Annotated in this window: 96 protein-coding genes, 1 tRNA gene and 2 pseudogenes (2 of these 99 running past the window's edge); 50 read left to right on the forward strand and 49 right to left on the reverse strand. The window is 76.4% G+C overall.

Translation table 11 applies throughout. The features are described from left to right. Positions 1-154 carry the start of a hypothetical protein gene (locus tag AC2TDM_RS02830; protein ID WP_090033199.1) on the reverse strand. It extends 374 nt beyond the left edge of the window, so the window shows 154 of its 528 coding nt (coding positions 1-154); it begins with the start codon at positions 152-154; the stop codon falls past the left edge of the window. Between the two features lie 508 nt (positions 155-662). On the opposite strand from AC2TDM_RS02830, the gene AC2TDM_RS02835 reads away from it, so the two are divergent. Next, positions 663-2168, forward strand: coding sequence for an HNH endonuclease signature motif containing protein (locus tag AC2TDM_RS02835; protein ID WP_484635757.1), 1506 nt, complete (start codon positions 663-665; stop codon positions 2166-2168). A gap of 176 nt (positions 2169-2344) precedes the next feature. Here the strand turns inward: AC2TDM_RS02835 and galE are convergent, their stop codons facing one another. Further along, complete coding sequence (gene galE, locus AC2TDM_RS02840; RefSeq protein WP_484635758.1) at positions 2345-3304, reverse strand: UDP-glucose 4-epimerase GalE; 960 nt, start codon at positions 3302-3304, stop codon at positions 2345-2347. Positions 3305-3656: 352 nt separating this feature from the next. Here galE and AC2TDM_RS02845 point away from each other — a divergent pair, with 352 nt between their 5' ends. From AC2TDM_RS02845 to AC2TDM_RS02860, 4 genes are all read left to right on the forward strand, one after another. After that, positions 3657-4934, forward strand: coding sequence for a polyprenyl synthetase family protein (locus AC2TDM_RS02845; protein WP_484635759.1), 1278 nt, complete (start codon positions 3657-3659; stop codon positions 4932-4934). After that, positions 4921-6051, forward strand: a complete 1131-nt coding sequence (locus tag AC2TDM_RS02850; RefSeq protein WP_484635760.1) for a phytoene/squalene synthase family protein — start codon at positions 4921-4923, stop codon at positions 6049-6051. Before AC2TDM_RS02845 ends, AC2TDM_RS02850 begins: the two co-directional genes overlap by 14 nt. Further along, the gene (gene crtI, locus AC2TDM_RS02855; protein WP_484635761.1) at positions 6048-7715 is read left to right on the forward strand and encodes a phytoene desaturase family protein; all 1668 of its coding nucleotides are present in this window, start codon (positions 6048-6050) and stop codon (positions 7713-7715) included. Before AC2TDM_RS02850 ends, crtI begins: the two co-directional genes overlap by 4 nt. Positions 7716-8033: 318 nt before the next feature. After that, on the forward strand, positions 8034-8969 hold the full coding sequence (locus AC2TDM_RS02860; protein ID WP_090033416.1) for a prenyltransferase: 936 nt from the start codon (positions 8034-8036) through the stop codon (positions 8967-8969). Positions 8970-9092: 123 nt separating this feature from the next. On the opposite strand, the gene AC2TDM_RS02865 is transcribed toward AC2TDM_RS02860, so the two are convergent. The 4 genes from AC2TDM_RS02865 to galK form a co-directional block, all read right to left on the reverse strand. Beyond that, entirely contained in the window at positions 9093-9629 is a 537-nt protein-coding gene (locus AC2TDM_RS02865) for a methylated-DNA--[protein]-cysteine S-methyltransferase (protein WP_090033274.1), read from the reverse strand. Further along, positions 9626-11527, reverse strand: a complete 1902-nt coding sequence (locus AC2TDM_RS02870; protein WP_484635762.1) for an AlkA N-terminal domain-containing protein — start codon at positions 11525-11527, stop codon at positions 9626-9628. Before AC2TDM_RS02870 ends, AC2TDM_RS02865 begins: the two co-directional genes overlap by 4 nt. 74 nt (positions 11528-11601) lie before the next feature. Further along, a complete protein-coding gene (locus tag AC2TDM_RS02875; protein ID WP_484635763.1) occupies positions 11602-12984 on the reverse strand; it encodes a UTP--glucose-1-phosphate uridylyltransferase in 1383 nt (460 codons plus the stop codon). A gap of 40 nt (positions 12985-13024) precedes the next feature. Further along, positions 13025-14245, reverse strand: coding sequence for a galactokinase (gene galK / locus AC2TDM_RS02880; protein WP_484635764.1), 1221 nt, complete (start codon positions 14243-14245; stop codon positions 13025-13027). A 326-nt stretch (positions 14246-14571) separates the two neighbouring features. On the opposite strand from galK, the gene AC2TDM_RS02885 reads away from it, so the two are divergent. Next, positions 14572-14853 carry an adhesin gene (locus AC2TDM_RS02885; RefSeq protein ID WP_090033278.1) on the forward strand — a complete coding sequence of 94 codons (282 nt, stop codon included), beginning with the start codon at positions 14572-14574 and terminating at the stop codon, positions 14851-14853. Between the two features lie 386 nt (positions 14854-15239). Then, on the forward strand, positions 15240-16592 hold the full coding sequence (gene nhaA / locus AC2TDM_RS02890; protein ID WP_239078822.1) for a Na+/H+ antiporter NhaA: 1353 nt from the start codon (positions 15240-15242) through the stop codon (positions 16590-16592). A 33-nt stretch (positions 16593-16625) separates the two neighbouring features. Here nhaA and AC2TDM_RS02895 read toward each other — a convergent pair whose 3' ends face one another. Then, a complete protein-coding gene (locus tag AC2TDM_RS02895; RefSeq protein WP_090033281.1) occupies positions 16626-17156 on the reverse strand; it encodes a DsbA family protein in 531 nt (176 codons plus the stop codon). A gap of 233 nt (positions 17157-17389) precedes the next feature. After that, a complete protein-coding gene (locus tag AC2TDM_RS02900) occupies positions 17390-17530 on the reverse strand; it encodes a hypothetical protein (protein WP_175499517.1) in 141 nt (46 codons plus the stop codon). Positions 17531-17731: 201 nt separating this feature from the next. Between AC2TDM_RS02900 and AC2TDM_RS02905 the strand changes: the two genes are divergently transcribed. Both AC2TDM_RS02905 and AC2TDM_RS02910 read left to right on the forward strand, forming a co-directional pair. Then, complete coding sequence (locus tag AC2TDM_RS02905; protein WP_484635765.1) at positions 17732-18448, forward strand: DsbA family oxidoreductase; 717 nt, start codon at positions 17732-17734, stop codon at positions 18446-18448. A 283-nt stretch (positions 18449-18731) separates the two neighbouring features. Further along, positions 18732-19253 (forward strand): protein-tyrosine phosphatase family protein, encoded by a 522-nt coding sequence (locus tag AC2TDM_RS02910; RefSeq protein WP_484635766.1) that lies wholly within the window; start codon positions 18732-18734, stop codon positions 19251-19253. A gap of 82 nt (positions 19254-19335) precedes the next feature. On the opposite strand, the gene AC2TDM_RS02915 is transcribed toward AC2TDM_RS02910, so the two are convergent. The 3 genes from AC2TDM_RS02915 to AC2TDM_RS02925 all read right to left on the reverse strand — a co-directional run bounded on the left by AC2TDM_RS02915 (position 19336) and on the right by AC2TDM_RS02925 (position 24213). Next, the gene (locus AC2TDM_RS02915) at positions 19336-20343 is read right to left on the reverse strand and encodes a protein kinase family protein (RefSeq protein ID WP_484635767.1); all 1008 of its coding nucleotides are present in this window, start codon (positions 20341-20343) and stop codon (positions 19336-19338) included. A gap of 153 nt (positions 20344-20496) precedes the next feature. Then, positions 20497-22005, reverse strand: a complete 1509-nt coding sequence (locus AC2TDM_RS02920; protein WP_484635768.1) for an MFS transporter — start codon at positions 22003-22005, stop codon at positions 20497-20499. 57 nt (positions 22006-22062) lie between these two features. Then, entirely contained in the window at positions 22063-24213 is a 2151-nt protein-coding gene (locus AC2TDM_RS02925; RefSeq protein ID WP_484635769.1) for an MMPL family transporter, read from the reverse strand. Positions 24214-24253: 40 nt separating this feature from the next. On the opposite strand from AC2TDM_RS02925, the gene AC2TDM_RS02930 reads away from it, so the two are divergent. The 3 genes from AC2TDM_RS02930 to AC2TDM_RS02940 all read left to right on the forward strand — a co-directional run bounded on the left by AC2TDM_RS02930 (position 24254) and on the right by AC2TDM_RS02940 (position 28959). Then, positions 24254-24745, forward strand: a complete 492-nt coding sequence (locus AC2TDM_RS02930; protein ID WP_484635770.1) for a MarR family winged helix-turn-helix transcriptional regulator — start codon at positions 24254-24256, stop codon at positions 24743-24745. A 23-nt stretch (positions 24746-24768) separates the two neighbouring features. Next, positions 24769-25665 (forward strand): formate/nitrite transporter family protein, encoded by an 897-nt coding sequence (locus AC2TDM_RS02935; RefSeq protein WP_484635771.1) that lies wholly within the window; start codon positions 24769-24771, stop codon positions 25663-25665. Positions 25666-26124: 459 nt separating this feature from the next. Continuing rightward, positions 26125-28959 (forward strand): PA14 domain-containing protein, encoded by a 2835-nt coding sequence (locus AC2TDM_RS02940; RefSeq protein ID WP_484635772.1) that lies wholly within the window; start codon positions 26125-26127, stop codon positions 28957-28959. Between the two features lie 107 nt (positions 28960-29066). On the opposite strand, the gene AC2TDM_RS02945 is transcribed toward AC2TDM_RS02940, so the two are convergent. From AC2TDM_RS02945 to AC2TDM_RS02970, 6 genes and pseudogenes are all read right to left on the reverse strand, one after another. Then, the gene (locus AC2TDM_RS02945) at positions 29067-29633 is read right to left on the reverse strand and encodes an aromatic ring-opening dioxygenase LigA (protein WP_484635773.1); all 567 of its coding nucleotides are present in this window, start codon (positions 29631-29633) and stop codon (positions 29067-29069) included. A 10-nt stretch (positions 29634-29643) separates the two neighbouring features. Continuing rightward, a complete protein-coding gene (locus tag AC2TDM_RS02950) occupies positions 29644-29922 on the reverse strand; it encodes a diguanylate cyclase domain-containing protein (RefSeq protein ID WP_484636376.1) in 279 nt (92 codons plus the stop codon). A 31-nt stretch (positions 29923-29953) separates the two neighbouring features. Further along, positions 29954-30508 (reverse strand): annotated as a pseudogene (locus tag AC2TDM_RS02955) (GGDEF domain-containing protein); the annotation flags it as partial. A 544-nt stretch (positions 30509-31052) separates the two neighbouring features. Further along, positions 31053-32672 carry a sensor domain-containing phosphodiesterase gene (locus AC2TDM_RS02960; RefSeq protein WP_484635774.1) on the reverse strand — a complete coding sequence of 540 codons (1620 nt, stop codon included), beginning with the start codon at positions 32670-32672 and terminating at the stop codon, positions 31053-31055. A 280-nt stretch (positions 32673-32952) separates the two neighbouring features. Further along, the gene (locus tag AC2TDM_RS02965) at positions 32953-33915 is read right to left on the reverse strand and encodes an alpha/beta hydrolase (protein ID WP_484635775.1); all 963 of its coding nucleotides are present in this window, start codon (positions 33913-33915) and stop codon (positions 32953-32955) included. A 114-nt stretch (positions 33916-34029) separates the two neighbouring features. Continuing rightward, on the reverse strand, positions 34030-34743 hold the full coding sequence (locus AC2TDM_RS02970) for an alpha/beta fold hydrolase (RefSeq protein ID WP_484635776.1): 714 nt from the start codon (positions 34741-34743) through the stop codon (positions 34030-34032). Between the two features lie 173 nt (positions 34744-34916). Between AC2TDM_RS02970 and AC2TDM_RS02975 the strand changes: the two genes are divergently transcribed. Continuing rightward, entirely contained in the window at positions 34917-37244 is a 2328-nt protein-coding gene (locus AC2TDM_RS02975) for a helix-turn-helix domain-containing protein (RefSeq protein WP_484635777.1), read from the forward strand. Between the two features lie 43 nt (positions 37245-37287). On the opposite strand, the gene AC2TDM_RS02980 is transcribed toward AC2TDM_RS02975, so the two are convergent. Continuing rightward, positions 37288-37360 (reverse strand) — tRNA-Lys (locus tag AC2TDM_RS02980). Between the two features lie 212 nt (positions 37361-37572). On the opposite strand from AC2TDM_RS02980, the gene AC2TDM_RS02985 reads away from it, so the two are divergent. Next, on the forward strand, positions 37573-37905 hold the full coding sequence (locus tag AC2TDM_RS02985) for a nuclear transport factor 2 family protein (RefSeq protein ID WP_484635778.1): 333 nt from the start codon (positions 37573-37575) through the stop codon (positions 37903-37905). A 39-nt stretch (positions 37906-37944) separates the two neighbouring features. After that, positions 37945-38451 (forward strand): MarR family winged helix-turn-helix transcriptional regulator, encoded by a 507-nt coding sequence (locus AC2TDM_RS02990; protein ID WP_484635779.1) that lies wholly within the window; start codon positions 37945-37947, stop codon positions 38449-38451. Between the two features lie 37 nt (positions 38452-38488). On the opposite strand, the gene AC2TDM_RS02995 is transcribed toward AC2TDM_RS02990, so the two are convergent. Then, a complete protein-coding gene (locus AC2TDM_RS02995) occupies positions 38489-38905 on the reverse strand; it encodes a DUF3592 domain-containing protein (RefSeq protein WP_484635780.1) in 417 nt (138 codons plus the stop codon). A 143-nt stretch (positions 38906-39048) separates the two neighbouring features. Between AC2TDM_RS02995 and AC2TDM_RS03000 the strand changes: the two genes are divergently transcribed. Further along, positions 39049-41331, forward strand: coding sequence for a putative bifunctional diguanylate cyclase/phosphodiesterase (locus tag AC2TDM_RS03000; protein ID WP_484635781.1), 2283 nt, complete (start codon positions 39049-39051; stop codon positions 41329-41331). 36 nt (positions 41332-41367) lie between these two features. On the opposite strand, the gene AC2TDM_RS03005 is transcribed toward AC2TDM_RS03000, so the two are convergent. After that, the gene (locus tag AC2TDM_RS03005; protein WP_484635782.1) at positions 41368-42051 is read right to left on the reverse strand and encodes an alpha/beta fold hydrolase; all 684 of its coding nucleotides are present in this window, start codon (positions 42049-42051) and stop codon (positions 41368-41370) included. 197 nt (positions 42052-42248) lie between these two features. Here AC2TDM_RS03005 and AC2TDM_RS03010 point away from each other — a divergent pair, with 197 nt between their 5' ends. Then, positions 42249-44147 carry a S8 family serine peptidase gene (locus AC2TDM_RS03010; RefSeq protein WP_484635783.1) on the forward strand — a complete coding sequence of 633 codons (1899 nt, stop codon included), beginning with the start codon at positions 42249-42251 and terminating at the stop codon, positions 44145-44147. Positions 44148-44268: 121 nt separating this feature from the next. Here AC2TDM_RS03010 and AC2TDM_RS03015 read toward each other — a convergent pair whose 3' ends face one another. After that, positions 44269-44781 carry a hypothetical protein gene (locus AC2TDM_RS03015; RefSeq protein ID WP_484635784.1) on the reverse strand — a complete coding sequence of 171 codons (513 nt, stop codon included), beginning with the start codon at positions 44779-44781 and terminating at the stop codon, positions 44269-44271. Between the two features lie 67 nt (positions 44782-44848). Here AC2TDM_RS03015 and AC2TDM_RS03020 point away from each other — a divergent pair, with 67 nt between their 5' ends. Next, positions 44849-45367 carry an IPT/TIG domain-containing protein gene (locus AC2TDM_RS03020; protein WP_484635785.1) on the forward strand — a complete coding sequence of 173 codons (519 nt, stop codon included), beginning with the start codon at positions 44849-44851 and terminating at the stop codon, positions 45365-45367. A gap of 554 nt (positions 45368-45921) precedes the next feature. On the opposite strand, the gene AC2TDM_RS03025 is transcribed toward AC2TDM_RS03020, so the two are convergent. The 3 genes from AC2TDM_RS03025 to AC2TDM_RS03035 all read right to left on the reverse strand — a co-directional run bounded on the left by AC2TDM_RS03025 (position 45922) and on the right by AC2TDM_RS03035 (position 47626). Next, entirely contained in the window at positions 45922-46707 is a 786-nt protein-coding gene (locus AC2TDM_RS03025; protein WP_484635786.1) for a PKD domain-containing protein, read from the reverse strand. 28 nt (positions 46708-46735) lie between these two features. After that, positions 46736-47116, reverse strand: coding sequence for a hypothetical protein (locus tag AC2TDM_RS03030; protein WP_484635787.1), 381 nt, complete (start codon positions 47114-47116; stop codon positions 46736-46738). Between the two features lie 342 nt (positions 47117-47458). Then, positions 47459-47626: a hypothetical protein gene (locus AC2TDM_RS03035; protein ID WP_484635788.1), complete on the reverse strand. Its 168-nt coding sequence runs from the start codon at positions 47624-47626 to the stop codon at positions 47459-47461. 114 nt (positions 47627-47740) lie between these two features. Between AC2TDM_RS03035 and AC2TDM_RS03040 the strand changes: the two genes are divergently transcribed. Together AC2TDM_RS03040 and AC2TDM_RS03045 are read left to right on the forward strand one after the other, a co-directional pair. After that, entirely contained in the window at positions 47741-48538 is a 798-nt protein-coding gene (locus AC2TDM_RS03040; RefSeq protein WP_484635789.1) for a TIM-barrel domain-containing protein, read from the forward strand. Further along, positions 48535-50223 (forward strand): glycoside hydrolase family 43 protein, encoded by a 1689-nt coding sequence (locus tag AC2TDM_RS03045; protein ID WP_484635790.1) that lies wholly within the window; start codon positions 48535-48537, stop codon positions 50221-50223. The genes AC2TDM_RS03040 and AC2TDM_RS03045 overlap by 4 nt, the downstream gene beginning before the upstream one ends. Before the next feature lie 31 nt (positions 50224-50254). Here the strand turns inward: AC2TDM_RS03045 and AC2TDM_RS03050 are convergent, their stop codons facing one another. Beyond that, positions 50255-51277 (reverse strand): LLM class flavin-dependent oxidoreductase, encoded by a 1023-nt coding sequence (locus tag AC2TDM_RS03050; RefSeq protein WP_484635791.1) that lies wholly within the window; start codon positions 51275-51277, stop codon positions 50255-50257. A gap of 91 nt (positions 51278-51368) precedes the next feature. Here AC2TDM_RS03050 and AC2TDM_RS03055 point away from each other — a divergent pair, with 91 nt between their 5' ends. From AC2TDM_RS03055 to AC2TDM_RS03065, 3 genes are all read left to right on the forward strand, one after another. After that, positions 51369-51617, forward strand: coding sequence for a hypothetical protein (locus AC2TDM_RS03055; protein ID WP_484635792.1), 249 nt, complete (start codon positions 51369-51371; stop codon positions 51615-51617). Positions 51618-51767: 150 nt separating this feature from the next. Further along, a complete protein-coding gene (locus AC2TDM_RS03060) occupies positions 51768-53804 on the forward strand; it encodes a PhoX family protein (RefSeq protein ID WP_484635793.1) in 2037 nt (678 codons plus the stop codon). A 122-nt stretch (positions 53805-53926) separates the two neighbouring features. Further along, entirely contained in the window at positions 53927-54550 is a 624-nt protein-coding gene (locus AC2TDM_RS03065) for an aspartate/glutamate racemase family protein (RefSeq protein WP_484635794.1), read from the forward strand. 28 nt (positions 54551-54578) lie between these two features. Here the strand turns inward: AC2TDM_RS03065 and AC2TDM_RS03070 are convergent, their stop codons facing one another. Continuing rightward, a complete protein-coding gene (locus AC2TDM_RS03070) occupies positions 54579-55259 on the reverse strand; it encodes a class I SAM-dependent methyltransferase (RefSeq protein WP_484635795.1) in 681 nt (226 codons plus the stop codon). A 200-nt stretch (positions 55260-55459) separates the two neighbouring features. Here AC2TDM_RS03070 and AC2TDM_RS03075 point away from each other — a divergent pair, with 200 nt between their 5' ends. From AC2TDM_RS03075 to AC2TDM_RS03095, 5 genes and pseudogenes are all read left to right on the forward strand, one after another. Beyond that, the gene (locus tag AC2TDM_RS03075) at positions 55460-56611 is read left to right on the forward strand and encodes a zinc-dependent alcohol dehydrogenase (protein ID WP_484635796.1); all 1152 of its coding nucleotides are present in this window, start codon (positions 55460-55462) and stop codon (positions 56609-56611) included. 81 nt (positions 56612-56692) lie between these two features. Further along, positions 56693-57265, forward strand: coding sequence for a hypothetical protein (locus AC2TDM_RS03080; RefSeq protein WP_090033361.1), 573 nt, complete (start codon positions 56693-56695; stop codon positions 57263-57265). Then, positions 57262-57795, forward strand: a complete 534-nt coding sequence (locus AC2TDM_RS03085) for an NYN domain-containing protein (protein WP_239078815.1) — start codon at positions 57262-57264, stop codon at positions 57793-57795. Before AC2TDM_RS03080 ends, AC2TDM_RS03085 begins: the two co-directional genes overlap by 4 nt. 57 nt (positions 57796-57852) lie before the next feature. Further along, entirely contained in the window at positions 57853-57996 is a 144-nt protein-coding gene (locus AC2TDM_RS03090; RefSeq protein ID WP_175499527.1) for a hypothetical protein, read from the forward strand. Positions 57997-58100: 104 nt separating this feature from the next. Next, positions 58101-58463, forward strand: a pseudogene (locus AC2TDM_RS03095) (DedA family protein); the annotation flags it as partial. A gap of 171 nt (positions 58464-58634) precedes the next feature. Here AC2TDM_RS03095 and recD read toward each other — a convergent pair. From recD to AC2TDM_RS03115, 4 genes are all read right to left on the reverse strand, one after another. Continuing rightward, entirely contained in the window at positions 58635-60590 is a 1956-nt protein-coding gene (recD, locus tag AC2TDM_RS03100; RefSeq protein ID WP_239078814.1) for an exodeoxyribonuclease V subunit alpha, read from the reverse strand. Next, complete coding sequence (locus AC2TDM_RS03105) at positions 60587-64159, reverse strand: UvrD-helicase domain-containing protein (RefSeq protein ID WP_239078813.1); 3573 nt, start codon at positions 64157-64159, stop codon at positions 60587-60589. Before AC2TDM_RS03105 ends, recD begins: the two co-directional genes overlap by 4 nt. Further along, positions 64156-67737 (reverse strand): exodeoxyribonuclease V subunit gamma, encoded by a 3582-nt coding sequence (gene recC, locus AC2TDM_RS03110; RefSeq protein WP_090033364.1) that lies wholly within the window; start codon positions 67735-67737, stop codon positions 64156-64158. The genes AC2TDM_RS03105 and recC overlap by 4 nt, the downstream gene beginning before the upstream one ends. 96 nt (positions 67738-67833) lie before the next feature. Further along, positions 67834-68769, reverse strand: coding sequence for an aldo/keto reductase (locus tag AC2TDM_RS03115; protein WP_090033365.1), 936 nt, complete (start codon positions 68767-68769; stop codon positions 67834-67836). An 18-nt stretch (positions 68770-68787) separates the two neighbouring features. Here AC2TDM_RS03115 and AC2TDM_RS03120 point away from each other — a divergent pair, with 18 nt between their 5' ends. From AC2TDM_RS03120 to AC2TDM_RS03135, 4 genes are all read left to right on the forward strand, one after another. Further along, a complete protein-coding gene (locus AC2TDM_RS03120) occupies positions 68788-70434 on the forward strand; it encodes an ABC-F family ATP-binding cassette domain-containing protein (RefSeq protein WP_090033367.1) in 1647 nt (548 codons plus the stop codon). A 34-nt stretch (positions 70435-70468) separates the two neighbouring features. Further along, positions 70469-70903: a hypothetical protein gene (locus AC2TDM_RS03125; protein ID WP_139224437.1), complete on the forward strand. Its 435-nt coding sequence runs from the start codon at positions 70469-70471 to the stop codon at positions 70901-70903. Positions 70904-71062: 159 nt separating this feature from the next. After that, the gene (gene dinB, locus AC2TDM_RS03130; protein ID WP_090033441.1) at positions 71063-72364 is read left to right on the forward strand and encodes a DNA polymerase IV; all 1302 of its coding nucleotides are present in this window, start codon (positions 71063-71065) and stop codon (positions 72362-72364) included. A 61-nt stretch (positions 72365-72425) separates the two neighbouring features. After that, entirely contained in the window at positions 72426-73715 is a 1290-nt protein-coding gene (locus tag AC2TDM_RS03135; RefSeq protein WP_484635797.1) for an AI-2E family transporter, read from the forward strand. 2 nt (positions 73716-73717) lie between these two features. Here the strand turns inward: AC2TDM_RS03135 and AC2TDM_RS03140 are convergent, their stop codons facing one another. Further along, positions 73718-74326 (reverse strand): DUF998 domain-containing protein, encoded by a 609-nt coding sequence (locus AC2TDM_RS03140; RefSeq protein ID WP_484635798.1) that lies wholly within the window; start codon positions 74324-74326, stop codon positions 73718-73720. 285 nt (positions 74327-74611) lie between these two features. On the opposite strand from AC2TDM_RS03140, the gene AC2TDM_RS03145 reads away from it, so the two are divergent. Further along, on the forward strand, positions 74612-78556 hold the full coding sequence (locus AC2TDM_RS03145; protein WP_090033372.1) for a Pls/PosA family non-ribosomal peptide synthetase: 3945 nt from the start codon (positions 74612-74614) through the stop codon (positions 78554-78556). Beyond that, positions 78553-79926, forward strand: coding sequence for a M1 family metallopeptidase (locus tag AC2TDM_RS03150; protein WP_090033445.1), 1374 nt, complete (start codon positions 78553-78555; stop codon positions 79924-79926). Before AC2TDM_RS03145 ends, AC2TDM_RS03150 begins: the two co-directional genes overlap by 4 nt. A 103-nt stretch (positions 79927-80029) precedes the next feature. On the opposite strand, the gene AC2TDM_RS03155 is transcribed toward AC2TDM_RS03150, so the two are convergent. Together AC2TDM_RS03155 and AC2TDM_RS03160 are read right to left on the reverse strand one after the other, a co-directional pair. Further along, positions 80030-81460, reverse strand: a complete 1431-nt coding sequence (locus AC2TDM_RS03155; protein ID WP_484635799.1) for a ricin-type beta-trefoil lectin domain protein — start codon at positions 81458-81460, stop codon at positions 80030-80032. A gap of 138 nt (positions 81461-81598) precedes the next feature. Next, positions 81599-82510, reverse strand: a complete 912-nt coding sequence (locus AC2TDM_RS03160; RefSeq protein WP_484635800.1) for a 4'-phosphopantetheinyl transferase family protein — start codon at positions 82508-82510, stop codon at positions 81599-81601. Between the two features lie 139 nt (positions 82511-82649). Between AC2TDM_RS03160 and AC2TDM_RS03165 the strand changes: the two genes are divergently transcribed. Continuing rightward, a complete protein-coding gene (locus tag AC2TDM_RS03165) occupies positions 82650-83090 on the forward strand; it encodes a DoxX family protein (protein WP_090033375.1) in 441 nt (146 codons plus the stop codon). A gap of 7 nt (positions 83091-83097) precedes the next feature. Here AC2TDM_RS03165 and AC2TDM_RS03170 read toward each other — a convergent pair whose 3' ends face one another. Beyond that, complete coding sequence (locus tag AC2TDM_RS03170) at positions 83098-84363, reverse strand: EAL domain-containing protein (RefSeq protein ID WP_090033377.1); 1266 nt, start codon at positions 84361-84363, stop codon at positions 83098-83100. Positions 84364-84610: 247 nt separating this feature from the next. After that, positions 84611-85837, reverse strand: coding sequence for a saccharopine dehydrogenase family protein (locus AC2TDM_RS03175; RefSeq protein WP_090033378.1), 1227 nt, complete (start codon positions 85835-85837; stop codon positions 84611-84613). Positions 85838-85924: 87 nt separating this feature from the next. Between AC2TDM_RS03175 and AC2TDM_RS03180 the strand changes: the two genes are divergently transcribed. Both AC2TDM_RS03180 and AC2TDM_RS03185 read left to right on the forward strand, forming a co-directional pair. Continuing rightward, entirely contained in the window at positions 85925-87073 is a 1149-nt protein-coding gene (locus AC2TDM_RS03180; protein WP_090033380.1) for an NAD(P)/FAD-dependent oxidoreductase, read from the forward strand. Positions 87074-87237: 164 nt separating this feature from the next. After that, positions 87238-87441: a cold-shock protein gene (locus AC2TDM_RS03185; RefSeq protein WP_090033382.1), complete on the forward strand. Its 204-nt coding sequence runs from the start codon at positions 87238-87240 to the stop codon at positions 87439-87441. A 202-nt stretch (positions 87442-87643) separates the two neighbouring features. On the opposite strand, the gene AC2TDM_RS03190 is transcribed toward AC2TDM_RS03185, so the two are convergent. Further along, positions 87644-88747: a fatty acid desaturase family protein gene (locus AC2TDM_RS03190; protein ID WP_090033383.1), complete on the reverse strand. Its 1104-nt coding sequence runs from the start codon at positions 88745-88747 to the stop codon at positions 87644-87646. A gap of 164 nt (positions 88748-88911) precedes the next feature. Between AC2TDM_RS03190 and AC2TDM_RS03195 the strand changes: the two genes are divergently transcribed. Then, complete coding sequence (locus AC2TDM_RS03195) at positions 88912-90522, forward strand: NYN domain-containing protein (protein WP_484635801.1); 1611 nt, start codon at positions 88912-88914, stop codon at positions 90520-90522. Between the two features lie 12 nt (positions 90523-90534). Here the strand turns inward: AC2TDM_RS03195 and AC2TDM_RS03200 are convergent, their stop codons facing one another. The 5 genes from AC2TDM_RS03200 to AC2TDM_RS03220 all read right to left on the reverse strand — a co-directional run bounded on the left by AC2TDM_RS03200 (position 90535) and on the right by AC2TDM_RS03220 (position 95271). After that, positions 90535-91536 (reverse strand): LacI family DNA-binding transcriptional regulator, encoded by a 1002-nt coding sequence (locus AC2TDM_RS03200; protein ID WP_090033387.1) that lies wholly within the window; start codon positions 91534-91536, stop codon positions 90535-90537. A gap of 126 nt (positions 91537-91662) precedes the next feature. Next, positions 91663-91860, reverse strand: coding sequence for a hypothetical protein (locus AC2TDM_RS03205; protein ID WP_090033389.1), 198 nt, complete (start codon positions 91858-91860; stop codon positions 91663-91665). A gap of 190 nt (positions 91861-92050) precedes the next feature. Continuing rightward, positions 92051-92884: an ABC transporter permease gene (locus AC2TDM_RS03210; protein WP_090033391.1), complete on the reverse strand. Its 834-nt coding sequence runs from the start codon at positions 92882-92884 to the stop codon at positions 92051-92053. Continuing rightward, positions 92881-94071 (reverse strand): ATP-binding cassette domain-containing protein, encoded by a 1191-nt coding sequence (locus AC2TDM_RS03215; protein ID WP_090033392.1) that lies wholly within the window; start codon positions 94069-94071, stop codon positions 92881-92883. The genes AC2TDM_RS03210 and AC2TDM_RS03215 overlap by 4 nt, the downstream gene beginning before the upstream one ends. A gap of 141 nt (positions 94072-94212) precedes the next feature. Further along, on the reverse strand, positions 94213-95271 hold the full coding sequence (locus AC2TDM_RS03220; RefSeq protein WP_484635802.1) for an LLM class flavin-dependent oxidoreductase: 1059 nt from the start codon (positions 95269-95271) through the stop codon (positions 94213-94215). A 68-nt stretch (positions 95272-95339) separates the two neighbouring features. Here AC2TDM_RS03220 and AC2TDM_RS03225 point away from each other — a divergent pair, with 68 nt between their 5' ends. The 5 genes from AC2TDM_RS03225 to AC2TDM_RS03245 all read left to right on the forward strand — a co-directional run bounded on the left by AC2TDM_RS03225 (position 95340) and on the right by AC2TDM_RS03245 (position 102417). Continuing rightward, positions 95340-96518: an acyltransferase family protein gene (locus tag AC2TDM_RS03225; RefSeq protein WP_484635803.1), complete on the forward strand. Its 1179-nt coding sequence runs from the start codon at positions 95340-95342 to the stop codon at positions 96516-96518. A 120-nt stretch (positions 96519-96638) separates the two neighbouring features. Further along, complete coding sequence (locus tag AC2TDM_RS03230) at positions 96639-98300, forward strand: methyl-accepting chemotaxis protein (RefSeq protein ID WP_484635804.1); 1662 nt, start codon at positions 96639-96641, stop codon at positions 98298-98300. A gap of 240 nt (positions 98301-98540) precedes the next feature. Next, on the forward strand, positions 98541-100310 hold the full coding sequence (locus AC2TDM_RS03235; protein WP_484635805.1) for a methyl-accepting chemotaxis protein: 1770 nt from the start codon (positions 98541-98543) through the stop codon (positions 100308-100310). Continuing rightward, a complete protein-coding gene (locus AC2TDM_RS03240) occupies positions 100219-101448 on the forward strand; it encodes an MFS transporter (RefSeq protein ID WP_484635806.1) in 1230 nt (409 codons plus the stop codon). The genes AC2TDM_RS03235 and AC2TDM_RS03240 overlap by 92 nt, the downstream gene beginning before the upstream one ends. Before the next feature lie 87 nt (positions 101449-101535). Beyond that, positions 101536-102417: a phosphatase PAP2 family protein gene (locus AC2TDM_RS03245; RefSeq protein ID WP_484635807.1), complete on the forward strand. Its 882-nt coding sequence runs from the start codon at positions 101536-101538 to the stop codon at positions 102415-102417. 151 nt (positions 102418-102568) lie between these two features. Here AC2TDM_RS03245 and AC2TDM_RS03250 read toward each other — a convergent pair whose 3' ends face one another. Then, positions 102569-103477, reverse strand: a complete 909-nt coding sequence (locus AC2TDM_RS03250) for an SRPBCC family protein (protein WP_484635808.1) — start codon at positions 103475-103477, stop codon at positions 102569-102571. 214 nt (positions 103478-103691) lie between these two features. Here AC2TDM_RS03250 and AC2TDM_RS03255 point away from each other — a divergent pair, with 214 nt between their 5' ends. Together AC2TDM_RS03255 and AC2TDM_RS03260 are read left to right on the forward strand one after the other, a co-directional pair. Then, complete coding sequence (locus AC2TDM_RS03255; protein ID WP_090033403.1) at positions 103692-104051, forward strand: CBS domain-containing protein; 360 nt, start codon at positions 103692-103694, stop codon at positions 104049-104051. An 82-nt stretch (positions 104052-104133) separates the two neighbouring features. Further along, positions 104134-105663 (forward strand): amino acid permease, encoded by a 1530-nt coding sequence (locus AC2TDM_RS03260; protein WP_090033404.1) that lies wholly within the window; start codon positions 104134-104136, stop codon positions 105661-105663. Between the two features lie 56 nt (positions 105664-105719). On the opposite strand, the gene AC2TDM_RS03265 is transcribed toward AC2TDM_RS03260, so the two are convergent. The 3 genes from AC2TDM_RS03265 to AC2TDM_RS03275 form a co-directional block, all read right to left on the reverse strand. Beyond that, positions 105720-106232, reverse strand: a complete 513-nt coding sequence (locus AC2TDM_RS03265; protein WP_239079066.1) for a hypothetical protein — start codon at positions 106230-106232, stop codon at positions 105720-105722. Between the two features lie 76 nt (positions 106233-106308). After that, the gene (locus AC2TDM_RS03270) at positions 106309-106686 is read right to left on the reverse strand and encodes a fluoride efflux transporter FluC (RefSeq protein ID WP_308439558.1); all 378 of its coding nucleotides are present in this window, start codon (positions 106684-106686) and stop codon (positions 106309-106311) included. Then, positions 106683-107177 (reverse strand): fluoride efflux transporter FluC, encoded by a 495-nt coding sequence (locus AC2TDM_RS03275; protein WP_484635809.1) that lies wholly within the window; start codon positions 107175-107177, stop codon positions 106683-106685. The genes AC2TDM_RS03270 and AC2TDM_RS03275 overlap by 4 nt, the downstream gene beginning before the upstream one ends. 190 nt (positions 107178-107367) lie before the next feature. Between AC2TDM_RS03275 and AC2TDM_RS03280 the strand changes: the two genes are divergently transcribed. Both AC2TDM_RS03280 and hpxO read left to right on the forward strand, forming a co-directional pair. Then, on the forward strand, positions 107368-107820 hold the full coding sequence (locus tag AC2TDM_RS03280; protein WP_139224438.1) for a hypothetical protein: 453 nt from the start codon (positions 107368-107370) through the stop codon (positions 107818-107820). Positions 107821-107978: 158 nt separating this feature from the next. Continuing rightward, positions 107979-109142: an FAD-dependent urate hydroxylase HpxO gene (gene hpxO / locus AC2TDM_RS03285; RefSeq protein WP_239079064.1), complete on the forward strand. Its 1164-nt coding sequence runs from the start codon at positions 107979-107981 to the stop codon at positions 109140-109142. Between the two features lie 6 nt (positions 109143-109148). Here hpxO and AC2TDM_RS03290 read toward each other — a convergent pair whose 3' ends face one another. Then, complete coding sequence (locus tag AC2TDM_RS03290; RefSeq protein WP_484635810.1) at positions 109149-109796, reverse strand: nucleotidyltransferase family protein; 648 nt, start codon at positions 109794-109796, stop codon at positions 109149-109151. 56 nt (positions 109797-109852) lie between these two features. Between AC2TDM_RS03290 and AC2TDM_RS03295 the strand changes: the two genes are divergently transcribed. Beyond that, positions 109853-110653: an endonuclease/exonuclease/phosphatase family protein gene (locus AC2TDM_RS03295; protein WP_484635811.1), complete on the forward strand. Its 801-nt coding sequence runs from the start codon at positions 109853-109855 to the stop codon at positions 110651-110653. 34 nt (positions 110654-110687) lie between these two features. Here AC2TDM_RS03295 and AC2TDM_RS03300 read toward each other — a convergent pair whose 3' ends face one another. Further along, the gene (locus tag AC2TDM_RS03300; protein WP_090033411.1) at positions 110688-111173 is read right to left on the reverse strand and encodes a hypothetical protein; all 486 of its coding nucleotides are present in this window, start codon (positions 111171-111173) and stop codon (positions 110688-110690) included. Positions 111174-112231: 1058 nt separating this feature from the next. Here AC2TDM_RS03300 and AC2TDM_RS03305 point away from each other — a divergent pair. Then, positions 112232-112702, forward strand: coding sequence for a matrixin family metalloprotease (locus AC2TDM_RS03305; protein WP_484635812.1), 471 nt, complete (start codon positions 112232-112234; stop codon positions 112700-112702). A gap of 99 nt (positions 112703-112801) precedes the next feature. Next, positions 112802-114526, forward strand: coding sequence for an HNH endonuclease signature motif containing protein (locus AC2TDM_RS03310; protein WP_484635813.1), 1725 nt, complete (start codon positions 112802-112804; stop codon positions 114524-114526). A gap of 112 nt (positions 114527-114638) precedes the next feature. Here the strand turns inward: AC2TDM_RS03310 and AC2TDM_RS03315 are convergent, their stop codons facing one another. Both AC2TDM_RS03315 and AC2TDM_RS03320 read right to left on the reverse strand, forming a co-directional pair. Beyond that, positions 114639-115070, reverse strand: a complete 432-nt coding sequence (locus AC2TDM_RS03315; protein WP_090031703.1) for a TraR/DksA family transcriptional regulator — start codon at positions 115068-115070, stop codon at positions 114639-114641. Continuing rightward, positions 115057-115343, reverse strand: partial view of a DoxX family protein gene (locus tag AC2TDM_RS03320; protein ID WP_484635814.1) — the 3' portion only. 178 nt of this gene lie beyond the right edge of the window; only the last 287 of its 465 coding nucleotides appear in the window; the start codon falls outside the window, past its right edge — the gene reads right to left on this strand; it ends in the stop codon at positions 115057-115059. Before AC2TDM_RS03320 ends, AC2TDM_RS03315 begins: the two co-directional genes overlap by 14 nt.

Raw genomic sequence — 115343 nt, forward strand, 5'->3', positions numbered from 1 at the left:
CGAAGGCTCGGACGGACCGGGCCGTGTCGTATCCCCAGATGCCGGCGACGACCGCGACGAGCGCGGCCCCCGCCGCCATGCGCCACAGGCCTGCGGCGACGCGCTGCAGCGGCCGCCGGTGATGCGCCGCGAGCTGCCGACTGCCGAGAGCCACGCATCGATCATCGACGACCTCGACGACAGGCAGAGAGCGGCGGGCGGAGCAACCGCGCGGGCTCACCGGCGCGATCGTGGTGAGTGGCGAGGATGCAGGGAGCAGCTCCATCACGCGCCAATACCGCGCACGCGACCCGTTCATCCATCGCATCGCTGCCGTCCACGAAACTGCCAGAGAGCTGTGGATGGCACGACTCAAATGAGGGCTGTGGCCGGCTCGGCGCATTCTTCCCTCTTTCGGGCGAACTTTTCGACGCATGGCCGCGGGGGGTGAGCTACCGGATCCTGCGATGTGGTGCCCGAGCGGCATCTGCGCTGGTCAGCGGCTTGATGCGCGCGCCTTCCCTTGTTCGTCCCGGTCCTGAGCGTTGTTCCCGGCGCGGTGTCGTGTCGGTGGTGCCTGGCATTGTCGTCTTCGTCGTCGAGGGCGGTGGAAATTGTCGGGACGGGGGTGAGCGGGATTGAGCGGGGTGGTGGGGGTGGGGTCGGCGTTGGCGGCTGTGCAGGTGGCGGTCGATGCGGTGGCGGCGGTGTTGGCGGCGGCGGGGCCGGGGGGTCGGGCGGTGGAGGGGCAGGGCGCGGTGGAGGCGGTGGCTGCGGCGTTGCGGTTGGCGGGGCGGTTGGAGGCGGTGGCGGCGGCGTTGTTGCCGGTGGTGGAGGCTGACGGGTTGTGGGCGGTGGCCGGTGCCCGGTCGTTGGCGGGGTGGGTCGGTGAGGTGGGGCGGGTGCCGCATGCGCGGGCGGCGGCGTTGGTGCGTACCGGGCGGGTCTGGCAGGAGGTGGTGCCGGCCACGGGGCGTGCGGCCGTGGCCGGGGACATCGGCGTGGAGGCGGCGCGGGTGATCGCCTCGGCGGCCACGACACCGGCGCGGGTGGCCGCGTTGCAGGAGGCGGGGTCGGTGGCGGGGGAGGGGTTCTTGCTGGCGCAGGCGCGGGTGCAGCCGGTGGGGTCGTTCCGTCGGTTGGTCTCGCGGTGGTCGGCGGCGGCGGACCCGGAGGCCGATGAGCGGGGGTTCCGGGAGGCGCAGGAGCGTCAGTTCGTGGATCTGGCGGCTACGACGGGTGGGTATCACCTGTCGGGGTTCTTGACCGAGGAGTCGGGCGCGACGGTGCGTGCGGCGTTGGAGATGGTGATGGGCGTGCCGGTCGCGGGGGATCAGCGGACGACTTCGCAGCGGCGAGCGCAGGGGCTGGTGGACCTGGCGCGGTTGACGTTGGACCACGGGTTGGCCGGGTCGGTCGGTGAGCAGCGCCCGCACCTGTCGGTGGTCGTGGACTTCGACACCTTGCGCCGTGCCGTGGCCGGGACGGGCCTGCTGGACGAGCGCGGGTCGTTGGCAGCGGCCGGGCCAGTGTGCCGGGCGGGCAGCGATGGGCCGGGCGGAGGGACCGGAGCCAGATCGACCGACGCAGGAGTTGTCGCGCCGGACGGCGCAGCGGCTGTCAGACCGGGAGAGGGGCTGCCTGACGGGCCTGGCGGCGGGTTGGGTGGCGGTCCGCGTGACGGTGAGGACGACGGGCTACCGGACGTCGAGCGGTTCGGGGTGGCCGAGCTGGTCGGGGGTGGGGCCGTGCCGGCCTCGGTGCTGGCGCGCCTGGCGTGCGACAGCGTGGTCTCGCGCATCGTGTTCGGGCCGCGCTCGGAGGTCGTGGACGTGGGTCGCTCGCAGCGCACGTTCACCGGGCCGCGTCGCCGGGCGGTCGTGGCTCGTGACGGGCGGTGCCGGTTCCCGGGGTGCGACGCCCCACCCGCGCTGTGCGAGGTGCACCACGTGCGGCACTGGGCCCGCGACGGCGGCGACACCGACGCCGGCAAGGGGGTCCTGCTGTGCTGGCACCACCACGCCCGCGTGCACACCCTCGGGATCGAGATCACCCGCCGCGGCACCCGGTGGCACTTCACCGACCGACACGGCCGACCCCTGCCCGGCGCGGGCATCGCTGGCGTGCAGGACGTGGCGGACGACGACGGCGACGACCTCTGCCCGACCGGGACGGACGGCTCGCCATGAGGAGCACGCCGCCGACTCGGACGGCAACCGATGAGGCGCAGGCCGCCGACTCGGAGGGCTTTCGAGGAGTCGCAGGTTGCCGACCTGGGGGCTTCTCGAGCAGGCGCACTCCGCGGACTCCGTCGGCTCTCCCGGAGGCACGCGTCGCCGACTCGGACGGCTGGCCGTGCTCGTGCTCAGTGCGCCTGGCGCGCCTCCCAGGCGCTGCGGACCATGTCGTCGAGCGAGTGGCGCATCGTCCAGCCGAGGTCCCGGGCCGCGGCCTCCCCGGAGGCGACGATCCGGGCGGGGTCGCCCGGCCGTCGGGGAGCCTCGTCGGGCGTGAAGTCGATGCCGGTGACCCGGGCCATCGCGTCCATGATCTGCCGCACCGAGACACCGTCGCCGGAGCCGAGGTTGTAGACGCGCTGCAGGGTGCCGCCGTCGGCGAGGGTGCGGGCCGCGGCGACGTGGGCGTCGGCCAGGTCGGCGACGTGGATGTAGTCGCGCACGCATGTGCCGTCCGGCGTGGCGTAGTCCGTGCCGTTGATGCGCGGGGTGCGTCCCGCGGCCAGCGCCTCGAGCACCAGCGGGAAGAGGTTGTGGGGGCTCGTGTCGTACAGGTCGGTGGTCGCCGACCCCACGACGTTGAAGTAGCGCAGCGAGGTGTGGCGCAGACCGGCCGCGCGGCCCTGGTCGCGGAGCAGCCACTCCCCGATGAGCTTCGACTCGCCGTAGGGGGACTCCGGGACCGTCGGCGTCTCCTCCGTCACGAGGTCGACGTCCGGCGTCCCGTACGTCGCCGCCGAGGACGAGAACACGATGTTCTGCACCCCCTGCGCGGCCATGGCCTCGAGGAGGTGCGCCGTCCCGGTGACGTTCTGCTCGTAGGTGTGCAGCGGTCGGTCGACGGAGACGCCGGCGTACTTGAACCCCGCCAGGTGCACCACGCCGACCACGTCGTGCTCGGCCAGCGTCCGCGCGACGAGGTCGGTGTCGAGGATCGAGCCCTCCACGAGCGGCACCTCGTCGGGCACGAAGCCGCGGTGCCCGCTCGACAGGTCGTCGAGCACGACCGTCGGGAGGCCCACCAGCCCGAACGCCCGCACCACGTGCGACCCGATGTACCCCGCCCCGCCCGTCACCATCCACGTCACGGGCCGTGAGTCTAGGTGCGACGGGCCGCCCAGCGGGCGGCTTCGCGCGCGGAGGGGCGGACGTCGTCGCGCGGATACGGACGGCGCCCGAGCGGGTGGTCGCTGGGGATGCGTGCGCGGACGGGCGCCGGGGCAGGCGCGAGCGAGGCCGGTGGTGTCGAGGGCCGCGGTCGCGGTCGCGGTCGCGGAGAGCAGCACAGCGCTGAGAGCGCGCTGATGCCGTCGTCCACACCAGCAGGTCGGAATGCGCGCGCACGGACCTCGGGTACGCCAGGGTCGGGAGGGGCACCCGGTTCCGGCCAAGGGACGGGTCGCGCGATCAGTAGGGTGGTGGACCGACCCGGAGGTGGACATGGAGCCGCACCGCACCGACGAGGACGTCAGCGTGCGCTCCGAGGCGAGCCGTCCCGGGCGTGGGCGAGCGGGTGGACCTGCGCGTCACGACCTGCTCTTCCCCGACGAGGGAGCGGTCCGAGGGCCCGCGCACGCGCCCTCGCCGCAGGACCCGGACGTCGTGGCGCTCGCGCAGGACGTCGGTGCGGCGATGCGCGCGGTCGAGGAGGTGCTGCGGGACGTCACGCACCGCCGGACGACGGAGGCCGCAGGCACGGCCGCCGAGTACACCGCCCTGTGGCAGGACCTGAGCCGGCAGGTCGGCGGCAAGATGCTGCGCCCGCACCTGACGGTGGCGGCGTACCTCGGGCTCGGCGGCACGGACGTCGCCGCCGTCGCGCACGTGGCCGCGGCGCAGGAGGTCCTCCACACGGCGATGCTCGTGCACGACGACCTCCTCGACCACGACGAGGTCCGTCGCGGCGTGCCCAACGTCGCCGGGTCGGCCCGGGCGCGGCTCGTGGCCGATGGCGCCGCGGGGCGCCGCCTCGAGGACCAGGTGGTCGCCTCGGGGCTGCTGGGCGGGGACCTGGCCATCGCGCAGGCGTTCGCGCTCGTCGCGGCCGCGCCGGTCGACCCGGCCGTGCGGCTGGTGCTCGTGCAGCAGCTCGCGGACGGCATCGCCACGACCGTCGCCGGCGAGCTGCTCGACGTGCGCTCCGCGCTGCACGCGCCCGCCGACGTCGACACCCTCGCGGTCGCCCACCTGAAGACTGCCGTGTACACCTTCGGTGTCCCGCTCGGTGCCGGTGCGGTCCTGGCGGGTGCCGACGACGCCACCGTCGCGTCCCTGCGGCAGGTGGGCGAGGCGCTCGGGGTCGCCTTCCAGCTCGTGGACGACGACCTCGGCGTCTTCGCCGACCCCGCCACGACGGGCAAGTCGGTGCTGTCGGACCTCCGCGAGGGCAAGCGCACGCAGCTCCTCCGGGCGGCCTACGCGGCCGCGAGCCCCCAGCAGCGCGACGTGCTGGACGCGCTCGTCGGGCACGCCGACCTCGACGAGTCCGGGGCCGCCGCCGTGCGCGCCGTGCTCGAGCAGACGGGTGCCCGCGCCGCGACCCTCGACCTGGCGCGCACGCTTGCCACGCGGGCGCACGACCTGGCCGTCACCACCGTGCCGCCGCCCCTGGCCGGCTACCTCGTCGGGCTGGTGGAGGACCTCGTCGGGCGGGGGGCGGAGACGGACGGGCGCAGCGTCCCCGGACGGGCCGCGGAGGGGCGTGGTGCTGGTGCCTGACGGGCTCGCGCTCTACGACGCCACCGCCGCGCGCGCCAGCCGCGACGTGCTGGCGGCCTACTCGACGTCCTTCGGCCTCGGGACGCGGTTGCTGGGCGCCCGCGCCCGGCAGGACATCGAGGCGGTGTACGCCCTGGTCCGGCTCGCCGACGAGGTCGTCGACACGTACCGCGGTCCGGTGGCGGCGGCCGAGCTCGACGAGCTCGAGGAGCAGACGCGCCGCGCGCTGGGCACGGGCTTCTCGACGAACCTCGTCGTGCACGCGTTCGCCCGCACGGCCCGGCGCACCGGGATCGACCGGGGCGAGATCGACCCGTTCTTCGCGTCCATGCGGGCGGACCTCTCCGTGCACGAGCACGACCGGTCCAGCTACGAGCAGTACGTCTACGGCTCCGCCGAGGTCGTCGGTGTCATGTGCCTCAAGGTCTTCCTGGCCGCGGACCGTCCCGACGGGGCGGGCAGGCCGCCCGCGCCGGACGCGGCCACCGTCGACGGCGCCCGGGCGCTGGGTGCGGCGTTCCAGAAGATCAACTTCCTGCGCGACCTGGGTGCCGACTCGGGCGACCTCGGTCGTGCGTACTTCCCCGGCCTGGACCCCCGCGCGCTGACGCCTGCGCAGGTGCGCGACGTGCTGGCCGAGATCGGCGACGACGTGGCGCGGGCGCGCGCGGCGATGCCCCGCCTGCCCCTCCGGGCGCGCTGCGCGGTCGCGGCGACGCTGGCCCTGTACGACGGCCTGCTCGTCCGGCTCGCTCGCACCGACCCCGCGGAGCTGGCCCGGCGGCGGGTGCGCGTGCCCGACCCGCAGAAGCTGCTGCTCGTGGGGCGGGCGGTGGCCACGACCCTGGCGGAGGACCGCCGACGCGGTGGTCGCGGCCAGGCGGCGGGGGGATCGTCGCGGCGGCCGTCGTCGTCGCCGCCGTCCACGACGAGGGCGCGCAGCCCGCGCGGCGATGCCGCGGCCCCGACGCCCACCGCCGACATGACCAGCACGCGTGGCGCCGTGACGACCAGCGCGACCAGCACGAGCGGCACCGGCACCGCGACCAGCGCGAGCGGTACCGGCAGCACGACCAGCACGACCAGCACGAGCACGACGGAGGCGGGACGAGGGTGAGCGGCGCAGGACGGGTGGTCGTCGTCGGCGGGGGGATCGGCGGCCTGACGACCGCCGCGCTGCTCGCGCGCGGCGGGGCGCGGGTGACGCTCCTCGAGCGGTCGGCACGCGTGGGCGGACGCGCCGGCACGCTGGAGCAGGACGGGTTCCGGTTCGACACGGGCCCCTCCTGGTACCTCATGCCCGAGGCGTTCGATCACGCGTTCGCGCTGCTCGGGGAGCGCGTCGAGGACCACCTCGACCTCGTCGAGCTCGACCCGGCGTACCGCGTGTTCCCGGAGCCGGAGCTGCCGGGGGAGGTGTCGCAGCCGCTCGACGTCTCCGCCGAGCCGGAGAAGAACTGGGCGACCTTCGAGGCGCTGGAGCCGGGCGCGGGGGAGGCGGTCCGCCGCTACGTCGAGGGCTCCACGCTCGCGTACCGGACGGCCCTCGACCACTTCCTCTACACGACCTTCGAGCGTCCCGATCGCGCGCTCGGGCGGGACGTGCTGGCCCGCCTCGGGACGCTGGGCGGCCTGCTCACCGAGACGATGGCCGACCGCATCGCCGGGACCGTCCAGCACCCCGTGCTCCGGCAGGTGCTGGGCTACCACGGCGTCTTCCTCGGCTCGTCGCCGTACCGGCTGCCCGCGCTGTACTCGCTCATGAGCCACCTCGACCTGGCGGACAAGGTCCGCTACGCCCAGGGCGGCATGTACACGCTCATCGAGGCCCTCGAGCGGCTCGCCCGCCGGGAGGGCGTCGACATCCGCACGGGCGCTGAGGTGACGACGATCGAGGTCGACGACGCGCTGCCCTCGCTGCGCCGCCCCCGCCGGACGGGCCGGGTGCGGGGCGTACGCCTCGCCGACGGCTCCGTGCTGCCGGCCGACGTCGTCGTCTCCGCCGCCGACCGGCACCACACGGAGACCGAGCTCCTCGAGGAGCGCCACGCCGACCTGCCGCCCGCGGCCTGGGACCAGCATGGCCCCGGCATCTCCGCGCTGCTCGTCATGGTCGGCGTCCGTGGCGAGCTGCCGCAGCTGCCCCACCACTCCCTGTTCTTCACCGCCGACTGGCCCGCCAACTTCGCCGCGATCCTCGGTGACGACGCCGTCTCCGATCCGGCGACCCTGCACGTGCCCGAGACCGCCTCGCTCTACGTCTCCCGCACCACCGCCACCGACCCGTCCGCCGCTCCGCCCGGCCACGAGAACCTCTTCGTCCTCGTGCCGTTCCCGGCCGACCCGTCCCTGGGCGCCGATCCGGCGTCGCGGGAGCGGATGGAGGCGGCCGCGGACCGGGCGCTGGACCAGGTGGCGGCCTGGGCCGGGATCAGCGACCTGCGGCAGCGCGTGGTGACGCGGCGGGTCGTCACGCCCGCCGACTTCGCCCGCGACCTGCACGCGTGGCGCGGGACCGCCCTCGGCATGGAGCACACCCTGCGGCAGAGCGCGCTCTTCCGTCCCGGCAACGCCTCCCGGCACGTCGACGGCCTGCTGCACGTCGGTGGCGGGACCGTCCCGGGGGTCGGGCTGCCGATGTGCCTCATCAGCGCCGAGCTGGTCGTCAAGCGGCTGCTGGGCGAGACCTCGGCCGCGCCGCTGCCCGCGCCGCTGCGGCCGGGCTACCTCGCGGCCTCGCTGCCCCGGGGCCTGTGGCAGCGGCTGACGGTGGCGTCGTGAGGGCGGTGCGGTGCGTGGTGCCGGTCGTCCGCGTGCTGCGTGCGGGATGAGCGCCCGGTGACCGCGCGACGCGCTGCCATCAGTCCCGACGAGCCGGGTCGCCGCCGGAGGGTGTCCTCGTGGGGCCGCGGTGAGCTCAGCGACGGGGCAGCGGCGAGCGCCGGCGTGACGGCCCGCGCGACGGGGCAGCGGTGAGCGCCGGCGTGACGGCCCGGGCGACGGGGCAGCGGTGAGCGCCGGCGTGACGGCCCGGGCGACGGGGCAGCGGTGAGCGCCGGCGTGACGGCCCGGGCGACGAAGGACGGCACGAGGGCGCTCGTGCGGGAGGTGCTGGTCGCCTCGCGGCCGTTCTCGTGGGTGAACACGGCATACCCGTTCGCGGCCGGGTACCTGCTGGCGACCGACGGACGCGTCGACGCGACCTTCGTCGTCGGGACGCTGTTCTTCCTCGTGCCCTACAACCTGCTCATGTACGGCATCAACGACGTCTTCGACTACGCCAGCGACCTTGCGAACCCGCGCAAGGGCGGGATCGAGGGCGGCCTCGTCGACCCGGCACGCGCCGCAGCGGTGCACCGGCGGATCCTGTGGTCCTGCGCCGCCGCGGTGCTGCCCTTCGTCGCCTACCTGCTCGCCGTCGGATCGGCGGCCGCCGGTGCGACGCTCGCGCTTGTCCTCTTCCTCGTCGTCGCCTACTCGGCGCCGGTCCTCCGCTTCAAGGAGCGGCCGGTCCTGGACTCGCTGACGTCGGCGATGCACTTCGTCGGGCCGCTGCTGTACGCGCTGGTGCTGGTAGGGGCCGACCTGACGGCGCGCACGACCTGGCCCGCGCTCGTCGCCTTCGTCCTGTGGGGCATGGCGTCGCACGCCTTCGGGGCCGTGCAGGACGTCCGGGCCGACCGGGAGGGCGGGATCGCCTCGGTGGCGACCGTGCTGGGCGCGCACCCGACGGTCGTCGGAGCGACGCTCGCGTACGTCGCCTCGGCCGCCGTCCTGCTGGTGCTGCCCTGGCCGGGGGTCCTGGCCGCCGGGCTGCCGCTCCTCTACGCGGCCAGCACCGCCCGGTTCTGGTCCGTCCGCGACGACGACTGCGAGCGTGCCAACCACGGCTGGCGGACGTTCCTGTGGCTGAACCTCGTCGCGGGTGCCCTGGTGACCATGCTGCTCCTCGCCGCAGCGGTCGAGAGGCCGGGCACGGACGTCGCGGGAGCCGGGACGGATGCGCCCACGACCGGCCCGGTCTCCACAGCCTGACGCGGACGCCCGGGCAGGCCGCACGGCACGCGCGCACGGCACGCGCGCACGGCACGCGCGCACGGCCACGCGGCGGGCTGCCCTGCCGTGCGGTCGCGCTGCCGGGGCCTCCGGGCCCGGTCGTCAGCCCGCAGCGGGCTCCGGCACCGCTGCGAGGACGCCGCGCTCGTGGGCCAGCAGCACGAGCTTGCGCTCGGCACCGCCGGCGTACCCGCGCGGTGCGCCGTCGGCACCGACCACCCGGTGGCACGGCACGACGATGCTCAAGGGGTTGCGGCCGTTGGCGAGCCCGACGGCGCGCATCGCGGTCGGCCGCCCGATCTCCGCCGCCAGGCGCGTGTACGACCACGTCTCGCCGTAGGGGATGCGCGTCAGCGCCGCCCACACCGCCTCCTGGAAGGGCGTGCCCGTGGCGGCGGTGGGCAGGTCGAACGTGCGGCGCGTCCCGGCGAAGAACGCGGCCAGCTGCTCCGCGGCGGCGACGAGCACCGCCGGCGCGTCCTCGTCGTCGGCCGTGACGAGAGGGCCGAACCAGGAGGCGTCCGGGGCGTGCCGGTGGTCGCCCATGTACACGCCGGTGAGGTGATCGGCGGCCGGACCCTCGTCGCCGGAGACGAGCGTGATCGGTCCGAGCGGGGAGTCGACGACGAGGTGGCTCATGCCGCGGGGTCCTCCTTCGTGAGCGGTGCTGCGGTCGGTGGCAAGGGTGGGGCCGCGATCGGTGCCACGTGCGGTGCCGCGATCGGTGCCGTGGTCGGTGCCGTAGTCGGTGCCGCGATCGGCGGCGCGTTCGGTGGCGTGGTCGGTTCGGTGGTCGGCGCTGCGGTGGGTGCCGTGCTCGGTGCCGTGCTCGGTGCCGTGCTCGGTGCCGTGCTCGGTGCCGTGCTCGGTGCCGTGCTTGGTGCCGTGCTCGGTGTCGTGGTGGGCCGCGGGGACGGGCGGGACGTCGGCCGCCTGCACGGGGGCTCGGCCGTGAGCGCGTGCCGGCCGGGCGTCCCAGGGCGCGGTGCGGCGTCCCCCGGCAGGGCGTTGACGGCGTGGGTCGCCAGCGCCCACAGGTGCTGCACGGCGTAGGACCGCCACGGCGACCAGGCCCGCGACCAGATCTCGAGCGCGCGCGGCGTGTCCGGGACGCCCATCGACCGCCCGGCCGCGCGGACGCCGAGGTCGCCGACGAGGAACGCGTCGGGGTCGCCGAGGGCCCGCATGGCGATCGTGCCGATCGTCCACGGGCCGATGCCGGGCAGCGCCGCGAGCGACGCCTCGGCCGCGTGCGCGTCGGCGCCGGCGTCCAGCACGACCGCGCCCTCGGCGAGCGCGCCCGCGAGGGCCAGCACGGTCCGTCGTCGGCTCGCGGGGACGCGGAGGGCGTCGTCGAGCACCTCGGCGGGCGCCGCGAGGACCTGCTCGGCGGTGGGGAAGAGGTGGGTCAGCCCGCCGTCGGGGTCCGGCACGGGGGTGCCGAGCGCCGCGACGAGCCGGGCCGCGTGGGTGCGCGCCGCGGCGGTCGAGACCTGCTGCCCCAGGACCGCCCGCAGCGCCATCTGCTCGGGGTCGAGGTGGTGCGGCACCCGACGACCCGGCACGGCGGCGACGAGCGGTGCGAGCGCCGGGTCGCGGGAGAGCGCCGCGTCGACGGCCTCCGGGTCCGCGTCGAGGTCCAGCAGGCGACGCGTCCGGGCGACGACGGCCGCCAGGTCCCGCAGGTCCGCGAGCCGGACGGTCACCGGGAAGGCACCGTCGACCGGCCGGCGCACGGCCACGACGCCCCACGCGTGCGGCAGACGGACGGTCGAGCGGTAGGCGCCGTCACGCCACTCCTCCACCCCGGGCACACCGGTGGCGACGAGGTGGCCGAGCAGGTTCGACGGCTCGAGCGGGGCGCGGAACGGCAGCCGCAGCGACAGGGTCGTCGTGCCGCCGTCCGCGAGCCCTCCGACCCCGCTGCCGACCCCGCTGCCGACCCCGCTGCCGCTCGCAGGCCCCACGGCCGACCCGCCGACGCGGGCCGCCGCGCGCAGGGCGGACGGGGTCGCCCCGTAGGTGCGCGCGACGACGTCGTTGAAGCTGCGCACCGACGCGAACCCGGCGGCGAAGGCGACCTCCGTCAGCGGCAGGTCCGTCCCCTCGACGAGGGCCCGCGCGGTCCGCGCCCGCCGTGCCCGGGCGAGCGCGTGCGGCCCGGCGCCCAGCTCGGCCAGCAGCAGCCGCTCGAGCTGCCGGACGCTGTAGCCCACGGCCGCGGCCAGCGCCGGCACGCCGGCCCGGTCGACCAGTCCGTCCTCGACGAGCCGCACCGCCCGAGCCGCCGTGTCCGTGCGCACGTCCCACTCCGGCGACCCGGGCGCCGCGTCCGGCCGGCAGCGCTTGCACGCCCGGAAGCCCGCCGCCTGGGCGGCGGCCGGGGTCGGCAGGAACCGCGAGTGCTCCGGACGCGGGGTGCGCGCCGGGCACGACGGCCGGCAGTAGATGCCCGTCGACGTCACGGCGTGCACGAACCGCCCGTCGAACCGCGGGTCGCGGCTCCGGACGGCCTCCCGCCGCGCTGCGTCGTCCATCTGCACCCCGCGATCCTCCCCCGCCCGCCCGCGCGGGGGCCAGCAGGATCACGACACGGCGGTGGGGAGCTGCCTCAGCCCCCGACGACCGTCCCCGCGGCGACGGTCCCCGGCGCACCCTCGGCCGGGACCGACGCCGCCCCGCGCGCGACGACGCCGTCCTCGAAGGTCCAGTCGCCCCGCACCGTGAACGACGACGCCTCCCGCAGCGACGGCGCCCCCGCCGGGAAACGCGCCTCGAACGCCCCGACCGTCTTGTAGACCTTGCTGTCCAGGTCGACGAGCGGCGCCTTCTCCACGGCGAGCCGCAGGGTCCGGTCCTCGCCGAGGTCGTACGCGTCGGAGCGGACGAGGAGCAGGTCGTTCGTCGTCTTCACCGGCAGGAAGCGCTCGCGGCCGACCGCGATCGCCGTCGCACCCTCGAACACCTCGATGGCGGCCCCCATGGCCGTCTCGATCTGGAACACCGCCGGCGACGAGGCGTCCGTCGGGTCGACCGTCTTCGTGTTCCGGATGAGCGGCAGGCCGAGCACGGCGCCCCGCTCCCCGAGGGCCGCCGCGATCTGCTCGAGGTCGAACCAGAGGTTGTTCGTGTGGAAGTACGGGTGGCGGTGCTCGTCGGTGAAGAAGTCCATCTCCTCGTCGGCGGTCTGCGCCGTGTCCCGCAGGATGAGGCGGCCGTCGGTCTTGCGCACGGCGAGGTGGCCGCCCTTGCGGTCCGCCGCCGTCCGCCGGCACACCTCCGCGGCGTAGGGCGCGCCCGAGGCGGCGAACCACCCGGCGATGCGCGGGTCCGGTGCGGCGCCGAGGTTGTCGGAGTTGGACACCGACGCGTAGCGGAAGCCCGCGTCGAGGAGCTGCTGCAGCACGCCGGACGCGAGGAGCGCCGTGTACAGGTCGCCGTGGCCCGGGGGGCACCACTCGAGCGTCGGGTCGGCCGGCCAGGAGACGGGCGTGAGGTCGTCGACGCGGAGCTTCGGCTCCTGGTTCTGCAGGAAGTCCAGCGGCAGCCCGTCCACCTCGAGGCCCTCGTGCCGGGCCAGCGCGGCGAGGGTGTCCTCCCGCGTCCGGAACGAGTTCATGAGCACCAGCGGCAGGCGGACGCCATGCGTGGCGCGGGCGTGCTGCACCTGCTCGACGATGAGGTCGAGGAAGGACCGGCCGCCGCGGACGCTCAACAGCGACTTGGCGCGGTCCATGCCCATGGAGGTGCCCAGGCCGCCGTTGAGCTTGATGACGGCCGTGCGGGACAGGGCCTCGCGGGCGGCGTCCGCCGGGACGTCCAGGTCGGCGAGCTGCGGCGGGTCCAGCAGCGGCTGGATGGTCTCCTCGCGGATGAGGCCCGTCGCCCCGGCCTCGAGCTCGCGGTAGTAGTGGGTGAAGACGTCGATCGCGGTGGGCGCGACCCCCGCCGCCGTCATCTTCTCCTGCGCCTGCCTCAGTCCCTCGTCGCTCATGGCGCCGATCGTAGGGGGGAGCACCGACGCGGGTGAGGCGTCAGGACACGCGGCGTGCGGGACCGGACGCGACGGCGACGAGGAACTCCGGCGCGGCGAAGCGCTGCTCGGCGAACGCCGCGGCGACGGCCCCCGCCACGGCCGGCGACGAGCCGGCCTCCACCAGCGCGATCGCCGACCCGCCGAACCCGCCGCCCGTCATGCGCGCACCGAGGGCGCCGGCCGCCCGGGCCGCCGCCACGGCGACGTCGAGCTCCGGGCACGTGACCTCGTAGTCCACGCGCAGCGACTCGTGGGAGGCGTCCATGAGGTGGCCCACCTGGCGCACCTGGCCGGCGCGGACCTCCGCGGCGAAGTCCTCGACGCGCGCGATCTCCGTCACGACGTGCCGCACGCGCCTGCGCTGCTCCTCGTCGTCCAGGGCGGCGAGCGCCGCGGGCAGGTCCGTCACCTCCCGCAGCGTGCCGACGCCGAGGACGCGGGCCGCCGCCTCGCAGGTCGCCCGGCGGGCGGCGTACTGCCCGTCGTTGAGGCTGTGCGGGGCCTTCGTGTCGATGACGAGGAGCTCGAGCCCGGCACCGGCCAGGTCGAACGGCACCTGCGTCACGGAGTCGTCGCGCGTGTCGAGCAGGAGCGCGTGGCCCTCGTGGCATCGCAGGCTGGCGGCCTGGTCCATGCCGCCGGTGGCGGCCCCGGCCACCTCGTTCTCGGTGCGGATGCACGCGGTGACGAGGCGGCTGCGGCGGGCGTCGTCGCCGCCCTGCCCGAGTCCGTACGCCTCGTCCAGCGCCACCGCGACGGAGCACTCGAGGGCCGCGGACGACGACAGCCCGGCACCCAGCGGCACGCAGGACGCGACCGCCGCGTCGAACCCGCCGACGGCGAGGCCGTCCTCCGCCAGCGCCCACGCCACCCCGGCGGCGTACGTCACCCAACCCTCCACCGTCCCGGGCGCCACGTCCGCCACGCGCCCGCGCCAGGGGCGCTCGGGCGCGAGATCCGACACGAGCCCGGCACCGCCGTCGTCCCGCCGCGCGAGCGCGACGAACGTCCGGTGCGGCAGGGCGATCGGCAGGCAGAGCCCGCCGTTGTAGTCCGTGTGCTCACCGATGAGGTTGACCCGCCCCGGCGCGGCCCACACGCCCTCGGGCTCGCGGCCGTAGGTGCGGCGGAAGAGCTCGGCCGCGCGCGCGGCGCCCTCCTCGTCCGACCATGCCTCGGACCAGCGGACGGGGCGGTCGGGATGCGCGACGGTGCTCACGGTCCCGCAGCCTATCGGCGCGCGGATGGGCCCACGCCCGCGCTCCCGCCCTTCCCGTCGCCGGCGACCTGGCCCCGCGCTACCGCCCCTCCCGTCGCCGGCGACCTGGCCCGTGCGGAGCCTGCCGGGCGCGGAGTGTGGGCGATCGGCGGCATCCTCGTCGGCCGGTCCGCCCAGCGGATGTGCCCGGTCCCGCTGCGTGGGAGGACCCGCCCGGGAGGTTGCGGCGCCGCGCGACCGCCCCGCACGGTGGAGGGGCCCGAGGGGATCCGGCGGCACGTCAGCGCGCGTCGGACCCGCACCTCGACACCGAGAGGAGCACGCCCGTGCTCACCCTGACCGACAACGCCCGCACCGCCGTCCGCGACCTCACGCAGAGCGCGGGGCTGCCGTCCTCCGGCGGCCTGCGGATCGCGGAGTCCGACGCCGGCACCGGCGCCTTCGAGCTCGCGCTCGTCCCGGAGGCCGTTCCCGGCGACGACGTCGTCGGCGACGCGGAGGCCACCGTCTTCCTGTCGCCCGTCTCGTCGGAGACGCTGGCCGACCTGCAGCTCGACACCGACCCGGCCGCCGGTGGCGCCGGGTTCGTGCTGGCGCCGCAGGCCTGACGCCGCGCGCCCGAGGAACGCCACCGCCCCCCCGGGGCACGACGAGGGCCGGTACCCGCTCGGGGTGCCGGCCCTCGTCGCGTCCGCCGTCGCGTCCGCAGTCGCCTCCGGCAGTCGCGTCGGGGCAGTTGCCTCGGGGCAGGTGCCTCGGGCCAGGTGCCTCGGGCCGGGCGCGGAGGGGTGGGCGTGGAGGGGTGGGAATGCGCCGGTCCTCCACAGCCTTGGCGCGGACGGGTCCCGTAGCGGGCGGTGCTCCGGCATCCTGGGGCCGCGGCGTCGTCCGGCGCCGTTCCCAGCATCGCCCGCCCGCGGGCCCGACGAGGGAGGCGACCCTGACCGCCCAGCCCACCACCGCCCTCCCGGCGCGGCCGGGCCCGCAGGCGCGGGTGACCGTCCCCGTGCCGTACGTCGCCCAGCCGCTGCGACGGTTCCTCGCCACGGAGTCGGGGAGCGCCTCGCTCCTGCTCGCCGCCACCGTGCTCGCGCTGGTCTGGGCCAACCTGCCCGGCGGCAGCTACGACGCCTTCTGGCACACCGAGGCGGGCGTCGTCGTGGGCGACGGCGGCCTGACGATGTCCCTGCAGCACTGGGTCAACGACGGGCTCATGGCGCTGTTCTTCCTCGCCGTCGGGCTGGAGATCAGCCGCGAGGTCACCGTGGGGGAGCTGCGGGACCCGCGGGCGGTCGTCGTGCCGGCGCTCGGGGCGCTCGGCGGGCTGGCGCTGCCCGCGCTGCTGTACCTGCTGGTCAACCCCACGGGGCCGGCGGCGGCCGGCTGGGGCATCCCGATGTCGACGGACACGGCGTTCCTCGTCGGCGTCCTCGCGCTGTTCGGGCCGCGGTGCCCGGACCAGCTGCGGCTGTTCCTGCTGACGCTCGCGATCGTCGACGACATCGGCGCCGTCGCGGTCATGGCGATCTTCTACACCGACGAGGTGTCGGTCCCGGCGCTCGTCGCGTGCGGCGTGCTCGTCGCCGTGCTGGCGGGGATGCGCTGGGCGCGGGTGTGGCAGCTGCCGCCCTACGTGCTCGTCGGGCTCGCGCTGTGGGGCGCGGTGCTCGCCTCGGGGGTGCACCCGACGCTGGCGGGGGTGCTCGTCGGGGTCCTGGTGCCCGCCGCGCGCGTCGACCCGTCGCAGCGCGAGCGGCTGCGCCTGTACGGGCGCGCGCTCGCGGAGCACGCCTCACCGCAGCGCGCCCGCCTGGCGACGACCGCCGTGCGCGCGACGATCCCCGCCAACGACCGGCTGCAGGCGGCCCTGCACCCGGTCAGCGCGTTCGTCGTCGTGCCCCTGTTCGGGCTGGCGAACGCCGGGGTCGAGCTGACGGGGCCGGTGCTGCGCGCGGCGGCGACGAGCCCCGTGACCCTCGGCATCGTGCTCGCGCTCGTCGTCGGGAACGCCATAGGCATCTCCGTGGCGGCGGGGGTCGCGCTGCGCACCGGGATGGGGCACCTGTCGGGGACGCTGCGCTACGGGCACCTCGTCGGCGGCGCGATGCTGGCGGGCATCGGGTTCACCATCTCCCTGTTCATCACCGACCTCGCCTTCGACGACCCCGTGCTGCGCGACGAGGCGAAGATCGGCGTCCTGGCGGGGTCGCTGCTCGCGGCGGTGCTCGGCTCCCTCGTCCTGCGCTACCTCGGGGAGCGGCTGCCGCTGTGCACGGTGGACGACGGCGGGAACGGGCTGCCGGACCTGCCGTCCGGGCCGTGGGAGGACCCGACGACGACCCGGTAGCCGAAGGCCACCGAGGACGGAGTCCCGACGCTGTCAGCGGTGCAGGCCCAGCGCCGCGCGCAGCTCGGCCAGCTCGACGCGGCCCCGGTAGATCCGGCCGTCGACCAGCAGCGTCGGGGTGCCGCGCACGCCGTGGCCGCCTCCGGAGCGGTAGTCGGCCTCGACCGCCCCCCGGTGCACCTGCACGGCGGCGCCCGTGACGGGTCCCGTGATGCCGAGGTCGGCGGCGTACGCCTCCAGGTCCGGGTCGGTGAGCCGGTCCTGGTGCCGGAAGAGCACGTCGTGCAGGTCCCAGAAGCGGTCGCCCGCCGCCTCGGTGGCCAGCGCCGCCGTCAGCGCGAAGGGGTGCTTGGTGAAGAGCGGGAAGTGGCGGAAGACGAGGCGCACGGCTCCGTCGGACTCGTCGACGAGCCGCGTCAGCACAGGTGCCGCCGCCGCGCAGTAGGGGCACTCGAGGTCGCCGTACTCGACGACGGTGATGGGGGCGGCGACATCGCCGCGCACGTGCCGGTCGAGGTCCGGTGCGCCGGCGGTGCCGCCCGGCGGCGTCTGCGTCTGGGTCACGGCCAGAGGGTCGCACGCGGCAGGGCCGCCCGGACAGAGCCCGGACAGAGCACCGGCCGGCCACCCTGGGGGTGGCCGGCCGGCGGCGTCCGTGCGAGGTGCACGTCCTGCGAGGTGCTGGTCGTGCGAGGTGCTGGTCGTGCGAGGTGCTGGTCCTGCGAGGTGCTGGTCCTGCGAGGTGCTGGTCGTGCGAGGTGCTGGTCGTGCGAGGTGCGGTCGTGCGAGGTGCGCGGTCAGCGGGGGCGCTTGGCCGTCACCTTCGACAGCAGCTCCTTGGCCTTGCGCTGGTTCTGCGGCTTGGCCATCTCGCGCTGCACGATGCGGGCGGCCTGCAGCGCGGCCCCGCTCTTGAGCGCCTTGCCCAGGAATCCCATGGTCGGTCCCTCCGTCGCGTGGGCGGTGGTGGCGGCCCGTCGCTCGACGAGCACGGGCGCACCGCCGCGCGGGCCGGCGGCCCGCGGCCCGACGCTACGACGCCGACGGCTGCCGCGCGACCCCACCTGCGACCACCGGTGACGCCGTCGACCCGGGACAGAGCCGGGAATGCCGTGCGATGCCGAGCCGTTCGACGCGGCATGAGCCTCCCGACGACGCAGACCCCCACCGACGTCACGCTGCGGGTCGACGTCTGGTCCGACGTCGTGTGCCCGTGGTGCTGGATCGGGCGGCGCCGCTTCGAGGAGGCCGTGACGCGCTGGCAGCAGGACGCGGGGCCCGGCGCGTCCGTCGACGTCACCTACCACTCCTTCCAGCTCGCCCCCGACACGCCCGTCGACTTCGCGGGCACGTCGACCGAGTTCCTGGCGGCGCACAAGGGCCTGCCGCTCGAGCAGGTGCGGACGATGCAGGACCAGGTCACGCAGATCGCGGCATCGGTGGGGCTCGAGTACCACCTCGACCGGGCGCAGCACACGACGACCCTGCCGGCGCACGAGGTCCTGCACCTCGCCGCGGACCGCGGCCGCCAGGGCGAGGTGCTCGAGCGGCTCTTCCGCGCGCACTTCACCGAGGGACGGCACGTGGGGCGCACGGGCGACCTCGTGGCGCTGGCCGCGGAGGCGGGGCTCGACGCCGACGAGGTCCGCGCGGCGCTGGCCGACCACCGGTACGCGGCCGCCGTGCAGGACGACCTGGCGCTCGCGCGGGAGCTCGGCATCTCCGGCGTGCCGTTCACCGTCGTCGACGGGCGGTACGGCGTCTCCGGCGCCCAGGACCCGGCGGTGTTCATCGGGGCGCTCCAGCGGGCCGCCGCGGACCGCGCTGCCGCCGACGTCGCGGACGACGACCGGTGAGCGCGCCGCGGCCGGCGCTCGTGGGGCTCGTCCTCCTCGGCGACGACGACGCCGCGGTGTGCGGGACCGACGGGTGCGTCCCCGCAGGTGCTGGCGGGACGGCCGGAGCCGGAGCCGGGGACGAGGACGAGGACCGTGCCGGGGACGGGCGCCGTGCGGGGACGGGCGCCGTGCCGGGGACGGGCAGCGTGCCGGGGACGGGCAGCGTGCCGACGGGCAGGGTCCGGCCCCCGAGCAGCGCACCTCTCGCGCCGGGGTGGGCGCAGGAGGTTAGGTTCGTGCCGTGACCTCCCTGACGACCGAGGCCGTCGAGCTGCCGGGTGTCCGGCCCGCGGACCCGCCCACCGAGATGCTGCCGGGGAGGCTCTGGCACGGCGGCATCCCGGTCGACTACGACTGGGCGCGCGCGACGGGCGTCACGGCCGTGATCGACGTGGCCGACCCCGATGCGCACCCGCCCGCCGGCGCCACCGACGGCCTGCTCTACGTGAAGTCCCCGCTCGTCGACGGCGAGGACCTCCCGGACGCCGGGCTGGTGCTGCGGCTGGCCTCGCTCGTCGCCGGGCTCATGACCGACGGGCACCAGGTGCTCGTCCACTGCACCTTCGGCCGGAACCGGTCGGGCCTGCTCGTGTCCCTCGTCGTGCGCGAGGCGCTGGGCCTGCCGGGCGACGAGGCGCTCGCCTACGTGCAGCAGCGCCGGGAGGGCACCGTCAACAACACGGCGTTCGCGGCGTGGCTGCGCGGGCTGCCCGCGCCCGACGACCGGCCGGAGCCCGTGGACGTGCCCCGCCCGGGCGACTGACGGCCGCACCGCCCCCGCGCCGAGGGAGACGCCACGGGACGAGCGGGCGACGACCCCGGCGCCGGTGCGGCGCCGAACGGCGTCAGAGCGGGGTGCGCCACTCCGCGACGGCGTCGTCGAGCCACGCCAGCGACCCGTCGCCCTGGCGGCGGCAGTCCCAGAGCCGGAAGGCGACGCCGCCGAGCGCCGCGATCCGGTCCAGGACGATGCGGCCGTCCCAGCCGCGCACGTCGTGCCCGTACTCCCGGCAGAACGCGAGGTACGTCTCCGGGTCGAGCTCGCCCGTGTCCGCCCGCCGCGCCGCGCTGCCGAGGTCGTACTCCCGCAGGGCGCGCGCCGCGAAGTCGAGGTCGATGAGCACCGGCCGACGGCCGTGCCGCAGCACGTTCATGGGCGAGACGTCGCCGTGCACGGCGCCGACCCCCAGCGGCGAGTCGAGCCGTGCGAGCTCGGCCAGCAGCGTGTCGCGCGCGGCGAGCAGGACGGCCGCGGCCTCGTCGGGCAGGTCCGCGACCTGCGGCGCTAGCCGCCGCAGCGGCTGCCACGCGGGCAGGTCGGCGTCGGCGTGCGCGGCGTGGAAGCGCTGGAGCAGCCGGCCCGTCCGGGCCCAGTCCACGGGGCCGGTGCTGGTCAGCCACGGCTGCACGGTCACGACGCCCCACGAGGTGATGACGGGACCGGCGGTCGGCAGGAGGGCCGTGCGCGACCCGGCCAGGGCGGCGGCCGTCCGGCTCAGGTGCGCCGGGTCGGTGCCCGGCGGGTAGACCTTGACGGCCTCGTCGCCGCAGCGCAGGACGACCGTCGTCAGGGCGCTCACCACCTGCACGTCGGGGCTGATGCCCGGCAGGGCCAGGCGCGCCTCGTCGAGCGCGAGCAGCGCCTCGGTCACGCCCCACGGACCGGTGGGCAGCGGCAGCGGGTCGGGCGTGGCCAGCCAGGCGGCGGGGGCGGCCGGCGCGCCGGGGCGATGCGGCGCCCGGTCGGCCGCGTGGCCGCGAGCCGCGTGCAGAGCCGTGCCCGGAGCCGCGTCCAGGTCCGCGTCCAGCTCGGGCTCGAGCGTCGGGTCGGGCAGAGGTGCGAAGAGCGACACAGGGTCTCCCAGGACGTCCGTGGTGAGCGGGGGGTTGCCACCACGCGACGTCGACGGCGGGGACCGCGACCGGGTTGGGCCTGGAGCGTACATCGGCACCGGCTCGGCCCGTATTGACCCGTTCGGGTGACCTTTCTCGCAGCCGCTCGGCTCTCAGCGAGCCGAGGGGTGGGCCCCCTCCGCGCGCACCGCACCCCGCCGCTTCGTCGACGTGACGGGGTCGGTGATGTCCTCGAGCGACTGCCGCTCCGCGTTGATGCCGATGAACCAGGCGACGAGCCCGCCGGTGAGCATGAGCCCCGAGCCGAGGAGGTACCCCGCGGTGAGCGGCCCGCGCTCCGACCCGTCCCCGACGAGGCTCGCGTACACCGTGGCGGCCACCGCACCCGAGAGCTGGGCGATGCAGAAGAAGAACGCGATGGCCTGCCCGCGCAGCTCCAGCGGGAAGATCTCGCTCACCGTGAGGTAGGCGGACGAGGCGCCGGCGGACGCGAAGAAGAAGCAGACGCACCACAGCACGGTCTGCGTCACCGCGGTGAGGGCGCCGGCGCTGAACAGCACCGCGGCCAGCGCCAGCACGACCGCCGAGATGCCGTACGTCAGGAGGATCATCTTCCGCCGGCCCCACACGTCGAACAGGTGCCCCAGCGGCAGCGGCCCCAGCAGGTTCCCGAACGCGAACGGGATGAAGTACAGCGGGACGCTCCCGGACGGCACGTCGAAGTGGGACGTCAGCACGAGCGCGTAGGAGAAGAAGATGGCGTTGTAGAGGAACGACTGCGTGATCATCATCGTCGCGCCGAGCACCGCCCGGCGCGGGTACTCCCGGAACATGATCCGCGCGACGCGGGCGATGGGGATCGACTTCTCGCCGACGACCTCGATGGCCTTGCTCTCGTCGACCGGAGGCAGTGTGCCGCCCTGGTGCTCGACGGCGTCCTCGATGCCGGTGATGGTCTTCTCGGCCTCGCCCGTGTACCCGTGGGTGAGCTGCCAGCGCGGGGACTCGGGGATGTGGCGGCGGACGTAGATGATGACGAGGCCGAGCACCGGGCCGAGGAAGAAGCACAGGCGCCAGCCCCAGAAGATGGGCACGAGGCCCGGGTTGAGCAGCACGAGCGCACCGAGGGAGCCGATGAGCGCGCCGCCCCAGTACGTGCCGTTGACGGCGATGTCGACGCGGCCGCGGTAGTGGGCCGGGATGAGCTCGTCGATCGCGGAGTTGATCGCCGTGTACTCGCCGCCGATGCCCATGCCCGCGATGAAGCGGAACGCCATGAAGGACCAGAGGTCCCAGGAGAGACCGGCCAGCCCGCTGCCGACGAGGTAGATCGTCAGCGTGAGGATGAACAGCCGCCGCCGCCCGAGCCGGTCCGTCATGCGCCCGAAGACGAGTGCTCCCACGACCTGCCCGACGAGGTACACGGACGCGAGCAGACCGACCTGCGCCGCCGGGATGCCCAGCCCGCTCTCGGGCTCGGTGAGGATGGAGCCGACGTCCGCGACGAGCTGGACCTCCAGCCCGTCGAGGATCCACGACACCCCGAGCCCGACGACGACCATCCAGTGGAACCGCGTCCACGGGAGCCGGTCGAGCCGTGCCGGGATGAGGCTGCGGACCGCCCCGGGCTGCGCCCCCTGGTCCTGCGTCGTCGCACTCATGACCGCTCCCTCGCGCCCCGGCCGGGACCCCTGTGCCCACGGCCTGACCGGGGGACGCTAGGGCCGGTCCGTGAGCCCTGGAACAGGTGCGGGTGCGGGGGCGGCGGGGGACGGCCGGGACGGCCCCTCGTGGCGCCCCTCGTGATGCCCCTGGTGGCGTCCGTGGTCGGCACGCGGCGGACGGCCCGGCCACCAGAACCGGTCGCCGAGCCAGACGGCCAGCGCCGGCACCAGCACGGTCCGCACCAGCAGGGTGTCGAGCAGGACGCCGATGCCGATGACCGTGCCGATCTGGGCGAGGACGACCAGCGGCAGCACGCCCAGGACCGCGAAGACCGCGGCCAGCAGGATGCCCGCGCTCGTGATGACCCCGCCGGTCGCGGTCAGCGCCCGTAGCACGCCCGTGCGCGTCCCGTGGTGGGCGGCCTCCTCCCGGGCGCGGGTGACGAGGAAGATGTTGTAGTCCACGCCCAGGGCGACGAGGAACAGGAAGCTCAGCAGCGGCACCTGCACGTCGAGCGCGTCCTGCCCCAGGAGCCCGGAGAAGACCCACCAGGACAGCCCGAGGCTGGCGACGAAGGTGCCGACCACCGTGGCGACGAGGAGCACGGGCGCCAGCAGCGACCGCAGCAGCCCCACGAGCACGAGCAGCACGAGCGCCAGCACCACCGGCACGATGACGGTCAGGTCCCGCACGGCGCCGGCGCGCTCGTCGACGGACTGCGCGTCCGAGCCGCCGACGTCCGTGGCGGGCACGTCGGCGAGCGCCTCGCGCAGCGCCACGACGGTGTCGCGCGCCTCGGCCGAGCCCGGGGCGGCGGCGAGCACCGCGTCGAGCCGGACGAGGTCGTCCGTGCGGCCGGCCTCGCTGACCGCGTCGACCCCGGTCACGCCGGCGGCCAGCGTCTCGACGGTCGCCGCCTCGGCGGGCGTCGTGATGATGATCGCCGGGTCCGAGGCGCCGGCCGGGAAGGACTCCCCGAGCCGCTCGGCGGCGGAGATCGCCTCGGGCGTCCGCGTGAACTGGTCCGCGTCCGACAGGCCGGTGCTGATGCCGAGCACGCCGGACGACAGGGCGGCGAGCAGCGCGACGGTGGCCACGGCGAGGGTGGCGGGACGGCGGCCGACGAGCCCGCCCACGCGCGACCAGACCGTCCGGCGCTCCGTGGTCGCCGCGTCCCCGACCCGCGGCACCAGCGGCCAGAAGATGAACCGCCCGAACAGCACCAGCAGCGCCGGCAGCACGACGAGGCCGGCGAACGCCGCGAGCACGATGCCCACCGCACTGGCCAGGCCGAGCGCGCGCGTGCCGGGCGTGAGCGAGAGGAGGAGGGCGAGGGCGGCCAGGACGACGGTTGACGACGAGGCCAGGACGGCTTCTGCGGTCCGCCGCAGCGCGTGCCGCATGGCCTCGAAGCGGTCGGCCTCGCGGCGCAGCTCGTCGCGGTAGCGCGAGATGAGCAGGAGCGCGTAGTCCGTGCCCGCGCCGAAGACGAGGACCGACAGGATGCCCGTGGTGGACTCGTCGAGCGGCAGGCCGGCCGCGTCGAGGACGCCGGCCGCGGTGATCGACGCGAGGCGGTCCGTGATCCCCACCGTGAGCAGCGGGACCACCCACAGCCCGGGGCTGCGGTAGGTGACGACGAGCAGGACGGCGACGACGAGCGCGGTGGCCCCCAGCAGCCGGAAGTCGGCGCCCTCGAAGACCTCGGCCAGGTCCGCCTGGATGCCGGCCGGGCCCGTGAGCTGCGCGGTGACGCCGTCCGGGAGGCCGTCGCGGGCCGTCGCGCGCAGCTGGGACACCTCCTCCGACAGCGTCGAGGCCGACGTGGCGGGCAGGGCCAGCGTGACGATGGCCGCCGACCCGTCCTCGCTCGGGATCAGCGGGGAGGCCTGCGCCCCCTCGACGACGCCGGTCAGCGCGGCGACCCGCTCGCCGACGGCGGCGAGGTCGTCCGGCGTGAGCGTCCCGGAGTCGGCGGTGAACAGCACGACGGCGGCGGAGGTGTCGGCGGTGGGCAGGTTCTCCTGGCGCAGGGTGGCGGACGTGCTCTCGGCCCCGCGGGGGAGCTGCGCGTCCGGGTACTGCGCGGACGTGCTGCCCGTGTCGGCGCCGATGGCGAAGCCGAGCGCCGCGAGGAGGGTGGCGACGACCACCACGAGCAGCGACGTCCGACGTCCCACGATGGTGCGCACGGTCCTGTCCATGTGACGATCTCCTCGGTACGCTCAGCAGGTATGTCATCAGGTGAGCAATCTCGTGAACGAGATGGAGGGTAGGGCCGTGGCGGACGCGACGCAACCGCTCGAGGACCGCATGCGGGAGTCGGAGGTGCTGCAGGAGCTGCGGCGCATGATCGGCGTCGCCGGTGCCGTGACCCCGGCCGTCGCCGCGCGGGCGGGGCTGTCGTCCTCCGAGCTCGAGGCCCTCGAGCACCTCATGGCCGAGCCCCTCGGCCCGGTCGAGATCGCCAAGCGTCTGCACGTGACGTCGGCGGCCTCGTCGGGCATCGTCGACCGGCTGGAGCGCCGCGGTCACGTGGTCCGCGAACCCCATCCCGACGACCGCCGGCGGACGCGCGTCGTCGTCACCCCGAGCGGGCGTGCGGAGGTCGTGGCGCACCTCGTGCCCATGTTCACCGGCCTCGCCGAGGCCGAGGAGGCCCTGTCCGCCCACGACCGCGAGGTCGTCGCGGCGTTCCTGCGACGCGCGACGGACGCGATCACCGCGCTCTTGTAGGCCCCGCGTGCCACGGTGTGCCCGTGAGCGATCCGCTGCAGCTGTTCCCAGGCCGCGTCTTCGTCTCGACGGTGCTCGAGGCCCTGGTCACGAAGACGACGCTGTCCGGCGCCATGGCCCGCCGCTACCTCCAGCGTGCCGCCATGGCGGGGTTCCTCATCGGGATCTTCTACGTCACGCACTACGCCGTGGTCGCCGCGTTCGACGCCGTCGCGGTCGGCGGGGGAGCGGCCGGGGACGGCACGACGTTGCGCCCGATCGGCCGGCTCGTCGGGGCGGTCGTCTTCGGCTTCGCCCTCGTCTTCATCTACTGGTCGCGCTCGGAGCTGCTGACCTCGAACATGATGATCGTCTCCGTCGGCGCCTACCACCGGCGCACCGGCTGGGGGCACGCGCTGCGCCTGCTCGGCCTGTGCTACCTGGGCAACGCGCTGGGCGGGCTCGTCGTCGCCGCGCTGCTGCGGGTGTCCACGCTCACGGACGGGCCGGTCCTGGCCGAGATGGTCGCGGCGGTGGAGCACAAGCTGGCGTACGCCACCGACGGCCCGGGCGGCTGGGCGGACCTGCTCGTGCGCGCGGCGCTGTGCAACTTCTGCATCAACATCGCGATGCTGCTGGTCTACAACGGCCTCATCAAGGACGACCTGACGAAGGCGGTCGTCATGATCGCCTCGGTGTTCGTCTTCGCCTTCCTCGGGCTGGAGCACTCCGTGGCCAACACGGTCCTGTTCGCCATCGTCGGGCTCGAGCAGGGGATCGCGGTGGGGCCGGCCCTGGGCAACGTCGGCCTGGCGCTGCTCGGCAACTACGTCGGCGGCGGGCTCCTCGTCGGGTTCTTCTACGCCTACGTCAACGACGACCGCCGGTGGCTCGCGGACCGGCCCGACCGGCAGCAGCAGCAGGGGCCGGGCGGGGCCTGACCGGCAGCGGCAGCCGACAGGGTCCGACCGGCGGGACGCGGTCCCCGCAGGCCGGCGGACCTCGTCGTCCGTCGGCCCGGCGGGCGCCGCCCTCCGCGACCGGCGGCGGGGCGACGCACCGGCGGGAGGTCCGGGCGGGCGCCGTTGCCCGTCCGGGCGTCCCCCACTGTGCCACCGGCCGACCGGCGTGGTGGCCGTCACGGGCGGATCGTTGCCGGACCGAGACCTGGCAGCAGGTGGGATCGTTCCCGCCGACGCCCTCCGCGCGGCCCCGTCCCGCGGGGGGGCTGCCGATGGGCGGACGCGCAGGTCGGGGCGCTGTGACACGACCGGGTGATCTTCGTGACAGGAGGCCCTGACAGGTGTCACCACCCTGGCCGCGCGGCCCGCCGGTCGCCACCCTGGGCCCCGCTCCCGGACCCGGGAGGCACTGTCCCCCGTACGGGTGAAGGACCTCCTGTGAACGCTCGTCCCCCTGGTGGCCGCCCCGCGCGCCGCCGGACCGCTCGCGCCCGTGCGGCCGTCGTGCTCCTCCTGGCCGCGCTCGCGGCCCTCCTGCCGGTCGCGGTCCCCGGACCGACGGGCGGGGCGCCGGCCGGGACGGCCGCCGCGGCGACCGTCCCGGCGGGGTACGTGGAGCAGGTCGCGTTCCGCGGCCTCGTGCAGCCGACGGTCGTGCGGTTCGCGCCCGACGGCCGGGTCTTCGTCGCCGAGAAGCGCGGGACCGTCGTCATGTTCGACGGACCGGGCGACACGACGCCGACGCGCGTCGCGGACCTGCGCACGGAGGTGCACAACTTCTGGGACCGCGGCCTGCTGGGGCTGGCCGTCGACCCGGCCTTCCCGACGCGGCCGTACCTGTACGTCACCTACACCTTCGACGGGCCGGTCGGTGGGACGGCGCCGCGCTGGGGGACCCCGGGCGCCGACAGCGACCCGTGCCCCTCGCCGCCCGGCGCGACGGCCGACGGCTGCGTCGTCAGCGGCAAGCTCGCGCGGCTCACCCTGTCCGGCACCACGACCACGAGGACGGACCTGGTCCACGACTGGTGCCAGCAGTACCCGAGCCACTCGATGGGGGACGTGACGGTCGGTCGCGACGGCGCCCTGTACGTCTCCGGGGGCGACGGTGCCAGCTTCACCTTCACCGACTACGGCCAGGACGGGTCGCCGACCAACCCGTGCGGGGACCCGGGCGGCGCGACCGGTGCGGTGCTGGCGCCGCCGACCGCCGAGGGCGGGTCGCTGCGGGCGCAGGACCTGCGGACGACCGGCGACCCCACCGGGCTGTCCGGGTCGGTCGTCCGTGTCTCCCCGGACACGGGCCTGGCGATGCCCGACAACCCGGGCCGCACCGCCACCGACGCCAACGCCCGGCGCATCGTCGCCCACGGCCTGCGCAACCCGCTGCGGAGCGTGATCCGGCCGGGCACGGACGAGCTGTGGATCGCCGACGTGGGCGCCAACACGTGGGAGGAGGTGAACCGCGTCGTGGCCCCGAAGGCCGCCGTGACGAACCTCGGCTGGCCCTGCTACGAGGGCGACGCGCGGCAGCCGCGCTTCGACGCCGCCGACCTGCGGCTCTGCGAGGGCCTCTACGCGCAGCCCGACGCCGACACGACCCCGTTCCTGCGCTACCAGCACGGCGTGAGGCTGTCCGCGGCCGACACCTGCGACGCCGCGGGCGGCTCGTCGATCTCGGGGTTGGCCTTCGCCTCGTCGACCGGGCCCTACCCGGAACCGCTGGACGGTGCGCTGTTCGTCTCCGACTACTCGCGCGGGTGCATCTGGGTGGTGCCGCGCGGTGCCGACGGCCTACCCGACCGCGCCCAGGTGCGGCCCTTCGTCACCGCCGCCGCCGGGCCCGTGCAGCTCGAGGTGTCGCCGGCCGGGGTGCTGCACTACGTCGACCTCGTCGGGGGCACGATCCGCCGGGTGGTGCCCGACCCGGGCACGACGGGCTGCCCCGCCGGCTCGTTCCGTGCGGAGTACTTCCCCAACCGCACGCTCACCGGCGTGCCCGCGGTGACGGCCTGCGAGGCGGCGCCGCTGCGGCACGACTGGGCGTACGGCGCCCCGGCGGGGCTGCCGACCGACGGCTTCTCGGGGCGCTGGACGGGCACGGTCGACGTGCCCGCCGCCGGCTCCTACCGCTTCACGGCGACGGCCGACGACGGCGTGCGGGTGCGGGTGGACGGCGTGCTCGTCGTCGACCGGTGGGTGACGCAGTCCGCGACGACCGTCACGGGGACGCGGACGCTCGCAGCAGGCCCGCACCAGGTCCAGGTCGAGTGGTTCGACGCCACCGGGAAGGCGAGCCTCGCCGTCGGGTGGGCGCCGGTGGACGCGCCGCCCGTGCCGACGGTCACGACACCGTCGGCGACCTCGACGTGGCAGGTGGGCCAGACCGTGACCTTCAACGGCGGCGCCCGCGACCCGGAGCAGGGCGCGCTGCCGGCGTCCGCCCTGCGCTGGGAGCTCGTGCTGCAGCACTGCCCCGACGCCTGCCACGCGCACCCCGTGCAGAGCTGGACGGGGACCGCGTCCGGGAGCTTCGTCGCACCGGACCACGAGTACCCCGCGCACCTCGAGCTGCGGCTGACGGCCACGGACGCGGCGGGGAACGCCGCCACGACGGTCCGGCGGCTCGAGCCGCGGACCACCGCGCTCACCGTCACGACCCAGCCGCCGGGGCTCCAGGTCACGGTCGGTGAGCGGACCGGTCCGTCGCCGCTGACGACGACGGTCCTGCTCGGCGGCACGACGAGCGTCACCACCCCGAGCCCGCAGACGCTGGCCGGGCTGGGCCGGACGTTCACCTCCTGGTCGGACGGGGGCGCGCGCACGCACGGCGTCGTCGCGACCGCCGCCACGCAGACCCTCACCGCGACCTTCGCGCCGGCGGCGGCGTGCCCCGCCGGTCAGTACCGGGCGGAGTACTTCGCGAACCGGTCCCTGAGCGGGACGCCCGTCTCCGTGTCCTGCGAGGCGGCACCCCTGGCGCACGACTGGGGCGCGGGCTCCCCGCCCGGCGTCGGGCCCGACGAGTTCTCCGCGCGCTGGGCGGGGACGTTCGGCGTCGCGACGGCGGGCACGTACCGGTTCACGGTGACCGCCGACGACGGCGTGCGGCTGTGGGTCGACGACGTGCTGCTCCTGGACCGCTGGTACACGCATGCCGTGCAGACCTTCACGGCGTCGCGGACGCTGACCGCCGGCTCGCACCGGGTCCGGGTCGAGTGGTTCGACGGGACCCGCAACGCCGTGGCGCAGGTGTCCTGGGCGCTGCGGTAGCACTCGTCGGGCCTGGCGCACCACCGGGTCCGGGCTCCGGCGTGCGGGCTCCGAGGTCCGGGCTCCGAGGTCCGGGCGCCGAGGTCGGGTGCCGGGCCGGGCCGGCGTCAGGCGTGCACGAGGACGAACTCGGGGTCGACCTTCGGCACGCGGACGCGGGCGGGCAGCGGGGGGAGGCGGCGCTCGACGACGAGGAGCGCGGCGCCGAGCATCGCCACGAGCACCCCGACCCCGGCGACGAGGGCCGCGACGCCGAAGGCGACGACCGAGGTGAACAGGGAGGCCCGCAGGAAGGAGGCGTCCATGGCGACGGCGCGCAGCGGGTCCTCGCGGTCCAGCTCCGCGTAGGTGCGTCCGCCGGTGGCGTCGAGCGCGTGCCCGGCGATGACGTCGGCCTCGACCCAGGCGGTCCAGGGGGTGGTGACCGGCTGCCCGGCGAGGGTGGCGGCGTCGGCGGAGACGGTGACGTCCTCCGCGGCGAGCGTCGAGGCGACCCCGGCCCACGTGAGGACGCCGGCGAGGACGAGCAGGGCGCCGGCGACGACGGCGATCACCGCGACGACGCGGGCGGTCCCGCGGCGACGCGGGACCGCGGCGAGCCCGGCGGTGGAGGTGGTGCTGGAGGTCGTGCTGGTGCGGGGCGCGGCGGTGGGGGCCGCGGCGGTGGGGGTCATGCCTCCAGCGTCAGGGCCCCGGGGACGGCACGCCTGGGACCTTCGTCGCCGGCGGGAACGGGCCCTGGTCGGAGCCGGGGGCCGGCGGCGGCTCGTCGTCGAGGACGGGCCCGGCCGCGACGACCTGGTCCCGGCCCTGCCGCTTGGCGCGGTAGAGCGCCTCGTCGGCGGCGCGGTAGAGGGAGCCGAAGGAGGCCCGGTGCGGGGCGGCGCACGCGTAGCCGACGCTGACGGACAGGGGCCAGCGCCCCACGTGGGGCAGCTCGGTGGCCGTGACGGCCGCGTGCACGGCGACGGCGCGGGCGTCGACGGTCCCCGGCGTGCCGCACGAGGACGGCGAGCTCGTCGCCGCCGAGGCGCGCGACGACGTCGGACGGCCCGACGACGCCGCGGACCACGTCCGCGAGGTGCACGAGCGCGGCGTCGCCGACGGGGTGCCCGAAGGTGTCGTTGAGCGTCTTGAAGTGGTCGAGGTCGAGGACGAGGAGCCCGACGACGAGCGTGCCCGCGGGGTCGTCGGCGCGGAGCGTGGCCAGCGTCCGCGCGGCGGCGTCCTCCAGGCCGCGCCGGCTGGCCAGTCCCGTCAGCGGGTCGAGCGAGGCCAGCGCGTCGAGCCGGGCGACGAGCCCGTCCTGCCGCGCGTTGGACAGCACGAGGACGCCCGCCACGGTGACGAGGCCGCACGTGACCACCAGCAGGTCCTGCAGAGCCGGCCCGACCGGCTGCAGCGTGAGCACGACGGCCGCGTCCGCCACCACGCACTCCGCCGTGACGAGAGCGGCCACCCGGCGCCGGAACTGCGACGCCGCGAACACCACCGGGTAGGCGAAGCCCAGCTGCCCGGAGACCGACACGTCGCGGGCCGTGATCGACATGACGGCGACGGCGAGCGGCTGCAGGGCGGCCAGCGCGAGCCAGACCGGCGCCGGCACGCGGTCGGCCCGGCGCGCGGCCACCCACGCGCACACCCCCAGCGGCGCTGTGCTGAGCAGGGCCGTGGCTGCGGACACCGCCGTGCTGTCCGGCCGCCCGGTCAGCCACGCCACGACCTCCCAGCCGACCGTCGCCGTCAGCCCGAGCACCGCCGCGAGCAGCAGCACGCGGCCCGCCCCGGCGGGGTCGCGGGGCGCCCAGGGGCTCTGCGGGGTCACGGGTCACATCCTCGGGGAGGGGTACGACAGGTCGCCGTCGCCACCGTCACCCGGACGGGTGCGGACAGGGGTTGCGGGCCGGGCAGGTGGCTCGGGAAGGGACCTCGGTCCCAGGGGGACCGGCGGACCGGGCGTCGGCATGCACCCTCATCGCGCGGCGGTGGCGGCCGATGAGGGGGACGAGGCCGGACCACACCTGCGGGTGGGTGAGCGGTGCCGTCGGGGCGTCCGCACCCGGGGCGACCTGTCGCCGCGGTACCGGGACGCCTCAGCGCAGGACGACCTCGTCGGGCAGGACGTGCGCGACGATGTACGGCTCGGCCCCGTCGGGCGTCACGAGGGCCGCGCGGACCCGGGCCGGGACGGCGTGCCCGTCCGCGTGGCGGTAGCGCTTGCGCAGGTCGTGGACGTCGGTGCAGCCGGCCCGCAGCTCGTCGAGGTTGCGTCGGTCCGTCTCCCGGTCCTCCTCGACCGTGAGCGCGTCGACGGTGGTGCGCAGGACGTCGTCCGGCGTCAGGCCGACGAGGTCGGCGTACGCGGCGTTGACGCGCAGGAACCGGCCTTCGAGGGTGGTCATCGCCATGCCGGTCGGGGCCTGGTCGAAGGCCGTGCGGAACAGCTCCTCGCTGTCCGCGAGCCGGCGCTGCGCCCGGGCGGTGTCGGTCACGTCCCGCGCGACGCTCAGCGTCTCCAGCGGCTCGCCCGTCGGGGCGCGCCGGGTCTGCGTCGAGAGCTGCAGCCACCGCGGTTCCCCGGCGGCCGTGGCGACGCGGTACCGGGCGGTGCCCTCCGGCAGGCCGCCGGCGGGCGGCTGTGATGCAGCCTGCGACCCCGCCTGCGATTCCGCCTGCGTGCCCGTCTGCGTGCCTGCCTGCATCCCCGCCTCCGGGTCCGGCGTGAGGTGCTCCTGGACCGGGGTCCCGACGAGGTCGCCCGGCGAGCGGTCGAGCAGGCGCCGCGCGGCCGCCGAGGCGAAGCGCACCTCGCCGTCGGGGCCCGTGACGAGGACGAGCTCGTCGAGCCCCGCGAGCGGGAAGGCGGGCCGGCGCGCGGACAGCGGTCGGTCCCGCAGCGGCCGGGCGGCCCACGCGGCGCCCAGCGCGGGGTCGTCGGCGTCCCGCGCCCGGGCGAAGAACCAGCCCTGCGCGCGGTCGCACCCCAGGGCGACGAGCTGCCGCGCCTGGTCGGCGGTCTCGACGCCCTCGGCGCACACCGACAGGCCCATGGCGTGCGCGCCGTCGACCACGAGCCGGGCGAGCACCGCGTCCCGCAGGTCCGTCGTGACGTTCCGGACGAAGGCGCGGTCGACCTTGACGACGTCGGCGGGGAGCTGGCGCAGCAGCGTGAGCGAGGAGTAGCCCGTGCCGAAGTCGTCGAGCGCCACGGTCACGCCGAGCGCCCGCAGCTCCTGCAGGCGGGCGACCGTCGCCGGCAGGTCCCCGATGACCGCCGTCTCGGTGATCTCCAGGCACAGGCTCCCCGGGGCCAGCCCCGTGGCGCGCAGCGTGGCGGCGACGTGGGCGACGAAGCCGGCGTCGTCGAGCTCGGCGGGGGAGACGTTGACGCTGACGGAGAACGGGCGGGCCGGGTCGGCCAGTCGCGCGGCGGCCTCGCACGCGCGGCGCAGCACCAGCCGGCCGAGCGCGACGATCTGCCCGCTGCGCTCGGCCGCCGCGACGAACCGGGCGGGCGGGACGCTGCCCAGCTCGGCGTCGTGCCAGCGCGCGAGCGCCTCCACCCCCACGGCGGCCGTCGTCGCGAGCTCGACGAAGGGCTGGAAGTGGACGTCGAGGCCGCCGTCGCGCAGCGCACGGTGGAGCCGGTCCTGCAGGCGCTGCTCGACGCGCTGGTCCTGCCTCTCGTCCGGGCGCTGGTCGGGTCGGCGCACCGCGCGCGACCCGCTGAGCGCCCCCGTCGGGGCGCCAGGGTCCTCGCCCGGGTGCACGGCCTTGCCTCCAGCGCGCAGCCCCGGACGGTCGGTGCGCGGCGCTGGCCACCAGGCGGTGGGGCGCGTGTCGTGGGCTACGAGGCGCCAATAAAGCACATCACTCGTCCGGGTGAGTGCTCGGCGTCCGCACCCGGCCGTGCAGGCCGCGGTTTTTTCACCCGCGCGCGCGGACGCGGCCGGCACCGCGCGGTGTGCCGGCCGCGCCGCGCGGCGTCGTCCGCTACCCCTCCAGCGCCTGCGCCAGGAAGGCGGCCGCCTGCGCGACGGCGGCCTGCGCCGCCTGCGTGTCGTGCATCGCGTCCAGCATGACGAAGTCGTGGATCGTCGCCGCGTACGTCACGTGCGTCACCGGCACCCCGGCGGTGCGGAGCAGGTCCGCGTAGCCGAGGCCGTCGTCGAGCAGCACGTCGTGCGCCGCGTTGACGACGAGCGCCGGCGGGAGGCCCGTGAGCTGCTCCGGCGTGGCGCGCAGGGGGGAGACGTCGATCCGTGCACGGTCCTCCTCGCTCGTCGTGTACTGGTCCCAGAACCAGAACATGCCCGTGCGGGACAGCCAGTAGCCGTCGGCGTAGCGGTGGTAGGACGGCGTGTCGAAGCCCGCGTCCGTGACGGGGTAGAAGAGCACCTGCGCGACGAACGACACGTCCCCGCGCTCCTTGGCCATGAGCGTCAGGGCGATCGCCATGTTGCCGCCCACCGAGTCCCCGGCGACGGCCATGCGCGATGCGTCGAGGCCCACCTCGGCGCCCGCGGTCATGACCCACCGGGCGGCCGCGTAGGACTGCTCGTTCGCCACGGGGTAGCGCGCCTCGGGGGAGCGGTCGTACTCGGGGAACACGACGGCGGCGCCCGTGCGGACGACGAGGTCGCGGACCAGCCGGTCGTGCGTGTGCGCGTCGCCGAAGACCCAGCCGGCGCCGTGCGTGTAGAGGACGACCGGCAGGGTGCCGGTCGCGCCCGACGGGCGGACGACCCGGACGCGGACGGTGCCGGTGGGGCCGCCCTCGACGGTGAGCCAGGTCTCGTCGACGGGCGGCCTGCCCTCCTGCGAGTCCTGGGCGGCATCGACCGTCTTGCGGCCCTCCTCCGGGGTCATCTCGTACAGGTAGGGCGGGTTCGCGGTGGCCTCGGCGAAGGCGAGCGCGGCGGGCTCGAGCGACAGGCCGTGCGGGTTGGCAGCCACGGCGGTTCCTCTCGGGATGGGTGGGCGCGGCGGTGGTGAGGTGCTGGGCGGTGGCGAGGTGCGGTGGCGAGGTACGGTGGCGAGGTACGGATGGTCGGCGTCGAGCGGTGGAGCTCAGCCGCCGACGGCGGCGAGGGCCGTGCGGATCAGGTCGACGACGGCCTGCGGGTTCTGGTGCATGACGAGGTGCGGGGCCCCGGCGACCTCGACGACCTCGAGGCCCGCGCGCTGGTACCCGAAGCGCTCGACGTCGGGGTTGATGGTCCGGTCGGCCGCGGAGACGAGACCCCAGCCGGGCTTCGTCCGCCACGCGGCCACCGTCGCTGCCTCGCCGAACGCCAGCGCCGAGAGCGGCCGCTGCCCGACCGCGAGCACCTGGGCGGTCGCGGGGTCGACCCCGGCGGCGAACACCTCGGGGAAGGCGTCCACGCGCACGGACACGTCCGTCCCCTCCGTGCCGTCGGGCAGGGGGTACTGCTGGTACACGAGGTTCGCCGCGAGGTCCGAGTCGGGGAAGCCGCCCTGGAGCTGGCCGAGGCTCTCCCCCTCGACGAGGGCGTAGCCGGCGAGGTACACGAGCCCGACGACGGCGTCCGCGTCCCCGGCCTGCGTGATGACCGCACCGCCGTACGAGTGCCCGACGAGCAGCACCGGGCCGCCGACCTGCTCGACGAATCGGCGCAGCGCGGCGGCGTCGCCGATGAGGCTGCGGTTGGCCACGGGCGGCACCCGCACGTCGAGGCCCTCGTCGAGCAGCAGGCGTGTGACGGGGGCGAAGCTCGCGGAGTCGGCGAAGGCGCCGTGGACGAGGACGACGGTCGTGGGCATGGCGGTCTCCCTGCTGGTCGGTGCGGGCGGGTGCTGGTGGCCTGCTGGGGCGTGCTGCTGGTGCCGGTCTCCCGCGGCCCGTTCGACCGGGCCCCGGGGTCCTACAGTCGGGCGACGAGGGGGCGCGGCACCAGGAAGACGTCAGGAAGAACCGCAGGAGGAAGGGGCCCGTCGTGCCCAGGCCCACGGCGATCGGCGAGCTCGTCCGGCGCGAGCGGCTCGCCCGGGACCTGACGCTCGAGGCGCTGGCGGAGCGCTCGGGGGTCAGCGACCGCGCGATCGGGGACATCGAGCGCGGCGTCATCGCCGTCCCCCAGCGCCGGACCGTGCTGGCGCTCGCGGACGGGCTCGGGCTGGGGCCGGCGGAGCGGGAGAGGTTCGTCGAGGCGGTGCGCCGCGCGCGGTCCGACGAGGAGGGCCCGACGGTGGAGTCCGCCCGGCCGCACCGTCCCGACGACTTCACGGGGCGCGCGGAGGAGCTCGCGGTCCTCGTCGACCTGCTGCGGGGCGCCGGCACGGGCACGGGCACGGGCACGGGCACGGGCACGGGTGCGGGCACGGGCACGGGTGCGGCCACGGGAGCGGCCACGGGCGCGAGGACGGGCGCCGGGAGGACGGTGGTGCTGAGTGGCCCTCCGGGAGCGGGCAAGACCTCGCTCGCCCTCGAGGCGGTGCGCCGGGCCTTCCCGGACCTGCCGGCACCCCTCTTCGTCAACCTCGGCGGCGCGACGACACGTCCGCTCACGCCGCTGGGGGTGCTGCAGGTCCTCCTGCGGCAGGTGCCGGGGGCGCCCGAGGTCCCCGCGGGGTTCGAGGCGGCGCTGGTCGGCTGGGCCGACGCCGCCCGGTCCGCCCCCCGCGTCCTGGTCCTCGACGACGCCGCGACGGAGTCGCAGGTGCGCGTCGTGCTGGCCGCCGGAGGCGACGCCCGGGTCGTCGCCACGTCGCGGCGGAGCCTGGCGGGCCTCGAGGGGGTGCGGCACCTGCGGGTCGGACCGCTGCCGCGCGCCGACAGCACCGCGTTCCTCCGCACCGCGATCCCCGCGCGTCAGGGCACGGCGTCGGACCTCGACGCGCTCGCCGAGCTCTGCGGCGACCTCCCGCTCGCGCTGCGGATCGTCGCCGGGCACGTCGCGGCGCACCCGGCGCGGGACGCCGCCCACATGGTCGCGCGCCTGCAGTCCGACGACCGGCGGCTCCGGCTCCTGACGGCCGGGGACCTGGAGGGCGAGCGCGCCTTCGCGACGTCCTACGCCCTCCTGGACGAGGAGCAGCAGCGGGACTTCCGCGACCTGGCGCTGCTGCCGGCCGCGTCGTTCTCGGCGGCGGCTGCCGCCGCCGTGCGGTGCCGGGACGAGGAGGACACCGTCGACGGGCTCGAGGAGCTGGTGCACCTCGGCCTGCTCGAACCCCTCGATCGAAGCCGGTACCGGCTGCACGACCTGCTGCGGCTCTTCGCCCGGGCGCGCCTGGGCGAGCACCCGGAGGAGGAGCGCGTCGGCACGGAGACGCTCGCGCGCTGGTACGTCACGACCGCCGCCCGCGCGGGGAGCCACTTCGCGGACCCCGGCCTCCCGGCCCCGAGGAGCGGCACGCCGCCGAGGCTGCACTTCACCTCGTCGTCGGCGGACGCGTGGCTCCAGGAGGAGGCGGACGGGTGGCTCGCCGCGCTGCGGACGCTCGCGGCCGTCGAGGACGGCCGCGTCCTGCTGGACGACCTCGCGCAGATCCTGCCGTTCAAGAACCGGCACACGGCGTGGAGCGGCTGGCCCGAGGTGCATGCGATCGCGGTGAGCGCGGCCGTCGCGGCGGGCGACCACCGAGCCGAGGCGGAGATCCGGTCCGGCATCGCCTGGACGATGGTCAACGTGACCTTCGACTACCGCGAGGCGCGTCGGACGGCTCGGGCGGCGATCGCCGCGGCGGAGAAGGTGGACGCGGTGGGGCTGCAGGCCAACGCCCTCCTCCAGCTGGGCATCGCCGAGATGCAGCTGGGGTCACGGGAAGCCGGTGAGGCGAGCCTGCGACGGGCTGTCGCGCTCTACGCCACCGTGGACGACCCCGCCGGCCTCATCGATGCGCGCGTCCTGCTCGCGCGCTTCGTCCTGCTCGCGGACCCCGCCCGCGCCGTGGAGGAGCTCCGCGTGGTCCTCGACGAGCTGGTCCGTCTGGACGACTCGCCCTCCGTCTCGGCCGACGACCGCTACTTCCTCCGGCAGTCGGTGATGCTCACCCTGGCTCGTGCACTGACGGCGGCGGGCCACTGGCGGGAGGCCGTGTCCGTGGCCTCGGACGCCCTCCTCCTGGTGCGCGAGCAGGCGGGCGCCGGTGAGGAGCTCGCCCGGGGGCTCGCCGAACGCGCCCGCGCGCTCCACGCGGGGGGCGAGCACACCCGCGCCCTCGTCGACTACCGCGCCGCGCTGGACGCGGCCGGCCGGCACCGCCCGCAGTTCTGGGCCGACGAGATCGAGGCCGCCATCCGCGCGATCGACGCGTCGTAGGTCCACGTGCGGAGGTGGGTCTGTGGAGCCGGCGCGCCAAGGGTGGGCCCCGTGGGGATCGAACCCACAACCCGCGGATTAAAAGTCCGCTGCTCTGCCGGTTGAGCTAGAGGCCCCGGGCCGGGGCGCGGGTGCCGCACCCTGCAGCCGGGACGCCAGGCTCGCGGCTGCCCGGTCGCAGACCCGGGGGGAGCGTACCGCCGCCGCGCGACGGTCAGATGGTTGACCGACTGTGCCGGCCGCTCTACGGTGCGTGACATGTCATGTGTTGCATGACGACGTGGAGCCGACACCCGGAGGACCGGTGCCCGATCCGTTGGACGCCCCCATGCGTGCGTACCTGTTGGACGTTTTCGCCGAGCGCGACCCGGCACGCCGCCTCGCCGCGATCGCCCGCACGTGCACGGAGGACGTGGTCTTCGTCGACGCCGAGGGCGTCGTCGAGGGCCACGAGGCGCTGAGCGCCAAGGCGCAGACGATCCTCGACGGAGCCGAGGGGTTGGAGTTCCGGCCGGTGGACGGGCCGCGGCAGGTCCAGGACCTCGGGCACCTCGCCTGGGAGCTCGGCCCTCCCGGCGGGCCGGCCGTCGTCTCCGGGGCCGACATGGGGTTCGCGCGGGACGGGCGGTCGGCGAAGGTCTACACGGTCCTCCTCACCTGACACCCGTGTCGCCAGGGCCCGTGCGGGGATGATCGGTGCGTGCACGACGTCGCGCCGCAGTCGCCCTACGCGTTCCTGTCCGAGGAGGAGACGCGGACCTGGTTCGCCTACATGAAGGTGCACCTGCGGCTCCGGTACGAGATGAACCGGCAGCTCGGCGCCGACCACGGGCTGTCGCTGGCGGACTACGACGTCCTCGTCGCGCTCGTGAGCCAGGACCCCGAGCCCATGACGGTGTCCGACGTCGCCGTGCGGATCGGGGCGGAGCGCAGCCGGGTCTCCCACCAGGTGCGACGCATGGCCGGGCGCGGGCTCGTCGGGCTGGCCGGGAGCACCGACGACCGGCGCGCGACCACGGTGGTCCTCACCGAGGAGGGGCGCGCGTCCCTGGCGGCCGCGACGCCGGGGCACGTCGCGCTCGTGCGGCGCGTGTTCCTCGACGCCCTGTCGGGCGACCATCTGCGGGAGCTCGCCGAGGCCATGGAGGGCGTCTACGAGGCGCTCATCGAGCACGGCACGCTGCCCCGCCCGCGGGACCGCCCCTGAGCGCTGGCCGGCCGCCCGGCTGCCGCCCGCGCTCGGATCAGGGCAGCAGCGCCAGGACGACGGCGACGACGAGCAGCACCACCGCGACGGCCACCTCCACCACCGCGGCCCGCGGGCGGGGCACACGGGCGTCGCCCTGCACGGCCTCGATCGTCATCCAGGCCGGCTCCTGCGGGTCGTAGCGCACGTCGACCGGCTGCCCGACGAGGTACCGGGACCCGGGCGGCGGCAGGTTCGGCGACCCCTCCAGCCGCTCGCCGGCCACGTGGTAGCGGACGGTCGGGACGGTGCGCCCCTCGACGGCGTCGACCGCGACGACTTCGCCCGACGCCGTCCGCGCCCGGGCCACGCGCGCCCTCGTCGCCGACGCGCGGCGCAGGGCGCGCAGGCCGACGACGAGGAGGACGGCCGCCGCCGCCACGAGCACGAGCTGCAGGACGGCGGTCGTGGTCACGGGTCCATGGTGACGTCCGCGCCCGTCCACGACCCGCCGAGCCGCGTCCCTCGTCGGGCGGAGCGGGTGACATGTGTGGGCCCGCCGGGTGACCCGGGCGGCGCGTCCTGACGCCGGGGCGGGCCGGGGACGATGGACGGGCCGTGAGGGCGAACCGGGGGGTCACGGTCGCGGCGCTGGCCGTCGGCGCGGTCTTCGCCGCCCTCGTGCTCCTGCGGCCGCTGCCGGTGGCGGCGGGCACCCTCACCTCCTACCTGGTGCAGTGCACGACCGTGCTGGTGGCGGCGGTGCTCATGGCGGTGAAGGCGCGCGGGTCGGCCGGCGGGCTGCGACGGGCGCGGCTGCTCATCAGCGTGTCGTTGCTGCTCGCGACCGCCGGCGGGGTCGCCGTGCTCGTCCTGCGCGCGACCGGGGCCGCGGTGCCGATCCCGTCGCCGGCCGACGCGTTGCACTTCCTCTTCGTGCCGGTGTGCGTGGCGGGGCTGCTGTCCTACCCCGTGCGCGACGACGTGCCCGGCTCGCGCACCCAGCTCGTGCTCGACGGGCTCGTCGCCACGACGGCGCTGTGGTTCGTCACGTGGACGGCCGCGCTCGCGCCGGCGCACGTGGGCGCCGGCCTGCCGCCCACCACGGCCGCGACGATCCTCGCGTACCCCGCCTCGGACGCCTTCCTCGTCGCCGTGGCGGCGGGCGCGCTGCGACGCGTCGCCGACGAGGCCCGCCGCGAGGTGGGCCTGGCCGTCGCCGGCCTGCTGCTCTACGTGACCAGCGACGTCGCCTACACCGTCCTCGCCGCGCAAGGCCGCTACACCGCCTACAGCTGGGTCGGGGCGCTGGCCGAGGCCGGGCTCCTGCTGCTCGTCGTCGCGTTCGTCGGTAGCTGCTCCGGCGGGCGGTTGTCCCGGACGTGGGTGCGGGCCGCGGCGACGGTGCCGTGGTGCGGCGTCGCCGGTGCGCTGGTCTTCGCGGCAGCCGCCGCAGTGCTCGGGCACGACCTCGGCGGCATGTCGCTGGGGCTGCTCGTCGCGCTCATGGTGGCGCTGTGCCTGCGGCAGCTCGTCGCCACGCGGGACCGCGAGCTCGTCGCCCGGCGCCTGCGCGAGAGCCAGGCGCGGCTCGAGCACGACGCCCGGCACGACCACCTCACCGGGCTCGGCAACCTGGCGCACGCGCGGCGCGCGCTCGAGGTGGCGTGCGCGGCGGCCGACGACGGCACGGTCGTGCTCCTGCTCGACCTCGACGGGTTCAAGCAGGTGAACGACAGCTTCGGGCACTCGACCGGGGACGCGCTGCTCGTCGCCGTGGCGGAGCGCCTGCGCGGAGCGGCACGGCCGGCGGACACCGTCTGCCGCACGGGCGGCGACGAGTTCCTCGTCGCCCTCACCGCGACCGGCGAGGAGGCCGCCCGGGCGGTGGCCGAGCACCTCCTGGCCGCGCTCGCCCGCCCGGTGGAGATCGGGGCCAGGACGGTCGTGCTCGGGGCGAGCATCGGTCTCGCCCCCGTCCGGGCCGGCCGGACGCCCGACGACGTGCTGCGCGACGCCGACCTGGCGATGTACCAGGCCAAGGCCGCCGGACGGGGGTCGGCGGTCGTCTTCCAGCCGTGGATGCACGAGCGGTCGCAGCGCGAGCTGTCCGTCACCACGGCGCTGCGGCGGGCGCTGCGCGAGGGCGGCCTCGAGCTCGACTACCAGCCGCTGGTGCGGCTGGAGACCGGCGAGGTCACCGGCGTCGAGGCGCTGCTGCGGTGGCGGCCGGCGGACGGACCGCCGATCCCTCCCGACGAGTTCATCGGCCTCGCCGAGGCGGCCGGCCTCATGCCCGAGGTCGACGCGTGGGTGCTCGACCGCGCGTGCGCCGACCTGGCGGCGTGGCGGGCGGCGGGCGTGCCGCTCGCGCGCACGAGCGTCAACGTCTCGCGCCGCAGCCTGACCCCGGCGCTCCCGACGACCGTGCTGGCGGCCCTGGCGCGGCACGGGCTGCGCGGGGAGGACCTCTGCGTCGAGGTGACCGAGACGTCCGTGGCGCCCGACCCCGCCGCGGCGGCCACGGTGCTCCTGCAGCTCCGCGCGGTCGGCGTGCGCATCGCGCTCGACGACTTCGGCATCGGGCAGTCCTCCCTGTCGGAGCTGGCCACGCTGCCCGTCGACGTCGTCAAGCTCGACCGCTCGTTCCTCGCCCACGCCGGCGAGCGCGACGGCGACGCGCTGGTGACGTCCGTCGTCGCGCTGTGCACCGCGCTGGGGCTGGACGTCGTCGCCGAGGGCATCGAGGACCGCGCGACGGCCGCGCGGCTCGCGGCGGCGGGGTGCGCGTACGGCCAGGGGTTCGCCCTCGGGCGGCCGCAGCGGCCCGAGCAGGTGGTGGGCGTGATCGTGACCGGGGTCGGCGGCGTGCGCGGCAACGCGCTGACGGTGCCGCGCTGACGGTCCCGCGGTGACGGGTGCTGCGAGCGGTCCCCGTCAGAGCCCGTCGGCGACGTCCGCGAGCGCCGCGACCAGGACCTGCGGGGCCGACACCATCGGCCAGTGCCCGGTCGGCAGGTCGACGTACGTGACGTCCCGCGCGCGGGCCAGCTCCGGGACGTCCCCGGACGCCACCCAGGCGCGGGCGTCGTCGGGCGAGAACTCGGGGCACACCAGGACGACGGGGACGTCGTACCGGCGCTCGTCCGCCAGACGCACGACGCCCTGGGCCACGGCGCCCGGCACGGGGATGGTCCGGGCGGCCAGCGCGTCCCGCGCCGCCTCGTCGAGGTCGGCGGAGTCGGGGCCCTCGAAGGCAGCCCAACCGGGGAAGGGCATGGCACCCTCGACGAGGGGGAAGAAGTCGGCGTAGGCGGCGCCGTCGGCGCTCGGGAAGCCGCCGACCAGCACGGTCGCCCGGACGGCGGACGGCCGGGCATCCGCCGCCAGCCACGCCAGGCTCGCGGTGGCGGAGTGCCCGACGACCACGGGCCGGTCGGCAGCGTCGACGGCGTCGAGCACGGCCTGCCGCTGGTCGTCGAGCGTGGAGTCGGTGCGCCCGTCGCCCTGCCCGGGCAGCGCGACGGCGATGCCGCGGTGCCCGCGGGCGGCTAGCCCGGCGACCACGTCGTCCCACACGGAGGGGTCCAGCCACAGCCCGGCGACGAGGAGGAGGTCCACGCCGTCACGCTAGTCCGCAGGTGCAGCGCCGCGGGAGGCCTCGCGCTCGTGGCCTCGTCGCCCGGACGGCGGAGCCGCCGCCCGAACGGGATCCGAGGTCGCCCGCCTGCCGCGCCCCTCGCGTTCACGCGCGTCGTCCCGGGCGCCGACAACCCTGCTGAGCACCGGGGCAGGCCCGGTCGAGGAGGGGACGGACGATGGCGGCACGGCGCTGGCGGGCGGTCGCACCGGTGGTGGCAGGAGCTCTGGCGTTCACGGGGCTCGGCACGGCGGTGCGCGTCCTGCAGGCGCCGCCCGCCCTCGCGGTGTTCGACGGGCACTACGGGCCCGGGGACGGCTCGCACGTGCTCCTCGTGCGGCTCGACGAGGCGCAGGCAGCGGCGGCCACCTCTGCCGCGGGGTCGGTGGCGGAGACGCCCGTGGATGCCGCGACGACCGCCGCGACCGGCGACCCGATCGCGGCGACGGGAGAGGCCGGTCGATCGACGGGCGAGCCGTCGGCGCGGCCACCCCTCGACGCGACGTTGCTGGCGGAAGCCCAGCGCGTCCTCGGGCCCGGCGGCGTGCTCGAGATGAACGGCGGCACGGGCTTCTACGTCACGGCGGCGGGAGCCATGGCGGTGTCCGTCGGCGGCGACGGGCAGGCGTTCCCCGGCTCGCCCACCCCGTCCCCGACGACGGCCGCGACACCGACGACGGGCACGACGACCTCCGGCACGTCGGTGCCCGCCACGTCGGCCGAGCTCGTCGAGGCGTTGGAGGCCGTGGACGGCGTCGTCGCCGCGCAGGACTCCGGGTTCGGCGACGGCTCGCTCCTCGTCACGACCACGCTGACGCCCGACCGGCTGGCCGCCGTGCCGGGCGTCGGCGACGTCGAGACGTCCTCGTCCGCCCACGTCTCGGCGCTGGACCCGCGCGACGACCCGTACTACGCCGCCTACGGCTGGCACCTGGAGAACACGGGCAGCAACGCGTACGGGCAGACGGCCAGACCCGACGCCGACGTGGACGCGCCTCCGCTGTGGCCGGCGCTGCGCGGCGCCGGCACGGTCGTCGCCGTCCTCGACACGGGCTACGACACCGACCACGAGGACCTGGGCCCCGCCGCGCTGTGGACGAACCCCGACGACCCCTCCTGCGACACGACCCGGGACGCCGACCGGAACGGCTTCGCCGGCGACTGCCACGGGTGGAACTTCTTCACGAACAGCAGCGCGATCGACATGGGCGATGCCAGCACGCACGGCACCAACGTCTCAGCCGCGATCGCTGCCCCGGCGAACGGCCGTGGCAGCGTCGGGGTCGCCCCTGGCGCGCGCATGATGCCCCTCGTCATCGGTGCTCAGGACAGGATCGACTTCGGCCTCGCGGCCATGGCAGTCCGGTACGCCGTCGACCAAGGTGCCGATGTCATCAACGCGAGCTTCGGCGGAGTCCCCTCCGGGTACTTCCTGGACAACTTCCTCCGCGCCATCGACTACGCCGAGCAGCGCGGAGTCCTCGTCGTGGCCGCCGCTGGCAATGATGGCGCCGACCGCGACACCTCGTACTACCTGCCGGCCAGCTCCACCAGCGCCACGGTGATGACGGTCGGCTCGAGCACCGCCATGGACACCCGCTCGGCGTCGTCCGCCTATGGTGCTGCGTCGGTCGATCTGTTCGCCCCGGGCAACAAGGTCCTCACCGCCTGGTCGGACGGCGGGTACCGCGTCGTGTCCGGCACCTCGATGGCCGCGCCCCTCGTCGCCGGGGCGGTCGCGCTGTACCGGGCGGCGCACCCGGACTGGACGGCAGCCCGGATCCGCGCGCAGCTGCTGGCCGACGTAGACCCGGTGACGGCGTTCACAGGCAAGTCGGTCACGGGCGGGCGGTTGAGCCTCAGCGCGCTGGCTGCCTCGCTGTCTCCGACGGCGGCGCCCTCGGCTGCCGTCCGCTTCGCCGGCATGACTGCGACGACTCCCGAGCCCGGTGCGACCGTCGGCGCGGCGCCCCAGGTGTCCGTGACGACGAACGCCGGCGCTGGAACCTACGCCGTGACGTTCGGGCTGGGCATGGCCGATGCCGGCGAGGTGGGGCAGTCGCAGGGCAGGAGGTGACCCTCGACGGACGAACGGGCACCACCGACGACAGCGGGAGCGTGACCTTCCCGCTGCCGTCCGGGGCAGCAGGGCTGGGCACCGTGACACTCGCGCCGCAGCTCCCGCTGCACGAGGGCCGCTACGCGTTGACGGTGCAGGTGACGAAGGACGGCGCGGCGCTGTCCCGGCCGGTGGCGGCGCCGCTGGTGGTCACGGTGGCGTCGACCACGAGCCCCGCAATCACGACGCCCGGCACGACGACGCCCGGCACGACGACGCCCGGCACGACGACGCCCGGCACGACGACGCCCGGGACGACGACGCCGAAGACGACGGCACCCGGCACGACGGCGCCGGGCGCGACGACGCCGGGCGCGACGACGCCGGGCGCGACGACGCCGAGCACGACGACCCCGGCTCCGACGACGCCGGGCGTGCCGAACCCAGGTACGACGACGCCCCGCACGGGGCCGGCTCCGACGACGCCGGGCGCCGCCCCGACGCCGGGCGGCGCCATCCCGCCTGCGGCGACGCCCGTCGGCCCCGCCCCCGCGACTCCGGGGACGAGCGCACCTGGGACCTCGCCGGGGACCTCGCCCGGCACCTCACCCTTCGCGCCCGGCAGTGCGCCGTCGACCAGCCCGCCCCCCACGGCAGGCCAAGGGCCCGGGCCGGACACCGTCACCTACCCGTCCGTCGGCGACTTCGCGGTCACCGCGATGACGCCGCGGCACGTGTCGACGGCCGGCGGCCAGACCGTCCAGCTCACCGGAACGGGCCTGCAGGGCGCGGCGGTGCGCGTGGGCGCGACCGGGAACGCCCGTGTGGTGGCGGCGACGAGCACGACGCTCGTGTTCGTCGCGCCGGCCCTCGTCGCCGGGACGTACGACGTGACCGTGCACGCGACCGGTCGGACGAGCGTGCTGTCCCCGGGGCTGACCTACGTGGTGCCGGGCACGACGCCCGGCACGACGCCACCGCCGACCACCGCCCCGGCTGCCCCTGGTACGCCGCCGGCGACGACCCCGGGCACCACGCCCGGCACGTCTCCGGGCACATCTCCGGGTACCTCGCCGACGACGGCGCCGACCACGCCACCTTCCTCGTCGACCACCCCGCCCGCGGACCGGCGCACCGGGCCGTACGGGCAGCGGCTCGTGCGCTCCAGCACCTTCGCGCCGCTGACCACGCTGTGGGCGGCTCCGTGCACCTCGACCTGCACGGGCCGCCAGCTCTGACGGCGTAGGAGATGACGAGAGCGCCCTCAAGGCGCTCGAGGCGCTCGAGGCGCTCGAGGCCCCGGCCGGGTGCCGGACTCAGCGGTCGGCGGTGGTCCGTCGGTGCGGCGTCCAGCGGTACCAGAGGCCGGAGGGCGGCGTGTCGGCCACGACACGCCGCTCGGTCCGGCGTCTGCCGCAGCGAGCGACCACCGTCGGGGCTGTTGCTCCGTGGAAGGCGTCCGTGCGACGGCTCGAGACCGCCGCGTGGCGGGTCGGTGCGGAGCGACGGCACCGGAGCGTCTCCCGGCGGTGTCTCGCGCTGGACACGTCGTCCACGCCCCGCTCTCCGCACCAGGCCGCCACGGACGACAGCCGGTGCGCAGACCTCACCCACGACGGCCCTCGCGACGCGGTACCGATCGATGTGGTCGGGCCAGGCGTCACCACGCCCGGCGGCGTCGAGGATCCGAGGGACGAAAGCGCCGTCGGCGCGGCTCCGAGATCGTCGGGCGGCGCCGCGCGTCGCCGTACGGGAGGTGCAGGACATCTGACGACGACGAGGACCTCGCGCGTCAGCCGGTGAGGTGGGCGGTGCGCTCGACGACGGTCCTGGTCGGGAGGTCGGCGCTCGTGGTGGCGGTGCCCTGGACGTCGAGCCACGTGCTGGTGCCGGCGAGGCGGTAGCGGCCGGTCCAGGTCGTCGTGCAGCGGACGGTCGCGGGGCCGGCGGTGGTGAAGGTGTGGGTGACGTCGGCGTGCGGCCAGGTGTGCCCGGGGCTGGTGGTGGTCAGGGGCGCGGTGCCGTCGCCGAAGGCCCAGGTCCACGAGGTCGGGGTCGCCTGCACCTCGACGGTCCGGCCGAGCAGCGTGGTGGTGAGCGTCGCGGGTGCGGGGTCGACGGTGAGGACCAGGGGCATGTTGACCAGCACGTCGCCCGTGGCGGGCTGCGTCGCGGCGGTGGGCGCGGGCAGCGGCAGCCGCCGGAAGTCGGCCTCGGTGAGCACGGGCACCGCGGCCGCGTCGGCCCGGCAGAGCCAGCCGTTGTCGAGCGTCCACCGTCCGGTGGAGCCGGCGGGGCGGGACCAGGACGGCGGCACGACGGTCTCGCCGTCCGCGCAGGGCAGCGGCTGCGCCTGCCGGCCTGGCGGGCACTGGGTCGGCTGGTCCAGCAGTGTGGCCCCGGCGCCGTAGCAGAGGCCGCCGGGGTGCGTCTCGCGTTCCTGCGCCCCCGCGCCCGCACCACCAGCCTTCGAGGTGCCATTCCGCGAGGCGGATCCAGAAAGTTCGATGGCCCCGGAATCCGCGTGACCAGTGAAATCGCCGCTACGAGCCGCGCCCACCGTCAGTGCCGCAATCACCGCGACGCCTGCCGCAAAGAGATGAACTTCAAGGCGCGGCATCGACGACCATGTCCCGTACTAGCCAGCCTTCGTTCGAGGACTGCATCGCGAGTGTGGCGACCGCATACTGAGCTGGCTGCATAGGCCCCCTTTCGCCGGACTCCAGGATCTCGGACCGGGCTGCTTGCCGGACCTCCAGCCGCACCAAGACCTCGGCGCCATCGCGATCGACGACCTCCGCGAGCAGAATTTCGATAGCTCCGCCCTCGGTCGCCGGCGTGCCTTCGAGATCTGTGACGACCGAGGAGCAGTACACGCAGTCGGGACCTGATCGCGCGACCCACTCCGCGAAGTCGTGCGTGGCAATGACGTATCCGTAGAGCCCGGTGAAGTAGACCGCTGCGTCGACCGCTCCCTGCTCGCTCACGTCAGGCGGAGGGGACGCAGGGGCCGCCGGCGGAGCAGCAGCGGTCGGCGTCGCGGACACCGCGGCGCTCGGCGCGGCTGCCGCGTCCGTCGGGCCGGGCGCCGCTGCCGGCGTCGTCGAGCAGCCCACCAGCACCGGCAGCGCCGCGAGCGCGCACCAGAGCCGAGCGCGGCGGCGGTGATCCCCCATGCCGCCGGAGGTTACCGACGCTTCCCGACCCGCTCCCCGGGCCCTGTGGACGAATCACCCGGACGGCCCAGAACGGTCACCGCCACGCACTCCGAGGGGCTGTCACCGAGGTCGTGGCCGCCATCGCCGGAGTTTGCGCCCGCTCGTCGTGCCTCAGGTGCGCCGGCGCGGCGCCGTGCCGCCACCGCACAGGAGCTCCAGCAGCCCACGCAGCACGGCCACCCGCAGGACCAGCGTGCCGACCGTCAGCAGCAGCGCCAGGGCGGCCCCGCCGAGGGCGATGACGACCAGCACCACCGCGAGGATCAGCACGCCGTCCATGCCGTGCATCGTAGGACCGCGGCCGCGGAGCGGGTGCCCGGGTCACGGCGCCCGGCACGAAGGTCTCCGACCTGCCGCGAGATACCACGACACGCCGGTGGACAGCCCGCATCCGTGGCATCTCGGCGGAGGGCGCCGAGAGCCACCGGCGACATCGGCGGGTTCGAGGGCACGCCCGACGCGGCGGTGTTCAAGCGGTGGGTCGCCTTCGGGCTGCTGTCGTCGCACTCGCGGCTGCACGGGTCCAGCTCGTACCGCGTCCCGTGGGCGTTCGACGACGAGGCCGTCGACGTGACGCGGGCCTTCACACGGCTCAAGCTGCGCCTGCTGCCCTACCTCGGCGGCGCCGCGGAGGAGGCGACGACCACGGGCGTGCCGGTCATGCGCGCGATGGCGCTGGAGTTCCCCCGCGACCGGGCGGTGGCGGGGCTGGGGACGCAGTACGTGCTGGGCGGCTCGCTCGTCGTCGCCCCCGTGTTCTCGGCGTCCGGCGACGTCGACGTGTACCTGCCGGGGCCGGCCGCGGGCGAGGTCGGCCCGTGGACGCACCTGCTCTCGGGGGAGCGCGTGGCGGGCGGGTCGTGGCGGCACGAGCGGCACGGGTTCGACTCGCTGCCGCTGTACGTGCGGCCGGGGACCGTCCTGCCGCTCGGCGCCGTGGAGGACACGCCGGAGTACGCGTGGGCCGAGGGCGTCACGCTGCGCCTGTTCGCCCTGCCCGACGGGTACGACGCCGTCACGGCGGTGCCCGGCGGGACGGGGGCGCCCGCGCGGTTCCACGTGCGCCGCACCGGGGGCCGCGTCGTCGTGCGGTCCGACGACGCGCCGGGTGCCTGGCACGTCGAGGCCGACGGGGCGACCGTCTCCGTCGACGGGCCGGACGAGGTCGTCCTCACGCTGCCTCACGCGTGACGGCGGCTCCGGAGGGCGCGGCCGTCAGCGGCGCGACGGCGGTCGGCGGCGCGGGGGTCGTCGCCGACCCCGAGGCCTGGCGGTCGGCGACGAACCCCGTGCTGCCCGGGATGCACCCGGACCCGTCCGTGTGCCGGGTCGACGGTCCGGACGGCACCTGGTTCTACGTCGTGACCTCCACCTTCGAGCTCGTGCCGGGGTTGCCGGTGCACCGCTCGCGGGACCTGGTGCACTGGGAGCCCGTGGGGCACGTGCTCACCGGCGCCCTGTCCTACGACGGGGTGGGGGACTCGGGCGGGCTGTACGCGCCGACGATCCGCCACGACGGCGCGCGGTTCCTCGTCGTGTGCGCGCACCTGGGCGGGCCGGACGGTGGCAGCGGCACCTTCGTGACCACGGCGGTCGACCCGGCCGGGCCGTGGACGCCCCCCATGTGGTGGGAGGGTGTCGACGGCGTCGACCCCTCGCTGCTGCTCGACGACGACGGCCGGGTCTGGGCGCACGGCGCCCGCGGCGCCCGCAGGCCCGCCTGGCCGGACCAGGGCGAGGTCTGGGTGCGCGAGGTGGACCCGGCGACCCTGCGGCTGCACGGGCCGGAGCACGTCGTCTGGCGCGGCGCCGCGGTCGGCGCCACCTGGACGGAGGGGCCCCACCTGTACCGGCACGGGGAGCACGTCGTGCTGCTGGCGGCGGAGGGCGGCACCGAGCGGCACCACGCCGTCGTCGCGGCGCGGGCGTCCTCGCCGCTCGGACCCTACGAGGCGTGCCCCGACAACCCGGTGCTCACGCACCGGGCGTTGGGGCCGGGTGCCGCGGTGGTGAACGTCGGGCACGCCGACCTCGTCGAGGCCCCCGACGGGTCCTGGTGGGCCCTCGTGCTGGCCTCGCGCCTCGTGGGCGGCGCTGACCTCCTCGGGCGCGAGACGTTCCTCGTACCCGTGACGTGGCACGACGGGTGGCCGGTGCTCGCGCCCGGCGTCGGGACGCTCGTGCCCGAGCCCGGCGGACCGGGGGGCGTGCGGCGGCAGGACGACGGGCAGGACGACGGGCAGGAGGACGGGCAGGACGAGGCATGGGTGGCGGTCCGGCGGCTGCCGGGCGCCGTCGCCGACCTCGGGGGAGGGCACCGCGGCGGCACCGTGCGGCTGCGCGCGGGCGCGGGGCTCGAGGCGGCCCTGCCGGCGTTCGTCGGACGCCGGCTCACCTCGCCGTGGGCGCGGCTCACGCTCGGGCTGCCGGAGCGCGACGCGGGCGTCCCGGCGGACGACGAGGTCGGGCTCGCGCTGCGGCTCTCGTCGCGGCAGTGGGTGACGGCGGGGGTGCGCGACGGGCGGCTGGTGGTGACCTCGTGCCGGGACGGCGTGCCGGAGGTGGTGGCGGACGTCGTGGCGGGGGTGGCGGTCGGCGGCGGCGGCACGGTCGTGGTCGCGCTCGAGGGCGCGCGGGCGGAGGTCGCCTGGTCGCCGGGCGGGCGGGGGGCCGGGACCGAGGGGGACGGGCCCGCCGGCGCCGGTGCCACCCTCGTGCCCGTCGCCGCGCTCGACGTGCGGCACCTGTCCCCTTCGCACGCCGGGGGGTTCGTCGGGGTGGTGTACGGCCCCTACGCCACCGGCACCGGGACGCACCTCGTCGGGCCGCTGCACGAGCGCACGCCTCACCCGGCCGCAGGGAGATCCGCGGGGTAGCAGCCGCGCCCGGCCGTCGGCCGGGCCCTGCTCAGCGCCAGCCCAGGGCCGGCGCCACGTGCACGAGCAGGCTCTCCAGCAGGTGGGCGTTGTACTCCACGCCGAGCTGGTTGGGCACGGTGACGAGGAGGGTGTCCGCCGCGGCGATCGCCTCGTCCTCCGCCAGCTCCCGCGCGAGCACGTCCGGCTCGGCGGCGTAGCTGCGACCGAAGATCGCCGGGTTCGGCCCGTCGATGTACCCGACCTGGTCGCGGTCCTGACCGCCGCGCCCGAAGAGGGCGCGGTCCCGGTCGTCGGTGATCGCCACGATGCTGCGGCTGACGGACACCCGCGGGGTGCGCTCGTGGCCCGCCTCGGCCCAGGCCTTGCGGAACGCCTCGATCTGGTGTGCCTGCTGGACGTGGAACGGCTCGTCCGACTCGGCGTCCTTGAGCGTCGAGCTCATGAGGTTCATGCCCTGCTGCGCCGCCCACACCGCGGTGGCGTCGGAGCCGGCGCCCCACCAGATCCGCTCGCGCAGCCCCTCCGCGTAGGGCTCGAGGCGCAGGAGCCCGGGCGGGTTGGGGAACATCGGCCGCGGGGCCGGCTGCGCGAAGCCCTCGCCCTCGAGCACCCGCAGCAGGACCTCGGTGCGCTCGCGGGCCATGTGGGCGGAGGTCTGCCCCTCGCGTGGCGCGTAGCCGAAGTAGCGGAAGCCGTCGACGACCTGCTCGGGCGACCCCCGGCTCACGCCGAGCTGCAGCCGCCCGCCCGCGATGAGGTCCGCCGCACCGGCGTCCTCCGCCATGTACAGCGGGTTCTCGTACCGCATGTCGATGACGCCGGTGCCGAGCTCGATCCGGCTCGTCCGCGCGCCGGCGGCCGCGAGCAGCGGGAAGGGCGAGGCGAGCTGGCGCGCGAAGTGGTGGACGCGGAAGTAGGCGCCGTCGGCGCCCAGCTCCTCCGCGGCCTCCGCCAGCTCGATGGACTGCAGCAGCACGTCGGCGGCCGAGCGGGTGGCCGACGAGGGCGACGGCGTCCAGTGGCCGAACGACAGGAACCCGATGCTCTTCACGCCGCCCTGAACGCGGCGTGCGCGTCCGTGCATTCCACAGGGCGTGGGCCCGTACGGGTGGCGTGTCGGTGGGGGCGGGCAGGATGCGCGCATGCCCGACTACCTGGCCCACGTGAGCGTTCCCGACGTCCCCGACTCCGACACCCGCGACGGCATGCGTGACGCCCTCGGCGCGCTGCGCGACGACGGACCGCCGGCCTTCGACGCGCCGCGCCCGGTGGTGTTCGAGGTGCGCGGCGAGGCGACCGACCTCGAGACGGCGATCCGCGAGGCCCACGCGCACGCGCAGGAGGTCCTCGACGAGATCCCGCACGAGGTGGAGGTGGTCCCGCTGGTGTGAGACGGCGTCGTAGGACCGCAGGGCACGAGCGGGCGGGTCACGTGACGGCCATGGCACGTTCACCTGGTGGTGTGGTGGCCGCCACCCGGACGTCCCCCCGCATGCCTAGCGTCGGGACGTCCCCGGACCACCTCCCGACCAGGAGCGACGATGACGCTGACCTCACCCGGACTGCGCCGGATGCTGCCGATGACCGGCCACACCATGGGCAGCCGGTCCGCGGCGACCTGCCACTACAAGTGCGGTGACGCCTGCCTGCGTGACGTCTCGAGCACATCGACCGCGCCGCACTTCGGGGCCGTCGCCGAGACGGCGCTGTCCCGCCGTGCCGTCCTCGCGGGCATGGGGCTCGTGGCGGCCGTGGCCTCGATGGGCTCGGCGGTGCTGCGTCCCGAGCGGGCGGCGGCCGCCGCCCGCTCCGCCGCCTGGGCGCAGGTGTCGGACACCTTCGGCTTCGCGCCCGTGGCGCCGGTCCAGCGGACGGTCGACGCCTTCACGGTGCCCGACGGCTTCGACTGGCACCCGATCATCCGCTGGGGCGACCCCGTGGTCACCGGCGCGCCGGCGTTCGACCTGGACGACCAGAGCGCTGAGGCCCAGGAGCAGCAGTTCGGCTACAACAACGACTACCTGGCGATCCTCCCGCAGGGCGACGGCACGGCCCTGCTCGTGGCCAACCACGAGTACACGAACGAGAACCTCATGGTCCCCGGCTTCGTGGACGAGGAGTCGCTCACGGTCGAGCAGCTGCGGACCTCCATCGCCGCGCACGGCATGTCCGTGGTGCAGGTGGAGCGCCGTGGCGACGACCCTCGCTGGTACCCCGTCGCGTCCCCGTTCGGCCGCAGGTTCAGCGCGCTGAGCACGCGGTTCCGTCTCACCGGTCCGGTCGTCGGCCACGAGCTCGTGCGCACGAGCACCAACCCGCGCGGCACGTCCGTCATCGGCACGCTGAACAACTGCGCCGGCGGCCACACCCCGTGGGGCACGGTCCTGTCGGGCGAGGAGAACGTCGACCAGTACTTCCGGGGGGACCCGGCCGCCGCCGACCCGCGCAACAACGAGATGTACGGCCTCGTCGGCGACGACGGCGAGGCGGGCACCGGCCGCTACTGGTGGAAGGTCGACCCGCGCTTCGACATGGCGCAGGAGCCGAACGAGTTCAACCGGTTCGGCTGGGTCGTCGAGATCGACCCGACGGACCCGTCCTCGGTCCCGCTCAAGCACACGGCCCTCGGCCGGTTCAAGCACGAGGGCGCGACGGTCGCCGTCGCGGCCGACCGCCGCCTCGTCGTCTACATGGGCGACGACCAGGCCAACCAGCACCTCTACAAGTTCGTCTCGAAGGGCAAGCTCGGCGGCAGCCTGCGCAACGGCTCCTTCCTGCTGCAGCAGGGGGACCTGTACGTCGCGCGGTTCTCGGCCGAGGGCGACCCGGCGGCCGACTACGACGGCACCGGCGAGTGGATCCCGCTGACCAAGGGCGGCCGCTCCATGGTCCCGGGGATGTCCCTCGAGGAGGTGCTGGTGTTCACGCGCCTCGCCGCGGCGGCGGTCGGCGCCACGCCGATGGACCGGCCCGAGGACGTGGAGCGCAACCCCGTCAACGGCAAGGTGTACATGGCCTGCACCAACAGCTCCTCGCGGCAGGCTCCGGGCGTGGCGAACCCGCGCTCGAAGAACCGCTGGGGCCACGTCGTCGAGATCACCGAGGCCGGGGACGACGCCGGCGCGACGACCTTCACCTGGGCCCTGCCGCTGGTCTGCGGCGACCCCACGGACCCGTCGACGTACTTCGCCGGCTACCCGGCCGACCAGGTCTCGCCGATCTCCTGCCCGGACAACGTCACCTTCGACTCCGCCGGCGGCCTGTGGATCTCCACGGACGGCCAGCCGGGCTCGATCGGCCTCAACGACGCGCTGCACTACGTGCCCGTGGACGGCCCCGAGCGCGGGCACGTCCAGCAGTTCCTCGCCGTCCCGACCGGTGCCGAGACCTGCGGCCCCTGGGTCGACGTCGAGGACGGCTCGGTGTTCGTCGCCGTGCAGCACCCCGGGGAGACGGAGGGCGCCGCGGTCGACGTGCCGACCTCGACGTTCCCCTACGACGGGTCGTCGAGCCGCACGCCGCGCCCCAGCGTCGTGCAGGTGTACCGCACCACCGCCGGGGCGATGCCGCAGGGCTGACCCCCGCTCCCACGCGCCGGCCGGTGCCGTCCTCACGGGCGGCACCGGCCGGCGCGGCCGCGTCCGGTCCGGGTCCGGCGAGGACCTGGACCTGGCGGGTCCGGCGGGGGCACGATCCTGCCGTGCGGACCGTCGGGCTCCTCGGGGGCATGAGCTGGGAGTCCAGCGCCGAGTACTACCGCCTGCTCAACGAGGGCGTGCGCGGGCGGCTCGGCGGGCTGCACTCCGCCCGCCTGCTGCTCGCGTCCGTCGACTTCGCCGAGATCGAGGCGCTGCAGGTCGCGGGGGAGTGGGACCGGGCCGGTGACGTGCTCGCGGACGTCGCCCGCGGCGTGGCGACCGTCGGGCTGCTGGGCACGGCCTTTACGATGGAGCAGGCCTTCTACCGGGACCGGCTCGAGGGGCACGGCCCGCGCGTGCTGGTGCCGGATGCCGAGGACCGCGCCGAGGTGCACCGCGTCATCTACGACGAGCTGTGCCGCGGCGTGGTCCGCGAGGAGTCGCGGCAGGCCTACCGGGAGGTCATCGCCCGTCTGGTCGCCGCAGGTGCGCAGGGTGTCGTCCTGGGCTGCACGGAGATCGAGCTCCTCGTCGGCGCGACCGACAGCCCGGTCCCGGTCTTCCCGACGACGCGCCTGCACGTCGAGGCAGCACTCGACGCAGCGATCGATCGAGCGCTCGACGGGACGCCCGAGACGGCGCCGGCCGCCGACGTGGCGCCCGTCCCGAAGGCGTCGTCCTCCTGAGGTCCTCAGCGCGGTGACGGGCCGGGCGCTACGCCGAGGTACCGCTGCGGCCCCCGGAGCCACGGCGTGTCGTGGCGCCTCGACGAGCCCGCAGCACCACGTCCTCGGTGTGGTGGCTGCCGGCTCCCGTGGAGAGGTCGCGGGGGCGGCGCTCGTCGACCTCGACCTCCCAGTCGTCGCCGAGGAGCCGCGCGACGTCCGGGGGCAGGACGTACTCGGCCAGGTCGAAGCCGGCCGTGCGGGCGGCGTCGTCGTCGACCGCATGGTGGACGACGAGGAGCGTGCCGCCGGGGGCGACTGCCGCGAGCAGCGCGCGCTCGGCGGCGTCGTCGTCGGGAGAGGTGCGCCGCAGCGCGGGGTACTGCGCCGAGACGAGGTCGAAGGCCTCGGGTGCGAGGCGCGCGTCGAGCAGCCCGGCCCGGAGCCAGGTGACCGCGACGCCCGCCTGCTCCGCGTGCCGCGCGGCGCGGTCGAGCGCCACACGGGACACGTCGAGGGCGGTCACGTCCCACCCGCGCCCGGCCAGCCACACCGCGTCGGCCCCCTCCCCGCACCCGACATCCAGGGCGCGGCCCGGCGTCAGGTCGGCGACCTCGGCGACGAGGGCGCCGTTGGGCGTGCCGCTCCAGAGCTTCTCCGCCTCCGCGTAGCGCCCGTCCCACTCGGCCGCGGTCGCGGGATCCAGCTCTGCAGGGGGGAGGTGCGCCATGGGCAGCAGGATCACGGTCGCCGGCCGTCGGTGTCACGGGCCCTTGCCGACCGGGCAAGAACGCGGGTGGCCGTCGTCGCGCTGACGGGGCCGTCCACCGGAGCCCGCCCGGTTGCGGCGGCGGGCGCGCGTGCGAGGGTGGGCGGACGCCGCCGCCCTGCAGCCCCCGGGGCCGGGTCGGCGCCGGCGAGGGGACCCGCATGCGCGCGATGACCTACCGCGGTCCGTACAAGATCCGGGTCGAGGAGAAGGACCGCCCACGGATCGAGCACCCGCGCGACGCGATCGTCCGCGTCACGCTGGCGACGATCTGCGGCTCCGACCTGCACCTCTACCACGGCCTCATGCCCGACACGCGGATCGGCCACACGTTCGGCCACGAGTTCGTCGGGATCGTCGACGAGGTCGGGCCCGCGGTCGAGAACCTGCAGGTCGGCGACCGGGTGCTCGTGCCGTTCAACGTGTACTGCGGCACCTGCTTCTTCTGCGCGCGCGGCCTGTACTCCAACTGCCACAACGTGAACCCCAACGCCACGGCGGTGGGCGGCATCTACGGCTACTCGCACACCACCGGCGGCTACGACGGCGGGCAGGCCGAGTACGTGCGCGTGCCCTTCGCGGACGTCGGGCCGACGATCATCCCCGAGTGGATGTCCGATCGGGACGCCGTGCCGCTGACCGACGCCGTGTCCACGGGGTACTTCGGCGCGCAGCTCGCGGACGTCGTGGAGGGCGACGTGGTCGTCGTGCTGGGGGCGGGGCCCGTCGGGCTGACGGCGGCGCGGTCCGCCTGGCTCATGGGTGCGGGGCGCGTGATCGTCGTCGACCACCTCGACTACCGGCTGGAGAAGGCGCGCACCTGGGCCTACGCCGAGACGGTGAACTTCTCGCAGGTCAAGGACGTCGTGCTGACGCTCAAGCGCATGACGGACGGCCTCGGGGCGGACGCGGTGATCGACGCCGTCGGGGCCGAGGCCGACGGCAACCTGCTGCAGCACGTCACGGCCGCGAAGCTCAAGCTGCAGGGCGGCTCCCCGATCGCGCTCAACTGGGCCATCGACGCGGTGCGCAAGGGCGGCACGGTGTCGGTCATGGGGGCCTACGGGCCGATGTTCAGCGCCGTGAAGTTCGGGGACGCCATGAACAAGGGCCTCACGCTGCGGATGAACCAGACGCCGGTCAAGCGCCAGCTGCCGCGCCTGTTCGAGCACGTGCGCAACGGCTTCATCACGCCGAGCGACCTGCTCACCCACACCTTCGCGCTCGACGACATCGCCGAGGCGTACCACGTGTTCGCCACCAAGCTCGACGGCTGCGTGAAGCCGGCGATCGTGCCCGGCGGCGGGCAGTGACGCCCGCAGTGACGCCCGTCGGTCACCGCGAGGTGCCACCCCGCGACGACGCGCCGACGACGAGCTGACGAGGAGACGACCATGCCCTACACCGCCCGCAAGCCCCCGCTGCCCGAGACCCCTGAGCAGCTCCGCGCCCGCATCCCCGGCTGGGGCGTGGACCTGGACCCGCGCGACCGGCCCGCGTTCCCCCGCGAGGTGCCCGACGAGGCCGTCATCGCGGCCGACGCCCTCCCCGAGGCGCAGCCGGAGGACCGGCCACGCGAGCGCTCGATCGAGCACATGCGTCTGACGCCCGTGTTCGGGACGGCTCAGCCGCTGCACGGCGTGTCGGGGGCGGTGCGCCGGCTCGCCTACGCGCGGTTCTCCGAGGCCCGGGCCGCGCACTGGCTGCTGCTCCTGGCCGGGGACCGCATCGAGTCGGCCGGGGCGCACGTCACCGCCCTGCTGCAGGGGAAGCCCGACGACCTCCTGCGCGAGACGGGCGTGCTCGGCGAGGTGGGGGCGCACCCCGTGCGGTCGCGGACCGGTGAGCACCGCGCCGACCTGGCGCACGCCCCGCTCGACCCGCTCGTCGTGGTGGGGCCGTGGCTGGTCCCCGCGGCGCTGGCCGTCCTGGGGGTGCGGGCGGTCCTGAGGCGCGCACGGCGGTGACCGGCGGCGCGCCCGACTCCGACGCGACCGACGTCGTGGCCGACGCCGAGGCGACCGACGTCGCGCCCGACACCGACGTGACCGCCGACGACGTCATCGCCGACCTGACCGCCGACGAGGTCGTCGCCGACGTGCTCGTGGTCGACGCGGCGAACGTCGTCGGTGCCCGGGCCGACGGCTGGTGGCGCGACCGGGCGGGCGCTGCCGCGCGGCTCGTCGCGGCGCTCGCCGTGCTGCCGGAGCGGCCCGCGCGGGTCGTCGTGGTGCTCGAGGGACGGGCGCGGGACGCGGTGACCGAGGCCGCCGAGGCCGCCGGCGTCGAGGTGGTCCGTGCCGCGCGCGACGGCGACGACGCCGTGGTCGACGCCGTGCGGTCACGGGTGCGACCGGGCGTCGACGTGCTCGTCGTGACGTCGGACCGCGAGCTGCGGGCACGGGTGGAGGCGGAGGGCGCACGGGCACGGGGCGCGGGGTGGCTCCAGGGGCAAATCGACGCGGTGCACCGCCCCGGCCGGACACCGCGCGTTTGATCGACATTCACGCATAACCTATTGACGTTCGATAGGTGTGTGCGCCAGGGTCGGTGCATGACCGTCGCTCCGAGCGGCCCCACCGGGCGTCTCGCGCCGCCGATGCGCGCCACGTCCGGCCCCACGCACGACCTCATGCACGGCCTCACGCATGGCTTCACGACCGGGCTGACGACCGGGCCGGTCTCGTGCCCGCGCTGACCGACGCGGTCACCGCGCTCGCGGGCACGCCGTGGGCCCTCCTGGTGCTCTACGTGCTCACGGTCGTCGACGGGGTGCTGCCGCCGCTGCCGAGCGAGGCCGCGGTGCTGGCCCTCGCGGCGCTCGCCGCGGGCGGGCCGGCGCTCGACGTGCTCCTCGTCGGCGGCGTGGCCGCGCTGGGCGCCTTCACCGGGGACCAGGTGGCCTACACGATCGGCGCGCGGCTGCCCGTGCGGCGGTCCCGGCTGCTGCGGTCCTGGCTGCGGCGTTCCCCGCGGCTGCGGCGCTCGCTGCGCCGCGCGGGCGTGGCGCTGCGGCAGCGAGGGGCGGCGGTGGTGCTCCCGGCGCGGTTCGTGCCCGGCGCGCGGGTCGCGGTGGCGCTCGCGGCCGGCGCGACGGGCATGTCCCGGCGGCGGTTCTGCGCGATCACCGCGGTCGGTGCGGTGGCCTGGGCGACGCTCATGGTGAGCATCGGAGCGGGGGCGGGTCACCTGCTCGACGACCGGCACCCGCTCCTCGTCGTCGCGGCCGGGGTGGTCGGTGGGCTGCTCGTCGGCGCGGTGCTCGACCGGGTGCTCCAGGCGGCGTCCCGCCTCGGGGGACGGCTCGCGGCGCGGCGGGCGGGGCGACGAGGTGCGTCAGCCGGGCCGCGGCGCGGTGCCGACGGAGGACGGGAGCGGCTCGCGCAGGCCGCTGGCGCGCCGGACGGGCTGCTCGACGGCGCGACGCACCGCCTCCTCGCCGCCGATGACGCGCACGTGCTCGCGCGCGCGGGTGATGGCGGTGTAGAGCAGCTCGCGGGTCAGCAGCGGTGAGGCCGCCGGCGGCAGCAGCACGGTGACGCGGGCGAACTGGCTGCCCTGGCCGCGGTGCACGGTCATGGCGTGCACGGGCTGCACGGCCGGGAGCCGGTAGGGCCGCACGAGGACGGGGGCGGCCGGGTCCCCGAACGCGACGACGGTCCCGCCGGACCCGTCGTCGAGGACGACGCCCGTATCGCCGTTGGACAGCGCCGCGACCGGGTCGTTCTCCGTCACGAGCAGCGGCGTGCCGGGGGGCCACGCACACGGTGCCCGCCCACGCCACGACGGCTCGGCCTCCGCCAACCAGTGCTCGACCACCGCCGCCCACCAGGCGACGCCCGCCGGCCCCTGCCGGTGGGCCAGCAGGAGCCGGTGCCGTGCCAGCGCCGTCAGCGCGCCGGCCGCGTCGGCCGTCCGGGCGGCCTCCGTCAGCGCCCGGCCGGCCGCGAGCACGTCGGCCCGCAGCCCGCCGAGGTCCTCGGCGGCCGGCCGCGGACCCGCCGGCTCGACGAGCTCTCGCGACGCACCACCGGCGCGGAGCAGGGCCACCGCGGTGTCGGCGTCCCCGCGGCGGACCGCCTCCGCGAGCTCGGCCAGCTCCGTCCCGAACCGGTGCACGCGCTCGAGGCGCACCACGCCGGCCGGCAGCGCCGCGACGAGGTCCGCCAGCACCGCGCCGGCCTCGACGCTGCTGAGCTGGTCCGGGTCCCCGACGAGCACGACGTGTGCGCCGGGCCGGACCGCCGCCAGGAGCCGCGCCATCAGCGTGAGCGACACCATCGAGGACTCGTCCACGACGACGAGGTCGTGCGGGAGCCGGCGGCCGGCGTCGTGCCGGAACCGCGTGGTCGTCCCCGGCAGGGGTCCGAGCAGCCGGTGCAGGGTCGTGGCGCGCACCGGCCCGACCGCCGCGCGGTCGGCGGGGTCCAGGCCGCGCAGCTCTGCCTCGACGGACTCCTGCAGGCGGGCGGCCGCCTTGCCGGTCGGGGCGGCGAGCGCCACGCGCAGGGGGCCGCCCGTGCGGGTCGAGGCCAGGGCCGCGACGAGGCGTGCCACCGTCGTGGTCTTGCCCGTGCCGGGACCGCCCGTCAGCACCGTCAGGGGCAGGCGGGCCGCCGTGCGAACGGCGTCGCGCTGGCGCTCGTCGTCGGCCCGGGGGAAGAGCCGGAGGACGGCGCCCTCGACGGCGGCCCCGTCGTGGGCGGACGCGGACGGGGAGGCGGCCACGACGCGGCCGGCCGTGAGCGTGCGGACGGTCAGCTCGTCGCGCCAGTAGCGGTCGAGGTAGACGCGGCCGTCGACCCACCGCACCGGACGGTCGGCGGGTCCCTCCGGACCGTCGGCGACGAGGCGGCTGCGGCGCACGGCGGCGTGCCAGCCGTCGGGCCCGGCGAGATCGGGCCACGGCAGCGGGACGGCACCCCCCGACGCGGCACTCCCCGACGCGGCACTCCCCGACGCGGCACTCCCCGACGCGGCACCCTCCGTCGCGATGTCCTCGTCGACCGGCAGGGCGGCGACCTCGTCGAGCCGGACGCAGACCGAGCCGCCCCGCACGGCGCGCACCGCCAGGGCCACCGCGAGCAGCACACGCTCGTCGGCCTCCGCGACGACGGCGGCGAGCCGCCGCGCGACGTGGACGTCCGCGGCGACGAGCAGCCCGGCGGCGACGAAGGGGGCGAGCAGCCCCTCGGCCCGCCACGGCACCGACCCGGGGAGCGCGAGGCCGGACGTGCCGTTCTCGGCAGCCATCGGGGTCAGCGGCGTCCCGTGCGCGGTGGTGCCCGTCATGGCTGCCGTCCGTCGAGGAGGTCGGACAGGGCGACCACGAGCGCTGCGGGCGGTCGCCACGCCATCACGCCGCACGGCGCACCGCCGAGGACGGGGGTGGCGGGACCCGCCATGCCGCGCACGAAGAGGTAGAGCCCCCCGCCGAGGTGCTGCTCGGGGTCGTAGCCGCGCAGCCGCCACCGCAGGTACCGGTGCAGCGCCGCCGAGTAGAGCAGCAGCTGCAGCGGGTAGTGCGCGTCGAGCATGGCCGCCACCATCGCCTCCGGGCGGTAGTGCCACGTCGTCAGCGACTCCCCGGCGGTCCCCAGCCGGTTCGTCTTGTAGTCGACCACCAGGTACCGGTGCCCACCCGGCACCGACCGTCCGCCCTCGTGGTCGTCGACCGGCACGCGCAGTACCGCGTCGATGCTCCCCGTCAGGTATCCGGACAGGCGGCCGGCGGCCAGTGCGCGGTCCTCGAGCCGCTCGGCGTACCCGGCGAAGGGGTCGTCGGGGGGCAGGTGCGTCCGCAGCAGCGCCGCGAGGTCGCCGACCCGGGCGGGCGTGCGCACGGCCCCGTGGCCACCGACGGCGACGTCGCCGCCCGCCAGGGGCAGCTCGAAGTCCAGCTCGGCCAGGCGGTCGCCCGGCGCGACATCGGCCAGGGTGCGACCGTCCGCGAGCGCTCCGAGCGGGGTGCGCAGCACCGGCAGCAGCGCGGCAGCGAGCACCTCGGGCGTGACGCCGGCCGCCGCCGCGGTGCCCGCCTCGGTGCAGCGGGTCGTCAGCTCCGCGTCCAGGTCCGCCGCTGCGGTGTCGACCGTCTCGAGGACCTCGTGCACGAGGGTGCCGAAGCCGGTCCCGCCGGGCAGGTCCGCGAGCGGGGACGGCAGGGCTCCGGCGGCCGCGGCCGCGGTCGCGTCCGCGAGGTCCGCGAAGGGGTCGAGGGGCAGCGCCGGGGCGTCCTCCGGCTCGTCGATCACGACGCTCGTCTCGGGCTCGGAGGTGACCCCCGCGCCGCCCGGCCGTCCCACGAGGCCTGCGCCGCCATCTACGCCCGTGCCCGCTGCCGTCCCCGCTCCCGTGCCCGACCTGGAGCCGACCGCGCCACCGGGGCCCGGCGGGTGGGCCGCGTCGTGGGCGGCGGCCGTGAGCGCCGAGTAGGACGTGCGGCGCCAGCCCGTGTCCGGCACGCGGTCGAGCACGGCGACGTCGAGGTCCGCACGGACCACGGGCGGCGGCTCCCAGCGCTCGACCTCCGGCGGTCCCGCGACGAGCTCCAGGGCCAGGGCCGCGCCGGCGGCGACCACGTGCTCGCGTAGCCGCACGGTGGCGACGTCGTCGGTCATGGCGCGCACCAGGTCCGCGGGCCGGCCGTCGGCGTCCCGCCCGCCGAGCAGCAGCCGGGTCAGCGGCGCCCGGCCGGAGTTCCGGCTGGGCGCCCACCAGAGCACGAGCTGGCTGGCGGCCCGCGTCATGGCGACGTACGCCAGGCGCAGCCCCTCGCCCGACTCGTCCTCGGCGGCGGCCGCGCGGGCCTCGTCGTAGCCCGGGCTGCCCTTGCCGCCGACGTGCAGCACGCGGGCGTCGTCCCGGTGCAGGGTGAGGGTCTCCGGGTTGTCGGGCGTCCACCGGTCCCAGAGGTAGGGCACCAGGACCACCGGGAACTGCAGCCCCTTGGCGGCGTGCACGGTGATGACCTGCACCGCCGCGGCATCGGTCTCCAGGCGTCGGCTGCGCTCCTCCGCGTAGTCCGTCGCCGCCTCGGCGATGCGTTCGCGCAGCCACTCCAGGAGCGACGAGGGGCCCATGCCCTGCCCGGTCGCCGCCGCGTGCAGGGCCTCGCCGACGTGCCGCAGGTCCGTCAGGCGCCGCTCGCCGTCCGGCAGCGCGACGAGGCGCTCGCGCACGCCGGCGGCCGCGGTGGCCTCGACCAGCGCGGCGACGCCGTGGTCGGCGAGCAGCCGCGCCCAGCCGCGCACGCGGTCGTCGAGCCGGTCCCGGGCGGTGCCGTCGGCCCCGGCCAGATCGGTCGCGGACCAGCCGACGAAGGGACCGAGCGCCACCGCCGCCGTCAGGCCGCGGACCCCGGGACGGGCCAGCGCGGACAGCAGCACGAGCCAGTCCTGCGCGGCCGGCGTCCCGAAGACGCTGGTCAGCATGGAGGTGACCGCCGGCACGCCGGCCTCGACGAGCGCCGCCTGCGCGGACAGCGCGTCGGCGTTGCGGCGCGCGAGCACGGCGACGTCGCCGGGGCGCAGCGGGCGTCGGGTCCCGTCGGCCCCGACGACCGTCGTGGTCCGCAGCCGCCGCACCACCTCCGCCGCGACGTCCGCGTGCACGAGCGCACGCACCGCGCCGACGGCCGCGTCCTTGACCCCGGTGGTCCCCAGCGCGGCGCGGGTGACCTGCCGGACGACGACGGCAGGCCCGCCCTCGAGCCGCCGGCCGGTCCGTCCTGCCTCGACGGGGTGCACGACGATCCGCGGGTCGCCCAGCGCCGTGCCGCGCAGCAGCGGCGCGAGCCCGGCGAGCACGTCGGGGTCAGCGCGCCAGTTGCGGCCCAGGGTCGACGTCGACGCCTCCGCCCGCGCCCGGAGGTAGGTCACGACGTCGGCGCCCCGGAAGGCGTAGATGGCCTGCTTGGGGTCGCCGATGAGCACGAGCGTGCGCGAGCCGTGGAACGCGGTGCGCAGGATCTCCCACTGGACGGGGTCCGTGTCCTGGAACTCGTCCACCATGACGACGCGGTAGCGCGCGCGCACCCGCTCGGCGGCGGCGGGCCCGGTGGCCGGGTCGGCCAGCGCGTCACGGAGCAGGACGAGCAGGTCGTCGTAGTCGAGGACCCGGGCGCCGCGCTTGCGCCGCGTCATCTCGCGCCGCGCCGCGAGCGCCAGACGCACGGCGTCCCCGGCGCGCGTGCCGGGGTCGGCGTCGGCGGGCTCGACGGTCGCGCCGTGGTCGCTGACGGCCTCGTGCGCGACGCTCCGGGCCAGCGTGACCGTCAGCGTCGGGTCGGAGGTGCCGACGTACTTGCGCAGGTAGAGGTCGTCCACCACCTCCGCCTCGAGCGCGGCGACGTCCGGCAGCAGCGTCGCGTCCCGATCCACGTCGCCGACCGTGCCCAGCGTCGCGAGCATCTCCTGGCAGAAGCCGTGTGTCGTGGTGATCGTGGCGGCGTCGAACGCCGACAGCGCGTCCGCCAGGCGCTCGCCGCGGCGGTGCCGCTCGTCGTCGTCGACCGCGGCCAGGTGCCGCACCACGTCGTCCGACGAGGTGCGGGCGTCGGAGCCGCGCAGCGCGGCCTCCACCTCCAGCAGCCGGTCCCGGACGCGCTCGCGCAGCTCGGACGTGGCCAGCCGTCCGAAGGTCACCAGCAGCAGCTCCGGCAGGGTCGCCACACCCTCCGCGACGTAGCGCGCCGCGAGGGAGGCGATGGTGGTGGTCTTGCCCGTGCCGGCGCTCGCCTCGAGCACGACCGTGCCCGTGGGCAGCGGTCCGCAGACGTCGAAGACCGGCGGGGCGACGGCCGTCGTCGCACCGGTCGCCGGAGGTACGGGTGACGCCGCCTCGGGGGCCACCCCGCTCACCGCGGCACCACCTGCTCGTGCGCCAGGAGGTCCTCCCACAGCGCGACGGACAGGGCGCCGAACCGCGTGGGGTGCCCCGGGGCGCGCGCGGCCTCGGCAGGCGTCGGACGCGGGGCGAGGACGTCGTCGGCCGACATGCCGGCGCCCCACACCTGCACGTGGTAGCCGTCGGTCAGGTCGAAGCCGCCGGCGCCGCGGGCGGCGTCCTCGGGCGTGCCCAGCTCGGCACGCGCCGCAGCCTCCGCGTCGTCGGCGGTGGCCGCCGGACCGGTGAGGGCGCGGGCGTAGGCGCAGGACGCGGCGAGCGGGAGCGGCAGCACCTCGCGGCGGGCCGCGTCGTGCAGCACGACGAGGTCGGCCAGCAGCCGGGCGGCCCGGTCCGGTGCCGGCGCGGCGAGGAGGGCCGCGCGGTTCGCCGACCCGCTACCGGGGCCGCGGCCGATGGTCGTGGCGCTGAAGGTCCGGCCGGGCAGCGCCGCTGTCAGTGCGAGCAGGCCCAGCCACGCGCGCAGGCGGTGCTTGGCGGCGAGCCGCGACAGCACGACCCGGACCAGCACGTCCCCGCGGACGCCGTCGACCGTCCCCGTCAGCCGGCGACCGGTGACCACCTGGCCGTCAGGTCCGGGGTGCGGCGGCAGGGTGAGGGCCACGTCGAGGGCCACGGGGTCCGCCGCCAGCGCGTCGCCGGCGGCGTCGAGCACGCCCTGGACCCGCTGCCGAACCGTCCCCATGACCGTGCCGCCCAGCTCGCCGGGCGGCACGTGCCCCCGCCGGCGCTCGGCTGCGACCGCGGCGTCGAGCCCGGTCCCGGCCAGCACGGTCGCCAGCACGCGGTTCCCCACGTCCCACATCGCGAGGCCGTCCAGCTCGAGGGGCAGCCGGTCCTCCAGCGGCGGCTCGTCGCGCGGCGGCACGACGCCCAGCCGCCCGCGCACCAGGGCGCGGACCGGGTGCTCGAGCACGACGACGAGGTCGTCGAGGTCGACGTCGGGCACCCCGCTGCTGACCGTGGCGGTGGTGGCGGTGGTGGCGGTGGTGGCGGTGCCGGACGTCGGGGCGGCGTCCGCGCCGGCCGGGCCGAGGGGGGCCGGGAGGAACGGGGCGGCGGCCGTGCGCGGCTCCCGGGCCCGGCGGGCCGCGGCCAGGTCGACCGCATCGAAGCTGAAGGGGCCTGGCCGCCCCAGCGCGCCGTCGACGAAGTTGCGCTCGTCGACGGTCTGCAGCGGGTGCCGGACCACCCGCGCCCGGGCGTCGCGCCCGTCCGTGGACGCCACCGCGTCGTCGAGCGCGTCCAGGAGCTCGCCCACCGGGACGGCCGGCGGACGGCGGGCACCCGTGCGCTCGTCCGCACCGGCGTGGACCACGACGAGGTGGTCGGTGGCGCTGAGCACGGCGTCGAGGAAGAGCTGGCGGTCCTCCTGGCGCCGGTCCCGCTCGCCCACCAGGGGTCGCCGCGCCAGCACGTCGTCGCCGTCGGGGCCGCCGCCGCGGGGGAACGCGCCGTCGTCCATGCCGAGCAGCGCGACCACGCGGTGGGGGACGGCGCGCATGGGCGCGAGGCTGCACACGGTCAGCGCCCCGGTCCGGAAGCCGGAGCGGGTGGGCCGGGCGCGCAGGCGTGGCTCGAGGGCGGCGGCGACGTCCGGCAGGCGCAGCTCGGGGTCGCCACCGTCGGCGGACGTGCGGCGCAGGTCCGCCAGGACGCGCTCCGCCTCGACCGACTGCCACCGGTCGGCCGGCGCCACGTCGGTGAGGAGCGCGAGCGCGTCCGTCAACGCGTCGCACCACGCCGTCGCGGGACGCGTGCCGTCGAGGGACGCGAGCACGGCCGACAGGCGGTCGACGAGCTCCGTCAGCCGGCCCACGAGGTCCACGTCCGTGCTGCCCACGTCGTCGACGGGCAGGGCGTGCTCCACGTACCGGCCGTCCTCCTCCGCCATCGCCACGCCCAGCGCCAGCCGGTCCAGCGCGGCGGACCAGGTGCCCTGGGCGACGCGGCCGAGGCCGTAGCGCGCGCGCCGACCCGTGTCCTCCCCCCACCGCACCCCGGTCTCGACCGCCCACGCCCGCACCCGGTCGAGGTCGGCGTCGTCGAGGTCGAAGCGGCGCCGGACCGGTGGCTGCCCCGCCAGGTCGACGACCGCCGACGCGGTGACGCGGGACGCGGCGAGCTCCAGGAGGGTCGCGAGCACGACGAGCACGGGGTTGGCACGGGCGGGTGCACGGTCCGCGATCCGCACCCGCAGCGTGCGCCCGGGGTGGTCCGCTGCGACAGCGGACGAGCCGCCCGGACCGTCCACCGCGGCCTCGCCCGTCGCGACCGGGCCCAGCACGGCCTCGACGAGCGGCGCGAACGCCTCGACGTCCGGGCACAGCACGACGACGTCGCGCGGCTCGAGCGTGGGGTCGTCCGCCAGCAGTCCCACGAGGACCTCGCGCAGCACCTCGACCTGGCGCGCGCGGCCGTGGCACGCATGGACCTGGACGGTCCGGTCCTCGGCCGCAGCCACGTGCACGGGCCCGCCCCGACGGTCCTCCGCCAGGCGGGTCTGCAGCGCGCCGAGGACGGTCGTGGGCCGCGGCCGTGCGGGCAGGAGCTCCACGTGGTCCGGCCCGGCTGCCAGGACCCGGGCGCCGAGCTCGACCGCGTCGCCGGCCGTGGCGGTCAGCAGCCGGTGCCGGGCGACCCGTGGCAGCGCGGCCCGGGCCAACGGCGGCCGCAGGTCCAGGTCCGCCAGCCGCTGCCACAGCGCCAGGGACGGCTGCGGCAGCCACAGGTGCACCTCCCGGTGGGCGGCGAGCGCCCCGAGCACCCGCAGCCCCTGCGCGGGCAGCGCGGTGGCGCCGAGCACGGACACGCGGGCCGGCAGGTCCACCAGGCCCGGGTCGGCGACCAGCGCCGCGACGGCGTCGTCGAGCCGCTCCGCCGGGGCCGGGACCCCCAGGCGCTCGCGGACCGCGCGCCAGAGGCGGGCCTGCCAGGCGAGGTCGGGTGCGAGCGGCGCGCCCGTGCCGTCCTCGTCGTCGCCCGCCGCCCACGCGACGACCATGGCCGGGCGTTCCTCGTCGTACCGGACGAGGAGGCGCGCCAGGTGCTGCGCGAGCGGGAGCCGCCGGCCGCGACGGACGTCGTCGTCGGGCGTGCCGAGGTGGCGCACCACGGGGGCGAGCCACGGCTCCTCGGCCCTCTCGTCCAGCACGGCCAGCACCGTCCACGCCAGCGCGGACCGGGACCACGGGTCGCGCTCGCCGTCCGGGTGGCCCACGACCGCGGCGAGGGCGTCCGCCACGAGCCGCCGCGGGGGGTCGAAGCGCACGTTGGCGCAGATCCCGTCGCCACCTCCCTCGCCGTCGGACCCGAGGCGCCGCGCCAGGCGCTGCGCCACCCACCGTTCCACGCCCCGCGTCGGCACGGCCACGACGTCGGGGACGAACGGGTCCGCGGGCACGTCCGCCAGCACGGCACCCAGCGCGTCGACCAGCACGTCGAACCGCTCGGCCACGTGCACCCGCAGAGCACCCCTGCGGACGCCGACGCCTGCGCCCCCACCTGCGGCGTCGCCGGCTGCCCCTGTCATGCCGGCGATGCTAGGCCAGGGGTCCGACACGACCGCCGGTCGCGCCGTCCCCTGTGGACGCCCGCGGTCAGGACCGGACCAGCGGCAGGCCCGGCGTCACGGGACGATGTGCCCCGCCGTCCGGAACAGCTCGTACCACTCCGCCCGCGTCAGCGGCAGGTCCGACCCCAGCGCCGCGTCCGTCACGCGCTGCGGCGTCGTCGTCCCGAGCACCACCTGCATCTGCGCGGGGTGCCGGGTGATCCAGGCCGTCGCGACGGCGATGGGCGGCACGTCGTACCGCGCCGCCAGCCGGTCGATGACCGCGTTGAGCTCGGCGTAGTCGGGGTTGCCGAGCAGCACGCCGGTGAAGAACCCGGCCTGGAACGGGGACCACGCCTGCACCGTGATGTCGTGCAGGCGGCAGTAGTCGACGATCCCGCCGCCGTCGCGGACCACGGACTGGTCCTCGGCCAGCATGTTCGCGGCCACGCCCTGCGCGACGAGCGGCGCGTGCGTGATGGACAGCTGGAGCTGGTTGGCGACGATCGGCTGCGTCACGTGCTTCTTCAGCAGGTCGATCTGCCGCGGCGTGTGGTTGGAGACGCCGAACGCGCGCACCTTCCCGGCGGCGTGCAGCTCGTCGAACGCGCGCGCCACCTCCTCCGGCTCGACGAGGGCGTCGGGCCGGTGCAGCAGCAGGATGTCGATCCGGTCGGTCCGCAGGGCGCGCAGCGACCCCTCGACCGAGGACGTGATGTGCTCGTAGGAGAAGTCGAAGTAGCCCTCGTCCTTCACGATGCCGCACTTGGTCTGGATGGTCAGCGCGTCGCGCTCCGACGGCGTCAGCGCCATGGCCTCCGCGAACCGCTCCTCGCAGCCGTGCAGCGTGCTGCCGTAGATGTCGGCGTGGTCCACGAAGTCGATGCCCGCGTCGCGGGCGGCGTGCACGAGGGCGCGCACCTCGTCGTCGGTCTTGTCCTGGATGCGCATGAGCCCGAGGACGACGTTCGGGGCGCTGATGTCGGTACCGGGCAGGGTGAGGGTCTTCACACCGACGAGGATGGACCCATGACGGCGACCGTGCAGGCGAAGGGTGTGGGGGCGGGCTTCGGGGACCGGGAGCTGTTCACGGGGGTCGAGCTCGTCGTCGCGCCCGGGGACGTGGTGGGTCTCGTCGGGCCGAACGGGGCCGGCAAGAGCACGCTGCTGCAGGTCCTGGCCGGCCGTCGCGCGCCGGACGCGGGGACCGTGAGCGTCTCCCCGCCCGACGCGCGGCTGGGGTACCTCGCGCAGGAGGTGGAACGGCTGCCCGACGAGACCGTGCGCGCCCACCTCGAGCGGCGCACCGGCGTGGCCGCCGCGCAGGCGGCGATGGACGCGGCGGCCGACGCGCTGGGCGCCGGCGAGGCCGGCGCCGACGACCGCTACGCCACCGCCCTCGAGGACTGGCTGGCCCTCGGCGGCGCGGACCTCGACACGCGGCTGGGGCAGGTCGCGGAGGAGATCGGGCTGGGCGTCGACCTCGACGCGGCGATGACGTCCCTGTCCGGCGGGCAGGCGGCGCGCGTGGGCCTGGCCGCGCTCCTGCTGTCCCGCTACGACCTCTACCTGCTCGACGAGCCGACGAACGACCTCGACGCCGCCGGGCTGGACCTGCTCGAGGACTTCGTCGCCAGGTCCGAGGCGCCCGTCGTCGTCGTCAGCCACGACCGCGAGTTCCTCAGCCGGACCGTGACGAGCGTCGTCGAGATCGACCGCAGCCTCCAGCGCGTCCTCGTCTACGGCGGCAGCTACGACGCCTACCTCGAGGAGCGCTCGACGGCCCGACGCCGCGCCCGCGAGGCGTACGAGGAGTACGCCGGCCGACGCGACGCCCTGGCTGCCCGCGCCCGCATGCAGCGCGCGTGGATGGAGAAGGGCGTGCGCAACGCCCGCCGCAAGGCCACCGACAACGACAAGCACGTGAAGGCGTTCCGCGGGCAGACCTCGGAGAAGCAGGCGGCGAAGGCCCGGCAGAGCGACCGCGCGCTGGAGCGCCTGGAGGTGGTGGAGGAGCCGCGCAAGGAGTGGCAGCTGCAGATGTCGATCGCCGCGGCGCCGCGGGCCGGTGCCGTCGTGGCCACCGCGCGGGCGGCGGTCGTCGAGCGCGGCGGCTTCCGGCTCGGGCCGGTGGACCTGCAGCTCGACTGGCAGGACCGCGTCGCGGTGACCGGTCCCAACGGTGCCGGCAAGTCCACCCTGCTCGGCCTGCTGCTGGGCCGCGTGCGTCCGACGAGCGGGGACGCCGGCCTCGGCCCGGCGGTGCTCGTCGGGGAGGTGGACCAGGCGCGCGCGCTGTTCGAGGGCGACGAGCCGCTCGCCGACGCCTTCGCCCGCCAGGTGCCGGACTGGACGGGCGCGGACGTGCGCACGCTGCTGGCGAAGTTCGGGCTCGGGCGCCACCACGTGCCGCGGCCCGCGTCGTCGCTGTCGCCGGGGGAGCGCACACGGGCGGCGCTGGCGCTGCTGCAGGCCCGGGGCGTGAACCTCCTCGTGCTCGACGAGCCCACGAACCACCTGGACCTGCCCGCGATCGAGCAGCTCGAGGCCGCCCTGGAGGCCTTCGACGGCACGCTGCTGCTCGTCACGCACGACCGGCGGATGCTCGAGACGGTGCGGCTGACGCGGCGGCTGCACGTGGAGGACGGGGTGGTCGAGGAGGTCGCCGCGGGGTGAAGGGGTGACGCCGGGGCGTGCGACGCTGTCGTCCATGGCCTTCTTCCGCCGCCGCGACCGCGTCCGGGCCGACCTCGTCGAGGGCTTCGCCGTCACCGAAGCGGTCGCGCTGCAGACGGCGCTGGTCGGCGCGCTGCGGCCGGCGGAACGGGCGTCCGGCGCGGCCGTCCCCGCCGAGCTCGTGCTCGAGGCCGGGCTGGACGGGCGGGTCGTCGTCGTGTGGCGCAACGCCGTCGTGGGCTTCGTCCCGCCGGCGCGCGAGCGGGAGCTGGCCGTGCGGGTGGCGGGGGCGGGCCGCGCCCTGCTGACGGTCGCCGGGGCGGTGCACCGGGACGGCCCCTCCGGTCCGTGGCGGGTGTGGGCGGGGCCGGTCCCGCCGGCGGGCTTCCCGCGGCCCGCGCCCGACGAGGACCGCCTCGCCCCGCCGCCCCGGCGCGTGCTCGGCATCCCGCTCACCGACGGGCCGTAGGGCCACCGCGGCCGACCGGCGGCAGCAGCGCCGCGGCGGGGCTGGTGCGATGTCGGTGGCCGGGTAGAACATGTGTTCGTGAGGACGACGAGAGGCGACCGGCCGGCAGGCGGAGCAGCGCCGCCCGCGACCGGCGACACCGCGGGCGACACCGGGGAGGTGCGCCGGCGCGCGGCGATCCTGCACGCCGACCTCGACGCCTTCTACGCCTCCGTCGAGCAGCGGGACGACCGGCACCTGCGCGGGCTGCCCGTGGCCGTCGGCGGCGCGGCCGGTGGCGGCGTCGTGCTCGCCGCGTCCTACGAGGCGAAGCGACGCGGCGTGCGGACGGCGATGGGTGGGCGGCAGGCGCTCGCCATGTGCCCGGACCTCGTCTTCGTCCGGCCGCGCTTCGACGCCTACGTCGAGGCGAGCCGGGCGGTCTTCGCGGTGTTCCGGGACACGACGCCGCAGGTGCAGGCCGTGTCCATCGACGAGGCGTTCCTGGACGTCGCGGGTCTGCACCGGATCGACGTGCCGCCCGTGGACATCGCCGCGCGCGTGCGCCGGCGGGTGGCGCAGGAGGTGGGGCTGCCCATCACGGTCGGGGTGGCCCGCACGCCGTTCCTGGCGAAGGTCGCCAGCCGGGTGGCCAAGCCCGACGGGCTGCTGCTGGTCGACCCCGACGGGGAGGACGCGTTCCTGCACCCGCTCCCGGTCGAGGTGCTGTGGGGGGTGGGCGAGGTGACGGCGGCGAAGCTGCACGCCCACGGGCTGCGCACCGCGGGGGAGGTGGCCGCCCTGCCGGTGGGCGTGCTCGTCGGGCTGCTCGGGCCCGCAGCGGGTGCGCACCTCCATGCCGTCGTGCACGGCCGCACGCCGGTCCGGGTCGTCACGGACCGGGCGCGCGGGTCGATCGGCGCCCAGCGGGCGATCGGCCGCGGCCCGCACGAGGACGCCTTCGTCCGGGCGGCGCTGCAGGGCCTCGTGGACCGCGTCTGCCGGCGGCTGCGGGCGGCGCGGTCGACGGCGCGCACCGTCGTGCTGCGGCTGCGGTTCGGCGACTACACGAAGGCGACGCGCTCCCGATCGCTGCCGCAGGCCACGGCGTCGACGGCCGACGTGGCGGCGGCCGCGCTGCGCCTGCTCGACGAGGCCGGGCCGCTGGTCCGCGAGCGCGGGATCACGCTCGTCGGGGTCGCGCTGACCGGCCTCGGCTCCGACGCGTACCTGCAGCCGGCGCTGGCGCTCGACGGGCCGGACCGGACGGGCGTCGACGCGGCCCTGGACGCCGTGGCCGAGCGGTTCGGGTCCGGGACGGTCCTGCGCGGCAGCCTGCTGCGGCGGGGGGAGGGCTTCGAGGCCCCCCTGCCCGACGAGGGGCCGCCACGCGCGAGCCCGCCACGCGCGAGCCCGCCACGCGTGGCCCCGCCGGACGCGACCCCGCCGCGCGGGACCCCGCGACACCGTCCCGAGATGTGACCGTGACCGCGCCGCCTTACTGTCGAAGGCGATCCCCGTCCCCAACGCCCGAGGCGTCCCCGTGAACCCCCTGCGTCGTCGCGCCACAGGTGCACAGCCCACCACCCCTCGACCCGACGGCGGGACCGGTGAGACCGGAGGCCGCACGGTCACGGACCGGTCGCTCGCGGCACCGACGGGGGCCGCGACCGCGCCCTCGTCGGGGACCGGCGGCCGCGGCTCGACCGCGATCGGGCGTCCGTCGCCGTGGCAGGACACCCTCGGACGGGCCGGGGTCCGGTCGCTGCAGCTCCTCGCCGTCCTGGCGCTCGTCGTCGTCGTCGCCTTCGCGATCAGCCGGTTGACGCTCGTCGTCATCCCCGTGCTGCTGGCCCTGGTGCTCGCGGCGGCGATCCACCCGCTCGTCGCGCGCTTCGAGAAGGTGATGCCCGACATCGTGGCCACCTGGCTGGCGCTGCTGCTGCTCGCGGCGCTGCTGACGGGGATCATGGGCGCGGTCGTCGTGGCCGTGCTGCGCCAGTGGGACGAGCTGTCGGACTCGGCGGTCGAGGGTGCGCAGCAGCTCGTCGACTCCCTGTCCGGGCTGCCGTTCGACATCAGCAGCCAGCAGATCGAGGACCTGCGCGACTCCGCGACGGCGTTCCTCACCTCGAGCGCGTTCGGCACGGGCGCGATCGCGGGGGTCTCGGCCACCGCGAACTTCGTCACCGGCCTGGTCTTCATGCTCGTCGTGCTGTTCTTCTTCCTCAAGGACGGGCCGCGCATCTGGTCGTTCTTGCTGCGGCCCTTCGAGGGCGAGCCGTACCTGCGGGCCCGCCGCGTGGGCACGCGGACCGTGCACACGCTGGGCGGGTACATCCGCGGAACGGCGATCGTCGCGGCGGTCGACGCGGTCGGCATCGGTGTCGGCCTGCTCATCCTCGGGGTGCCGCTGGCGATCCCGCTGGCCGTGCTGGTGTTCCTGCTCGCGTTCATCCCGCTCGTCGGCGCGACCCTGGCGGGCGTGCTCGCCGCGCTCGTCGCACTGGTCACCAACGGCCCGACGGACGCGCTCATCGTCATCGCGATCGTCGTCGGGGTGAACCAGATCGAGGGCAACTTCCTCCAGCCCGTGGTCATGGCGCGCTCGCTGGCGCTGCACCCGCTGGTCATCCTCATCGCGCTGACCGTGGGCACGGTGCTCGTCGGGATCACCGGGGCGGTGCTGGCGGTGCCGATCGCGGCCTCCGTCTGGGGCGCGCTGCAGGTGTGGAACGGCCCGCACGAGCCGGCCCATCCCGTGGCGCGCAAGGAGCGGCCGCCCGTGGAGGGGCAGGTCGCGGAGGGGCAGGTCAAGGCCTCGAAGCCCTGACGTCAGGGGCCGCGCCGGCCGGCGCGCAGGAGCACGACCGCCACGAGCGGCCACAGCGCCTGCGCGCCGGCCACCGCGCGTTCGGACAGCCCGACGAGGTCGCCGGCGCCGGGGACGAGCGCCTGCAGCTCGACGACGAACCACACCAACAGCCCGACGAGCACCACGGTGGCGACCGCTCCCACCCGCGGCGCCAGCGGACCGCGGCCGCCAGGCCGGACCGCCGCCGCCGGCCACACCGCCAGCGCGACGAAGGCGACGCCGGCCGCGAGGCCGTGGGGCCGGGGCGCGGCGTCCACGGGCAGGGCCCCCACCACGGCGGTCGCCACGCCGCCCAGTGCGTGCAGGGCCCGGGCGGCCCGCGGCAGGGGGCGCAGCGCCAGCGCGGTGGCGACGTGCGCGACGCCCGTCACCACGAGACCGGTCGTCATGACCCAGGGTGCCGTGGCGGTCGTGGCGGCCAGCGCGCTGATCGTCTCGCGCACGGGGTCGAACGAGGGTTGGAGGGCCGCCGCCGCGAGCCACCCGCCGACCATCGCGACGGGCGCGAGCACGGCCGGCACGGGTGCCCAGCGCGGCAGGGCAGGGGTGTCGTCGGGCGAGGCGCTCACCGCGCGACCGTACCGGCGCGTCGCCGCCCGTCCCGTCGCGCCGCAGCGGGTCGAACGGCAGCGACTCGCGGACCGGCCGAGCCGGGGCCGCGCCGACGCCCGCACCGGCGCGCCGGAGGCCCACCATGCGTCACGGTGACGTCGAGGTGAACAGCGGGTGACGGGTGCGGAGGACGTCGCCCCCCGGTGCCACACTCTCCCGGGCGGCGCACCGCCCGAGGACCTGCGGGACGGGTCCGGCACCACCGGGCGGCCCGCCGCCCCGCCAGAGGGAGCACGACCACCATGGCCGGCCAGGGCACCACGACGACGACCGACCCCCTGCGCAGGGCCGACGACGCGCCGCCGCCGCGCACCCTCGTCGACGTCCTCGTCGCCACGGCCGAGCGCCACCCGGACGTCGTCGCGGTCGACGACGGCGACGAGACGCTCACCTACGCCGCGCTGCTGCGCGCGGTCCGCGCCCAGGCGGCCCGCCTGGCCGCCGCCGGGGTGCGCCCCGGGGACCGGGTCGGCGTGCGCGCGCCGTCCGGCACCGTCGGGCTGTACGTCGCCGTGCTCGCGGTCCTCGCGGCCGGCGCCGCCTACGTCCCCGTCGACGCCGACGACCCCGAGGAGCGCGCGCGGCTCGTCTTCGACGAGGCCGGCGTCGTGCTCGTCGTCGGGGACGCCGGGGCGCTGACCCGCGCGGACGGGACGCCGGTGCCGACCGGGGACGCCACCGCCGCGGCCCCGGCAGCCGGTCGCCCCGCGCTCGACGACGACGCCTGGATCATCTTCACCTCCGGCTCGACGGGGCGGCCGAAGGGCGTGGCCGTCACCCACCGCAGCGCCGCCGCGTTCGTCGACGCCGAGGCGCGGCTGTTCCTCCAGGACGCCCCGCTGGGGCCAGGCGACCGCGTCCTGGCCGGGCTGTCCGTGGCCTTCGACGCCTCCTGCGAGGAGATGTGGCTGGCGTGGCGGCACGGCGCGACGCTGGTGCCGGCGCCCCGGGCGCTCGTGCGGGCGGGGCTCGAGCTGGGGCCGTGGCTGGCCGAGCGCGAGATCACCGCCGTCTCCACCGTGCCGACGCTGGCGGGGCTCTGGCCGGCCGAGGCACTGACCGGTGTGCGGCTGCTGATCTTCGGCGGGGAGGCCGTGCCGCCGGAGCTGGCGGCCCGGCTGACCGCCCCCGGGCGCGAGGTCTGGAACACCTACGGCCCCACGGAGGCCACGGTCGTCGCGTGCGCGGCGCTGCTCGAGCCCGACGAGCCCGTGCGCATCGGGCGGCCGCTGGACGGGTGGGACCTCGCGGTCGTCGGCCCCGACGGCGCGGAGGTGGCGCCGGGCACGACCGGGGAGCTCGTCATCGGCGGCGTCGGCGTCGCGCGGTACCTCGACCCGGCGCTCGACGCCGTCCGCTTCGCGCCGCACCCCGTGCTCGGCACGGGCCGGGCCTACCGCACGGGCGACCTCGTGCGCGACGACGGGATCGGCCTGCTCTTCGTCGGGCGCGCCGACGACCAGGTCAAGGTCAACGGCCACCGCATCGAGCTGGCCGAGGTCGACACCGCCCTGCAGGCGCTGCCGGGCGTGGCCGGCGGTGCCGCGGCGGTGCGCCGCTCGTCGGCCGGTGCCGCGGTGCTGGTCGGCTACCTCGTCGCCGCGCCCGGGGTGCGGCTGGACACCACGGCGCTGCTGCCGCTGCTGCGCGCGGTGCTGCCGGGGTCGATGGTGCCGCTGCTCGCCGTGGTCGACGACCTGCCCACGCGCACCTCCGGCAAGGTCGACCGCGACGCCCTGCCCTGGCCCCTGCCCGGGACGGCCACGGGCGGCGCTGACGGCGCGGCCGACCTGGTCGGCACGGCGGCCTTCGTCGCGGACGGCTGGGAGGGTGTCATCGGGGTGCGCCCGGCCAGCGCCGACGACGACTTCTTCGCGGTCGGCGGCAGCTCCCTGACCGCCGCGCAGCTCGTCTCCGCGCTGCGCGCCCGCTACCCGATGGTGACCGTCGCCGAGGTCTACGACCACCCGACGGTCGGGGAGCTGGCCGACCACCTCGACCGGCGCTGGCCCGCAGCGGCCGGCGGCGGGGAGGGAGCCGACGCCGCCGGTGCCCGCCTGCGCCGCGTCACGCCCGTGCCCGCCGCCGCGCAGGGGCTGCAGCTCCTGGCGCTGCTGCCGCTGCGCACGCTCGTCGGGCTGCGGTGGCTGACGGCGCTCGCGGCGGTGTGCCTGGTGCTCGGCGGGCCGCTGGACGTGGCGTGGGCACCCGACGTGGCGTGGTGGTGGGTGGCGCTCGGGTGGCTGCTGACCGTGAGCCCGCTCGGGCGGCTCGGGGTGTCGGCGCTCGGCGCGCGGGCGCTGCTCGTCGGCGTCGGGCCGGGGACCTACCCGCGCGGGGGGTCGGTGCACCTGCGGCTGTGGGCCGCCGAGCGTCTCGTCGAGGGCTTCGGCGCGGTCACGCCCTCGAGCGCGGCGTTCGTCGGGCTGTACGCGCGGGCGCTGGGCGCGCGGGTCGGGCCGGACGTGGACCTGCACTCCCTGCCGCCCGTCACGGGGCTGCTCACGCTCGGGCGCGGGTGCGCCGTCGAGCCGGAGGTGGACCTGTCCGGGCACTGGGTGGACGGGGACGTCCTGCACGTCGGGCGCGTCGTCGTCGGGCCGGGCGCGACCGTCGGGGCGCGGACCGTGCTGCTGCCCGGCGCGCACGTGGGCGCGGGCACCGACGTCGCGGCGGGCTCGGCGGTGCACGGCCGCACCGGCGACGACGCCTACTGGATGGGCTCGCCCGCGCGGCGCGTGCGCGAGGCCCGCCACCCCTGGCCCGACGAGCGCCCCGACGGGCTGGCCCGCCTGCGTTGGACGGCCGCCTACGCCGTGACGGGGACGCTCGTCGCCGGGGTGCCGGTGCTGGCGGGCGCGGCGGGCCTGGCCGTGGTGCTCGCGGCCGTGCGCGGCGCGGCCACGGCGGCGGAGGCCGTCGGCCCGGCGCTCCTCGGCGCGGTCGCCGGCACCGCGGTCGCGCTCGTCGTCGACGCGCTGCTCGTCGCCGTCACCGTGCGGACCCTGGGCCGCGGCCTGGCCGAGGGCGCGCACCCCGTGCGGTCGGCGGTCGGCCTGCGGGCCTGGGCCGTGCAGCGGCTCACGGACGCGGCTCGCACGCACCTGTTCCCGCTCTACTCCTCGGTCCTGACGCCGGCGTGGCTGCGGTTGCTCGGCGCGAGCGTGGGCCGCGGCACCGAGATCTCCACGGTGGTGGGCCTGCCGTCGATGATGCGCGTGCGCGACGGCGCCTTCCTCGCCGACGACACCATGGTGGCGCCCTACGAGCTCGGCGGGGGCTGGGTGCGGCTCGCGCCCGCGAAGGTCGGCCGGCGCGCCTTCCTCGGCAACTCCGGCATGACGGCACCGGGGCGGACGGTGCCGAAGAACGGGCTGGTCGCGGTGCTGTCGGCCGCCCCGCGCCGCACCCGGGCCGGGTCGAGCTACCTCGGCAGCCCGCCGGTGCTGCTCCCGCGGGCCGCGGTGCTCGAGGACGACGCGCGCACCTACGACCCGCCGGCCCGGCTGCGCCGCGCGCGGGCCGCGGTGGAGGCGGCCCGGCTCGTGCCCGCCCTGTCGGCCGGCGTGCTGGCCGTGGGCGTGCTGCTCGGGCTCGGTGCCCTCGTCGTCGCCGCGGGGTGGGGCGTCGCGGCGCTGCTGTCCGGGGCCGTGCTGCTCGCGGCGGGCGTGGTGGCCGCCGCCGTCACGGCCGTGGCGAAGCGGCTCCTCGTCGGGCGGTTCGACGCGCGGGACCACCCGCTGTGGAGCGCCGCGGTGTGGCGGGGGGAGCTGGCGGACACCTTCACGGAGGTGCTGGCGGCCCGGTTCTTCGCCGAGGCGGTGACGGGCACGTTCGCGCTCGTCGTGTGGCTGCGGGCCATGGGCGCCCGCATCGGCCGGGGCGTGTGGTGCCAGACGTACTGGCTGCCCGAGGCGGACCTCGTCACCCTCGGCGACGGCGCGACCGTCGGCCCGGGCTGCGTCGTGCAGACGCACCTGTTCCACGACCGCGTCATGAGCCTGGGTCCGGTCCGCCTCGACGCCGGCGCCACGCTCGGCCCGCACGGGGTCGTCCTGCCGGCGGCGCGCGTGGGCGAGGCCGCCACGGTCGGACCGGCGTCGCTCGTCCTGCGCGGCGAGCACGTGCCCGCCGGGACGCGCTGGGTCGGCAACCCCGTCGCCCCGTGGCAGGCTGCCGGGTCGTGACGCCACCCGCCCGCGGCGCCGCGCCCGGTGCGCGGCCCACCGACCCCTACGACCCGACGGGCGACCCCGACCTGCACGTCGAGCACTACGACCTCGACCTCACGTACAAGGTCGCGCGCAACCGGCTCGGCGGCACGGCCGTGCTGCACCTGCGCCCGCTCGTCGCCACCCGCGAGGTGCACCTGGAGCTGGCGGGCCTCGTCGTGCAGGAGGTCGCGGTGGAGGGAGCCCGCCTCGCCCGGCACCGGCACCGGGGGCGGGCGCTGACGCTGCGGCTGGCCGACGAGGTGCCGGCCGGCGCGCCCCTCGTCGTCACCGTCCGCTACGCGGGCACGCCGGGCCCGGTGCCGAGCCCGTTCGGGCCGGTGGGGTGGGAGGAGCTGACGGACGGCGCCCTCGTCGCCAGCCAGCCGCACGGCGCCGCCTCCTGGTTCCCGTGCAACGACCGCCCGGGGGACCGCGCGACGTTCCGCACGCGCCTGACCGTCGACGACCCGTACCGCGTGGCCGCACCGGGCCGGCTCACGGGCCGGCGCGCGCGGGCCGGCGCGACGACGTGGGTCTTCGAGGAGACCGCGCCCACCGCGACGTACCTGGCCACCGTGCAGGTGGGGCGGTACGCGGAGCTGGCGCTGGCGGACGCGCCGGTCCCGCAGCGCGCGCTCGTGCCGCCCGCGCACCTGCCGGCGGCGCGGCGGGCGCTGGCGCGGCACGGGGACATGCTCGACGCGCTCGCCGACGTCTTCGGCCCGTACCCCTTCGACGGGTACACGCTCGTGGTGGCGGACGACGTCCTGGAGATCCCCGTCGAGGCGCAGGGCATGTCCGTGTTCGGCACCAACCACCTCGGCGGCACGAGCGACGACGAGCGGCTCGTCGCGCACGAGCTGGCGCACCAGTGGGTGGGCAACGGCGTGGGGATCAGCACGTGGCAGCACCTGTGGCTGAACGAGGGGTTCGCCTGCTACGCGGAGTGGCTGTGGTCGGAGGCGTCGGGCGGGCCGGACGTGGGCACGCTCGCGGGACGCTGGCGGGCGCGGCTGGCGGCGCGGCCGCAGGACCTCGTGCTGTCGGACCCCGGGCCGGAGCGGGTGTTCGACGACCGCGTCTACAAGCGCGGCGCGCTCACGGTGCACGCGCTGCGGCTCGTGCTGGGGGAGCGGTGCTGGCGGGAGACGGTGCGGGCGTGGGTCGCCGAGCACGTCGGCGGGCCGACCGTGACGGACGCGGACTTCCGCGCGCACGTGGCGCGGTTCGCACACGGGCAGGGCGGCGAGGACCTGGCCGCGCGGGTGGCGGACCTGCTGCGCCGGTGGCTCGACGAGGAGCCGCTGCCGGAGCTGCCGGGGTCGTCGGACCGCGTGGCCTGAGGGCGGCGCGGTCAGGGATGACGGGGCTGTCGCAGCCGGACGGGCGGCCACCCGCGAGGGTGACCGCCCGTCCGTCCCGTCAGGGCCTGCCGGCCCGGTGCCGTCAGGCCGGGGCCCACCGCCACTGCTGCGTGGTGTCGCCGGGCGCGCAGGCGGCCAGCGCCAGGCTCCACGACGACGCGGACGTCGCGAGGCACAGGCTCGGGTCCGTGCCGACGGCGAGGGTGCCGTCGGCCCCGGCGACCCAGCGCTGGTCGGCGCCGCCGGTGCAGTCCTGCAGCACGACGCCGGCACCCGCGGTCGGCGACGCGGGGGCTGCGCACATGTCGCCGTAGACCCGCAGCTCGCCGGCGGCGTTCACGTCGAAGGACTGGTTGCCGCCGCCGTTGCAGTTCCACAGGCCGAGGGTCGTGCCGACCGCGGTGGAGGCGCCGGGGACGTCGAGGCAGATCTCGCTGCCGCCCGTGCTGTGGTGCACGCTGACGACCGGACCGCCGGGGGGCGCCGGCGGCAGGTCGTTCAGCACCTCGTCCTTGCGCAGGCCCCAGCCCCACCGGATCTGCTCGAGGCCAAACGTGTTGGTCACCTGCAGGCCGCCGTCGGGGGCGACCTCGGTGAGCGTGTAGGAGTCGCCCGTGCGCAGACCGGGCCAGTAGACGAGGCCCATGCCCTGGTCGCGGGCGACCTCCGTCAGCGCGCCCAGGTACGCCGTCGAGACGTTGCCGCTGTGGTTGGCGTAGTTCAGGCCGGTCGTCATGGGCGAGCCGGCCTCGGTCACGAGGGTGCGCCAGCCGACGTCCCCGAGCCGGGGGAGGAGGTTGGCCTTCCACTCCTCCTCGGTCGTGTGGTCCGCCCAGAAGCCGTAGAAGTGCAGCGACAGCAAGGTGCCGTCCAGCTCGGGGGCGGCGCCCACACCGGTCACGTCGTCGTTGTAGCCCGTGCCGGAGACGATGACGCGCTGGCGGGGGACGTCGGCGTGGTCGTCGAGCCACGTCGACGTGAGGTCCACCCACGAGTCCAGCGAGTACCCGAAGGGCTCGTTCATGATCTCGAAGTAGACCTTCGGGTTCTTGCCGTACGCGGGCACGACGGTGTCCCACATGGCGTCGAACGCGGCCGGGTCGTCGACGCGCCCGTCCTTGGCGTCGTCGGCCTCCCAGTAGCTGAGGACGACCTTGAACCCGTGCCGCGTCGCGGCGTCGATCGCGGCGCGGTAGGAGTCCCACCACGCGGTGCCGACGCTCGAGGGGTTGATGGGGAGCCGGACGGTGTTCGCACCGACCTCGTGGCGGAACTCGAGGACGGTCGACGAGGCCTTGGCGTACGTCGTGCGGTAGTCGTCGGCGGTGCTGAGGCCGGACGGGACGACCTCGTCGTCCGCGTAGTTGTCGCGGGGGTCGGCCCAGTTCACGCCGCGGAACTCGGCGGTGCCGGCGGGGCCGACCGCGGGCGACGCGGTGGCCGGTGCCTGGCCGAGACCGAGCACGAGGAGGGCGGCCGCCGCGAGGGCGGCCGTGCGGGTGGTGGATCTCATGAGGGCTCCGGTCCTGGGGCGCTGCACTGCGCCGCCGTCGGTCCGCGGCCGGAGACGTCGGGTGTCGCGGGCCGGTGGTCGCCGCCACCGTGGCATGCCGCGCCGAGGCGCCGCAAGACGTTCGGCTAAGGGTTGTTCTTAAGCGCCGAGCGCCCGTTGGTCCGTCGGGTCCGCCGCGACGGCGAGGAGGGTCGCGCCGTCGCGCACGACCACCGTCGGCCGCCGGCGGGGGCGCCACCACGGGCGTGCGACGGCGACGGCGGCCACGACACCTGCGCCGAGCCGGCTGGGCACGGGCGACGTGCCGCTCTCCCGGGGCGCCGGCAGCGCGAGGTCCACGACGTCCACGACCCGCCGTTGGTGCCGGACGCGGCGGGGACGGCCGCCACGCCCGAGGACGGCGATGCCGCGCGGGTCGGTGCGGAGGCCGGCACCGGTGGCCTTCAGCACCGCCTCCTTGCGCGCCCAGGCCGTCGTGAGGAGCGCGTGGCGCGTCGCGGCCGGTACCCGGACCAGGCGACGCCGGTCCCGAGGTCCCAGCGCGACGTCCGCGAACGGCGCCGTGCTGCCCGGGCCGGTGCCCTCCGGGCCGGTGGCGACGACGTCGACGCCGATGTCGTCGACGCGCCGCGGCCGGTGCCCGCGCCCGTCCGCCTGCAGCACCGCGACCGCGACGAGCGGGCCGGACCGCGTCACGGACACCTCCACGCCGCGCGGGTGCACGACCCGGACGCGGCCGTGCGCGCCGCCGCACGTCGGGCACCGCGCGGCCAGCACGACGGACTCCGGCGGGACGCCTGCCCGCTCGGCGACGGCGAGCCGCAGGAGGGCCCTTCCGGTGGTGAAGGCGTTCGCGGCCCGCACCGGCAGGGCGGCGCGACGGGCACGCTCGTCGTCGTCCAACAGCTCGACGAGCGCTGCTCCTGCGGCCGGCGGCGCCACCCACACGTGGACCACCCGGCTCGACGCCGTCGCCACCGTCCCGCGCCCGGCCGCCGTCGCGCCGGGCCCCGGGTCCTGCCCCGGTCGGGGCGCCACCGCACGCGTCACCGGAGGATCGTCGCGCACGACGACCGGCGACGAGGTCGACACGGACGGGTGACGTGTGTGGAGGTTGTCGCGACAACTTCGGCAGCCCGCATCCCGCCGTGGCCCGTCCTGCGGGCCCCACGACGAACCGGAGGACCCCGTGCACCTTCCCGTTCCCGTCCGTGACCTCGTCCTGCTCCTCGCCCGCGTGGCGGTCGGCGTCGTGTTCGTCGCGCACGGACTCCAGAAGCTCGTGACCAACGGCATCGACGGGACGGCCGGCTTCTTCTCGTCGGTCGGCGTGCCGGCCGCGGAGGTGGCGGCGTGGGTGTCCGCGGTGGTCGAGCTGGTCGGGGGCGCCCTCCTCGTGGTCGGGCTGGCGGTGCCGGTGGCCGGCCTGCTGCTCGCGCTCCAGATGCTCGGGGCGTACGTGTTCGTCCACGCCGGCAACGGCCTGTTCGTCGACGACGGCGGGTTCGAGCTGGTCCTGGTGCTCGCCGCCGCGAGCCTGCTGCTGGCCGCCGTCGGTGGCGGACGCTGGTCCCTCGACGCCGCGCTGCTCGGCCGTCGGCGGGGACGGGACCGCGCCCTCGTCGGCTGACGTCGCGTCAGCGGACCCTGGCGGGCAGCACGACCTCGTCGCCGGGGCTCGCAGGCCGGGGCAGCACCGGCGCCACGACCGCCGGGGCCACGACCGCGGGGGCACGCTCGAGGTCGGCCGCGGGGCCAGGGCGGCCGAAGTACCACCCCTGGCCGAGGTCCACGCCGAGCGCCCGGAGGGCCACGACGTCGTCGAAGGTCTCGACGCCCTCCGCCACCACCGTCGTCCCGCTCCCGTGCGCGAACTGCACGAGCGCCGTGACCAGCGTCGACAGCACGTCGTCGGTCGCGACCCCGGCCACGATGCTGCGGTCGAGCTTGATGACGTCCGGGCGGCACAGCACGATGTGCCGCAACGAGGAGAACCCGGCCCCGACGTCGTCGATGGCCAGGCGCAGCCCCGCAGCCCGCGGTCCGGCCAGCGCGGCGTGCAGCGCGTCGTAGTCCTCGACCGGGTCGTGCTCGCTGAGCTCGAGCAGCACCCGTCGCGCGGGCAGGCGCGCCAGCAGGGCGGCGCAGCCCGGGGTGAGCAGCGTCTGCGGCGAGACGTTCATGGCGACGTAGCCCTGCACCCCGTCGAGGTGCGCCACCGCGCGCTCGAGCGCGAGCAGCTCGAGCTCGTCGCCGAGCCCGTGGGCGTGCGCCTCGGCGAAGACGAGGTCCGGTGTCCGCCCCCACTCCGCCGGGAAGCGCGAGAGCGCCTCGGCGCCGACGCGCACACCGTCGGCCAGTGCCACGATCGGCTGCAGCACGACGGTCGGCCCGCCCGCGGCCATGACGGGCTGGATCCGCCCGACGACGTCCGCCCGCTCCGCAGCCGCCACCACCTCCGGCTCGACGACGACGGCCGCCGCCGACGCCAGCACCTCCAGCAGGGCGCGGTCGCGCTCGCCGAGCCCCTTGTCGGTGGTGAGGCCGGCCGCGCAGAACGTGCCGTAGAAGGTCCCGTCGCTCAACGTGACCGGCACGGACACGTAGCTGCGCAGCCGGGGGAAGCGCGTGGCGGGCAGCGTCATGGCCAGCGGGTGCTGCCGCAGGTCCGGCATGACCGGGGGGAGCCTGCCGTCGCGGATGGCCTGGCACAGCGACGTCGCCTGCACCGCCTGGTGCCCCTCCTGGAAGATGAAGGGGACGGTCGAGTCGACCACCTGCAGGTGCTGCGTCGTGCCGTCCATGCGGCTGAGGAACGCGATGCTCAGCCCGAGGGCGTCCTTCGCGGTCCGCAGGAGCCCGGCCACCTGCTCCTCCGCGGCGCTGCGCTGCCGACGGCCCATGGCGTGCTCCCCTCGCGGTCGTCCCCGCGGCGCAGGGCACCCCCGCCGCATCGTCACGCGGCGGGTGCGGCTGAGCGCCGGCGGTCGCGGTCACCCCACCGGCCCAGACCGACGGCGGGCGACGAGCACCGGTGCGGGCCCGGCGCCGCGGCGCTCGGGACCGCCGGTGCCGCGGCGCTCGGCACCGGCCGGCGCCGCGGCGCTCGGGACCGGCCGGTGCCGCCCGGGGCGGATCAGGAAGAAGGCGTCAGAGGCGGCGGGTGTCGTACCGGTGGCCGTGCTCGCGCAGGCGGCCGACGAGCACCGTCCCGAGCGCGGTCGCCGGCGTCAGGGACCCCGCCCGGTCCGGCAGGCGCGCCTCGTCGAGCGCCAGCGCCAGGGCCGTCTGCCCGAGCATGACGGCGGTCGCCGCGTACCCCGGGTCGCCGTGCCCGGCGACGCGGCCGGCGTACGTGCTGCCGTCCTGCGTCGTCGCCAGCAGGTGGTGCCGGAACCAGCCCGCGGTGCGCGTGGCCTCGTCGGGACCGTCGCCGGGAGCGGGGAGGAGGCGGTCGACGAGCGGCCGGATCGGGGGCAGCGACAGCGCGCCCACGAGCGCCCCGAGGCCGAGCGTCACGCCCACCGCCCCCGCGGCTCCGGCGAACCCGCGACCGGTGTCCATCCGCTCCGCGTAGCGCAGGCCGCGGCCGTACGCCCAGCCCGTCAGCGCGTTCGACCGGCGGACGACCCGCGTGTTGAAGGACGCCATGAGGAACGGCGCCGTCCACCGCCCCCGCCGCAGCCCGGGGCGGGCGTGGTCCGGCGGCTGGGCGACGGGCGGCTCCGCGGCCCGGTCGGGGGACAGCGCGTAGGGGTCGCGGGTGAGCCGGGCGGCGGCCGGGTTCGCGCGGGAGGCGTCGAGCACGCCCCGCATCGACGCCACGGTCCCGCCGGAGAACCCGCCCTTCGCGGCGACGAGCACGGTCACGTCGGTGAGGCCGCTCGCACCGTCGGCGCGGGCGGCCTCGTGCAGCAGCAGCACCGACAGGTCCGAGGGGACCGAGTCCCAGCCGCACGCGTGGACGAGCCGCGCACCGGTCGTGCGGGCGACCGCGTCGGTGGCGTCGGCCGCGGCCCGGACGAAGGGCGCCTCGCCCGTGAGGTCGGCGTAGTGCGTGCCCGCGGCGGCGCACGCGGCGACGACGGGCAGCCCGTGACGGGCGTAGGGGCCCACGGTCGTCACCAGCACGCGCGTCGCGCGCGCCAGCCGCGCGAGCGCCGCGTCGTCGCCGACGTCGACGACGAGCGCCGGCCAGTCCTGCGCGGGCGGCGGCAGGGTCCCGCGGACCTGTGCCAGGCGCTCCGCCGACCGCCCGGCGAGCGCGACCCGGAGCCCGGGTGGCGCGTGCCGGGCGACGTGCGCGGCGACGAGCCGCCCGACGAACCCGGAGGCGCCCAGCAGGACGAGGTCGTGGTCGCGCGCGTCGTCGCCCATGCCGCCCGACCGTAGCGGCGGGCCGCCCGCGCCGCCGCCCCTCCGCCGGTCGCGCCGCATCCCGGCGTAGGCGGCAGGATGCGGCGCATGAGCGACACCGGGACCACCCCGCCGGCAGCACCCGCCGACGTACGCCCGTCCACCGGGGGCCCGTCCGGCGGAGGGGCGTCGTCGGAGGACACCGTGCTCGTGGTCGGGGCGGGCATCTCCGGGCTCGCCGCGGCCCGCGCGCTGGCCGCGGCCGGGGTGCCGGTACGCGTCGTGGACCGCGGGCGGGCACCCGGGGGACGCATGGGCGGGCGGCGGCTCGAGGGCCGGCCCGTGGACCTGGGCGCGTCGTACCTGACGGCGGAGCCGGGGTCCGCCTTCGACGCCGTGGTGCAGGACTGGGTGGGTCGCGGGATGGCGCACCCGTGGACGGACACGTTCGCCGTGGCGGGCCCGGAGGGTCTGCGCAGCACGACGAGCGGCCCCGTCCGGTACGGCGCCGCGGGTGGGCTGCGGTCGCTCGTCGCGGACCTGGCCACCGGCGTCGCGGTCGAGGCCGGCCGGACGGTCCGCACGGTCGAGCCGGGTGGCACAGCGGGTGGCACGGCGGGTGGCACGGCGGGTGGCACGGCGGGTGGCACGGCGGGTGGCACGGCAGGTGGAGTGGCGGGTGGCGCGGCCGGCGCAGCGAGGGGTGGCGCGACCGGCGCGGCGGCCGACGGCGAGCCGTACCGCGCCGTGGTGCTCGCGATGCCCGACGCGCAGGCGCGGCGTCTGCTCCCCGCCGGCTCGTCCGCCGCCGAGGCGCTGGACGCCCGGCCCGCGTGGGAGCCCGTGGTCGCCGTGGCGCTGGGTTTCGACCGGCGCGCATGGCCCGCGGACCTGCACGGGGCGTTCGTGCACGACAGCGACGTGCTGTCCTTCGTCGCCGACGACGGCGACCGCCGCGGCGACGGCGCGCCCGTGCTCGTCGCCCACACCACCGCGGAGCTCGCGGCCGCCCACCTCGACGACCCGCAGGGAGCGGTCGGTCCGGTCGTGCGTGCGCTGACCGCGATGCTCGGGCTGCCGGACCCCGCCTGGACGCACGCCCACCGCTGGACCTTCGCGCGTCCCGCGGAGCCCACCGATGCGCCCTTCCTGCACGCCGACGGGGTGGGGCTGTGCGGGGACGGCTGGGCCGCCCGCCCGTCGGTGCAGGGCGCCTGGATCTCCGGGGACGCCCTGGGCCGGGCGTTCGCCTGCTAGGGTGACACCCGTAGTCGCTGTGAATCGCACGTCATGACCGCTGCGGACTCGCCGGACATGGCCGAGCCTCGCGCTTCACGCCCTCAGCTGGGGTGGCGGACGACGACCCACCGTGATCACCGGTCTCGGTCGTCGGGATCGTCCTCACCCAGAAGGAGGCCATCATGGCCACAGGTACCGTGAAGTGGTTCAACGCCGAGAAGGGCTTCGGCTTCATCAGCCCGGACGGCGGCGGCCCCGACGTCTTCGCGCACTACTCGGCCATCGCGGCGGACGGCTACCGTTCGCTCGACGAGGGCCAGAAGGTGCAGTTCGACGTGACGCAGGGCCCCAAGGGCCCGCAGGCCGCGAACATCACGCCGGCCTGATCCTCGCAATCACCGGCTGATGCACCTCTGACGGCGCCCCTCGGGCGCCGACCAGGCATCCGGAACCCCCGACGACCCTCGGTCGTCGGGGGTTCTGCCGTTCCCGGAGCCGCTGGGTAACGGCGCGGGTCGCCCCGGGTCCGGGGACACCGCAGCCCCCCGGTCGGGGCGACCGGGGGGCTGCGGGCAGAGCGGGGAGGGCTCAGACGGGGCGGTAGGACTGCACCATCGGGCACTCGAAGGGGTTGCGCGCGGCCAGGCCGACGCGGTTCAGGTACCGCACGACGATGCGGTAGGACTCGACGAGGCCCGTCTCGGTGTACGGCACGCCGTGCTCGGCGCAGTGCGCCTTGACGATCTCGGCGGCGCGCTTGAGGTGCGGGCGGGGCATGCTCGGGAAGAGGTGGTGCTCGACCTGGTAGTTCAGCCCACCCATGAGCGACCGGATGCCGGCGCCGCCGCGGATGTTGCGGGACGTGAGCACCTGCTTGGACAGGAAGTCCAGCCGGCTGCCCTCGGGGACGATCGGCATGCCCTTGTGGTTCGGCGCGAAGGACGCGCCCATGTACACGCCGAACACCGCGAGCTGCACGCCGAGGAACGCGAACGCCATGCCGACGGGCAGCAGCCACAGGACGAGCGCGAGGTAGAGCGCCAGCCGACCCGCGAGCAGCGCCAGCTCGAACGTCCGGCTGCGGCTGCGCTCGGCGGCCCACAGCGAGCGGATCGAGACGACGTGCAGGTTGAGGCCCTCGAGCAGCAGCAGCGGGAAGAAGGCCCAGCCCTGCACCTTCGTCAGGTGCCGCAGCGGCCCGCGGACCTGCGCGGCGTCCTCGGCGCGGAAGACGACGGTGTCCGGGGAGATGTCCGGGTCCTTGCCGACCTGGTTCGGGTTGGCGTGGTGACGGCTGTGCTTCGACATCCACCAGGTGTGGCTGATCCCGACGACGCCGTTGGCCAGCGCGCGGCCCAGGCGGTCGTTCGCCCGGCCCGACGTGAGCACCTGGCGGTGCGACGCCTCGTGCGCGACGAACGCGACCTGCGTCAGCACGACGCCCAGCCCCGCGGCGACGAGGAGCTGGAACCACGAGTGCCCGAGGAGCACCGACCCGACGACGAGCCCGACGAGGGCCGCGCCCAGGAGCACTAGCAGGCGCACGTAGAAGCCGCGCGTCCTGGTCAGCAGCCCGGCGTCGCGGACGGCCTGCGAGAGGGCGGCGTACGAGCCCGTGGCGGCGGCCTGCGCGCGGCCGGAGCGGGTGGTGGCGGGCCCGCCTGCGGGCACGGGGGTGGACAGGGCCGTCATCGGCGCCTCCGTCGGTCGGTCGACTTCCCAGCCGGGGGGGTGAGCGGTCGCTCGACGTACGGATGTCCCCAGGGTACGTCCGCCGCCTGTGGGCGCGCCTGGTGGGAGACGGAGGTCACCGCCGCCTGTGCGCCGGGCCCCGCCCGCGGGGGAGGATGGCCGCCGTGACCCTCGACGTGAGTGCCGAGCCCGTGCGCCGCCTGCGGTGCGCCCTGTTCGTCGACTTCGACAACGTGTACATCGGCCTGCAGCGGCTGGACCCCGCGGCGGCCGAGTCCTTCGCGGGGTCACCCGGCCACTGGCTCGAGGCCCTGACCGCGGGCAGCGACGCCGACGGCGACTTCGAGCGGCGGTTCCTCGTCCGCTCCTGCTACCTCAACCCGTCGGCGTTCTCGCAGTTCCGCCCGAACTTCACACGGGCCGGGTTCAGCGTGGTCGACTGCCCGTCGCTGACCCAGCAGGGCAAGAGCAGCGCCGACATCAACCTCGTCCTCGACGCCGTGGACGCGCTCGCCGCCGGCACGCGGTACGACGAGTTCGTCATCCTGTCCTCCGACGCCGACTTCACGCCCCTGGCTCTGCGGTGCCGCGCCTCCGACCGCCGCGTCACCATCGTGACCGCAGGCCCGGCCGCCAGCGCGTACCGCGCGGTCGCGGACACGGTCATCACCGCCGACGAGCTGCTCGGGCTCCTGCTGCGCACGGACGACGACCTCCTGGCCGCCGCCCCGCCGCTCGTCCCCGCGGTGCCCGTCACGGGCAGCGCGGGCCGGGGCCAGCGCGGGTCCGGGCGCGGCGGGTCAGGGCGGTCCGCCGCGGCGGGGGCGCCGACCGGGGGTCCGAGCAGCCCCGCCGCCGGCGCATCGGCCGGCGCTGTCGGGCCCGCGGAGCGTCGGGGCGACGAGCCCGGGCCCGAGGACCCGACGACCGCGGCGGGTGCCGGCACGGCCGGTCGGGGCGGGCGGGCGTCCGACGAGCGCACCCCGGAGGCGCGTGGGTCCGACGAGCGGACCCCCGACGAGCGCACCTCCGACGAACGGGCGTCCGACGTGCGTGGCTCCGATGCCCGGACGTCCGGCGGCGTGCCCGCCGCCGAGCCCGCGCCCGACGGGGCGGCCTACCGGTCCGGGCGGCTCGAGCGGCCGACGGGCGGTGCCCGGTCCGCCGGCGCCCGGGCCGTCGCGCGGGCCGTACGGGCGGCGGACCGCCCGCTCAACGGCGGTCCGCTCGCGCAGCGGGCGCAGGCGGCGGAGCCGACCCTCGTCCCGGGCTGGGCCGGCGCGGGCGGCTTCTTCCCCTGGCTGGCGCGGGAGCTGCCCCAGCTGTCCGGCGCCCAGGGCTTCGTGTGGGACCCCGAGCGCTTCAGCGAGGCGGACCTGCCCGGCGCCGCGCCGGTCGACCTCCCGCCGCTGCAGCGGCAGGTGGTCGAGGTGACGGACATCCCCAACCTGCCGACGGAGCGGTACCGGGTCCTGCTCACCGCCCTGGCCGACGACGTCGCCGCCCACCGGTTCGAGCGCACGGAGACCGCGCGGCGCGTCCGCGACGCCTGCCAGGCGGCGGGGGAGGCCATCGGCCGCGGCTCAGTCAACACCGTCATCGCCGGCGTGCTGTACTCCGGCCTCGACCTGGCGGCCCGGCCCTCGGCGGCCGACGTCGCCGACACCTGGGCGGACAACGTCGTCGGGCTGTGCCGCGGGGCGCGCATGGACCTCTCGCCGCAGGACGTCGCCGCCATCCGCGGCTGGGTCGGCGGCGGGCTCGCGCGCCGCTGAGCGGCGGCGCCGTCAGGCGCGCGGCGGTGCCGTGGTCCCGCGCTCGACGAGACTCGTCGGGAGGCGGACGTGCGTCTCGGCGACCGGCAGGCCGTCCAGCAGGGCGACGAGCAGCCGGATCGCGGCGGCCCCCATCTCCTGGATGGGCTGCCGCACGGTGCTCAGCGGCGGGGTCGTGCGGGCGGCCTCGGGGACGTCGTCGAAGCCGATGACCGAAAGGTCGCCGGGGACGTCGAGGCCGAGCTCGCGGGCGACCTCGAGCGCGGCGATCGCCGAGAGGTCGTTGGCGGCGAAGACCGCCGTGGGCCGGTCGGGCGACGAGAGCAGGTCCCGCAGCGGGCCGCGGCTCGACTCCTTGCGGTAGTCCCCGGGCCGGACGAGCGCGGGGTCCACGGCGATCCCGGCGGCGGTCAGCGCCTCCCGGTAGCCCTCCTCGCGCAGCCGTGAGGACTCGAGGTCGGCGCGTCCCGCGACGAAGCCGATGCGCCGGTGCCCCAGGCCGAGCAGGTGCTCCGTGGCCAGGACGGCGCCCCGCAGGTTGTCGGAGTCGACCGTCGGCAGCCCCGACGGGCCGGCGTGCGGGTCGATGGCCACCACCGGGACGCCGCCGTCCGGGTCGACGACCGTCGGCGTCACGAGCACGGCGCCGTCGATGAGCGTGCCGCTCAGCCGCGACAGGTAGCGCCGCTCCCAGCCGGCGCCGCCGCTCTGGTGGCCGCCGGTGTACGCCAGCAGCTCGTACGGGGTGTCCGCCAGGCCGGCCGCGGCGCCCTTGAGGATCTCGGCGCTGAAGGGCTCGAACTCCGCGACGAGGATGCCCAGCACGTGCGTCGTGTGGGACCGCAGGCTCCGGGCGACGAGGCTCGACTCGTACCCGAGCTCCTCGATGACCTCGTTGACCTTGACGGACGTGGCCTGCGCGACGCCGTAGCGGCCGTTGATGACCTTGGAGACCGTGGCCACGGACACGCCGGCGGTCCGCGCGACGTCAGTGATCGTGACCCGGGGTGCCATGGGGCGGATGGTACTCGTGCGGGGCACGCCGATGAATCGGTTTCGACAACGTTTACCCACCGCGCCGGTGGAGCGGCACCGCAGGTGCGTGGCGGTGCGCCGTCCCCGCGTTCCGCCGAGACGACGTCAGGGCGTCGGCGCGTCGTCCTCGCCCGCGTCGGGCACGGGCTGGGACTGCTCGAGGAGGTCGGCCTCGGCCGCCCCGTCGGTCGGCGCGGACGGCGCGTCGCGCGTCTCGGTCGCGACGACGTCGGCGTCCTGCTCCAGCAGGTCGGCCTCCGACGCCGAGCCGAGGGCGTCGTCGTACCCGGTGCTCTCGGTCATGTCCTGCTCCCCTCGGTCGGCGGCGCGGCCCGTGCGGGTCCGCGCCGCCGTCAGCGTGGCCCGGCAGGGCCGGACGCGCCACCGGTGGGCACGAGCCGTGCGGCGGAAGCGTTGCGGTGGGAGCCGTCTTGTGCGAGCCGTGCGGTGAGAGCCGTGCGGTGGCCGGGCGACGCTCGCGGCGGCCGTGCCGTCAGGCGTTCTCGCGGCGGAACGTCGCCGTGCCCCACCAGACCGCGGCGGCGAAGAGGCCCAGCGCCCAGACCGTCCCCCACAGCAGCGTCGAGGACGCCAGGTCCCCCGCGAAGGACGTGCGGACCCCGTCCACCACCCACCGGATGGGCATGAAGTCGCTGGCGGTCTGCAGCCACGCGGGACCGATCGTCATCGGCAGGAGGATCCCGGACAGCAGCAGCACCGGCAGCATGACCATGTTGATGACCGGTGCCATGACGTCCTCGGACTTCGTCGTCAGCGCCAGCGCGTTCGACGCCGCCGCGCACGCGCCGCCGAGCAGCAGCGTCAGCAGCACACCGAGCACGAGGCCCCCCACGGACGCGTCCATGCCGAGCGCGAAGCCCAGCCCGACGAGGATCAGCGCCTGCACGAGCAGCTGCAGCAGGTCGCGGTAGAGGCGGCCCACGAGCAGCGCGGTGCGGTTGGCGGGGGTCACGCGCTCGGCCTCGATGACGCCCTCGCGCCACTCACCGATGAGCGAGAACCCGGCGAAGAACGCCCCGAAGACCCCGAGCTGGACGAGCATCCCGGGCACGAAGAACGTGTAGGCGTTCGTCGCGCCAAGCTGCCCGATGAGCGGTTCGAGCAGGGGACCGAAGAGCAGCAGGTACAGCACCGGCTGCAGCATCCCGATGATGACCCACGCCGGGTTGCGCAGGTTCATGCGGAGCTGGCGGCGGAAGACGATCCCGCTGTCCCGCAGGAAGCGCCGGGCCGAGCCCAGGGGCGGCACGTCGGCGGGGCCGGCGGAGGGGGCGCTCGCGCCGACGGGCACGGTCGAGGTGGTCATCGCAGCGCTCCGGTGGTCGGGGTGGACGTGGACGCCGTCGGCGCGGAGGGCGTGGGGGTGGGCTGCGGCACGGTGGTGCTCCCGGGGGTGGTGCTGCTGCTGCTGGTGGTGCTGCTGGTGGTGCTGCTGGTGGTGCTGCCCCGAGCGGCCGCGTCCGGCGACGAGCCGCCCGTGTCGCGCAGGGACCGGCCCGTGAGCGCGAGGAACACGTCGTCGAGCGTCGGTCGGACGACCTCGATCGAGGCGAGGGCCACGCCGGCGGCGTCGAGCTCGCGCAGGAGGCCCGGCACCGCCCGGCCGGCGCGGCGCACCCGGGCGCGCACGTGCCGTCCGTCCTGCTCGACGACGCCGCCCGACGACGACGGACCGGGAGTCGCACCGGGACCTGCACCCGCACCCGCTCCCGCCTGCGCGACGAGGCGTTCCAGCCGCGCCGCGGCCTCCGCGCGCTGGGCCGGGTCCTCCACCTCGAGGTCGACGAGGTCGCCCGCCACCTGCTCCTTCAGCGCCGCCGGGGTGTCGGACGCGACGACCCTGCCGTGGTCGATGATGACGATCCGGTCGGACAGGGCGTCGGCCTCGTCGAGGTAGTGCGTCGTGAGCAGCACGGTCGCGCCGCGCCGGTCGCGCAGCCCGCGGATGTGCTCCCACAGGTTGGCGCGCGCCTGCGGGTCCAGGCCCGTCGTCGGCTCGTCGAGGAACACGAGGCGCGGCTCGTGGACGATGCCCATGACGATGTCGAGGCGACGCTTCTGGCCGCCGGACATGGTGCGCGGCGTGCGCGTCCACAGCCCCTCGAGGTCGAGCTGGCTGAACAGCGCGCGACCGCGCTCCTCGACGACCCGGCGCGGCAGCCCGTAGAGCATCCCGTGGTCGACGACCTCGTCGCCTGCGCGCGCGCCGCTGAAGGCGCCGCCCGCCTGGGAGACGTAGCCGATGCTGCGCCGCACCTGCTCCGCCTGCGTCGCGACGTCGTGCCCGGCGACCGTCGCCGTGCCCGCGGTCGGCCGCAGGAGCGTGGTGAGGATGCGCAGCGTGGTGGTCTTGCCCGCCCCGTTCGGGCCGAGGAAGCCGACGACCTCCCCGTCCTCGACGTCGAGGTCCACGCCGTCGACGGCACGGACCTCGCTCGTCGTGCGGCCCTGCCGGGACCGGAACGTCTGCACGAGCCCGCGTGCTCGGATCATGCCTGTCCTCCTCGTCGGCGCGCCGCGGCCTGCCCGCGCGGCGCTGTCGGAGGGGTGGACCGGCGGCGGGGCCCGGACTCATCGGCCTCGCGCTCGCGGGTGCCGTCCGGCCCGGGCCGGCTCAGCCGGGGCCGCCCCGCGTCAGCGGGCGAGCGGCTCCCGCAGCGTCGCGAGGTCCTCGAGCGCGCCGAGGGGGTCGTCGCCCACGGGCATGAGGACGGAGCAGTCGAGGCCTGCGGCGGACAGCGCGGACAGCCGGGCGCGGACGTCCGACGGCGTCCCGGCGAGGGCGAGCTGCCGCACCCAGGCGTCGGGCATGCGCCGCGCGAACGACTCGGGCCCGTCGACCTCGGCGCGCAGCTCGGCCAGCCCGTCGGCGAACGGCAGGGGCGCCAGGTGCGGGGCCCAGTCCGGCTCGCCGACCCAGCGCAGGCCCGGGCGCGCGGCGGCGAGGGCGCGCGCGGCGTCCTCGTCGACCGAGGTCACGTGGTACCCGACGACGCGGTGGGGCCCGGTCGCCGCGATCTGCTCCCGCGCCGCCCGGACGTACTCGGGCGTCACGGGCTCCGCCAGCACGGTGCCGTCGAGCACCCGGCCCGCCAGGGCGAGGGACCGCGGGCCCCGCACGCCGGCCAGGAGCCGCGGGGGCACCGCGGGCACCGCGGACGGGTCGAGGGCGACGGCGTCCAGGTCGACGCCCGCCGCGTGCAGCGTGACCGTGCGACCGGCGAGCAGGTCCCGCACCGCGGTCGTCCACGCCTCGAGCAGGCCCAGGGGCCGGGCCGGCCAGGCACCCGCGGACCGCATCCAGCCCGGCATGCCGTGCCCGACGCCGACGTCCACGCGGCCCGGGAAGAGCGCCGCCAGCGTGGCCACCTCCATCGCGGCGAAGGCGGCGTTGCGGGCGGCGGCGGGCAGGATGCCGACGCCGACCCTGATCCGGGCCGTGGCCGCCAGCACCGCCGCGGCCTGCGCCACGCCGCCCCGGAACCCGAGGTCCTCCACCACCCACAGCTCGTCGAACCCCAGCCCCTCGGCGCGCCGCGCGTAGGTCAGGACGTCCGCCGCGGGCAGGTCGCGGGGGAGCAGGACGGCGAGGTCGTGCCGGAGGTGCTGTGGGCGGTCCTGCGGGCGGTCCGGGGGGAGGTCCTGCTGCAGGTCCTGCTGCAGGTCGGGCGTGGGACCCTGCGGAGGCGGCACGTCGCGACGCTAGCAGGGCGGCCCCGCTCGACGGGCGGGACCTCGTGCGCCCTGCCTATCGTCACGCGGTGACGACCCTCTCCGCGCGCACCGGCCCGTCCGCGCCCGCCCGGCCGGACGGGGCGGCGGACCGCACGTCCGGCACCCCGCCGCGCTCGCGGCTGCGCACCCTGGACGGCCTGCGGTTCCTGGCCGCCGTCGGGGTCGTCGTCTACCACTGGACCGCCCGGGAGAGCACGGCGTGGGGTGAGGCGTCGGGGGACCAGCTGCCCGCCGTGGGGTCCGTGGCGATCTACTTCTCGCTGGCGCCCGAGCTGTTCTTCGTCATCAGCGGGTTCGTCATCCTCTGGACGGCCTGGGGCCGGTCAGTGCCGGCCGTCGTCGCCTCGCGCGTGGCGCGGCTGTACCCCGCCTACTGGGCGGCCCTCGCGCTCACCGGCTTCCTCCTGCTCGTGCTGTGGCCGCAGGGCAAGGACGTCTCGCCCGGTCAGGTGCTGGTCAACGCGACGCTGCTGCAGTCGGTCGTCGGCGTGGACCACGTGGACGGCGTCTACTGGACGCTCTGGGCCGAGCTGCGGTTCTACCTCCTGGTGGTGCTGCTCGTGGCCGTGGGGCTGACGCGGCGGCGGGTGCTGGCCTTCGCGGCGGTGTGGCCGGTGGTGGCCGTGGTCGCCGCGCGGCAGGACTGGAGCCTGCTCGACACCCTCACGGTCGGGCAGTACGCGCCCTTCTTCGCCGGCGGCATGGCGCTGTTCCTCGTCTGGCGGGACGGGCACGCCCTCGTGCCGTGGCTCGTCGTCGTGGGCAACGCAGCGCTCGGCGTGTGGAGCGCGGCCCTCGGCAAGGGGAGCACCCTCGACCGGACGACGGCGTTCGACGCGGACCCGGTCGTGCTGGCGCTGGTCTCCGTGGGCTGCTTCGCCGCCGTGGCGGTGGCGGCCCTCACGCCGCTGGCGCGGTTCGACCGGCCCTGGTTGACGTCCGTCGGGGCGCTGACGTACCCCCTGTACCTCGTGCACCTGTTCTGGGGCTGGTGGGTGATCGACCTCGTCGAGCCGCACGTGCCGGCGGCCGTGGCCGTGCTGCTGGCAGCCGCGGTCTCGCTGGCCCTCGCAGCGGCGATCCACCACGGGGTGGAGAGGCGGCTCAACCCGCCGCTGCGCCGCGCCGTGGAGCAGGGGCTGACGGCCGTCGCGCAGCGGCTCCCGCGCTCCCGCCGGCGGTCGTCCGCCGGTTCCGCCGACTGATCGGGCCGGACCCCTCAAGCGGGTGGACGTCCCCGCCGATCCTCCCGCCGGGGACGTCCAGACCAGGGCGGCCCGCTGCAGGGGCGTGCGCAGGGGCGCACTTGGAGGAGGACCGCCATCATGTCCGCACCGACCGTCGCGACCGCACCCCGCGTGCCCGGGGCTCCGGGCCGAGGCGCCCGCCACAGCCCGCTGGCCTGGCTCCAGGACCGCGGGGTGCGCCTGCAGGTGCTGGTCGCCGTCTCGCTCGCGGGCCTCGTCGCGGTGCTCGTCGGCGTCGTGGGCATCACCGCGCTGGCGGCCAACGACGCGCGGACGACGGCGCTGTACGAGCAGAACTTCGCCGGGCTGCAGGACGCGGCAGGCGTGCGCCGGGCGACGCTGTCGATGCGGCTGAACGTCGTCAACTACGCCGTCTCGGGCAGCGAGGCGGACCGCGAGAAGTACCTGCGCACCCTCGACGAGGACGAGGAGGCCCTGCGCGCCGGCCTGGCGTCCCTCACCACCCCGCCAGTCGACGAGCGCACGCTGTCCCTCGTCGCGGACTACGAGGCGGCGCTGGAGCAGTACCTGACCATCCGCGACGAGCAGATGCTCCCGGCAGCCGACGCGGGCGACCTCGACGCGTTCCGCACGGCCCGCGACGAGACGGCCGCGCCGGTCATCGCCGCGATGACGGACGACCTGCAGGCCCTCGTCGACGGCGAGAAGGCTCAGGGCCAGGCGGCCTCGGCCGACGCGCACGCGCTCTTCCTGTCGAGCCGGACGCAGATGCTCGTGGCGCTCGTCGTCGGGATCGTCGTGGCGCTCGGGGCGGGGCTGCTCGTCGCCGGGTCCATCGCCGGCCGGCTCGCCCGGGTCCGGGACGTGGCGCAGGCGGTCGCCCGCGGCGACCTCACCCGCTCCAGCGGCGTGACGTCCGGCGACGAGGTCGGCGCCGTCGGCGTCGCGCTCGACGAGGCGTCGGCCGCGCTGCGGGGGCTCGTCACGACGATCGAGGCCTCCGCGTCCTCGCTGGCGTCGGCGTCGGAGGAGATGTCGGCGACCTCGCACCAGATCGCCGCCGCGGCGGAGCAGACCGCGGACCAGGCCGGCGTCGTCTCCGCGTCCGCCGAGCAGGTGTCCCGCAACGTGCAGACCGTGGCCGCGGGCACGGAGCAGATGGGCGCCTCCATCCACGAGATCGCGGAGAACGCGGCGCGGGCGGCCGAGGTCGCCCGCCGGGCGGTCAGCGACGCCGCGGAGACGACGGCCACGATGACCCGGCTCGGCGACTCCTCGCGCGAGATCGGGGACGTCGTCAAGGTCATCACCTCCATCGCCGAGCAGACGAACCTGCTGGCCCTCAACGCGACCATCGAGGCCGCGCGCGCCGGGGAGGCCGGCAAGGGCTTCGCGGTCGTCGCCGGGGAGGTCAAGGAGCTCGCGCAGGAGACGGCGCGGGCCACGGAGGACATCGCCCGCCGCGTCGACGCCATCCAGTCCGACACCGCCGGCGCCGCCGCCGCCATCGGCCAGATCAGCGGGGTCATCGACTCCATCAGCGACTTCCAGTCCACCATCGCCGCGGCGGTGGAGGAGCAGACCGCGACGACGAGCGAGATGACCCGCTCGGTGGCCGAGGCCGCGACGGGCTCCGGCGAGATCGCCCGGACCATCGTGCAGGTGGCGGAGGCCGCCGGGTCGACGACGCAGGGCGTCGGCGAGTCGCAGCAGGCCGTCCAGGAGATGGCCCGCATGTCCGCGGAGCTGCGCACGCTCGTCGGGCGCTTCCAGGTCTGAGCAGTCCGAGCAGCACCCGGTCCACGTCGGCCGGAACGGGTCCCCGACGGACCTGCGCCGGCCGTCGTCGTTGTGGCGGGCGACCGGAGGCGACGGGTGCCCGGACCTGGGTCCCCCGTCGACCCGGGACGGAGGTCCCCTGCGCCGAGGACGCGGGCGCCGATGGGACGTGCAGGACGTCACGGTGACGTCCTGCAGAACGACCAGCGCCGGCGCGACCGGTGCCCGGGAGGAAACCCGATGTCCGTCACGCCCACCGCGCCGGCCCCGCAGCCCCGCCGCCCCCTCCAGCGCCTGTCGGACCTCGGGGTCCGCGTCCAGGTGCTGTCCGCCCTCCTCGTGGCCGTGCTCGTCGGCGCGCTCGTCGGGACGCTCGCGGTCGCGGCGCTCGGCTCCGCCGACGCGCGGACCAAGGGCCTGTACGAGCAGAACGTCCAGGGCCTGCTGCAGGCGGCCGTCATCCGCCGCGCGACCGTCTCCATGCGCTTCGACCTGGCCAACCTCATGATCGCGCAGGACGACGACGACCTCGCCGCCGCCCGGTCGGCCATGGTCGACGACGAGGCCGCCCTCCGCGACGCCATGGCGGCCTACGGCGAGCTGGACCTCACGGACGCGGCCCGCGACTCGCTCGCCGCGTTCACGAAGGCCTTCGAGGAGTACGTGGTCATCCGCGACGCGCAGCTCGTGCCGGCCGCGCTCGCCGACGACCGCGCGACCTACGTCTCGGTCCGCGACGGCGAGGCGGCCGGGACGATCGTGCGGATGATGGGCAGCCTCGACGCCCTCGTCACGGGGGAGACCGACGCGGCCGCGGCCGCGGCCCAGGAGGCGCACGCCTCCTTCCTCTCCAGCCGGACGCGCACGGTCGTCCTGCTGGTCGTGGGCATGGGCGTGGCCGTGGGCATCGCGGTCGTCGTCGCGGGGTCGGTCGCCCGGCGGCTGGGCCGGGTGCGCGACGTCGCCGACGCGCTGTCCCGCGGCGACCTCACCCGCCGCGTCGACCTCGACTCGCGCGACGAGGTCGGCCTCGTCGGGCAGGCGCTGGACCGGGCCGCGGCCTTCCTGCGCGGCACCGTGACGACGATCGACGCGTCCGCCGTCTCGCTGGCCTCCGCGTCCGAGCAGATGTCCGCCACGTCCGGGCAGATCGCGGCCGCCGCGGAGGAGACGGCCGCGCAGGCCGGCGTGGTCTCGGCCGCCGCGGAGCAGGTGTCGCGCAACGTCCAGACCGTCGCCGCGGGCACCGAGCAGATGGGCGCCTCCATCACGGAGATCGCGCAGAACGCCTCGCGCGCCGCCGAGGTCGCCCGCACCGCCGTCACGGAGGCGGCCGCGACGAGCGAGCTCATGACGCGCCTCGGCGACTCCTCCCGCGAGATCGGGGACGTCGTGCGGACCATCACGCAGATCGCCGAGCAGACCAACCTCCTGGCCCTCAACGCGACCATCGAGGCCGCACGCGCCGGGGAGGCCGGCAAGGGCTTCGCGGTCGTCGCCGGGGAGGTCAAGGAGCTGGCGCAGGAGACGGCGAAGGCCACGGAGGACATCGCCCGGCGCGTCGACGCCATCCAGGGCGACACCGCGGGGGCGGTCACCGCCATCGCGCAGATCACCCACGTCATCGACTCCATCAACGACTTCCAGTCGACGATCGCCGCCGCGGTCGAGGAGCAGACCGCCACGACGAGCGAGATGACCCGCTCGGTGGCCGAGGCCGCCACCGGCTCGGGGGAGATCGCCACGAACATCACCGGCGTGGCGACGGCGGCCGACTCCACCACCCAGGGCGTGTCCGAGTCGCAGCAGGCCGTCGCCGAGCTTCCGCGGAGCTGCGCGGGCTCGTCGGGCGGTTCCAGGTCTGAGCGCGGGAACGACGTCGAGCCCGGGCGGCGCGCCTCGCTAGGATCGTCCGCTCGTGAGCCGGGTGGGGGAGGTCGTCGCGCCGCGACGTCTGGGGACGTCGTTCCGCTGGCTGCTGGCCTCCTCGTGGGTGAGCAACCTCGGTGACGGGGTCGCGCTGGCGGCGGGGCCGCTCCTGGTGGCCTCGCTCACGGAGGACCCGCTGCTCGTGGCGCTGGCCGCCACCCTGCAGTGGCTGCCGCCGCTCGTGCTCGGGCCGCTGGCGGGGGCGCTGTCCGACCGGCTCGACCGGCGGCGGCTCGTGGTGCGCGTCGACGTGCTGCGGGCCGCCGTCCTGCTGGTGCTCACCGCCACGGTGCTGGCGGGCCACGCGACGATCGCCACCGTGCTGCTCGCGCTGCTGCTCGTGGGGTGCTGCGAGGTCTTCGCGGACAACACCTCGCAGACCCTGCTGCCCATGCTCGTCGACCGCGACGACCTGGCCGTCGGCAACGCCCGGCTGCAGACCGGCTTCATCACCGTCAACCAGCTCGCCGGGCCGCCGCTGGGCGCGGCGCTGTTCACGGTGGGGCACGCCCTGCCGTTCGGCCTGCAGGCGCTGCTCGTCGGGCTCGGCGCGGTGCTCGTCGCCCGGGTGCGGCTGCCCGCGCACGTGCCGGCCGCCGCGCCGGGGCGGGTGCACCACGACGTCCTCGACGGCTTCCGCTGGGTGCGGCACCACGCCGCGGTGCGGACCCTGGTGCTCACCGTGCTCGTCTTCAACGTCACCTTCGGCGCGGCCTGGTCCGTGCTCGTGCTGTGGGCGCAGGAGCGGCTGGGCGCGGGACCGGTGGGCTACGGCCTGCTGACGACGACGAGCGCCGTCGGCGGCCTGCTCGGCACGGCGCTGTACGGCCGGCTGACGCGGCGCCTGAGCCTGGGCGACCTCATGCGCATCGGGCTCGTGCTCGAGACGCTCACGCACCTGGCCTTCGCGCTGACGACCGACCTGGCCGTCGCGCTCGCGGTCATGCTCGTCTTCGGGGTGCACGCGTTCGTCTGGGGGACCACCTCGGTGACCGTCCGGCAGCGAGCCGTGCCGACGGCGTTCCAGGGGCGGGTCGGCGCCGTGAACACCGTGGGCGTGTTCGGCGGGCTCGTCGTGGGCTCCGGGATCGGCGGGCTGCTGGCCCGGGAGCTCGGCGTGACGGCACCGTTCTGGTTCGCGTTCGTCGGGTCGGCCCTGTTCTGCGTCCTGCTGTGGCGGCAGCTCTCGCACGTGGCGCTGGAGGACGCCGCGGCCTGAGGGCGGCCGTCCCGCTCGACGGGACCCGGCCCGCCCGGTCCGCCCGTCCCGCTCGCCGGTGAGGTCGACGGCTGGGATCATCGCGCGATGCACGCCGAGCCGTCCTCCGTCCCGCCGCCCGAGCAGCCGCATGGTCGTGGGGCGGGTCGCGAGCCGGGTCGTGCGGCGGGTCGTGCGCCGGGTCAGCCCTGGTACCGGGAGGTCGTCTCCGGGGCGGGCCGCGCCGTGCGCGGTGCCTGGGACCGGCGCGGGGAGCTGCGGGACCCCACCTCGCGCGTGGCGGTGGTCGTGGGCCTGGTGCTCGTCGCCCTGGGCACGGCGGTCTTCCTCGGCGTCCTCGACGCGGTGCAGGAGCGCGACGACCTCGCCTCCGCCGACACCCCCGTCCTCGACTGGCTCGTGGCCGCCCGCGGACCGGCGCTGACGGCGTTCCTCACGGCGGTCTCGGCCGTGACCGGGCCGTCCGTGCTGCCCGTCGTGGTGCTCGTCGCGTGCCTGGCGTGGGGGTGGCGCACGCGGTCCTGGTGGCAGCCGGGCCTGCTCGCGGCCGCGATGGTCGCGTCGACGCTCGTGTCCGTGACGGTCAAGGCGGTCGTCGCCCGGCCCCGCCCGCCGCTGTCGACGATGTCCGTGCCGGGGTCGGAGAGCACCTACTCCTTCCCCTCGGGGCACACCGTCGGCACCGCCACGTTCCTGCTCGTGCTCGGCTACCTCGTGTGGATCCGCAACCCGCACCGGCGCTCGCTCGTGCTGTGGGTGCTGACGACCTCCGCCGGGATCCTGCTCGTCGCCGGGAGCCGCCTCTACCTGGGCTACCACTTCCTCACCGACGTGACGGCGGGCCTCGCGCTCGCGGTCGCGGTGCTCGGCGGCGTCGTCGTGGTCGACCGCCGGCGCGCCGTGCGCGCCGCGCGCATGACCGCGGGCTCCCGCCCCGGCGACGACGCCGGCGCGACCCCGGCCGGCTAGGCGGGCCCGGGCGGACGGCACGCCTCGACGCGCGCCCGTCGCCGAAGCGCCGGCGGGCACGACGAGGGGCGGGCCGCTGCTGCGACCCGCCCCTCGGCGTACCCGCTCGGACGGCGCACGTGGCGCCCGCCCGTCAGGTCCCGTCGGCCCGTCAGATGCGGTTCGCCTCCTCGCCGGGGACGGTGTCGCCCTCGCCGGCGGTGGTCCCCGTCAGGGTGGGCGTGCCGGTCGTGACCGGGCCCGTGCCGACCGGGGCGGGGCCGCCGACGTGCGTGGCCGGCTCGACCGGGTCGAGGTCGTGCGCGCTCGTCGTCGGGGCGACGACGTCGAGCTCGTCCGTCGTGGCGGCGGGGGCGCCGTCCTCGGGCAGCACGGCGGGCGACGTCGTCGCCGTCGTCGGGGTCGTCGGCTGCTCGGCGGGGTGCTCCGTGGCCAGCGACGCGACCGTGTGCTCCTCCTCGCCGTGCTTGCGGCCCGCGACGACGGCCGCCACGGCCGCGGCGGCCACGCCGACGCCCGCGGCGACGGCCTTGCCGCTCAGGCCCGCCTTGCCGTCGTCACCGATGGAGGTGGCGGCGTCGGCGATGCCGGGCCGGGCGTCCAGGCCGGGGTCGACGGTGCCCTGCCAGGAGCCGCTGGCGGTGCCCTCGCCCTCGATGTAGGCCTTGAAGCGCTCGAGGTCGCCCTCGGCCTGCTTCTCGACGATGGACAGCTTGTCGCCCACCTTCTCCACCAGGCCCTCGGGCTCGTACTCGAGGTGCAGGTGCACGTGCGTCTGCCCGGGCCCCGCCGGCTCGAACGTCACGGCGCCCGCGTTCGTCGCGCCGCTCGTCGCCGCCCAGGCGACCTTCCGGTCCGGGACCTGCTCGACGATGCGGGCGTCCCACTCGCGGCGCACGCCGGCGATCTCGGCGACCCAGTGCAGGTGCTCGTCGTCCTGCTGCTCGATGCGCTCGACGCCGCTCATGAACTTGGGGAACTGCTCGAACTGCGTCCACTGCCCGTAGGCCACGGACACCGGCACGTCCACCAGCAGCGACTTCTCGACCGTCGTGGTCATGGTCCGTTCCTCCCGTCCCGACGGGGGTCCTCCCCGTCCTGCGCGTCGCGGCTCGTGGCTGGGCCGCGGCTGCTCTCGACCCGCTCGACGCTACGGGCGGCCCTGCGGATGCGCGCGGCGAGGGCCCGACGGACGCTGGGGGCGGGCACAGGAGCACACCCGCCGCCCACCGGCGCACGCCATCACGCGTCGCGCACCCCGTGAGAGGACCGCCATGCCGACCGTCGCCGACGTCGTCACCCCCGACCCCGTCACCGTCGACGCGACCACGACCGTGCGGGAGGCGGCCGTGCTCATGCGCGACGAGGGCATCGGCGACGTGCTGGTCACCGACCGCGGGCAGCTCGTCGGGATCGTCACGGACCGGGACCTCGTCGTGCGGGTGCTCGCCGCGGGCGGTGCCTCCGGCGACCCCGTCGGTCAGGTGTGCAGCGGGTCGCTGGTGACGCTGGCCCCCGGCGACGACGTCGCGCAGGCCGCCCGCGTCATGGCGGAGCACGGCGTGCGGCGGCTGCCCGTCGTCGACGAGGGCGGGATCGTCGGCATCGTCTCCTCGACCGACCTGGAGCGCTGACCGGGGAGCACCGGCCAGCCGGCCCCCGGCGGGCGCAGCCCCCGGGTGGACCCCGGGTGCGCGGGACCGCCACGATGCCCCCATGACGAGCGCGAGCGGCACGAGGGGCGGGCCCGCGCCGGCGCGGCCCGGCCGGACCACGGGGATCCTGCGGCGCAAGTCCGTGGAGGACTCGCTGGCCGCCGCCGACGACCCGGAGCGGTCCCTCCGGCGCGAGCTCACCGCGTGGGACCTGGCCGTCCTCGGCGTGGCCGTCGCGGTCGGCGCCGGCATCTTCTCCGTGGGCGCCACGGCCGCCGCCAACTACGCCGGCCCGGGCGTCATCCTGTCCTTCGTCATCGCCTCGGTCGTCTGCGCGCTGGCCATCATGTGCTACGCCGAGTTCGCCTCGACCCTGCCCGTCGCCGGGTCCGCGTACACGTTCTCCTACGCGACGATGGGGGAGGCGGTCGCGTGGATCATCGGCTGGGACCTGATCCTGGAGATGCTGCTCGCCTCGGCGGTCATCGCGAAGTTCTGGGGCGTGTACCTGTCCGACGCGTTCGGCCTGTTCGGCGTCGACGTGCCGACGACGCTCACGCTCGGCGGCGTGGACCTCGAGTGGGGGCCGGTGCTCGTCGTCGGGGTGTTCACGGCCCTGCTCGCCGTCGGGACCCGGTTGAGCGCGCGCGTGAACAGCGTGTTCACGCTCATCAAGGTCGGCATCACGCTGTTCGTCGTCGTCGCGGGGTTCTTCTACGTGCGCGCCGAGAACTACGCCCCGTTCATCCCGCCGGCCGAGGCGGCGCCGCAGGCCGCCCGCCTCGAGCAGCCCCTGCTCGCGTTCCTGTCCGGCGCGGAGCCGACGACGTACGGGGTCGTCGGGGTCCTGTCCGGCGCGGCGCTCGTGTTCTTCGCGTTCATCGGGTTCGACGTCGTGGCCACGACCGCGGAGGAGACGCGCGACCCGCAGCGGACGATCCCGCGCGGCATCCTCGGCGGGCTGGCGCTGGTGACGGTGCTGTACGTCCTGGTGACGGTCGTCGTCACGGGGATGGTGTCCTACCGCGACCTGGCGCAGGAGGAGAGCCCGTCGCTGACCTCGGCGTTCGTCCTCGTCGGCGCGGACTGGGCCGGGCAGGTCATCTCCGTGGGGATCCTCGTCGGGCTGACGAGCGTGCTCATGGTGCTGCTGCTCGGGCTCACGCGCGTCGTCTTCGCCATGAGCCGCGACGGCCTGCTGCCGCGCGGCATGTCCCGCACGTCGCCGCGGTTCGGCACGCCGGCGCGCCTGCAGGTCGGCGCGGGGGTCGTCGTGGCCCTCATCGCGGGGCTGGCGGAGGTCGAGCTGCTCGAGGAGATGATCAACATCGGGACGCTGTCGGCGTTCGTGCTGGTCAGCTTCGGGGTGCCGCTGCTGCGCCGGTCGCGGCCGGACCTGCCGCGCGGGTTCCGCGTGCCGCTGTCCCCGGTGCTGCCGGTGGTGTCGGGGCTCGCGTGCCTGTGGCTCATGACGAACCTGACGGCGCTGACGTGGTTGCGCTTCCTGGCGTGGCTCGCGCTGGGCGTCGTCGTCTACGCCGCGTACTCCTACCGGCACAGCGTGCTGGCGCGGAGCGGCGCCGGTCGGTGACCGGCGCCGCCGCCCGGTGAGACGGGCGCGCGGGTTGCGGGCGCCGCACCGACCCGTCAGGCGCCCGGGGCAGGCCGCGCCTCGTGGCCGGCGCGGCCGTGGGTGCGGTTCTCCTCCTTGAGCTGCGCCTCGTAGACGTGCCGCCGCCCGGCGACGAGCTCCTCGCGCACGGTCCGCTCCCAGCCGCGCCACCGCTCCCAGTAGTGGTCGTCGTAGTCCTCGACGACCTGGAAGGTCCAGCGGCGGGCGAGCACGTTGCGGCCGTACAGGTCCGTGCGGATGCGCTCGGCGAGGTCGCCGTGGCCCGCGCCCTCGAGCGCCTCGAGCGCCTCGGCGAGGTCGTTGTCGGCGCGGCCCGTCATGCGGTGGAAGCCGTAGAGCATGCCCCGCGCCTCCTCGACGACCTCGAGCGCGGCCGTGAGCTTGCCGACCGCCTCGACGGTGGCGCGGTCGACGCCGTCCGGGACGTGGTGGGCGGCGTCGGGCTCGCCGGGGTCCGGCGCGGCGGCCGCGTGCTCGTCGTCGGGGGCGGGGGAGTCGGCTGCCACGGGCGTCGTGTCGGAGCTCATGGACCTAGTGGAGAGCCGGTGGTCGGCTCCGGCAACCGGGGGTCGCGGGCAACGGCTCAGCCGGGCGTGCGGGCGGTCACCCGAGGGCGGGGCCGGCGCCCAGCACGAGGCCCAGCGCGGCCAGCAGGACCGCGGCGACGAGCATCCCGGGGCCGTGCACCATCGCCGCCCACCACCGCCGCTCGGCCAGCAGCCGGGCGGTCTCGACGGCGGCCGTCCCGTACGTGGTGTACCCGCCGAGGAAGCCCGTGCCGAGCACCAGGGCCCACACGCCGGGCCACCCGCGCAGCACCAGGCCGGTGAGCAGCCCCAGCAGGAGGGAACCGGTGAGGTTGACCGCGTGGGTGCCGCTGGGGGCGGCGGTGCGCAGCCGCTCGCGGACCGCGCCGTCGACGACGAGGCGTGTCGCTGCCCCGAGGCCGCCGGCGACCGCGACCGCCAGCGCGAGGATCACGACGGCCCGCCGGGCACGCCGGTGACGTCGGGTACGCCGGGTCGGCGCGGCGGGCGGGACGCGGCCGCGCCGAGCGCGAGGCCGGCGGCGGCCGCGGCCAGGCCGGCGACGAGGGTCACGACGGCGTACGCGGCGGCGACGCCCGCACGTCCGTCGGCGGCCAGGCGGACGACGTCGACGGCCAGCGTCGAGTAGGTGGTGCAGCCGCCGAGCACCCCGGTGCCGAGCGCGAGCCGCGTCGCGCGCCGGGGGCCCGTGTCGGGTCCGCGCCGCGCCAGGGCGGCGGTCAGCACCCCGAGCAGCAGGGCGCCGGAGACGTTGACCGCGAGCGTCGCCACCGGGACGGGGGCGGACGGCAGGGTCAGGCCGGCCGTGTGGCGCAGGAGGGTGCCGACGGCGCCGCCCGCGCCGACGAGCGCGACGAGGCGCAGGTCGCGGTGCGGCTGACGTCCGCCGGGGCGGTGGTCGTCGGGCAGGGAGCGGTCGGGCACGGACTCATCCTGCCGCGCGCGACCGGCACCCGTGCGGCGTCCCGGACGGCGCACCGAGTGGGCCGGAGACGCGGCCCAGGGGTCCTGAGCGCGGGCGGACCCCGCCGTGGCCGGGCGCCACGGCGGGGTCTAGCCTGAGGGGGACGGTCCACCCAGCCCCGGGGGACCGTACGACCCCCAGGGACGAGCCATGGCCGTCAGGACACCGGTGACGCTGTCCGAGCTCGTGCGCGCCCTGACCGCCACGGTGACCGGTCGGGTCCCTCCGTCCGTGGAGGCCCGGGACGACGACGGACCGCCGTCGGCGGAGGCCCGCGCCGCCCGGCCGCGGTGGTGGTCGACGTACGTCCCGCGCCCGCGGGCGGCGCAGGCCGCGACGGACACGCCCCTCGGGCCGGACCCCTTCGTCGCGCTGACGCTGCAGGTCCGGCTCGCCCGCCTCGGCGAGCAGGTGCGGGTGCTCGAGTCCGACCCGCACGTCTGGGGGCGGGCCCGGCGGCTCATCGCGGTCGAGCACGCCTACGACGCGCTGCTCGTCGAGGCCTGCCGCGTCGCGGGCGTCACCGCACCCCGTGCCGAGCTGCGTCCGGAGGACAGGCTCGTCGTCGAGCTGGCCCTCGCCGAGCGCGGCTGGACGTGGTGACCCGCTCGTCGTCGGAGGCGGGCCGGGTCGTCGGCCGCGGTGACCTCCCCGCCTCCCGGGGGTAACACGCGGGCAACGTGCGCTCCCTAGCCTGACGCCCAGGACGCGGGCGCCCGGTCCCCGTCGGCTCGTCGGACCGGCGCCCCAGGGCAGCGGGGGTGCGTGTGAAGGCCGTGGTCATCGGTGCCGGCATGGGTGGGCTGAGCGCCGGGATCGCGCTGCGGCGGGCGGGCCTCGAGGTCGAGGTCTACGAGCAGGTGGTCGAGAACCGCCCGGTCGGCGCCGCCATCTCCGTGTGGTCCAACGGCGTCAAGTGCCTCAACCACCTGGGGCTCGGGCACCGCGTCGCGGAGCTCGGCGGGCAGATGGACCACATGGCCTACCGGGACGGGTTCACCGGTGAGGACATGTGCCGGTTCAGCCTCGCGCCGGTGACGGAGCAGACGGGGCAGCGGCCCTACCCCGTCGCGCGCGCGGAGCTGCAGGCGATGCTCATGGAGGAGCTCGGTGCGGAGCACCTGCGCATGGGGCGGCGGATGGTGGGCATCGATGACGACGGCCTGCGCGTGACGGCCACGTTCGAGGACGGGTCGACGGCGACGGGGGACCTGCTCGTCGGCGCGGACGGCGCCCGGTCCCGCACGCGGGAGTACGTGCTGGGGCGGCCCGTCGAGCGGCGGTACGCGGGCTACGTGAACTTCAACGGGCTCGTGGAGGTCGACGAGGCCGTCGGCCCGCCGGACCAGTGGACCACCTACGTCGGGGACGGCAAGCGCGTCTCGGTCATGCCCGTGGCAGGCGGCCGCTTCTACTTCTTCTTCGACGTGCCGCTGCCGGCCGGGCTGCCCTACGAGCGGTCCCGGGCGCGCGAGGTGCTGTCGGAGCACTTCGCGGGGTGGGCGCCGCCGGTGCACCGGCTCATCAGGGCCCTGGACCCACAGCGCACGAACCGCGTGGAGATCCACGACCTCGACCCGTTGCCGACGTGGACGCGCGGGCGGGTGGCGCTGCTCGGGGACGCCGGGCACAGCACGACGCCCGACATCGGGCAGGGCGGCTGCTCGGCCATGGAGGACGCGGTCGTGCTCGCCATGGCCCTGCAGACCAACACCATCTCCGTCGAGGACTCGCTGCGGCGTTACCAGGAGCGGCGCGCCGGTCGTGCGGGGGAGCTCGTGCTGCGCGCGCGCCGGCGCAGCGACGTCACGCACGCCGTCGACCCGGACGTCACCGCGGCCTGGTACGACGAGCTGCGCCGCGAGGACGGGTCCAACGTCATCCGCGGGATCGTCGCGAACATCGTCGGCAACCCGCTGGGCTGACGGGGCTCAGGCCGCGGGCTGCCCGTCGCCGTCGCCGCCGTCCTCCGTGCCCACCCGGCCGGGGCCGACGCCGGTCCCGCCCGCGGGCACGGCCGTCGCGGTGAGCCCGAGCTCGTCGGCCAGGAAGAGGAACGCCCGTGCGTAGGGCCGCCCCTCGGACTCCCGGTGCAGCCGCGCCCAGTCGATCTGCTCGCGCAGCGCCCGGGCCATCGGCAGGAGCCAGGTGAAGTCGCAGTAGTGCTCGCCGAGCACGCGCAGCTTGGCCGAGATGACCTCCGTCGCGGGCAGCACGGGCATCCGGACCGCCAGCACCTCCATCTCCTCGGCGGTGCGCAGGAGCTCGGGGGAGACCGGGTCGCCGACCATCCGGTAGATGACGTCGACGAGCTCGCCGGCGTGGAAGGCCTTGAACAGCCAGTTCTCGGCCGGCTGCTGGACGTCGAGCCCCGCCTCTGCCAGCGCCGCCTTGGCCGCCTCGACGTCGTCCTCGGCGATGGCAAGGTCCGCGTCGTGGCTCGGCTCCGGCGCCCCGCGCGCCCAGGCGGCGTACCCCCCGACGAGCGCGAACGGCACGCCGGCCTCGGTCAGGGCCACGGCCGCGCGGCGCAGCCCGTCCTGGAGCGCGGTCCAGTCACCGTGGGCGTCGGTCGTCATGCCCCTTGCTTACACGCCGCCGGGCGGGCACGCAGGACGGAGGGGATGATCGCGGGGTGCGGGTGGCGACGTTCAACATCCTCCACGGCCGGTCCCTCGGCGACGGCCGCGTGGACCTGGACCGGTTCGCGGCGGCCGTGGCGTCGCTGGACGCCGACGTCCTGGCGCTGCAGGAGGTGGACCGCGCGCAGGAGCGGTCCCTCGGTGCCGACCTCACGACGATCGCCGCCGACGCGATGGGTGCCCCGCACCACCGTTTCGTCGCGACGATGGCCGGGGCGCCCGGCATGTGGGTCGCCGCGTCCGGCGACGAGCAGCCCGCGTCGGCCGCCTACGGCATCGCCCTGCTGAGCCGGCGCCCGGTGCGGGAGTGGCGCGTGCTGGCCCTGCCCTCGCCGGGTCGGCGGGCGCCCGTGGTGTTCCCCGGGTCGCGACGGCCGGTGCTCGTGCGCGACGAGCCCCGCTGCGCGGTGGCGGCCGTCGTGGAGGGCGACGGCGGCGCGGTGACCGTCGTCGGGACGCACCTGACGTTCATCCCCGGCCGGCGCTCACGGCAGCTGCGGCACCTCGTCGCCGCCACGGCGCGCATGCCCGCGCCGCGCGTCCTCATGGGCGACCTCAACATGGCCGGCGACGAGCCCACGCGCGTGAGCGGCATGCGTGCCCTGGTCACCGCGCCCACGTTCCCGGTCGACGCACCGGCCCGGCAGCTCGACCACGTGCTGGCGGACGGGGAGGTGGAGGCCGCAGGGCCGGGGCGTGCGGTCGACCTGGGGCTGTCCGACCACCGCGCGCTCGTCGTGGACGTGGTGCTGGGCCGGGTGCCCGTGCCGGGGGCGGGCACCCGCGAGCCCTGACGCCCCGTGGTCACCCCGGTCCTGGCATGCGGGCTCAGGCGGTCGGTGGCGGGTCGTCGGTCGGGGACGGGCGTGGAGAGGGCGGGGCGAGGTGACCCCGCGTGCTCCAGGGCAGGCTCGTGATCGGCGGCGGTGCGGCGGCCGCCCGGGCGGCACGCACCTCGTCGAGCACCTCGCTGAGCTCCCGCTCGCGCGGCGCGTCGTGGAGGACGAACGTCAGCACGTGGTCCCACTCGGCCCGGGCCGGCCGGGACTGCCGGGCACCCGAGCGGAGCATGTCGTCGATGAACCGCTTGACCGGGTAGCCCTCCTGCTCGGGCCGCACCAGCGGCAGCCATGCCAGGGCGTCCCCCTGCCGCACGAGCCAGCCGACCGGCTCGCGGCTGCCCGTGGCGGAGGGCAGGACGCGCGTGACGGTGCCGCGGCCGGTCCAGTCCGGCGCCGGGTAGCGGACGGGGGCGAAGTGACCCGGGCCGGGGGCCGGCGCGTCGCTGCGCGGCCCCTCGGGGTCGTCGGGCATGGCGGACCTCCAGGGGGCGGCGACCGCAACCGCCTTCGTGGACGTGCCTGTGGACGTGCTCGTGGAGGTGCTCGGACGGGCGTGAACGGGCTCCGTGCGGTGCGGTGTCACGGTCACGCTCCCCCCCAGGGCGTCAACAGGTGGGGTAACGCTAGCGCTCCTGGCGGTGCGGAATGCGTCGTCCAGACCCTTCTTCTGCACACGAAGGGGTGGTGTCGCGGCGGTTCGACCGATGTGTCCGATTGCCGAGGTGCAGGACGACGACGGATCTGCCGATGTCGCTCCGGATCCCGCCGGCGGCGGCCGGGGCGTCGCGGCGGGTGGCGGGACGCGGGGGCCGCTCGTCGGGCAGGCTGGGCGACGGCGGGACCGGATCGGCCCAGGCAGCAATTGCGGTGGCCGGTGGCTGCCGATCGTGGATCGGGACCGGTGACGACGGGCGGCGGGCCGTCGTCGGGACGAGGCGTGGGGAGGTCGACGGTGGCGGACGACGTGCCGCGGCGGGGTCCGGCTGCGGCGGTCGGCCGGGTCGTCGGGGGCGTGCGCGTGCTCGCCGCCGTGCTGGTGGTCGCGGCGCTGGCGCTCGTCGTCGGGACGCGGGCGGGGCTGCTGCCCCCGGCCTGGGGTGCGGGGGTCGTGGGCGCGCTGCCACCGGCGCTGGCGACGCCGGCGCAGGAGCTGCTGGAACCGCGCCGCGGGGACGCGGCGAGACCCGCGGGTGCGCCGGAGGGCGCGGCGCCGGGTGCGTCGGCCGGGCCCTCGGACGCGCCGGGCGGCCCGGTGGCGATCGGCCCCGATCCCGCACCCGCGTCCGTCGCGCCGCCGGCCGTGTCGCCCCCGGCGGGCCGCGGCCGGAGGGCTGGCCCAGCCGCAGCGCGGAGAGCGCGCCAGGACCGCTCGGCAGCCCGCCGCCCGTTCCCGCCACCGGAGGTGCGCACGCCTTCCTCGAGACGCGGCCCGACGGCTCGCCCGTCGCGTACGACCCCTGCCGCCCCCTGCACTGGGTCGTCAACGCCGTCGGCGCCCCGTCCGGCGCCGACGAGCTCGTCGCCGAGGCCGTGGCCCGGATCGCCGCCGCCACCGGCCTGCGCTTCGTCGCCGACGGTGCGACCGACGAGCCGCCCGCGCCCGCCCGTCCGTCGTTCCAGCCGGAGCGCTACGGGGATCGCTGGGCGCCCGTGCTCGTCGCCTGGGTGACGCCCGACGACGCGTCGCCGCTCGCGGGTGACGTCGCGGGCCTCGGCGGGGGCACGGCCTTCGGGCTCGACGTCGGGCCGCTCGTCTGGGTCACGGGTCAGGTGCAGCTCGACGCCCCGCAGCTGGCGGAGGCGTGGGCAGGTCCGGGCGGGCGTGACCTCGTGCTGGCCGTCGTGACGCACGAGCTGGCGCACGTCGTGGGCCTCGACCACGTGGACGACCCGGGGCAGCTCATGTACGCCGCCACGCGGGCCGGCGTCACCGACCTCGCGGACGGGGACCGGGCAGGCCTCGCAGCGCTCGGCACGGGGCCCGGCGCGCCGGAGGTGTGAGGACGCGCGGCCGGCGCCGGTGCGCCTGTCGCCGCTGGTCATGCGTCCTGACCAGAGGCGCACCGCGGGCGTGTCGGTGGTCGGTGGTTGGCTTGCCGCATGCGGACGAGGGCGGGTGCGGCGGGGTCGGGGTCGACCCTGTTCGACGAGGGTGCGGGCGGTGGTGCCGGGATCGGTACGGCGGACCCGACGTCGCCCTCGACCTCGTCGCGGACGACGTCGTCGGCCACGGCGTCCTCCTTGTCGACGCCGGGTGCGCAGCCCTCGTCGGACCTGCCGGTGGACATCGATGCGGTCGCGCTGGCGGGTGTGCCGGGGGCGTTGGGTGAGCTGGAGGGGCAGTTCGAGTCGTTGGTGTCGGCGGTGGCGTCGGCGGAGGCGGCGGTGCGCTCGGCGCAGGCGGTGCGTGCGGTGCTGCTGGCGGCGGCGGTGCAGGTGGGGGCGTTGGCTGATGAGGTGTCCTGTCACGTGCACGGCCGGGCGGTGACGGCGCAGTCGCGGGATCTGGCGGGGCGGTCGGTGCGGGCGGAGCTGGCGACGGTGTTGCAGGTGCCGGAGGGCACGGCCACGGGTCTGGTCTCGGACGCGGTGGAGCTGGTGGCGTCCCGGCCGGCGGTGTTGTCGGCGTTGGCGCAGGGGCGGGTGTCGTACCCGCATGTGCTGAAGTGGTTGGAGGAGACGGCGTCGCTGCCGCCGCAGGTGCGGGTCGCCGCGGATGCGGCGTTGTTGCCGGGGTGCGCCTCGTGGACGCCGGTGCAGCTGGGGCGGCGGGCGCGGTCGTGGGTGGCGCGTCATCACCCCGAGCCGGTGGCGGTGCGGCATCGGCGGGCGTGCGCGGACCGGCATGTGTGGGTGACGCACGAGCGGGACGGGATGGCGTGGTTGCACGCGTTGTTGCCGGCGGTGCAGGCGGTGGCGATCTTCGAGGGGTTGTCCTTCGGTGCGCGGATGCTGGCCGCGGGTGCGGATGAGGGTGCGGATCGGATGGGGGAGGGTCGCCGGTTGGTGGGTCAGCTGCGCGCTGACCTGCTGGCCGAGGTGCTGCTGCCCGAGCTGACCGGCACCACCACCGAGCACCAGCACGACCACGACCGCGACGACGACGAGCCGAGGAGCGGCGACGGTGAGCCCGTCGACCAGGACGCTGCCGTCTCGCGCACCGGCCGGCGCGGCTCGGGCCGCCGGTCAACGTCGCGGTCGTCGTCCTCGAGCTCGTCCTCGTCTTCGGGGTCGTGCTCGGCGTGTGGTGGGTCGTCGTCGCGGGTGGGGGTGTTCCGGCCGACGGTGCTGGTGACGGTGCCGGCTCGGACGGTGCTGGGTGGTGATGAGCCGGGGCATCTGGCGGGGTACGGGCCGGTCGATGCGCGCACGTGCCGGCAGGTGGCTGGTGCGGCCTCGTCGTTGACGCGGGTGCTGACCGATCCGGTCACGGGGGTGTTGCTGGGTGCGGACGGGACGTACGTGGTCAGCGGGGCGCGGCGGCGGTTCTTGGCGGCGCGGGACGAGACGTGCCGGTTCCCGGGGTGCAACCGGTCCACGACGGGCTGCGATGTGGACCACACGGTGGAGTGGGCGGCCGGGGGGTGCTCGGACGAGGGGAACACCGCGCACCTGTGTCGGAACCATCACCGGCTCAAGCACCGCACGCGGTGGCGGTTGACGCAGGACGTGGCGGGCACGTCGACGTGGACCTCCCCCACGGGGCGGGTGCTGACCACGACCCCGGTCCTGCCCCTACCGCCAGGGCCACCACCACCGCCACCGGCACCCGAGCCGGCCCCCGACCCCTGGGCCGGACCCATCCCCTTCTGGCCACGCCTCTGACCACGGCTCTGACCACGCCTCTGATCACGCCGGGGCGGCGTCGTTGCCGTGCCACGTGGCGGTCGGCGGCGGCGCTGCGCCGCAGAGCGAGCGTGCTCCCCGACCCTCGTGGTCACCCTCGCAGCGGGTCGCGGGCGCTCCGGGCGGCGCAGGTCACGCAGAGGGCGGCCGTCGGCCGGGCGCGCAGCCGACCGGCGCCGACGGGGCCGCCGCAGCGCACGCACCGTCCCCACGTCCCGGTGTCGACCCGACGGCGGGCCTCCTCGACCTCGCGCAGCCCTGCGAGCGCGGCCTCACGCAGCCCGACGGCGCGCGACCAGTCCTGGGAGAGCGTCGAGCCCTCCGGGTCGTGCTCGTCGTCCGCCGTGGTCGCGGTGCGGGCGTGGCGCACCTCGTCGAGCTCGGCACCGGCCTGCTCGGCGCGGGTGCGGAGCTCCTGCTCCCGGGCGTCGAGCAGCAGCAGGGCCTCGGCGGGACCGGGAGCGTCAGCGTCAGCGTCGGCGTTGCGGCCTCTGCCGCCGTCACCAGGATCAGGCGCGGTCATCGGACACGTCGCCGCGACGTCGTGCGGGGCGCGGCAGGAGGGCGCCCGACGGAGGCGTCGTCCCGGCGCCGTGACGGGCGACCGCGAGCGCCCAGGCCACGAGGGGCGCCTGCAGCGGGAGCCGGAGGAGCGTCACGCGGCGGTCGCGGGTCCAGGGACCCGAGCCGTCCGCGTCGAGCGCCATCTTGACGTTCCCGGGGAGCACGGCGACGAGCAGGGCGGCCGAGGCGAGCCCGCCGAGCCGTCGCGCTGCCGGGGGGACGAGCAGCGCCG

This window comes from Cellulomonas sp. plas2 (assembly GCF_057221735.1).

What these genes read in the sequence shown, in the direction of transcription:
- AC2TDM_RS02905 (WP_484635765.1), top strand. Translation starts at nt 17,732, where the DNA reads ATGAGCCTCCCGACGACGCAGACCCCCACCGACGTCACGCTGCGGGTC.
- AC2TDM_RS03290 (WP_484635810.1), bottom strand. Translation starts at nt 109,796, where the DNA reads ATGACGACCGACGCCCACGGTGACTGGACCGCGCTCCAGGACGGGCTG.
- AC2TDM_RS02925 (WP_484635769.1), bottom strand. Translation starts at nt 24,213, where the DNA reads ATGGACAGGACCGTGCGCACCATCGTGGGACGTCGGACGTCGCTGCTC.
- AC2TDM_RS03300 (WP_090033411.1), bottom strand. Translation starts at nt 111,173, where the DNA reads ATGCCCGACGACCCCGAGGGGCCGCGCAGCGACGCGCCGGCCCCCGGC.
- AC2TDM_RS03230 (WP_484635804.1), top strand. Translation starts at nt 96,639, where the DNA reads ATGTCCGCACCGACCGTCGCGACCGCACCCCGCGTGCCCGGGGCTCCG.
- AC2TDM_RS03260 (WP_090033404.1), top strand. Translation starts at nt 104,134, where the DNA reads ATGACGAGCGCGAGCGGCACGAGGGGCGGGCCCGCGCCGGCGCGGCCC.
- recD (WP_239078814.1), bottom strand. Translation starts at nt 60,590, where the DNA reads ATGACGGGCACCACCGCGCACGGGACGCCGCTGACCCCGATGGCTGCC.
- AC2TDM_RS03315 (WP_090031703.1), bottom strand. Translation starts at nt 115,070, where the DNA reads ATGACCGCGCCTGATCCTGGTGACGGCGGCAGAGGCCGCAACGCCGAC.
- AC2TDM_RS03175 (WP_090033378.1), bottom strand. Translation starts at nt 85,837, where the DNA reads ATGGGCGACGACGCGCGCGACCACGACCTCGTCCTGCTGGGCGCCTCC.
- AC2TDM_RS03190 (WP_090033383.1), bottom strand. Translation starts at nt 88,747, where the DNA reads ATGACGGCCCTGTCCACCCCCGTGCCCGCAGGCGGGCCCGCCACCACC.
- AC2TDM_RS02985 (WP_484635778.1), top strand. Translation starts at nt 37,573, where the DNA reads ATGCGTGCGTACCTGTTGGACGTTTTCGCCGAGCGCGACCCGGCACGC.
- AC2TDM_RS02920 (WP_484635768.1), bottom strand. Translation starts at nt 22,005, where the DNA reads ATGAGTGCGACGACGCAGGACCAGGGGGCGCAGCCCGGGGCGGTCCGC.
- AC2TDM_RS03155 (WP_484635799.1), bottom strand. Translation starts at nt 81,460, where the DNA reads ATGAGATCCACCACCCGCACGGCCGCCCTCGCGGCGGCCGCCCTCCTC.
- AC2TDM_RS02945 (WP_484635773.1), bottom strand. Translation starts at nt 29,633, where the DNA reads ATGACCCCCACCGCCGCGGCCCCCACCGCCGCGCCCCGCACCAGCACG.
- AC2TDM_RS02865 (WP_090033274.1), bottom strand. Translation starts at nt 9,629, where the DNA reads ATGAGCCACCTCGTCGTCGACTCCCCGCTCGGACCGATCACGCTCGTC.
- AC2TDM_RS03020 (WP_484635785.1), top strand. Translation starts at nt 44,849, where the DNA reads ATGACGCCGCGGCACGTGTCGACGGCCGGCGGCCAGACCGTCCAGCTC.
- AC2TDM_RS03245 (WP_484635807.1), top strand. Translation starts at nt 101,536, where the DNA reads ATGCACGCCGAGCCGTCCTCCGTCCCGCCGCCCGAGCAGCCGCATGGT.
- AC2TDM_RS03180 (WP_090033380.1), top strand. Translation starts at nt 85,925, where the DNA reads ATGAGCGACACCGGGACCACCCCGCCGGCAGCACCCGCCGACGTACGC.
- AC2TDM_RS02870 (WP_484635762.1), bottom strand. Translation starts at nt 11,527, where the DNA reads ATGGACGACGCAGCGCGGCGGGAGGCCGTCCGGAGCCGCGACCCGCGG.
- AC2TDM_RS02845 (WP_484635759.1), top strand. Translation starts at nt 3,657, where the DNA reads ATGGAGCCGCACCGCACCGACGAGGACGTCAGCGTGCGCTCCGAGGCG.
- AC2TDM_RS02875 (WP_484635763.1), bottom strand. Translation starts at nt 12,984, where the DNA reads ATGAGCGACGAGGGACTGAGGCAGGCGCAGGAGAAGATGACGGCGGCG.
- AC2TDM_RS03255 (WP_090033403.1), top strand. Translation starts at nt 103,692, where the DNA reads ATGCCGACCGTCGCCGACGTCGTCACCCCCGACCCCGTCACCGTCGAC.
- AC2TDM_RS03060 (WP_484635793.1), top strand. Translation starts at nt 51,768, where the DNA reads ATGACGCTGACCTCACCCGGACTGCGCCGGATGCTGCCGATGACCGGC.
- AC2TDM_RS02970 (WP_484635776.1), bottom strand. Translation starts at nt 34,743, where the DNA reads ATGCCCACGACCGTCGTCCTCGTCCACGGCGCCTTCGCCGACTCCGCG.
- recC (WP_090033364.1), bottom strand. Translation starts at nt 67,737, where the DNA reads ATGACAGGGGCAGCCGGCGACGCCGCAGGTGGGGGCGCAGGCGTCGGC.
- AC2TDM_RS03205 (WP_090033389.1), bottom strand. Translation starts at nt 91,860, where the DNA reads ATGACCGAGAGCACCGGGTACGACGACGCCCTCGGCTCGGCGTCGGAG.
- AC2TDM_RS03090 (WP_175499527.1), top strand. Translation starts at nt 57,853, where the DNA reads ATGACCGTCGCTCCGAGCGGCCCCACCGGGCGTCTCGCGCCGCCGATG.
- AC2TDM_RS03075 (WP_484635796.1), top strand. Translation starts at nt 55,460, where the DNA reads ATGCGCGCGATGACCTACCGCGGTCCGTACAAGATCCGGGTCGAGGAG.
- AC2TDM_RS03235 (WP_484635805.1), top strand. Translation starts at nt 98,541, where the DNA reads ATGTCCGTCACGCCCACCGCGCCGGCCCCGCAGCCCCGCCGCCCCCTC.
- AC2TDM_RS02900 (WP_175499517.1), bottom strand. Translation starts at nt 17,530, where the DNA reads ATGGGATTCCTGGGCAAGGCGCTCAAGAGCGGGGCCGCGCTGCAGGCC.
- AC2TDM_RS03200 (WP_090033387.1), bottom strand. Translation starts at nt 91,536, where the DNA reads ATGGCACCCCGGGTCACGATCACTGACGTCGCGCGGACCGCCGGCGTG.
- AC2TDM_RS03210 (WP_090033391.1), bottom strand. Translation starts at nt 92,884, where the DNA reads ATGACCACCTCGACCGTGCCCGTCGGCGCGAGCGCCCCCTCCGCCGGC.
- AC2TDM_RS03250 (WP_484635808.1), bottom strand. Translation starts at nt 103,477, where the DNA reads ATGACCACGACGGTCGAGAAGTCGCTGCTGGTGGACGTGCCGGTGTCC.
- AC2TDM_RS03080 (WP_090033361.1), top strand. Translation starts at nt 56,693, where the DNA reads ATGCCCTACACCGCCCGCAAGCCCCCGCTGCCCGAGACCCCTGAGCAG.
- AC2TDM_RS03170 (WP_090033377.1), bottom strand. Translation starts at nt 84,363, where the DNA reads ATGGGCCGTCGGCAGCGCAGCGCCGCGGAGGAGCAGGTGGCCGGGCTC.
- AC2TDM_RS03185 (WP_090033382.1), top strand. Translation starts at nt 87,238, where the DNA reads ATGGCCACAGGTACCGTGAAGTGGTTCAACGCCGAGAAGGGCTTCGGC.
- AC2TDM_RS03010 (WP_484635783.1), top strand. Translation starts at nt 42,249, where the DNA reads ATGGCGGCACGGCGCTGGCGGGCGGTCGCACCGGTGGTGGCAGGAGCT.
- AC2TDM_RS03280 (WP_139224438.1), top strand. Translation starts at nt 107,368, where the DNA reads ATGGCCGTCAGGACACCGGTGACGCTGTCCGAGCTCGTGCGCGCCCTG.
- AC2TDM_RS03125 (WP_139224437.1), top strand. Translation starts at nt 70,469, where the DNA reads ATGGCCTTCTTCCGCCGCCGCGACCGCGTCCGGGCCGACCTCGTCGAG.
- AC2TDM_RS03055 (WP_484635792.1), top strand. Translation starts at nt 51,369, where the DNA reads ATGCCCGACTACCTGGCCCACGTGAGCGTTCCCGACGTCCCCGACTCC.
- AC2TDM_RS03145 (WP_090033372.1), top strand. Translation starts at nt 74,612, where the DNA reads ATGGCCGGCCAGGGCACCACGACGACGACCGACCCCCTGCGCAGGGCC.
- AC2TDM_RS03310 (WP_484635813.1), top strand. Translation starts at nt 112,802, where the DNA reads ATGCGGACGAGGGCGGGTGCGGCGGGGTCGGGGTCGACCCTGTTCGAC.
- AC2TDM_RS03215 (WP_090033392.1), bottom strand. Translation starts at nt 94,071, where the DNA reads ATGATCCGAGCACGCGGGCTCGTGCAGACGTTCCGGTCCCGGCAGGGC.
- AC2TDM_RS03265 (WP_239079066.1), bottom strand. Translation starts at nt 106,232, where the DNA reads ATGAGCTCCGACACGACGCCCGTGGCAGCCGACTCCCCCGCCCCCGAC.
- AC2TDM_RS03070 (WP_484635795.1), bottom strand. Translation starts at nt 55,259, where the DNA reads ATGGCGCACCTCCCCCCTGCAGAGCTGGATCCCGCGACCGCGGCCGAG.
- AC2TDM_RS03120 (WP_090033367.1), top strand. Translation starts at nt 68,788, where the DNA reads ATGACGGCGACCGTGCAGGCGAAGGGTGTGGGGGCGGGCTTCGGGGAC.
- AC2TDM_RS03035 (WP_484635788.1), bottom strand. Translation starts at nt 47,626, where the DNA reads ATGGACGGCGTGCTGATCCTCGCGGTGGTGCTGGTCGTCATCGCCCTC.